The following is a 114323-nucleotide window of genomic DNA, read 5'->3' as shown; positions in this document are numbered from 1 at the left end:
CCCTGCGCGCACTTATTGCGCAGTGATGGCGTAACCGTCAAAGGCGCTTTGTTGTTGCAGCGCGGTCACGATGCTTTTGCGCGTGACCGGCTGCTCTACGCCGCTGTTGTCCACAAAGGTTTCAGTTTCCAGTTCCGCCTCGTTGCCTTCACCCACGAACGTAAAGCCCAGGAACTCCAGCGCCTCACGGTCAACGTTCAGCTTGGAGCGAGGTGTACGCAGTGGCAGGGTGACGCTGATGCCATCCTTGCTGATCACAAACACTTCGGCTTCCTTCTTCGCGCGTGCTGCCTTGCTCTTGCCGGCGCTGGGGTTGCTGATGGCCTGGTGAGACTGGTTCAGCACCTTCAGGGCCAGGCCATAGACCAGTTCCTGGAACTCGGGATCGTCCTTGAAACTGGACAGAATGCGGCTGATCGAGAACTTGCTGCTGAGGTCCTCCAGGGCGATGTTGTCGGCGGCCTCGGCGTCCTTGAGTTGCTTGAGCTGGCCCATCAGGTCGTAGGCCTTGTCGTCGTCGAAGGCGTCGTGGGCCTGGCGGATGGCCACGCGCAATTCACGGATCTGGTCGCTTTCTTTGGAAGTGTGGAATGCGTCCAGCACCATCTCGCTGATGATCTTGGCCGCAGGCACATGCTGTGAAAGATTGATGGCGTTTTCGTATTCAGCTTTGGACTGCAGGGCTGTTACGGATTCTTCGGTAGAGTGTTCGGTGTAAGAATCGGACATTGAAATTTCACTACTTCAGTAAACGGGACAAAAAAGCGTCGCGCATTTTCAGCGGGGAGGGTGATCAGGTCAAGGCAGCACAATGCCCTTGTCGCGGCGCAACGCCGTCAGCGCCCGCTGCAGCCGCAGGGCGCGTCCACGGAACAGACCAACGGTAAATCCCGACACACCGCCCACCGCCACCAGCATCGCTGGCGTGCTCAAAAACAGCGGATGCGCCACCTGCTGGTAGCTGAAGTAGTACTTCACCGCGAAGAACAACGTTGCGGCGTATTTCTCCGGCCAACCGCGCCCGGATTTCCCGGACAAGGTCAAAGACTGGCCCAACGGCGGCAAGCCCGCCGACGCGCGCTACTAAGTCAGCTGCTTGAGACAGGCCTCGAGAATATCCAGGCCTTCCTCCAGCACCGCAGGCTCGGTGGTCAGCGGTGCCAGCAGGCGGATGATGTGTCGCGACTTGCCGCTGGGCATCAGCAGCAGCCCCGCGTCCCGCGCCAGGCTCAGCAGTTGGGTCAGTTGCCTGGACGCGGGCGTGCCGTCGGCATTGGCCAGCTCGATGCCGCGCATGGCACCGACGCCGGTCAGGCGGCCCAGATAGGGCACACCTTGCGCACGCCATTGTTCATAACGGCTGACGATGGCTTCGGCCTGGTGTGAACCCCAGGTTTTCAGGTGTGCGTCCGTCATCGCGTCCAGCGTGGCCAAAGCGGCCGCGCACGCAATCGGGTTGCCGGAGTAGGTGCCGCCCAGGCCACCTTTGGGCAAGGTGTCGAGCAAGGCTTTGCGCCCGACCACCGCGCCCAATGGCACGCCGCCGGCGATGCTTTTGCCGAGCAGGATCAAGTCCGGTTCAATTCCAAGGTGCGAGAAGGCGAAGCGCTGGCCGGTGCGCCCGAAGCCGGACTGGATTTCGTCGGCAATCAGCAGGATGTTTTTCTCATCACAGAAACGTCGCAAGGCCTGGGCGAATTCGACGTCCAGGGCCAGGAAACCGCCTTCGCCCTGCACGGGTTCGATGATGAAACAGGCCACGTCCTCAACGTCGATTTCCACGCTGAACAGGCGGTCCATGGCCTTGAGTGCTTCGGCACAACTCACGCCGTTATCAGCGCTGGGGTAGGGCAGGTGGTACACCGGCCCAGGCAATACGCCGACCTTTTGCTTGTAGGGCGCTACCTTGCCATTGAGGTTGAGCGTGGCCAGGGTACGGCCGTGAAAGGCACCGTCGAACGCGATCACCGCCGTGCGGCCGGTGGCGCCGCGCACAATCTTCAATGCGTTTTCCGCCGCTTCCGCACCGCTGTTGGTGAGCATGCCGCTCACCGGGTAATCCACCGGCATAAACGCGGTAAGACGGTCCATCAGTTCGATGTAGGGCGCGTGAGGTGCGGCGTTGAACGCGTAGTGGGTCAGTTTGGTGGCCTGCTCCCGAATCGCCTCGACCACGCCGGGGTGGCAATGCCCGAGGTTGAGCACGCCGATGCCGCCGACAAAATCGATGTAGCGCTTGCCCGTGGTGTCCCAGACCTCGGCGTTTTTGCCGTGGCTGAGGCTGATGGGGTGAACGATAGAAATCGACTGGCTGATGGTTTCGCGGCTCATGAATCTCGGACTCGGCAATGGCGGGCGTCTTTTTATCTAAGCCGCGCGCCCGGCCTTGCCGCAAACGAAATAAAGTCGCCGGGTCATTATTAAAAGTCGGGATGTGCTTTTAAGTAGTCCACCATCCAGTTCAAGAATGCTTTTACCTTGGGGATCTCGCCGGCGTGTTCGGCGTGCGCGATAAAGTGCGCGCCGGCGCTGGGCATCGTGTAATCCCAAGGCGTCATCAGGCTGCCATTGGCCAACTCTTCGGCCACCAGGTACTGCGGCACCAACGCCACGCCGTAGCCCGACTGCGCCGCGCGAATGCACATGTAGAACGTGTCGAAACGCGGCCCGTGATAGCTGTTCTGCGAATGCAGGCCTTGTTCCAGAAACCACTCATGCCAGGCTTGCGGGCGTGACGTGCATTGCAGCAAGGTGTGGCGCGAGGAGGCATCGCTGCCCTCGGCGACAAACCCCGGCGCACAGACCGGCACCACGGCCTCGTGAAACAGCTCGATGCACGTCGCCCCCGGCCAGGAGCCCTGGCCGAAGAAAAACGCAATATCGGCCTTGGCCTGCAACACGTCGAAGGGCTCCAGCTCGTTGCGCACATCCAGGTGGATGTTCGGATGTCTGGCCGCAAAATCCTTGAGCTTGGGCACCAGCCAGCGGTCGCCGAAGGTCGGCTGGGTGGCGATGCGCAGCACTTCGGTCTCGCCGCCGTAGGTGAGGATGTACCGGCTGGAAATGTCCACCTGAGTCAAAATCTTGTGGACCTCGGCGAGGTACAGCGAGCCCGCTGGCGACAGGTAGAGACGCTGGCGCACGCGCTCGAACAGGTTGTGGCAGAGCATCTCTTCGAGCTGCGCGACCTGCTTGCTCACGGCACTTTGGGTCAGGTGCAGCTCTTGGGCGGCGCGGGTGAAACTCAGGTGGCGGGCGGCGGCTTCGAAGCACTGCAGAGCGGTCATCGAAGGGGTCAAGCGTTTAGAGATCATGCAGTTCATTCCAAATCGGAAGGAGCCTTTGCCTAAAGGTCGTTTGTGACAGGGGCGTAAAGCCGTCGATACTGCGCGGCCACACTATAAACCGGCGCGGGCTGTGCGGCGCCGAATAATAAAGATCGACAGGGAGTGCCTCGCATGAACAACCTCAAGACCACCTTGGCCGCCCTCACCGCTGCTGCGGTCGTGGGCCTGGCGGGCAGTGCCCACGCCGGCGTGACCCTCGACGCAATCCAGAAAAAAGGCTTTATCCAGTGCGGCGTCAGTGACGGTTTGCCGGGCTTCGGCGTGCCGGACGCCACCGGCAAAATGACCGGCATCGATGTAGACGTGTGTCACGCCGTCGCCGCGGCGGTGTTCGGCGACGCCTCAAAAGTGAAGTTCAGCCAGTTGACGGCCAAAGAGCGTTTTACCGCGCTGCAGTCCGGCGAAATCGACCTGATCTCACGCAACACCACCTGGACCAGTTCGCGTGATTCGGGCATGGGCCTGGTGTTCACCGGCGTCACCTATTACGACGGCATCGGCTTTCTGGTCAACAACAAGCTGGGGGTGACCGGCGCCAAGCAACTCGACGGCGCAACCATCTGCATCCAGGCCGGCACGACCACCGAACTCAATGTCTCGGATTACTTTCGCACCAACGGCATGAAGTACACGCCAATCACCTTCGATACCGCCGACGAAAGCGCCAAGGGCCTCGAAGCCGGGCGCTGCGATGTGCTGACCACTGACCAGTCGGGCTTGTACGCGCAGCGCATCAAGATGGCTCACCCGGATGAGTTTGTGGTGCTGCCGCAAGTGATCTCCAAGGAGCCACTCGGGCCGCTGGTGCGCAAGGGTGATGACGAGTGGTTCAGCATCGTCAAATGGACGCTGTTCGCCATGCTCAATGCCGAGGAAATGGGCATCACCTCGCAGAACGTCGAAGCGCAGGCCAAATCCAGCAAGAACCCCGACGTAGCGCGGCTGCTGGGTGCCGACGGCGATTACGGCAAAGACTTGAAACTGCGCAAGGACTGGGTGGTGCAGATCGTCAAGCAAGTGGGCAACTATGACGAAGTGTTCGAGCGCAATATCGGCCAGGGCAGCGTGTTGAAGATCAAGCGTGGGCTCAATGCCTTGTGGAGCAACGGCGGCATCCAGTACGCGCCGCCAGTGCGCTGATCACGCCAAACCAGTGGGGTCGCCGTATTTACTCCGACACCACGTCCTTTCCCGCCGCCTTGGACCGATACAGCGCTTGATCGGCGCGTGCCATCAAGGCGGCAGGGTCCTCACCCATACGACGTTCGACCACACCCAGGCTCAGGGTCACTTTGAAATCACCCACGGCGGGTATTTCGGTGATCTTCTGCCGCACGCTTTCGGCCAGTTGCCTGGCCGAATCGAGGGTGCTTTTGGGCAGCACCACCATAAATTCGTCACCGCCCCAGCGCGCGAGCAAATCACCGGGACGCACACAGGCTTCCAGGTTTTCCACCACCCGAATCAGGGTCTTGTCGCCGACGCCGTGGCCGTGTTGGTCATTGATCGGCTTGAAGTCATCGATATCCATGGCCACCAATGCCAGTGGCACGCGGAAGCGCTCGGCACGCTCACACTCCTCCAGCAGTACTTTTTCCAGGCGATAACGGTTGGCGATACGCGTCAGGGCGTCCTGTTCGGCCAGGGAGCGGTTCTCATCCAGCTGCAATTGCAGTTGCTGATTGACCCGAGACAATTCACGGGTGCGTTCGGCCACCAGAGCCTCCAGCGATTGGTTACGCTTTTGCAGCTGTTCGATGGAGTTCTTGCGGGTGTGAATATCGCGGTGGGCGCCGACCATGCGGGCTACCGAGCCGTCAGGGTTACGTGCAATGACGTAGCCCCGGTCTTCGATCCACAGGTAGCTGCCGTCTTCTTTTCGGCAGCGGTACTCGGCCTGGTAATGGGGGGCGCGCTGGTTGATGTAGTCATCAAACACGGCCATCACGCGCGGGTAATCCTCGGCGTGGATCACGTTCTCCCAGGTGAACACAGTGTTTTCCAGGGAGTGGCGGGGGTAACCCAGCATCTCGTACCAACCGGGGTTGCGGTAGACGAAGCCGGTATTGGCGTTCCAGTCCCAGATGCCGTCGCTGACCAGTTCCATGACGGCGTGCAACATGTCGGCGTTGAGTTCGGAAAAGTCATTGCGCAGCGGTTTATTGCCGGAGTTATCGCCCATCTTTGCGCTTCCCTGCGTGTGCTGGTTTGTAAGGCCAGTCTTCGTTGACGCCGATACTCCGTGGCTGGCGCTACTGTACATCGGGACTTGCGCGGTTTGAATAGGGCGGGTGTACTGCTTTAGATGTATGGCTATGAGCCACCTATGCTGGATTTAGGTGGACCGGTTTTCACGTCATCACCGGTCATGTATTGGCGTTCGGTAAAAGCCGCACTTCTACCCGCTGGCCCAAAGCTCTTGCGGCACTTGCCAGGGTTGCCAGAGTCATGCCTGCATCGTTTTGATCCAGCGCCCGATCCACAGCAGTGCGGCTGGTGTGCATACGTTCTGCCAGCGCTTTCTTGCTGACTTTCTGCGCCTTCATTGCTTGCGCCAACTGCCAGGCGATAACACGCTTCAATGCGGCAGCGGACACTTCTTCTATGAGCCCATCGTCACTTAGAAAATCATCGAAGTTGGAGCCGATATGTTTATTCATGGTGGTCCCTCAAAGCTTGCTTTTACGACGCCTCGCGGTGTTCAGGTCCACTGACGTCGTTTTCTGGCTCTTTTTGATAAAGCCGTGCAGCAACACAATTTCGCGGTCAACTAACGTAAAAATGACCCGTGCAATGTTCTCATTGAGGTCACTTCGTATTTCCCAAAGGCTGTGCTCCAGCTTTCGAACCAGCGGCATTCCCAGCGGCCATCCAATCTGGACTGCTTTGATGTCAATGCCTATGAGTCTGCGTGACTCCCTTGGCAGTTCCAGCAGCCATTCACGCACGGGCTCGTTGCCAGCCTGCGTTCGGAAAAACGCGACGCTCAACATGAGAGGTAAGCCGTTCACAAGAGTGCACCAAAATAGGTTCATACGGCAATCGGCGATTGATGAAGCTTTTCGCGAAGAGCGGTCAGAGCCTGGCAGTTTTTTTGTGAGCGATGGATGTCGAAGCTTTGCAGAAAATTACAGCAAAAACAGTTAGTTATGAATTTTCCGCAGAGTGAGTGCGAGCTTGGTTTTGCATGTGTAAGAAAACTTACTCCGGCGCCAGCATCCTCGTCCGAGGCTTTCCATCGGCGTTGTGCTGGTAAATCGCCTCCGGTTGGCCGTGGTCGTTGAAAAACACTTGGCCAATGCCTGCCGAATTCCACAGCCGTTCGCCCGCTTCGGCATGTTCCGGAATATGGGGCACTACCTGCATGGTACGGCGGCGCGTGAACCAGTTGAGCGGTGAGCGCGGTGAATAGAGCCAGCGGTTCAGGCGGTCGAACCATTCCAGCAGGCGTGGGGGGAACTCGTTCTTGATGCCGCTGCTGGTGATCTGCCAGATGCTCGGCCCGCCGTTGCGGTGGCGGATCAGCACTTGGTAGACGAACGAGTAATGCACGTCGCCCGAGAGGATCACGTAGTTACCCGGCGTGCGCGAGTGGCGGAAGATGTTGAGGATTACCTGGGCGGCGCCGCGATGGGCCATCCAGTTTTCGGCGTCTACCAGCAGCGGGTAGCCACACCAACTGAACACCTTCTGCACGGTTTCGATCAGCTTGACGCCAAAGACCGGCGCGGGCGAGACGATGATGGCGCAGGGGTGGTCCAGCAGTTCCTGTTGCAGCTCACTCAAGGCTTCCCAATCCAGCAGGCCAGAGGGCTGCTTGAGGGTGAACTCGCTGCGCCAGCGGCGGGTACGGGTGTCGAGCACCACCAGGGCCGGTGTGGTGGGCAGTACGTAATGCCAGTGCTGGAATTTCAGCAGCGCCGCCAGCAGGTCATCTTGCAGGCCGGCGTCCAGGTGGTTGCCTTTAACCTGGGTGGCCAGTGCCTGGGTTTGGCTCAGCAGCTCAGCGAACACATCCGGCTGGTTGCCCCAACCCTGGCACAGCAGGTAGGCGAGCAGGGCATTGCCGATAATGCGCCTGGAGAACGGGTGGCCGTAGGCGGTTTCTTCCCATTGGGCACTGAGGTTCCAGTCGTCGGTGATGTCGTGATCGTCGAAGATCATCAGCGTCGACAGATGAGCCAAGACCCGTGCGGCGCCCGGCAACCCTTGTCGGAACTGATCAATAGGCACCTGCTCGCGGACATAACGCTGCTGTTTCTCGACGCTCAGTTGCGGGGGGTGTGGTGTGATCAACTGCCAGGGCGTGGGCGACCAGGCCAGCAGGTACATCGCGATCACCTCGGCAAAGCTCACCAGGTGATTGTCGGCCGTGCTGCTGGTGAAAATCGGCTTCTTTACGCCACCAAAAAACCGCTCGCGCAGGGTCTCGTTGCTGTCCAGCGCCGGGAGCAGTTCGGCGCGATGGTAATAGCTGGCGCGATGCCCGTAGAGGCTGGCGCTGTCAGTCACCACCGCACCTTCCAGGTATTCGTCAAACAGTTCCAGTCGCGCGATCAGCGCATGAATCGCGCGCAGCATCGGGCCGGCGACATCGTCGGCGTAGATCTGGTCACCGCTCATCATCAGCAACGCCGGGCGTTCGGTCGGCGTGTGTGCCTCGGCCAGCAGGCGGTCGACGCACAGCAAGCCGTCGTCGGCTCGGTGGTGCGGTTTGCGGCAGGAACCGTGCACCAACTGGTGGATACGGCTGTGCAGTACGAAGTTCGGCTGCCGGGCGTCGGCATACAGCAGGTGCGGCGCCCATTCGGCGATGCCCAGGTTGTCGATCAGCAGGTCATAGCCGATGAGCACGTCCAACGGCAGGGCGTCGTCCAGCGCCACGTCGATCAGGTGGATGAAGGCGTGGCGCCCCACCGGCACGACTTGGCACTGGCCCTGATCCAGGCGGATATCCCGGCTCTGTTCGGCAACGTGCAGCCTCAAGGTCGGCGACAGTTCACGGCTTGCCACCAGCCACAACACCAGGCGGCGAGGCTCCAGCCGCCGTAACAGCGGCCCGGCAAGAACGGCGGGCAGTGTGCCTGCTTCAAGCATAGGGATAAGGACTCTGTGCAGGAAAGGCCGGCAGGTTAACCCAGCGGATGTCAGTGTTTTGTTAAGGGATGGCGGGGCGGGATGGCTTGCCCCGCCTTTCACAGGCTAGAGCAGATTGCCCTTGCCCAGGCTTTCCAGGTTGCCGGAGCGGTTGTTCTTGTCTGGGGTATTTGCGCCGCTCAGGCCTATGGCCGACGCCTGATCGAGGCTTGGCTTCGGCGGTTGTGGGGGCGGCGCGGCGTTGATCAGCTGGATGGTGTTGATGTAGTTCAAGTTGGCGCTGAGAAAAAAATCCATTGGGTGTGCTCGGTAAGGCCAGGGAAGTGTTGTCGCGTTGTGAACGCGCACAGAACTTACAAAGCCTTGGCTGGCGCGGCTATACACGCGTTGAGTCAAAACATGACAAGGCTACCGGCCACCAACCCGTCGCGGCCAGGGTGGTATGTTGCGGGTTTAACCAGCCGGCCTGATGTGGAGAGCACGCCCGCTCGCCACATCAAGTCCACTTTCCGCTGTCAGGGGTGTGACCCCTCGATCCCCTTGGGCACCGTAAAGCGAAACTCGCTGCCCCGGCCGACTTCACTGTGCGCGTCGATTTGCCCGCCATGGGCCTGGACGATGCCCTGAGTGATGTACAGCCCCAACCCGCTGCCGGTCGGGTTGTTTTCGGTCTGGGTCCAGTAGCGATCAAACACATGCGGTAACTGTTCAGGCGCAATGCCTTCACCGGAATCGCGCACCGAAAACACGATCTCTTCGTCGTTGCTCATGGCGCTCACGCCGATGTTTCCCTGGCGCGGGGTGAACTTGATGGCGTTGCCGATCAGGTTCGACAACACCTGGAACAGACGCTCAGGGTCCCCGTTGATCTGCAACCCCGGTTCCGCATTGAACGACAGTTCAATGCCTTTCTCCATCGCCAGCGGCGCGAGCAGGGCATAGGCTTCTTCAAACATCTGGCTGACGTCCAGCACCACCGGCTTGACCACATAACGGCCCGCCTCGATTTTCGAGGTGTCGAGCAAGTCTTCCAGCAGCACGTTCATGCGCCCTGCGGCCTGTTGCATGGTGTCGATCGCCGAAGAAATACGTCGCGAGGTGTGCGGGCCTTCGGAGCTGAACGCCTTTTGCATCATGCCGCAGAGCATCGAGATAACGGTCATCGGGTTACGCAGGTCGTGGGACACCACGGCCACCAGGTCATCACGCGCGCGTACGGCTTGCTGTTCGCGCAACACTTGGCGGGCGAGGTCATTTTCCAGGGCTGAACGGCGCAGGTCGTTGGCAGCAAAACGGTCGCCATGGCTCCATTTGGTGGAGATGCCGGCCATTTCCACTTTCCAGATTTCAAACGAGGTCCGAGGGCGAAGGCGCAAGCCGGCGTCTGACTCTTCCAGATTCAACGGCTTGTCCGGGTTGCCGCTCCAGTTGATGTTCTCTTTCACTTCCGGGCGAAACCACAGCACGCCGTTATCCACAGGCTTTGGCAGGCTCATGGCCAACACGCCACTGGCCACGTGCTGAAACTCGGCGGCCGGCGGATACACCGAGGTCAGGTTGTGGCTGGAAAACACCGGTTCGCCGCTGGCTTGCAGCCATGCGTGCAGCGCGCGAATCTGCTCGGGCTGCGGGCAGTTGCCGTAACGGTGCAACTGTTTGTCCTCAATGATTGCCACGCCGCCCGACAGCGTCAGGTCCATCAGGACTTGCGGCTGCTGGGCCAGGCCGTCGAACACGTTTTGTTCGGATGCTTTCATCGCGCGATCAAGCAGGGCCAGGGCCTCGACCTTTTCGTCGCGTTGGCGGCTCAGGTCCAGGGCTTCCATGGCGCTGATCTGCAACGACAGCACCTGTCCGATGGTTTGGCAGGCCAGGCGCAGGTCATTGGGCACCAGCAGTGGCTCGCGGTTACCGCAACTGATCAGGCCCCAGAGCTTGTCGCCTGCCATCAAGGAGATGCTCATGGACGACAGCACGCCCATGTTCTGCATGTACTGGCAGTGAATCGGCGACACGCTGCGCAGGGTCGCAAAGCTCAGGTCCAGCGGTTGGCCGGTGTCCGGGCGCAGCTTGGGCAGCAACGGCACGGGTTCATAAGCGGCATTCGGGATGATGCGCAGCCAGTTGGTGCGGTACAGCTCGCGAGCTTGCTCGGGGATATCGGACGCCGGAAAGAACAGCCCGTTGAACAGCTCCATGGACGGCGCCGAGGCTTCGGCGATCACCTGGCCATGGCCTTCCTCTTCGAAGCGGTAGATCAGCACTCGGTCGTAGCCGGTCATGGCCTGGATTTCATTCACGCTGATTTCGTACAGCGCTTGCAGGGTTTTCGCTGCCTGCAGGCGTTGCAGCATCTTGCCCAGATCGCTAGTGCGACCATTCAGGGCTCGCGGTTTGAAATCTTCCAGGCGCGGTTCGAATTCCAGCACCAGCACCGCTTGATGGCGGTGCAGCAGGCCTTCGAATTGCGCGCCATTGAAGGTGACATGCAGCGCTGGCGCATCGAAAAACGTGTTGTGTTCAGCCATGGCCTGCACGGCTTGGGCATGTTCGGCGCCGATCAACCTGTGCAGCGGCTGACCCAGCAGCGACTCGGGCGTGTGACCGAACAGGCTGCCGACGTTGGCGCTGACCTGAATGATGTGCAGGTCCGGCTCTGACAACGTCAGCAGCACACCATGGGGCTGTATCGCGCCGGGGGTGCGGATGGGTTCGTCGGCACAGTTGGCAAGCAGCTCTTCAAAATCTTCGGGTTTCATAGCAGTACCTCCTGGCTGACGAGCCAATGCTCGAAGCCGCTGAATGTCGAACAAGCTGCCTGCACTGCGCGCTGTTTGGCGTGCGCATCGAGGGGTTGGCGGCTCAGGTAATCGAGAAAGTCTTTCCAGCGTCGACCGGTCTCGGCGCCGTACACATTGAGAAACGCGCCGCCGTGTTCGGCGTCGATGCCCAGGCGCTGGGCCATTTCCCGGCGCAGCAATTGGCCACCCAGGGTCGCGCCTTCCAGTACATAGAGGGCACCGAGGCAGGCGGCGGCGGTATCGAACAGTGGCAGGCTGGTGCAACGCGGCAGGGCACTGATGGCGTCGTCAGTCAGGCCAAGGGCGTAAAGATCGTGCAGGAGTGTAGGCGTTTTCACGCGCAATGACGTATCGAATCCATCGGGGATCAAACCACTGTCATACAGCGCCGATTCCATTGGCTCATAAAAACCGTAGTACGCCTGAAGCAAGCGCTGGTACCACTCGGCATCCAGACGCTCGGAGAAAAACGGCAAGCGTTTTTCCAGCGCTACATGCAGCAGGGCGGTGCCTGAACGTAACGCTTCCAGCAATGAGGGCGCACTGACGTCAGGGGCCTGTGAATGCATTCAATGAGCTCGAACTGTGGGCCTTCCGGCCATGAATGACGCTGTAAATGGGCGACGATTCTACACAACTCATTGCCATCACCTGTGCGCACTAGGCGAAAAGGCTGACCGGCGGATCAGAAAAGTCACTCCTTGTGTGATTAATGACCACGGAAAAGCACCTCAAGTTCGCTTTTGTGATATCGCGACGATATCAGTGCAGGGACATACCCTGTTGGCTCAGCGCCGTTTGTACGCACTCAACCAGGTGTTCGGCGCTCCACGGCTTGGGTAAAAAACGCACGGAACCGCCCAACTGCGCCGCCAGCTTGGTATTGCCGGAGGTCAGCACCACGGGCACAGACGGCCAGCGATGCGCTACCACCTTGCTCAAGTCATAACCATTGAGCAAACCGGGCATCTGGATATCACTGACAATCAGATCCACGGGGTCGTCGCCGCGCTCCAGGTAAATCATCCCTTCATCCGCCGAAGGAAATGACGTGACGTGCGCCCCGAAATCCTCCAGTACATCCACCATTAACGAGCGAATGATCTCGTCGTCTTCCAGCACTAAAATCGATGGCTGAGCCATGATCCTTACTCCACCATCAGGGTTCAGTAAGGTGGAGTGGGGCGGGCGTGAATAGGTTCGATTGGATATATTCCGGGCGATGGATGGTCGGTTTAGAGCGGGTAGCAAGGCGTTGCCCGCAGCGGCACAGTGCGCTTGCAGGCATAATCGCCTCACCGTTGCCTGATGTGGAGCCTTCATGAAGCACGCTTTATTGACCCTCGCCCTGATTCTCACCACCGCCCCGGCTTTAGCGGCAGGCGATGCCGAAGCGGGCGGCAAGCTTTTCAGCAAGACCTGCGGCGGCTGCCACAGCATCGGCGAAGGCGCGCGCGGCGGCTTCGGCCCGCAGCTTAACGGCATCATCGGCCGCCCTGCCGGCACCACCACGGACTACCAGTACTCCGACGCGATGAAAAACTCCGGCGTGGTCTGGACCCGCGACAAACTCGCCGCCTATATCGAGGCACCGAAGAAGGTGGTCAGCGGCACGCGCATGATTTTCTGGGGCATCAGCGACCCGGAAAAGATTGAAAACATCCTGGCCTACCTCGAAACCTTCCAGCCCAAATGATCACTCGCGCACGTTCCTGAACAGCATCAACCGCGCACTTTCATGCAGCCCGCGCGTCAGGCCCTGCAGGCGCTGAAACTCTTCGGGGTGCTGCTCGGCCACGTCTTCGCGAGGTGTTGGCGACGCCAGGTCATGCAGGGTTGGTGAACTGCCGTCGTGTTGCATTTGCAACAGGAAGTCCTGGGTCACGCCGCCGATAATCGGGAACGTGCCCTCGTGCAACACCAGTGGCACCACACGTTCGCCTTCCGGTGCCGGCTGCTGGATGTCGCGGCCCATCGCGCCAGTGCGAAAGGGGACGCCTGCCATGCCGGCCACTGTCGGCAACAAATCCGCAAGGCCCACCGCCTCTTCAATCACCCGTGGTTGCAGGCCCGGCGCGTGGATCAGCAACGGCACATTGTTGCTTTCCAGACCCAGTTGCTCGAAGGCCGGCGGCATGTGCGGGATCTGGCTGATGCGGGTGTTGTGGTCGCCGAAGAACACAAAAATGCTGTTGTCGTACCAGCCGCCGGCCTTGGCGATGTCCATCAGGCGGCCGATGTTGAAGTCCAGCAAACGCACTGCGTTATACTGCTCGACGCTGCGCGAGCCAGCGGCCTGAGCCTGCTCCAGGGTCACGTCACGGACCTGGAAGCCGTCGTTCTGCTTGGGAATGGTGTACGGGCGATGGTTGCCGGAGGTTTGCACGTAAGCGAAGAACGGCCTGTCCTTGGGCACGGCGCGCAGCAGTTGGTCGCCCTCCTTGAACAGGTCCAGGTCAGAGATGCCCCACACGTCCACCCGCGGTGAGCGCCAGTAGCTTTCATCAAACAGCTGCACGTCATCGATGCTCTGGCGGATCAACGCATTGATATTCGCCCAGCCAGCGTTGCCGTTGATCATGTAGAACTTCTGGTAGCCCTCGAACGCGTTGATCAGCGTGTGCTGCCGCGTGATCAGCGGGTTGCGCGTGGCGGTCTCCTGGCGCGTCACATCGGGCACGCCGGTGATGCTCGCCCACACGGTTTTGGCGGTGCCGGTGACGGGCACGTAGAAGTGTTTGAAGAACCAGCTTTGCGTAGCCAACGTGTCCAGGTTCGGCGTGGGGTTCAGCGGGTTGCCGTAGGCACCGACGGCGCTGGTGCCGAGGGATTCAAGCATCACGAAAATCACATTGGGCGGGCGTTCGCCTTGCAGACGATAAGGTTGCACACCTTGTTCGCGGGTGAAATTCATTTGTTGGGAATCGGGCTGGTCAACGCCCAGATACTCGGCTATTTGCGGGTAATGCTTGCGCACTGTGGCTTCATCGAATTGCGCTTGGCCGACCTTGAGCGTGTCGTATAAAAACAGCACCGGGTTCAGGCCCACGGCGGCAACCTGGCTGTTGCCGGAAAAAAACGCATCGCTCCAGCGCAGCGGCACCGGGTTTTCCAGGTTGAGGTTGGCCACGCGGCCGAGCAGGGCCAGCAGCACGGCGACAACGCCGACGACGGCCACGGAAGCCACGGCCCATTTACCGATGACTGTGGGTTCGCGATCCAGGGTCAATCGCTCCAGGCACACCAACGCCCATACCCACAGCGCCACGGCGGCCAGCCAGCAAGCGGTTATCCACAGCACCGGGTAGGTTTCCCACACCATCTGTTGCGAAATCTGTGCGTCTTGCAGGTAGCGCAACACGGTCGCGTTGATGCGCACGCCGAGGTAGGCGTAGTGGCCGAAGTCGATGATGTACACCAGGCCGACCACGGCCAGGGCCACGACCAGATAGCCGCGCGCCAGCCAGCGCAGGGTGGGCAGGGTGGTGAGGTTCCAGCGTGGGAGCCAGGCCAGCACGGCCAGTGGCAACATGATCAACACGGCCAGGCGCAGGTCGAAACGCAGGCCGATGCCCAGGGTTTCCGCCAGCGCCGGGGTGTTTAAATCCAGACCGGAAAAGCTGATCAAAAACACCAGCCGCAAAGCCGCCAGCAACGCAAACACCAACCCGATCGCGCCCACGCCGTAGCGCAGGCGGCGTGATTGCAACACACCCATCATTGACCTCTACTCAATCTCACAAACACCACACAGCAAATGAGGGAACAGGCTTGCCCGCGAAAGCGGTGGTTCATTGCCAGCGTTGTCGCCTGACACGCCGCCTTCGCGGGCAAGCCCGCTCCCACAGTTTGAGTTGCATTAACCCGGCGACCCTTCGCGGGCAAGCCCGCTCCCACAGTTTGAGTTGCATTAACCCGGCGACTACGCAGTAGCCCGCCGGGAGCGGATCGCCATCACTGACCCCTCCCAACCTCCAAAACGACGCCGCTCCAATGTGGGAGCGGGCTTGCCCGCGAAGGCGGTTTATCAGTGCCAGCGTTGTTGCCTGACACGCCGCTTTCGCAGGCAAGCCAGCTCCCACAGTTTGGATTGCGCTAACCAGTGACTATGCAGTAGCCCGCCGGGAGCGGATCGCCATCACTGACCCCTCCCAACCTCCAAACCGACGCCACTCCAATGTGGGAGCGGGCTTGCCCGCGAAAGCGGTGGTTCAGTGCCAGCGTTGTTGCCTGACATGCCGCCTTCGCGGGCAAGCCCGCTCCCACAGTTTGAGTTGCATTAACCCGGCGACTACGCAGTAGCCCCGGGAGCGGATCGCCATCACTGACCCTTCCCAACCTCCAAACCGACGCCACTCCAATGTGGGAGCGGGCTTGCCCGCGAAGGCGGCTTATCAGTGCCAGCGTTGTTATCTGACACGCCGCATTCGTGACCAAGCCCGCTCCCACAGTTTGAGTTGCATTAACCCGGCGACTACGCAGTAGCTCGCCAGGAGCGGATCGATCAGGTAATCCCAATAGTTCTCCGACGCCTTGAGCCGCAGCGCGAAGGCCAGGGTGCCCACTGCCAGCATCCACACCGTCAACGTGTTGCGCAGCCAGAGCAGCAGTAAGGCCGCCGCGCCCACCAGCACAATCATCGGCCGCGGGTTGAAGCCCCAGCGGTAAGGGTCGTAATACGTCAGGCCCATCGTGGCCGGATACAGCAGCAGGCTCAGCGTGCCAAACAGCACCAGCAGTTGCACTTGATGTGGGCGATTAACCGGCTGCACCACGCCCAATCGGCACAGCGTCACCCCCGCCAGCAACACCAAGGTGCTGATCGCCAGGTCATCGGTAAAGCTGCGCACGTACGCCGCCAACGGCAGTTCATTCACCGGGATAAAACTCAGCGCCACCAGCATCGGCAGCAACCACGGCCGCCACGGCGCGGTAAAGCGAAACAGGCTTAAGAGCACAAACCCCAGCAGCACAAAACTCAAATGGGCCTGCCACACAGAAACCATCACAAATGCTCCGCCAGCCAGGCTTCGTTGAAGCTGACATGTTTGATAAAGGTGTTATTCCACGAGTACACCACGTGGTACATGCCGTCCGGGCTGCGGCTGAAATACGGGTACTCGTACTCGAAATCGCAGCCGCGCGGTTTGCACACGCGGTAATCCAGGTTGCTCAGAAAGCGTTGTTCCAGTGGAAGACGCTTGGCGCCGCTGGAGGCGCGAAAGCCCTCGCCGATGATTTCTTTATAGGCCTCGTGGGAGAACGGCTGGCCGAGCGGGTCGGGCGACTGGTCCAGTTCCACCACCGTGCGCCATTGGCTGAACTGGGCGTTGGTCCCGTAGAGGCTGAGCTTGAAGCGACCGTCTTGCAGGTCGTTGAGGGCCACCAGCAAACCGTCATCCTCAGTAGCCACTGCCGCCAGGGAGGAATTGGGGTTGGCCGGCGCCAGCGGGTACGGCTCACTCCAGGTTTGCCCGGCATCGATGGTGCGGCTGGCGAGCACGCGGTGATGGGTTTCGCCGGCGTAGCGCAACATCGCCACGGCGCGCTGGCCGTCCTGCGCCACGATGGTCGGCTGCAGGGAGTGCTTGCCACGGCTGATGCGGAATTTGTCGATCACCGCGCCGTCGGGGCTCAAGTACAGGTACTCGGCAAACTTGCCCATGAACTCGTGATACACCGGCAAGCCAATCGAACCGTCGGCGTGAAACACCGGCGCGGCGCGCACCAGCGTGCTGATATTAAAGAACGGTGAGGTCACCAATTGCCGCGGCGCCGACCAGTTTGCGCCCAGGTCAGTGGAGACCATCACGTTGATCGCGCTGGTGGCCCAGCCGCCGACCGACACCGACACATAAAACATCCACAGGCGTTTATCCGGCCCCAGCGCAATCACTGGGTTACCCAGTTTGCGAATGTAGCGCTGCGTGCCGTCGCGGGTACTTTCGCGCGTGGCCAGCACCTGCTCGGCGCCCCATTCGCCGCTGCGCGCATCAAACCTTGCGGTGCGTACCTGCACATCGGCGGCGCCTTCGCGGCTGCCGGCAAACCACACGGCCATCAAGTCGCCGCCGGGCAGGGCGGTGACGGAGGAGGCGTGCACAAAGTCGGTGAGTTGCGAGGACACAAAGCGGCTGGTGTATTGCGGCGCCATCGCGACCTTGGAGGTATTCGGGCTCGCCTGGGCAAACGGCGCCAGCATGTGCGGCGGATGGCTTTGCCAGGCGGCGAAAAACACCGCGAGCAGGCTGCAGATCAGTAAGGCGGAGCGCATAGAGAACCTGTTGGGAAAAGGATTACTGCGCACGCTCATCCGGCAGGCGCTTCCTGCGACCGGTGAGCATGGATAACGGCAGGTTGTCCTTCACCTGGAGACTTTCATACACGGCGGCCAGCACATGCACGCAGACCAGACCCAGCAGCACATTGGCGGCGGTTTCGTGGACTTGCAGCGGCCAGTCGGCACCCCATAACGCGTCGACTTCCTGCATCAGGAAACCGCTGATACCGAGGATCAGCAGCGCCGACAACATCAACAGCATCACCAGCGCGCCGATGGGCGAATGACCGAGGCGGTGCAGCCCTCGCCCGTCCAACACCCGACGCACATGGGCACTGAGTCGCGCAGGCGATGGCCAGAAATCTGACCAACGTGCACTGCGCGGTCCTACGAACCCCCACACCAGTCGCACCAGCAACCAGGCCATGGCGTAGTAGCCCAGCCACACATGCCAGTCGTCGCCCGCTTCGTTAAAGAAGTAGTTGGCGACGAAGACCCCGGCGATAGACAGATGAAACAGCCTTACCAGAGGGTCCCACAGGCGCAGGGATTCGCTTGGCATCAGCCCTTGATCTCAGTCTTCACGGCTTTGCCGGTGACCGGGTCGTGGTAGATCTCGACCTTGCGTTTGTCTTTGTCGAAGCCGTAGATCTCGTAGCAGTTGCCGTCGGTGACCTTGAACTTGCTGATCTCGTACCCTTGCGCCTTGAGCGTGTCCTGGAAGGCTTTTTCGTCTTGCCACTGCGAGCGTTCGGCGGTGGTGCACTGCGGGCCGGCGAGGGCCATGGGGCTGGCGATAATCAGGGACAGCAGGAGAATTTTGCGCATGGAAAAGCTCTCAGCAGATGTGGGAGATTTCACAGTGCAAAACCAACCTTAGCGCAACCTTAGTTGGCAACGCGCCGTAACATCTTTCCCCGAAGGGGCCGCTGCAGAACCGGCATCATTCCGCCGTTTCCTACAGAGATTCCGCAATGCGCCTACTCCTAGTCGAAGATGATCGTGCCCTCGGCCAGGGCATTCGCGTGGCATTGGGCGCAGAAGGCTACACCCTGGATTGGCTGCAGGATGGCCTCAGCGCCTTGCACGCACTGCGCACCGAAAGCTTCGATTTGCTCCTGCTCGACCTCGGCCTGCCGCGCCTCGATGGCCTCGACCTGTTGCAGCAACTGCGTGCCGGGCAATACGACTTGCCGGTGCTGATCCTCACCGCCCGCGACGGCACCGCTGAACGTATCGCCGGCCTGGACGCTGGCGCCGACGACTACCTGATCAAGCCCTTCGACGTCGACGAACTCAAAGCCCGCGTGCGCGCCCTGTTGCGCCGCAGCCAGGGCCGCGCGCAGCCGATGCTGGAGCACGCCGGCGTCAGCCTCGACCCGGCTACCCAGCAAGTGCGTTATCAGGATCAAGACATCATCGTCACCCCAATGGAATACCAGCTGCTGCACCAACTGATGGTGCGCCCCGGCAAAGTCGTGACCCGCGAGCGCCTGTCCCGCGCGCTGTATGGCTGGCAGGACCGGGTAGAGAGCAACACCCTGGAAGTGCTGATCCATAACCTGCGCAAAAAGTTATCCACCGAGCTGATCCGCACCGTGCGCGGCGTCGGCTATGTACTGGCGCTCAACCCGTGACCTCCGTTCGCGCGCGCATCCTCATTCCGGTGCTGGTGTTTATTTTGCTCGGCGACGCGCTGATCAGCTGGCTGGTGCTGCGCGACAGCCACCATGAAATCGAAGAAGTCTATGACGCCCAACTCGCCCAAAGCGCGCGCCTGCTGCAAGGCGTACTGCGCCAGCGCGACCCTGGCGAAGCGGATTGGGACAGGTTGTATCAAGCCTTCGACCACGCCATGAGCCGCGTCGGCGAAGACGGCGTCGCCCACCCGTATGAAACCCGCCTGACCTTCCAGGTATGGCGCACCGACGGTCAACTCCTCGTGCGCTCCGCCGAGGCGCCCGTGCTGGCTGCGCCGCCGACTACCCTCGGCGCCCACGACATCATGGATAACGGCAACGACTGGTGCGCCTTCCTCCTCGCCGACCCGCAGCAGGGCTTGCTGATCTGGGTGGGCGAGCGCGACGACATTCGCCAGGACCTGATCGAACGCATCGTGCGCCACACCCTCTGGCCCACCCTGATCGGCGTGCCGCTGCTGACGGTATTGATCTGGCTGACCATCGGCTGGGGTCTCAAACCGTTGCGCGCCATGGTGATGTCAATTCGCGGGCGCAGTACCGACACCTTGCAGCCGCTGCACCTCAAGCCGCTGCCGACTGATCTGGAGCCGATGCAAACCGCGCTTAATCGGTTGTTGGTGCAGATGGACGACCTGCTCGAGCGCGAACGCCGCTTTATCGCCGATGCTGCCCATGAACTGCGCACGCCGCTGGCGATTTTGCGTATCCACGCGCAGAACGCTCAAAGCGCTGTCACCGAAGAACAGCGGCGCGAAGCATTGGATTTTTTGGTGAACGGAGTAGGTCGCGCTACGCGAATTGGCAGCCAGTTGCTGACCATGGCGCGCATCGAGCCGCAACTGAACAACCCCGTGTGCAAGCCCGTGCAACTGACGGAACTGGTGCGCGAAGAACTCGCCGAGCTGACGCCGCTGGCGATGGAAAAGGGTGTGGAGCTGGTGTTGGAAGGGGAGGAGCAATGTTGGGTACAAACCGAGCCGGTGGCGTTGGCGATTGCGCTGCAGAACCTGGTGACTAACGCGCTTAACTTTTCCCCCGCGGGCAGCGAAGTGAAAGTGGTGATCGGCGCTGACTGCTTGAGCGTGGAAGACCAAGGTCCGGGGATTGATGAAGCGGAAATGGAGCGCTTGTTTGAGCGGTTTTACAGTCGGGATAACGCCAATGGCGCTGGGCTGGGGTTGGCGATTGTGGAGATGATCGTGGGAAAGATCGGATGCAAGCTTACGCTGCACAATCTAGAGCAGGGCGGCCTGCGCGCGCGGCTGGTATTCAACGAAACCTGAAGCAGCCCGGCTCAAATGTGGGAGTTGTCGAGCCCCAGCGAGGCTACGAAGGGATCGCCTCGGTACGCCTGACCGACCGAAGCACTTGCATCGCTGCGCTCCCACGTCCTGTGCGCCTCTAGCAGCAAAAAAATCCGTTTGGTACGCCGCGAAGGCGACGCGGAACAGCGCATGAAAACACTGGGATATTGTGTTGAGGGGCAGGGACCAGGGCCAAGTCGAGCTAAGAGGTCGAGCCGAACAAATGCGGGTGCTGCGCCTGGAAGGACCTGAAGGTCTGGTACTTCCAGCGCTCACCGCCTGGGTCTTCGTCTGTCGTGCTGACCTCGCCGAAGTACCAGTGCTCTGACTCGAAGATATCTCCGTCTTCATTCTCGTGAATGAAGTGAAAGCCGACTTCGTGAAGCCCCGGTGGGATGGTCAGGCTCCATTCTTTGGCCAGGCTTCTGCCAGTGATTCGAGCTTGGCGAAAGTACTCATAGTCGAAAGGTTGAGTGTGGCCCAAGTAGCGAGCTTTATCGGTGTAGACACAGACGCGGCTTGAGAACATGTCCGGAAGCATGACGCAGGCGACTACCCAGCATTCAGGGGCGTCGTCTGGTCGCGCTTTAAGCAGATGGCCTGAGACATTGATCAACTGTTGAGCACAGTGCGCCTGAATTTCCGGTGTGGTTTGTTTGCCCTCAACAAGATTTTCGATGACGGGGATTCTTTCGGTTACGTAGTCAGGTTGAGGCGGTAATTCTTCGTAGAAACAGCCTTCGAAGCTGTCGGCCCAGCGGCTCAGGGCTTTGAGGCGCCTGGGGATGTTGCGGAGTTTTTTGTTTGTTAGTGAAAGTCTGCGCATATGGCTAAATTCTCTTAGGTTGGTTACTCGTGTGAGGAAAGGAACAGGTCAAGGTGGTTGGGCAGTTTTAAGGCACACGCTTTTTCGATTTTGAGTGTTTGTTCTTCCGTCAATGGGTAATCAAATACGCAATCCTCAGGCTGGCTCCATCCCATAATCTCCATTAGCTCTTGAGTGGATAGAGATAGCTCTTTCTCAAAGGATGCAAAATCCTCGTTAGGCAAAACGCCCATAATTACGTGGTTCATGGCTCTACCCTCCTACTAGGATCGGCTGGCTTTCGTTGTTTTCCGGTTATATGGTCGAACTCGCCGAGATGAACTCCATGTTTGGTGTACTTTTCGACAGCGCCATGTTGAAAGTCCCACTCATAGATTGTCCCGTCCGGATCTTTCCATCTAGGACGTTTACCTCCTCCTTTCATGGGCGTTTTAGAGCGTGCCCATTTTGCTTTTGGAAACGCAGCCAAGAGTTTAGGCTTGGTGTGGTAGGAGTGATCCCCAGCCCGAACGCTAACCACCACATACAGCGGCCGAACCCCCGACTCCACCGGGAACACCAGAATAAAATCCCGATACTGCGGCGGATAAATCGGGTTCACCAGAATCTGCGCGGCCTTCTCGGTCGGTGGGTAAATCCAAATCACCGGCGCTTGCGGCGCAGCTTCCAACGCCGGAATACCCAGCGTATCTCTCGGATCAACCGCAGGTGTCCAGATCAGCTCCACGCCCTCACCCAAATCCGCCACAAACTGATCGCCACGGCTTTGGAATTGCACCACGTCAATCATCTGCCAATCGGCATGGTTGCCCGTGTAAAACCCATACCCCTTGAGCGTGCCGTCCTCACGCTGCTCCACATGCAAACGCATCTGCGACCGCGCCTGTGGCAGCGAACGCAGTTGCTCCTCGCTGTAGAGCGCGCTATCACCCAGTTCCGACGGCCAAGCCAGCGCCACCAAACCGGCCAATAATCCACCGGCTACAGTGCCAGCAGCGGTGGCTGCGGATTCCACCACCGCCGAACGCAACGCCAACTGCCCTAAACCAACGGGCAGGGCACTGCCGCTGATCTTGCGCAAAGCAACCGCGCCTCGGCTGTCCACCTCGCGCCCACCCAACAGGCTGAAGTGGCCGTAATCCTTGATCAGCTCCAGCGGTACGTAACCGGTGGGGTCGTTGTAGCGAATGATGCCGTCGGGCAGTTGGCAGGGTTTGGTGAACACGCAGCCCGGAAGCTTTACGGGCGTAGGCGCCGGGGCAGGTGCCGAGTTGAATAAGTCTATCGGCGGCGAATAGGGCTCCCGTTTCGGCTGCGGACTCAGGATTCGCCGTTTGAGTTGTTCTTCTTCGGTGATGGGGTACGCGCGTTCTGACATGACGGGCTCACTTCCTTGTGCGAGGGAGTGAGCGTACGAGGGGGGATCAGAGGTTGATGTCGGTGTTGTTCGATGGTGTGCGTGGGAAAAGTCATTCTGTTAGCGACGATAATTAAAAAGGGGGCCAACAGCCCAACCTCCACCGCGTATTCCGCGTCAACTCCGGCGTACCCATCCGCGTTGCCCTGGAGCATGCCTCCGAGCTGCTGCACTGTTCCAAAATGCTCGCGTTGGATGCCGCCATGGACAACAGCGCGGATCGCTACGCCTGGGCGGCGCATTATTTGGGGGGGATGGCGAAGGCAGTGGTGGATGATTTGGCTAATGGGATGTTGCCGAATGGGGTGATGGAAGAGGGTGACGCTGTTGGTGTGTAGGCGGGTGAGTTGAGGGTGTGGCGGCTGGCGTCTTCGCAGGCAAGCCAGCCCCCACAGTGGAGGGTGTACATCCGTTGAATCAGTGTCAGTAAAGAGACCTTGGGACGCCAAGGTCTCTTTTTTTGTTTATGTGTATGACGTTTTGCTCGCGGATCTGTATCTAACGGCCTGCTTTTCATCGCCCTACCATGGCGCCCAGCACAACTCTTAAGGAGCGACACCATGCCCGAACTGTCCAGCTGGCTAGCCTACGGCCTGATCTCACTCGGCATGGTACTCACGCCCGGGCCGAACATGATTTACCTCATTTCCCGCTCGATTTGCCAAGGCCGTACGGCCGGGTTGATTTCGCTGGGCGGTGTTGCGCTGGGGTTTGTGGTTTACATGTTGTGCGCGGCATTGGGGATTACCGCGTTGGTGATGGCGGTGCCGTTTGCCTACGACGCGCTGCGGCTCGGCGGGGCGTTGTACCTGGTGTACCTGGCCTGGCAGGCGGTCAAGCCGGGTGGTCGTTCGCCGTTTCAGGTTCGGGATTTGCCCCAGGACAGCCCGCGCAAACTGTTCATGATGGGCTTTGTGACCAACCTGCTGAACCCCAAAGTGGCAGTCATGTACTTGTCGTTGCTGCCGCAGTTTATCGACCCGAACGGGCATGGCAGTGTGCTGACGCAATCGCTGATTTTGGGCTTTACGCAGATTGCCATCAGCGTGAGCGTCAACTCGGTGATTGCCGTTATGGCAGGCTCTATCGCGGTGTTCTTCGTCACCCGCCCGGGTTGGCAGGTGGCGCAGCGCTGGGTGATGGGATCGGTGTTGATGGGGTTGGCGGTGCGAATGGCGGTTGAAGGGCGGCGGTAAGTCGCGTCACAGGATGGCTTTCAGGTAGTCCTTGAGTGCGTTGAGCGGGGCGTCGAGTGCTTCGAGTGTCGGCGCTTGGCGCACGTCCACCGCAAGCCGTTGCAGCTCACGCCCCATCACCGTGTTTGGGCCGCCCAGGGAGTCGAGTGCTAACGTCAGGCATTCATCAAGTTTGAGTTGAATCGCGGCCAGATCCCCCTGACGTACCAACAACCCAAACACTTCCCGCTCATACCCATCCATGACCAGGTCATCGCGCAGAATCGGGCTCGCGCCTTCGGTCTCGTGCACCAGCTTGAGAGCAAAAAGGGCAACAGCTTCCAGCGTCAATTCCATGGTCCCGGCTCCTTAACGTCTGCGTTCGCCTATGCCTGCTTACTTTTTTACAGGCGAAAAAAAAGACCTTGAATTTCAAGGTCTTTCTTTAAGATGGTGCCCCGAGGGAGACTCGAACTCCCACTCCTTTCGAAAACGGATTTTGAATCCGCCGCGTCTACCAATTCCGCCATCAGGGCTCAATGGCGGCGAAGTATAGAGATGAGATTACCGTTGGTCAATCACGTTTCATGGTCTATTTTCACTATTTCCGCTAGACTTCCCGGCCCTGCTAGACGAACCCCATCATGCGCGTTGCTGACTTTACTTTTGAGCTCCCTGATTCGCTGATCGCTCGCCACCCTTTGGCCGAGCGTCGCGCCAGTCGACTGCTGACCCTGGACGGGGTGAGCGGTGCCCTCGCACACCGTCAATTCACTGATTTGCTTGAGCATTTGCGCCCAGGCGATCTGATGGTGTTCAACAATACCCGGGTGATTCCGGCACGGCTGTTTGGCCAGAAAGCGTCCGGCGGCAAGCTGGAAATTCTGGTCGAACGGGTGCTCGACAGCCATCGCGTGCTGGCCCATGTGCGCTCCAGCAAGTCGCCGAAACCGGGTTCGAGCATCCTCATCGATGGCGGTGGCGAGGCCGAGATGGTCGCGCGCCATGACGCGCTGTTCGAGCTCAAGTTTGCCGAAGAGGTGTTGCCGCTGCTGGAACGCGTCGGCCATATGCCGTTGCCTCCTTATATAGACCGCCCCGACGAAGACGCGGACCGCGAGCGCTATCAGACGGTGTACTCGCAGCGCCTCGGCGCTGTGGCCGCGCCGACTGCGGGCCTGCATTTCGACCAGCCGCTGCTGGACGCGATTGCCGCCAAGGGCGTCGAAAGTGCCTATGTGACCCTGCACGTGGGGGCCGGCACGTTTCAGCCGGTGCGTGTGGATAACATCGAAGACCACCATATGCACAGCGAGTGGCTGGAAGTCAGTCAGGAAGTCGTGGATGCAGTGGCCGCGTGCAAGGCGCGCGGCGGTCGTGTTGTTGCTGTCGGCACCACCAGCGTACGTTCGCTGGAGAGTGCGGCGCGTGATGGCGTGCTCAAGCCGTTCAGCGGCGACACCGATATCTTTATTTTCCCGGGCCGGCCGTTTCATGTGGTCGATTGCCTGGTCACCAACTTCCATTTGCCGGAATCCACGCTGTTGATGCTGGTGTCGGCATTTGCCGGTTACCCGGAAACCATGGCCGCTTATCAAGCTGCCATCGCCAACGAGTACCGTTTTTTCAGCTACGGTGATGCGATGTTTATCACCCGAAACCCTGCGCCGACTGCTCCTAAAGAAGCGGGCCCTGAGGAACAACTATGAGTCGTATGTCGTTTGAATTGTTGGCCACGGATGGCAAGGCTCGTCGTGGTCGCCTCACGTTTCCGCGCGGCACCGTCGAAACCCCGGCCTTCATGCCCGTGGGCACCTACGGCACCGTCAAAGGCATGCTGCCGCGTGACATCGTCGCCACCGGCGCCGAGATCATCCTCGGCAACACCTTCCACCTGTGGCTGCGCCCGGGCACGGAAGTGATCAAGAAGCATGGCGACCTGCATGACTTCATGAAGTGGCAGGGCCCGATCCTCACCGACTCCGGTGGTTTCCAGGTGTTCAGCCTGGGCGCCATGCGCAAGATCAAGGAGGAGGGCGTGACCTTCGCCTCGCCGGTCGACGGGTCCAAGGTATTCATGGGCCCGGAGGAGTCGATGCAGGTGCAGCGCGACCTGGGCTCCGACATCGTGATGATCTTTGACGAATGCACGCCGTACCCGGCGGACGAAGACGTGGCGCGTATCTCTATGGAGCTGTCGCTGCGTTGGGCTCAGCGTTCGAAGAATGCCCATGGCGACAACACCGCGGCGCTGTTCGGTATCGTTCAGGGCGGCATGCACGAAAGCCTGCGCAAGCGCTCGCTGGAAGGCCTGGACAAGATCGGCTTTGACGGCCTGGCCATCGGCGGTTTGTCGGTGGGTGAGCCCAAGCACGAGATGATCAAGGTGCTGGATTACCTGCCGGGCCTGATGCCGGCTGACAAACCTCGTTACCTAATGGGCGTTGGCAAACCGGAGGATCTCGTAGAGGGTGTGCGCCGCGGTGTGGACATGTTCGATTGCGTGATGCCAACCCGTAATGCCCGCAATGGGCATCTGTTCATCGATACAGGCGTGCTGAAGATCCGTAACGCGTTCCATCGCCATGATGATTCGCCGCTGGATCCCACCTGTGACTGCTACACCTGCCAGAACTTCTCGCGCGCTTATCTGCACCATCTGGACAAGTGCGGGGAAATGCTGGGTAGCATGTTGAATACCATCCACAATTTGCGTCACTACCAAGTGCTGATGGCTGGTTTGCGCGAGGCTATTCAACAGGGTACATTGGCCGCCTTCGTCGATGCCTTCTATGCCAAGCGCGGGCTCCCTGTGCCGCCCTTGGACTGAGTTTTCCGACCCTAAGATTCACTATTTGCAACTGGAGTGCTAAATGAGCTTTTTTATCTCTAATGCCATGGCTGACGCCGCTGCGCCTGCCGCTGCCGGCCCTATGGGCGGTGGTTTTGAGTGGATTTTCCTGGTCGGCTTCCTGGTCATCTTCTACCTGATGATCTGGCGTCCACAGGCCAAGCGCGCCAAAGAGCAGAAAAACCTGCTGGGCAGCCTGCAAAAAGGCGACGAAGTTGTGACCACTGGCGGCATCGCCGGCAAGATCACCAAGGTTTCCGATGCTTTCGTGGTTCTGGAAGTCTCTGACACCGTAGAAATGAAGTTCCAGAAGGGCGCCATCGCCGCCACGTTGCCAAAAGGCACGCTCAAAGCGATCTGAGTAACAACCTTTACCAATCGACGGGGCGCGCAAGGCGCCCCGCGTTATAAGCGGGCGGCGTGATGCTGAACAAATACCCTCTGTGGAAATACGTACTGATCCTGGCGGTGCTGGCGATCGGTTTTATTTATTCCGCTCCCAATCTTTATCCTGATGACCCTGCGATCCAGATCACGGGCGCCAGCACTTCGCTGCAAGTCAATCAGGCTGACCTGGAACGCGCGAGCAAAGCGCTCACCGACGCGGGCATTCAGGTTAAAGCGGCAACATTGGCGGCTGATGCGAAGGGCGGCTTGTTGCGCCTGACCAAGGCAGAAGACCAATTACCGGCCAAAGACGTTGTGCGCAAGGTCATGGGTGACGACTACGTTGTCGCGCTGAACCTGGCACAGACCACGCCAAAATGGCTGCGCAGCATTGGCGCGCACCCGATGAAGCTGGGTCTGGACTTGTCCGGTGGTGTGCACTTCCTGCTGGAAGTCGACATGGACAAAGCCCTCGACGCACGCCTGAAAGTCTACGAAGGCGATGTGAAGAGCCTGCTGCGCAAAGAGAAGTTGCGTTATCGCAGCCTGCCGCAGCTCAACGGTGCCATCCAGCTGGGCTTCTCTGACGAAGCGTCCCGCGAACAGGCCCGTGCGCTGATCCGCAAGAACTTCAACGATTTCGACATCGTGCCGGCCGACCTCAATGGTCAACCTGTACTGCGTCTGGCGATGACCCCAGCCAAGCTGGCGGAAATCCGCGAATACTCCATCAAGCAGAACTTGACCACGGTACGTAACCGCGTCAACGAGCTGGGTGTGGCTGAGCCGATTGTTCAGCGTCAAGGCGCCAACCGCATCGTGGTTGAGTTGCCGGGCGTTCAGGACACTGCTGAAGCCAAGCGTATCCTGGGTAAGACCGCTAACCTGGAGTTCCGTCTGGCTGCTGAGCCGGGTGCTTCTCGCGCGACTGCCGAAGAATTCGAGTTCCGTGAAGGTAATCGTCCTCCAGCGTTGATCGAGCGTGGCTTGATCATCACCGGCGACCAGGTCACCGACGCCAAGGCTGGTTTTGGCGAGCACGGCACGCCTGAAGTGAACATTCGTCTGGATGGTCACGGCGGCGAACTGATGAGCCGCGCCACGCGCAGCAACGTTGGTCGCAGCATGGCGGTGATCTTCATCGAGCAACGCCCGATCACCACCTACACCAAGCAAGTGGTCAACGGCGTCGAGAAAGACGTGCCGGTGCAGACCTTCAAGGAAGAGAAGAAGATCATCAGCCTGGCGACCATCCAGTCGCCACTGGGTGCTCAATTCCGCATCACGGGCCTGAACGGCCAGGGCGAATCGTCCGAGCTGGCACTGCTGCTGCGTGCCGGTGGCCTGGCGGCGCCGATGTACTTCGCTGAAGAGCGCACCATTGGCCCGAGCCTGGGTGCCGATAACATCACCAAGGGTATCGACGCGGCCTTGTGGGGCATGCTGTTCGTGTCGCTGTTCATCATTGCCATCTACCGCTTCTTCGGCATCATTGCCACCGTGGCCCTGGCGGGCAACATGGTCATGCTGCTGGCGCTGATGTCGCTGCTGGGCGCTACACTGACCCTGCCAGGTATCGCCGGTATCGTGCTCACCATGGGTATGGCGGTAGACGCCAACGTACTGATCTTCTCGCGGATTCGTGAAGAGATCGCGGCGGGCATGACCGTACAGCGTGCAATCAATGAAGGCTTCGGCCGGGCATTTACCGCGATTCTTGACTCCAACTTGACCACTTTGCTGGTCGGCGGGATTCTCTTTGCCATGGGCACCGGCCCGGTCAAAGGTTTTGCGGTCACCATGTCCCTCGGTATCTTTACCTCGATGTTCACGGCCATCATGGTGACCCGCGCAATGGTCAACCTGATCTTTGGCGGGCGTGACTTCAAGAAGTTGTGGATTTAAGGGGCTGCCATGTTACGTACAATCAACTTCATGGGCGTTCGCAACATTGCGTTCGGCGTCACTGTGCTCCTTACCGTTCTGGCGCTGTTCAGCTGGTTCCATAAGGGCCTGAACTACGGTCTGGACTTCACCGGCGGTACGCTCATCGAGCTGACCTACGAGAAGCCGGCCGACGTTACCCTGGTGCGCAACGAGCTGGTCAAGGCCGGTTATCACGAAGCCATCGTGCAGAGCTTTGGTGCAACCACCGATCTGCTGGTACGTATGCCAGGTGAAGACCCGCAACTGGGTCACCAGGTAGCCGAAGCCTTGCAGAAGGTCGGCGGCGACAACCCGGCGTCGGTCAAGCGCGTTGAGTTCGTGGGCCCGCAGGTGGGTGAAGAGCTGCGCGACCAGGGCGGCCTCGGCATGCTGATGGCGCTGGTCGGCATCATGATCTACCTGGCGTTCCGCTTTCAGTGGAAGTTCGGCGTCGGCGCGATTGTGTCGCTGATCCACGACGTGATCGTGACCGTGGGCATCCTCGCGTACTTCCAGATCACCTTCGACCTGACGGTGTTGGCGGCAGTGCTGGCGATCATTGGTTACTCGCTCAACGACACCATCGTGGTATTCGACCGGGTGCGTGAGAACTTCCGTGTACTGCGCAAGGCGTCGCTGATCGAGAACATCAACGTCTCGACCACCCAGACCCTGCTGCGGACCATGGCGACCTCGATCTCCACGTTGCTGGCGATTGCTGCGCTGATGATCTTCGGTGGCGACAACCTGTGGGGCTTCTCCCTGGCGCTGTTCATCGGCGTTCTGGCGGGCACCTACTCGTCGATCTACATCGCCAACGTGGTGCTGATCTGGCTGAACCTCAACAGCGAAGACTTGATCCCTCCTGCCGCTACCGGCAAGGAGGTCGACGACCGCCCTTGATGGGCGCTTGTTGACACGCTGTTACAAAGAAGGCGCGAGTATTGAACTCGCGCCTTTTTTTTCGCTCCAAGGCTGGGTATAGCGCGGACGTTTCGGTCCGCTTGTGATGGTCAGGAGGTTCACGTGAACAAGTCGTTGCTGGTTGGTGCGGTATTGGGTGCTGTCGGTGTGACTGCCGGGGGTGCTGTTGCCACCTACAGCCTGGTAAAAAGCGGCCCTGAGTATGCGCAAGTGCTGGCGGTGCAGCCGGTGAAAACCCAGATTAAAACCCCGCGCGAGGTCTGCAAGGACGTCGCCGTAACCCGGCAGAAGCCGGTGCAGGATCAACATCAAATCGTCGGCACTGTGGTGGGTGCGCTGGCCGGTGGCCTGTTGGGCAACCAGGTCGGTGGCGGTAATGGCAAGAAGCTGGCGACTGTAGCCGGTGCGGTGGGTGGCGGTTACGCCGGTAACAAGGTTCAGGAAGGCATGCAGAACCGCGATACCTACACCACCACGCAAACCCGGTGTAACACCGTCAACGACATCAGCGACAAGGTTGTCGGCTATGACGTGCGGTACACCCTGGATGGCAAGGAAGGTTCGGTGCGGATGGACCGTGATCCAGGTGGCCAGATTCCAGTGGATAAAGAAGGTCGTTTGGTCTTGGGTCAAAACCAGCAGTAATTCCAGGCCGGGCGCGGTTCAAAATGTGGGAGCGGGCTTGCTCGCGAACGCGGAGTGTCAATCAACAGATTTATTGACTGGCTACCGCTTTCGCGAGCAAGCCCGCTCCCACATTGGGTATGGGTTGACGCTGGAATTGCCGTATCACCCAAATGACAGGCATAAAAAAAGCACCCCTCGGGGTGCTTTTTTGTGCTCGCTCGCTTAGCGCTTCAGCGAAGCCGGCAGGTGCGGCTGGATCGCCGTCAGTACTGCCTTGAAGCATTTGGTGTTGCCGGCAACGACGTGGCCTTTCTCAAGGAAGTCGTGACCGCCGGTGAAGTCGCTCACCAAACCGCCAGCCTCTTGAATCAGCAGGGCGCCTGCGGCCATGTCCCACTCGGACAGGCCCGACTCCCAGAACGCATCAAAACGGCCGGCAGCCACATAGGCCAGGTCCAGGCTGGCTGCGCCAGCGCGACGGATACCGGCGGTCTGGCCAACCAGGGCGCGGAACATGCCCAGGTAGTTTTCCAGGTTGTCCATCTGGTCGTCACGGAACGGGAAGCCCGTGCCCAGCAGGGCGCCGTCCAGGCTGGTGCGACCGCTGACACGCAGACGACGACCATTCAACTGGGCGCCACGGCCACGGCTGGCGGTGAATTCTTCCTGGCGAACCGGGTCCAGAACCACTGCGTGTTCCAGGCGGCCACGGTATTTGCAGGCAATGCTCACGGCAAAGTGTGGGATGCCGCGCAGGAAGTTTGTGGTGCCATCCAGTGGGTCGATGATCCACAGGTAGTCTTCGCCTTCGCCGCTGCCTTTGTGCAAACCGGTTTCTTCGCCGAGGATGCCGTGGGTAGGGTAGGCCTTGCGCAGCGCGTCGATGATTTTCTGTTCGGCGGCGCGATCCACCTCGGACACATAATCCTTGGCGTCTTTTTCGTCGACCTTGATGGTATCCAGGCGCTCGATGGAGCGGAAGATCAATTCACTGGCGCTGCGGGCGGCGCGCAGCGCGATATTCAGCATGGGCTGCATGGATGTGTCACCTAAGGTTGTTAAAGAAAGCCGGGCATTCTAGCAGAAACTTTCTTCAGGTGAAGGACGACGTTAGCTTTCATGGCATAACCTTAGGCTGTTCTGTAAGATTTGCTCCCCTTTCCCGTGTCCGAGAGCGCCTCCCTTGCTGCAAAACATTCGTGTCGTTTTGGTCAATACCAGTCATCCCGGCAACATCGGCGGGGTGGCGCGAGCCATGAAAAACATGGGGCTGACGCGCCTGGTGCTGGTCGAGCCGCGCGTGTTCCCGCACCACGAGGCCGATGCCCGTGCCTCCGGCGCCAACGACATCCTGGAAAAAGCCCAGGTTGTCGCTACCTTGGAAGACGCGTTGGTCGGCTGCAACCTGGTGCTCGGCACCAGCGCCCGCGACCGTCGCATCCCCTGGCCGTTGCTGGATCCGCGCGAGTGCGGCACCAAGGTAGTGGAGGAAGCTGCCGGCGGCGCAGAAATCGCTTTGGTATTCGGCCGTGAAGACTCCGGCCTCACCAATGAAGAGCTGCAGCGATGTCATTACCACGTGCACATTCCATCAGACCCTGAATTCAGTTCGCTGAACCTCGGGGCGGCGGTGCAGGTTTTGAGTTATGAAGTGCGCATGGCCTGGCTGGCCGCTGAAGGTCAGCCGAGCAAGGTAGAAAAGGATGAAGTTGCATCGACCAAGAGTGGCGAACTGGCCACGATGGACGAGCTGGAGCGATTCTATGAGCACCTGGAGCAAACCCTGGTGGCCATCGAATTTCTCGATCCGGAAAAACCACGGCACTTGATGGCACGCCTGCGTCGCTTGTACGGACGCAGCTCGGTCAGCCGAGCAGAGATGAATATATTGCGTGGCATCCTCACGGAAACCCAGAAAGCGGCCCGTGGCGAGCTGCTTAAGCGGAAGGATTAAAAATGTTCGAGCGTTTGCGAGAAGATATCCAGAGTGTTTTCCACCGTGACCCGGCGGCGCGCAACGCCTTTGAAGTGCTGACCTGCTACCCGGGCATGCACGCGATCTGGATTCACCGCCTGTCCGGCGCGTTGTGGGGCATGGGCTGGAAATGGCTGGCGCGCGTGGTGTCGAACTTCGGCCGCTGGTTGACCGGGATCGAGATTCACCCGGGCGCCAAGGTGGGGCGTCGCTTCTTTATCGACCATGGCATGGGCATTGTGATTGGCGAGACCGCCGAAATCGGTGACGACGTGACCTTGTATCAAGGCGTGACCCTGGGCGGTACCACCTGGAATAAAGGCAAGCGCCACCCGACTCTGGGTGATGGCGTGGTGGTAGGGGCGGGCGCCAAGGTGCTCGGCCCCTTTACGGTGGGTGCCGGTGCCAAAGTAGGCTCCAACGCCGTGGTGACCAAGGCCGTACCGCCTGGCGCCACCGTCGTGGGCATTCCGGGGCGGATTATCGTCAAACCGGAAGTCGGCGATGAGCAGGAAGCCAAGCGCAAGGCCATGGCTGAAAAGATCGGCTTCGACGCCTACGGCGTCAGCGAGGACATGCCCGATCCCGTGGCGCGTGCCATCGGGCAGTTGCTAGACCACTTGCAGGCAGTCGACGGCAAGCTGGACGGCATGTGCGGCGCGTTGAAGGAGTTGGGCAGCAACTATTGTGCGAAAGATCTGCCTTCGCTGCGCGAAGAAGACTTTGCCGAGATCAAGAGCGAGGCCGCCAACAAGGCTGGCTGAGTCTTTGAGTCTTAAGGTCGGTAAAAATCTCCTGTGGGAGCTGGCTTGCCTGCGATAGCGGTCTGCCAGCCACCCTTTCATTACTGATCCACCGCTTTCGCAGGCAAGCCAGCTCCCACATTTGATCTCCACTGGTCTTGAGATAAGGCTTGGCCCCTGTTCCCGCTGTTCGATCCCGCCCCATCCTGCTATGATTCGCGCGCCCTTTTTACGGGTAATCCTGACTAAAGTACTAGGTCTTATAGTTGACTTAAATACTCGGGAATCGCATACTTGCTCCCATTCTGAAACACCTTGGTACTTGTCCATGAGACTGACTACAAAAGGCCGATACGCGGTAACCGCCATGCTTGACCTGGCCTTGCACGCGCAAACTGGGCCGGTGTCCCTGGCCGATATCTCCGAGCGCCAAGGCATTTCCCTGTCCTACCTCGAACAGCTGTTTGCCAAATTGCGCCGTAGCAACTTGGTTTCCAGCGTGCGTGGGCCGGGTGGTGGCTACCAACTGTCCCGCGACATGCAGGGCATTCAAGTAGCCCAGGTGATTGACGCGGTCAACGAATCCGTCGATGCCACCAAATGCCAGGGTTTGGGTGATTGCCACGCCGGCGACACCTGCCTGACGCACCACTTGTGGTGTGACTTGAGCCTGCAGATCCATGAGTTTTTGAGTGGTATCAGCTTGGCTGATCTTGTGACTCGCCGTGAGGTGCAAGAAGTAGCCCAGCGTCAGGACCAGCGCCGTTGCAACACCAAGGCGCCGCGTCTGGACAAGATCGAAGCGTCCGCCGTCGAGTGACAGCCGCAGAGCTAACGGCACGCCAGCCAGCCTGATTTAGGAGAAAGTCCATGAAATTGCCGATTTACCTTGATTACTCAGCGACCACCCCGGTTGATCCGCGTGTCGCGCAAAAGATGAGCGAATGCCTGCTGGTTGACGGAAACTTCGGCAACCCGGCCTCCCGTTCCCACGTGTTCGGCTGGAAAGCCGAGGAAGCGGTCGAGAACGCGCGTCGCCAGGTGGCTGACCTGGTGGGCGCCGACCCACGCGAAATTGTCTGGACCTCTGGTGCTACCGAGTCCGACAACCTGGCAATCAAGGGCGCGGCGCATTTCTACGCGACCAAAGGCAAGCACCTGATCACCACCAAGATTGAGCACAAGGCTGTCCTCGACACCATGCGCCAACTGGAGCGTGAAGGTTTTGAGGTCACCTACCTCGAGCCAACCACCGACGGCATCGTCACCCCGGCCATGATTGAAGCCGCGCTGCGTGAAGACACCATCCTGGTTTCCGTGATCCACGTGAACAACGAAATCGGCACCATCAACGACATCGCGGCCATCGGCGAGCTGACCCGTTCCAAGGGCATCCTGCTGCATGTCGACGCGGCTCAGTCCACCGGCAAGGTCGACATCGACCTGTCGAAACTGAAAGTCGACCTGATGTCGTTCTCCGCCCACAAGACTTACGGTCCTAAAGGTATCGGCGCGCTGTACGTGAGCCGCAAGCCTCGCGTGCGCATCGAAGCCACCATGCACGGCGGCGGTCACGAGCGCGGCATGCGTTCGGGCACCCTGGCGACCCACCAGATCGTCGGCATGGGTGAGGCCTTCCGTGTAGCCAAAGAAGACATGGCTGCCGAAAACGTACGCATCAAGGCTTTGAGCGATCGCTTCTACAAGCAGGTCGAGAACCTTGAAGAGCTGTACATCAACGGCAGCATGACCGCCCGTGTACCGCACAACCTGAATTTGAGCTTCAATTACGTCGAAGGCGAGTCGCTGATCATGGCGCTCAAGGACCTGGCGGTTTCGTCCGGTTCGGCCTGCACCTCGGCCTCGCTTGAGCCTTCGTACGTGCTGCGGGCCCTGGGCCGCAACGACGAACTGGCACACAGCTCGATCCGCTTTACGTTCGGCCGTTTCACCACCGAAGAGCAAGTCGACTACGCCGCGCAGAAAGTCTGCGAAGCCGTCAACAAGCTGCGCGTTCTGTCGCCGCTGTGGGACATGTACAAAGACGGTGTCGACATTTCCAAGATCGAGTGGGCGGCACACTAAATATAGAAGCCGCCACCCAAGCTCTGTAGGAACGTGGCGGAAAACGCAGGCGTTTTTACAGGGTTCCAGAGCGGCCCTGATGAGTGAGGATTCAGTACCATGGCTTACAGCGAAAAGGTCATCGACCACTACGAAAACCCGCGCAACGTCGGCAAGATGAACGCGGAAGACCCTGATGTCGGCACTGGCATGGTCGGCGCTCCGGCGTGCGGCGACGTTATGCGCCTGCAGATCAAGGTCAACGACGCTGGCGTTATCGAAGACGCCAAGTTCAAGACCTACGGCTGCGGTTCCGCCATTGCCTCAAGCTCCCTCGCGACCGAGTGGATGAAAGGCAAGACCCTGGATGAGGCTGTCACCATCAGCAACACCCAGCTGGCCGAAGAACTGGCCCTGCCGCCAGTGAAAATTCACTGCTCCGTACTCGCAGAAGACGCCATCAAGGCGGCCGTTCGCGACTACAAGCAGAAGAAAGGCTTGATCTAAGCATTTGGCGACGAGTAAGGAGTCAACGATGGCTATCAGCATGACAGAAGCGGCTGCGCAGCACATTCGCCGCTCCCTGAATGGGCGCGGTAAAGGTGAGGGGATTCGTCTGGGTGTTCGCACCACGGGCTGTTCCGGCCTTGCCTACGTGCTGGAGTTTGTCGACGAGGTGGTCGAAGAGGATCAGGTGTTCGAAAGTCACGGCGAGAAAGTGATCATCGACCCTAAAAGCCTTACCTACCTGGACGGCACCGAGCTCGATTTCGTCAAGGAAGGGTTGAACGAAGGCTTCAAGTTCAACAACCCAAACGTACGCGGTGAATGTGGCTGCGGCGAAAGCTTCAACATCTGAGGCTATCCGTGGGTACTCCTTGTCATTTCGCTTTATTCGAGCTGCAGCCGAGCTTTCGGCTGGACCTTGAGCAGCTTGCCACGCGCTACCGAGAACTGGCGCGTGGTGTGCATCCGGACCGCTTCGCTGACGCTTCCGAGCGTGAGCAACGCCTGGCGCTGGAGAAGTCGGCCAGCCTCAATGAAGCCTATCAGACGCTTAAAAACCCCCCGAAACGCGCGCGTTACCTGCTCGCGATGAACGGTGGCGAGTTGCCGATTGAAGTCACGGTGCACGACCCGGACTTCCTGATGCAGCAGATGCAGTGGCGCGAAGAACTCGAAGACTTGCAAGACGAGGCCGATGTGGCCGGTGTTGCAGTCTTCAAGCGCCGCCTGAAAGTGGCCCAGGATGAGCTCAACGAAAGCTTCGCAGCCTGTTGGGATGATGCAGCGCAACGTGAACAGGCCGAACGCCTGATGCGGCGCATGCAGTTCCTCGACAAGCTCACCTACGAAGTGCGCCAGCTAGAAGAGCGCCTCGACGATTAACCCAGTGCTGCCCGTGCACGCCTGATAGACAGATAAGACCTGATTACCATGGCCCTACTGCAGATCGCCGAACCCGGCCAAAGCCCTCAACCGCACCAGCGTCGCCTGGCGGTCGGGATTGACCTGGGCACCACCAATTCCCTGGTCGCCGCCTTGCGCAGCGGCCTGTCCGAGCCGCTGCCCGACGCCGATGGCCAGGTTATCCTGCCGTCGGCCGTGCGCTATCACGCTGACCATATTGAAGTTGGTGAGTCGGCCAAGCTGGCGGCGTCCTCCGATCCTCTGAACACAGTGCTGTCGGTCAAGCGCTTGATGGGTCGTGGTCTGTCCGACGTCAAGCAATTGGGTGACCAGCTGCCGTATCGCTTTGTCGGCGGCGAATCGCATATGCCATTCATCGACACCGTCCAGGGCCCCAAAAGCCCGGTGGAAGTGTCGGCCGATATCCTCAAGGTGCTGCGCCAGCGCGCGGAAACCACCTTGGGCGGCGAACTGGTCGGCGCGGTGATTACCGTGCCTGCGTATTTTGACGATGCTCAGCGTCAAGCCACCAAGGACGCGGCGAAGCTCGCCGGTCTGAACGTGCTTCGCCTGCTCAATGAGCCGACGGCGGCCGCTGTGGCCTATGGGCTGGACCAGCACGCCGAAGGCCTGGTTGCGATTTACGACCTGGGCGGCGGCACCTTTGATATTTCGATCCTGCGCCTGACCGGCGGTGTGTTCGAAGTGCTGGCCACCGGTGGCGATACCGCCCTGGGCGGCGATGACTTCGATCACGCCATTGCCGGCTGGATCATCACCAGCGCCGGTTTGTCCGCCGACCTGGACCCGGGCGAGCAGCGGCATTTGCTGCAAACCGCCTGTGCGGCCAAAGAAGCGCTGACTGACGCCAGCTCTGTCGATGTTTCCTACGGTTCCTGGTCGGCTCAGTTGACACGCGAAGCCTTCGACGCGCTGATCGAGCCAATGGTCGCTCGCAGCCTTAAAGCTTGTCGCCGTGCGGTACGTGATTCCGGCGTTGAGCTGGAAGACGTGGTTGCCGTGGTCATGGTCGGCGGTTCGACCCGTGTGCCGCGTGTGCGCGAAGCCGTTGCTGAAGCATTTGGTCGCCAGCCGCTGACTGAAATCGATCCGGATCAAGTCGTCGCCATCGGTGCCGCAATCCAGGCTGATACCCTGGCCGGCAACAAGCGCGACGGTGGCGAACTGCTGCTGCTCGACGTGATCCCGTTGTCCCTGGGGCTGGAAACCATGGGCGGGCTGATGGAGAAGGTGATTCCACGCAACACCACCATCCCCGTCGCCCGCGCACAGGACTTCACCACCTATAAAGATGGCCAGACGGCCATGATGATTCATGTGCTGCAAGGTGAGCGCGAGCTGATCAGCGACTGCCGTTCCCTGGCGCGCTTTGAATTGCGCGGCATTCCGGCGATGGTGGCCGGTGCAGCGAAAATCCGCGTGACCTTCCAGGTTGACGCCGATGGTCTGCTCAGCGTGGCTGCGCGTGAGCTGGGCTCAGGCGTAGAAGCCAGCATCCAGGTCAAGCCGTCCTACGGCCTGACCGACGGCGAAATCGCCAAAATGCTCAAGGACTCGTTCCAGTACGCCGGTGACGACAAAGTCGCCCGTGTACTGCGTGAACAGCAAGTCGATGCGCAGCGCCTGCTTGAGGCCGTGCAAGGCGCTCTCGATGCCGATGGCGAGCGCCTGTTGGACGCCGAAGAGCGCATGGTCATCGACCTGCAGATGCAGGAGCTGGCCGAACTGATGAAAGGCAACGATGGTTACGCCATCGAGCAGCAGACCAAGCGCCTGTCGCAAGTGACTGATGCCTTTGCCGCCCGCCGCATGGATCAGACGGTGAAAGCCGCACTGGCCGGGCGCAACCTGAATGAAATCGAGGAATAATTAATGCCGCAGGTCATTTTTCTGCCACACGCCGAGCATTGCCCGGACGGTATGGTCGTGGAGGCTGAGACCGGCAAGTCCATCCTCGAAGTTGCCCATGACAACCACATCGAGATCGAGAGTGCCTGCGGCGGTGTTTGCGCCTGCACCACCTGCCACTGCGTGATTCGCGAGGGTTTCAACTCGCTTGAAGAGGCGGATGAGCTGGAAGAAGACTTTCTGGACCGCGCGTGGGGCCTTGAAGCGACTTCTCGCCTAAGCTGTCAGGCAAAGGTTGGGACTGAAGACATCACCGTCGAAATTCCGAAATATTCCCTCAACCATGCGGCCGAAGCACCGCATTGATTCAAGGAAATGTCATGAGCCTGAAATGGGTTGATGTACAAGAAATCGCTATACAACTTGCTGAAGCCCACCCTGAGGTCAATCCTCTGACGGTCAACTTCGTCAAGCTGCGCAATCTGGTGATGGAGCTGCCGGACTTTGACGACATCCCCGACCGGGGTGGCGAAAAGGTTCTGGAGGCGATTCAAGGCCTGTGGATCGAAGAAGCAGACTGAGCCGCCTTATTACGCAGTTAGGCAATACCCAATAACCCGCGTATAATTCGCGGGTTTAATTTTTCGTAAATTACTGTTTCTGGAGTTACACCATGGCTGTTCAACGTACTTTCTCCATCATCAAGCCTGACGCTGTTGCAAAAAACGTCATCGGCGAGATCACCACTCGTTTCGAAAAAGCCGGCCTGAAGGTTGTAGCTTCGAAACTCAAGCAACTGTCCAAAGCTGAAGCTGAAGGCTTCTACGCTGAGCACAGCGCTCGTGGTTTCTTCGGCGACCTGGTTGCCTTCATGATCTCCGGTCCTGTTGTTGTTCAGGTTCTGGAAGGCGAAAACGCTATCGCTCTGAACCGTGAGCTGATGGGCGCTACCAACCCTAAAGAAGCTGCTGCCGGCACCATCCGTGCTGACTTCGCTGAGTCCATCGACGCCAACGCTGTTCACGGTTCGGACTCCGAAGCCGCTGCTGCTCGCGAAATCTCGTACTTTTTCGCTGCTACTGAAGTAACCGCTCGCTAAGCATCGGCTTAAAGAGTGAGGGTGAATCCATGACTACATCGACTGTTAAAACCAACCTGCTGGGTCTGACTCAGCCGGAAATGGAGAAATTCTTCGACTCAATCGGGGAGAAGCGTTTCCGTGCCGGTCAGGTAATGAAGTGGATTCACCACTTTGGCGTCGACGATTTCGACGCCATGACGAACGTCAGCAAGGCCCTGCGCGACAAGCTCAAGGCCATTGCTGAGGTCCGTGGTCCCGAAGTGGTCAGCGAGGACATCTCCAGCGACGGCACCCGTAAGTGGGTGGTGCGCGTGGCGTCCGGCAGCTGCGTCGAGACCGTCTACATTCCCCAGGGCAAGCGCGGCACGTTGTGCGTTTCGTCCCAGGCAGGCTGTGCCCTGGACTGCAGTTTCTGCTCCACCGGCAAGCAAGGCTTCAATAGCAACCTCACTGCCGCCGAAGTCATCGGCCAGGTGTGGATTGCCAACAAATCCTTTGGCAGCGTCCCGGCAACCGTCGACCGTGCCATCACCAACGTGGTGATGATGGGCATGGGTGAGCCGCTGCTGAACTTCGACAACGTTATTGCGGCCATGCATTTGATGATGGACGACCTGGGCTACGGCATTTCCAAGCGCCGTGTGACCCTGTCGACCTCGGGCGTGGTGCCGATGATCGATGAGCTGGCCAAGCACATCGACGTCTCCCTGGCGTTGTCGCTGCACGCACCCAATGACGCATTGCGTAACCAATTGGTGCCGATCAACAAGAAGTATCCGCTTAAGATGCTGCTCGAATCTTGCCAGCGTTACATGGCGACCTTGGGCGAGAAGCGTGTGCTGACCATTGAGTACACCATGCTCAAGGACATCAACGACAAGGTTGAGCACGCCGTCGAGATGATCGAGTTGCTCAAGAACACCCCGTGCAAGATCAACCTGATTCCGTTTAACCCGTTTCCACATTCTGGCTACGAGCGGCCGAGCAACAATGCTATCCGCCGTTTCCAGGATCAACTGCACCAGGCCGGCTACAACGTCACCGTACGCACCACTCGTGGTGAAGACATCGACGCCGCCTGTGGCCAATTGGTAGGGCAGGTGATGGACCGCACCCGCCGTAGCGAACGTTATATCGCCGTGCGCGAACTTAACGCCGCCGAAGATTTGCCGCAAATTGCTGTGAATCGAATCTGAGAGAGGATCTCTATGCCCTTGCGCCTTGCGCTGCTTTTGCTAGTTAACGGCCTCGCGGCCGGTTGTGTTTCATCGGGCCATGACAGCCCGTTGCAGACGGGTAAAGGCCGTGACGAGGCGCGAGTTGCCTATGTGCAACTGGGTTTGGGTTATTTGCGACAAGGCATGAGCGAGCAGGCCAAGGTGCCGTTGAAAAAGGCCCTCGAGCTGAACAGCGACGATGCCGACGCGAATGCCGCGCTGGCTTTGGTGTTCCAGGCCCAGGCCGAGCCTGAGTTGGCCGATCAATATTTCCACAAGGCCTTGTCTTCGCGTCCTGCCGACCCTCGGCTGCTGAACAATTACGGCAGCTTCCTGTTCGAGCAGAAACGTTATGACCAGGCTTCCCGTTATTTCCAGCAAGCCTCTGCTGACGCCCTCTACCCGGAGCGGTCGCGGGTGTTCGAGAACCTTGGGGTCACCTCGATGCGCCTCGGCCAGCGCGACAGCGCGCGCCAGCAGCTGGAAAAAGCCCTGCATTTGAACAGTCGTCAGCCACGCGCGTTGCTCGAAATGGCTGAGTTGTCTTACGAAGACAGGCATTATGTGCCGGCACGTGACTATTACGAGCGTTTTAGCCTGCTCAGCGGGCAAAATGCACGTAGTCTATTGCTCGGTGTGCGGCTGGCGACGGTTCATGATGAACGCGACGCCGCCGCACGTTTTGGCCAGCAACTCGAACGACTCTATCCCGGTACGCCGGAATATCAGCAATACCTGTCGGAGCAATGATGAAAGCGGCGCACCCGGAAGTTGTAGCAGCTAATCGCGTAAACCCAGGCGAGACCTTGCGTCAGGCCCGCGAAAGCAATGGTTGGTCGCTGGCAGAAGTGGCCCTCAAGCTCAATTTGACCACGACTTCCCTGGGCAACCTGGAAGCCGGCGCGTTCGACAAGCTGCCTGGGCATACCTTCGCCCGCGGCTATATCCGCGCTTATGCCAAGTTGCTGGGCATTGACCAGACCGTGCTGGTCCAGGAATTCGACCAATTTACCGGCACCGACTCTCAGGGCAGCAATGTGCATGGCCTGGGTCGCATCGAAGAGCCGGTGCGTGTTTCCCACACGATTTTGCGAATTGTCAGCCTGTTGCTGCTGATTGCCGTGATCGGCGGCGGTTTCGTCTGGTGGCAAGACCAGACCTCCCAGCGCAGCAAGGACCTGACCAGCAACGCCATGGAGCACGTCGAAGTCGAAAGCGCCGACGGCACCACCCAGATTCACCCGCTGGACGAGCCGGAAGACCAGGCCGTTGCCGAAGGGCAAGCCGCGCCAGAAGCACCGGCCACCGCCGAGCAGCCCGCGCCGGAAGCGGGTACTGCAGCGGCGACTGCTGCCGTGCCGACTCCAGCCGTACCGGCGGCCCCGGCCGCGCCAACTGCCCAGGCCCATACCCCAGCAGCTGCCACACAGGCTCCAGCGACCACCGCTTCAACTGCACCGGCAGCGCCGACCGTTGCGCCTGCTGCGCCTGCGTTGGTCGCTGGCGACGGGCATATCCAGATTACCTTCGTCGCTGACTGCTGGACGCAAGTCACCGATGGCAACGGCAAAGTGCTGTTCAGCGGTTTGAAGCGTAAGGGAGATACGCTTGACCAAGGCGGCAAGCCTCCTTTGACGCTGCGTCTGGGCTTTGCCCGTGGCGCGCAAGTGGCCTACAACGGCCAGCCTGTGGACGTAGCGCCGTTCACCAGTGGCGAGACCGCTCGCCTCAAGTTGGGACAATAGTCATGCACGGCGAATCTCCAATCAAACGTCGCGTATCGCGCAAGATCTGGGTCGGCTCAGTGCCGGTGGGTGGCGACGCCCCCATCGCGGTACAGAGCATGACCAACAGCGACACCAATGATGTCGCCGCCACCGTCGCCCAGATCAACCGTCTGGAAGCGGCCGGCGTAGACATCGTGCGGGTTTCCGTGCCGGACATGGATGCTGCCGAAGCCTTCGGCCGCATCAAGCAGCTGGTCAAGGTGCCGCTGGTTGCCGACATTCACTTCGATTACAAAATCGCCTTGCGTGTTGCCGAGTTGGGCGTCGATTGCCTGCGCATCAACCCAGGCAACATCGGTCGCGAAGACCGTGTGCGCGCAGTGGTGGATGCTGCCCGTGATCGCGGGATCCCGATCCGCATCGGCGTCAACGCCGGCTCCCTGGAAAAAGACCTGCAAAAGAAATATGGCGAACCGACCCCGGCCGCGCTGGTTGAGTCGGCGCTGCGCCACGTTGAACACCTTGAGCGCCTGAATTTCCAGGACTTCAAGGTCAGCGTAAAGGCTTCCGACGTGTTCATGGCGGTAGAAGCCTACCGCCTGCTGGCCAAGGAAATCGTGCAGCCGCTGCACCTGGGTATCACTGAAGCGGGCGGTTTGCGCTCAGGCACAGTGAAATCTGCGGTGGGTCTCGGTATGCTGCTCGCCGAAGGGATTGGCGATACTATCCGCATCTCCCTGGCGGCGGACCCGGTAGAGGAAGTGAAGGTCGGTTACGACATTCTCAAATCCCTGCATTTGCGTTCCCGTGGCATCAACTTCATTGCCTGCCCGAGCTGCTCGCGGCAGAACTTCGACGTGGTGAAAACCATGAACGAACTGGAAGGGCGCCTCGAAGACTTGCTGGTGCCACTGGATGTTGCGGTGATTGGCTGTGTGGTTAACGGCCCGGGTGAAGCCAAAGAGGCGCACATCGGCCTGACTGGCGGTACGCCGAACCTGATTTACATCGACGGCAAGCCGTCGCAGAAGTTGACGAATGACAATCTGGTGGATGAGCTCGAAAGACTGATCCGCGAGAAAGCGGCCGAGAAGGTCGCGGCTGACGCAGCGCTGATCGCGCGCGGCTAAGAACGAATTTAAGGATTAGATGTGAGCAAGTCTCTGCAAGCCATTCGTGGCATGAACGACATCCTGCCGGAGCAGACGCCTTTGTGGCGCTACTTCGAGAGCACGGTCGCGCGCCTGCTGGATAACTACGGTTACAAGCAGATCCGCATGCCGATCGTCGAATTCACCGAGCTGTTCAAGCGCTCCATCGGTGAAGTGACCGACATCGTCGAAAAAGAGATGTACACCTTTGAAGACCGCAACGGCGACTCCCTGACCCTGCGTCCGGAAGGCACCGCTGCGTGCGTGCGCGCTGTGCTCGAGCATGGCATCACGGGTGGCGGCCAGACCCAGAAGCTGTGGTACATCGGCCCGATGTTCCGCCACGAGCGTCCGCAGAAAGGTCGTTACCGCCAGTTCCACCAGATCGGCTGCGAAGTCTTCAACCTGGATGGCCCGGACATCGACGCCGAGCTCATCGTGCTGACCTGGCGCCTGTGGGGCCAACTGGGTATCCGCGACGCGGTCAAACTTGAACTCAACAGCCTGGGCACCAGCGAATCCCGGGGCCGCTATCGCGAAGCCCTGGTCGAGTACCTGTCCGCTCACCTGGACAAGTTGGATGAAGACAGCCAGCGCCGTCTGAAAACCAACCCGTTGCGTGTACTGGATACTAAGAACGCCGACACCCAGGCGGTACTGGTCGATGCGCCGAAAATGGCCGACTACCTGGACGACGAATCGCGCACGCATTTCGAGGGCCTCAAGGCTCGTCTGGATGCGGCCGGTATTCCCTACGTGATCAACCCGAAACTGGTGCGCGGCCTCGATTACTACAGCAAGACCGTCTTCGAGTGGGTCACCGACAAACTCGGCGCCCAGGGCACCGTGTGTGCCGGTGGTCGCTACGACGGCCTGGTTGAGCAAATGGGCGGCAAGCCGACCACGGGCGTGGGCTTTGCCATGGGCATCGAGCGGCTGATCCTGCTGCTCGAAACCCTGGAGCAGGTTCCGGAAGAAATTTCCCGTCAGGTGGACGTGTACCTGTGCGCCTTTGGCGAGGCCGCCGAACTGGCAGCCCTGGCCCTGAGCGAGAAAGTACGCGACCAACTGCCGAACCTGCGCCTGCAGGTCAATGCCGGCGCCGGCAGCTTCAAGAGCCAGTTCAAGAAGGCCGACAAGAGCGGTGCGCTGTATGCACTGATCCTCGGCGATGACGAACTGGCCCAGCAAGTGATAGGTTTCAAACCCCTGCGTGGCCAGGGCGAGCAACAGAACATTGCCTTTGATGCGCTTGCCGCGCACTTGGCCACCTGCGTCGTGCAGGGTTGAAGCTGTCGAACAGCCGAATTTAGCGATTAAGGAGTATTGGGGTGTCGAGTACTGATGATGAGCAGATGGCCGAGTTCAAGGACTGGTGGCAGCGTAACGGCAAGCCCCTGGTTACCGGCGGTCTGCTGGCTTTAGTGGTGGTGTTCGGCTGGCAAGCCTGGCACAAGTATCAGGCCAACCAGTCCCAAGGCGCCTCGGTCCTCTATCAGCAATTGCTGGAAACCACGCTCACGCCGGACGGCAAGCCTGACCCTGCCCAGGTTGCAGACCTGGCCGGCAAGCTCAAAAGCGAATTCGGCGGTAGCACCTACGCCCAATACGGCAGCCTGTTCGTCGCGAAAGTCGCGGTCGACACCGGCAAGCTGGATGACGCCGCGACCGAGCTGAAGGCCATCGCCGACAAGCCGACTAACCCGACCCTGGGTGAAATCGCACGTCAGCGCCTGGCACAGGTATTGGCGGCACAGAACAAGGCTGACGAAGCACTCAAACTGCTCGACGGCGATGCTGACAAGGCATTTGTGGCCACTCGTGAAGAGCTCAAGGGCGACCTGTTGGTCCAATTGGGTCGTACCGACGAAGCCCATGCTGCGTACCAAAAAGCCAAGGCGGCGCTGTCTGATGAAGCGGCAGTCGGTGGCTTACAAATCAAGCTGGACGACTTGGCCAAAGGGGATGCGTGACGTGATCCGTTGGAAACATGCAGCATTGCTGGCTCTGGCCGTTCTGGCCGCGGGTTGCAGCAGCAACAGTAAAAAAGAACTGCCTCCGGCCGAGCTGACCAGCTTCAAGGAAGAAGTGGTCCTGCAAAAGCAGTGGAGCCGCTCCGTCGGTGATGGCCAGGGCGACCTGTACAACCTGCTGCAGCCGGCAATCGACGGCGAAAACATTGTGGCCACTGACTCCACTGGCGTGATCATGGCCATGGATCGCATGAATGGCGACGTGAAGTGGAAGAAAGACCTCGAGCTGCCGGTTTCCGGTGGCGTGGGTGTCGGCTACGGCATGGTGCTGGTCGGTACGCTCAAAGGCGACGTGGTTGCTCTGGACTCGGCGACGGGCGAAGAGAAATGGCGCGCTCGCGTGACCAGTGAAGTGCTCGCAGCGCCTGCCACCAACGGCGATGTCGTGGTAGTACAGACCCAGGATGACCGTGTGATCGGCCTGGACGCCGCCACCGGCAACCAGCGTTGGCTGTACGACAGCACCCCTGCGGTGTTGACCCTGCGCGGTACCAGTGGTCCGATTGTGACCAACAACCTGGCCGTTGCAGGCCTGTCGACCGGTAAAGTGGTCGCCCTGGATACCCAGAACGGCGTACCGGCCTGGGAAACCCGCGTGGCAATCCCTCAAGGTCGTTCCGAACTGGATCGCGTGGTGGACATCGACGGCGGCTTGCTGCTGTCGGGTGAAACCATCTATGTGGCTACCTACCAGGGCCGCGTTGCTGCGCTGGACCTGCAAAGCGGCCGCATCAACTGGCAGCGTGATGCTTCCAGCTATGCCGGTGTCGCCCAAGGGTTTGGCAGCGTCTATGTAAGCCTGGCGTCCGGCACCGTTGAAAGTGTCGACGAGCGTTCCACCACTGCACTGTGGAGCAACGACTCTCTGGCCCGCCGTCAACTGTCGGCCCCGGAAGTGTTCTCCAGCTACGTAGCGGTAGGTGACTTCGAAGGTTACCTGCATCTGCTGAGTCAGGTGGACGGTCGTTTTGTCGGCCGCGAGCGTATCGACAGCGACGGCCTGCGTGCCCGTCCGCTGGTCGTGGGTAACATGCTTTACGTGTATGGCAACAGCGGCAAGCTGGAAGCCCTGACCATCAAGTAAGAACTATGCTTGGGGTAAAACCCAGGCGGCCCCGCTTCGGCGGGGCATGCGGCATTTGAATATGCTGCCCCGAGCACCAGCCGCTGCCTTGCAGCGGCTTTTGTATTTTCTGAAATAACGAAGTGGAGAGCCGCATGGTTCCCGTAATCGCCCTGGTGGGCCGACCTAACGTCGGCAAGTCCACCTTGTTCAACCGCCTGACCAGGACTCGCGACGCCATCGTCGGCGACTTGTCCGGTCTGACCCGTGATCGCCAATACGGTGAGGCAAAGTGGCAAGGGCGCTCCTACATTATTGTCGACACCGGTGGTATCTCCGGTGACGAGCATGGCATGGACGAAAAGATGGCCGAGCAGTCGCTGCTCGCTATCGAAGAAGCCGATGTCGTGTTGTTCCTGGTGGATGCCCGCGCGGGCTACACCGCTGCCGACCAGATGATTGGCGAGCACCTTCGCAAGCGCAACAAGCGTTCCTATTTGATCGCCAACAAGATCGATAACATCGATCCTGAGGCGGCCCGCGCCGAGTTCAGCCCGATGGGCCTGGGCGACGCGATCCCGGTCGCCGGTGCTCACGGTCGCGGTATCACCCAGATGCTGGAAATCGCCCTGCGCGACTTCCCTAAGGATGACGCCGAGGAAGAAGAGGGCGAGGAAGAGATCGTCGCCGAAGGTGAGGAAGCCAAGCGCATTCCTGGCCCGAGCGAAAAAGACGGTATCAAGATCGCCATCATCGGCCGCCCGAACGTTGGCAAGTCGACCCTGGTTAACCGCATGCTCGGTGAAGACCGGGTAATCGTTTATGACCAGCCCGGCACCACCCGCGACAGTATCTACATCCCGTTCGAGCGTAACGACGAGAAGTACACGCTGATCGACACCGCCGGTGTGCGCAAGCGCGGCAAGATCCACGAGGAAGTTGAAAAGTTCTCGGTGGTCAAAACCCTGCAGGCGATCAAAGACGCCAACGTGGTGATCTTCGTGATGGACGCCCGCGAAGGCGTGGTGGACCACGACCTCAACTTGCTGGGCTTTGCCCTGGAAGCCGGTCGCGCCCTGGTGATCGCGATCAACAAGTGGGACGGCATGACGCCGAGCGAGCGCGATTTCGTCAAGATCGAGCTGCAGCGTCGCCTGTTCTTTGTTGAATTCGCCGATATCCACTTCATCTCGGCACTGCACGGCACTGGCGTGGGTAACCTCTACGCTTCCGTACAGAACTCGTTCAAGTCCGCGGTCACCCGCTGGCCGACCAACCGTCTGACCCAGATCCTGGAAGACGCGGTTGGCGAGCACGCGCCGCCGATGGTCAACAACCGCCGGATCAAACTGCGTTACGCCCACTTGGGTGGTGCCAACCCGCCGATTATCGTGATCCACGGTAACCAGATCGAGAAGGTGCCTAAGTCCTATGTGCGTTACCTGGAAAACACCTACCGCCGTGTCTTGAAACTGGTCGGTACGCCGATCCGTATCGAGTTCAAAGGTGGCGAGAACCCATACGAAGGCAACAAGAACACACTGACTGACCGTCAGGTGAACAAGAAGCGTCGTTTGATGACTCACCACAAGAAGGCCGACAAGAAGCGCCGCGACAAGAAATAAGCGCCGCTTCACGTTGTCCGCTACACGCTGCAAGACAGGGCTCTTTTTGAGCCCTTTTTTGTGCCTGGTGGATTGCTGGCTTGACCTGCTTGCAGCTTGCAGCTTAAAACTTGCAGCTCACCCGAAGGGGGGGCTCCCATGATCACCAGCAAGCTGCCGAATGTCGGTACGACCATTTTCACCACCATGTCGCAACTCGCTGCCGAGACCGGCGCGCTCAACCTGTCCCAGGGCTTTCCCGATTTCAATGGCCCCAAGGCGTTGCTCGATGCGGTGGGCCGGCACGTTGCCAGCGGGCATAACCAGTATTCACCGATGACCGGCCTGCCGGCCCTGCGCCAGCAAGTGGCGGCCAAGATCGCCCGCAGCTATGGCGCTACGGTTAACCCCGACAGTGAAGTGACCATTACTCCCGGTGCCACTGCCGCGATTTTCTGTGCGATTCAGGCGGTCATCCGCAACGGCGATGAAGTCATCGTGTTCGACCCCTGCTATGACAGCTACGAGCCCTCGGTCGAGCTGGCTGGCGGGCGCTGCGTGCATGTGCAGCTGAGCCTGCAGGGCTTCTCCCTGGACTTTGAAAAGATCAAGGCCGCGCTGTCGCCGCGCACACGCATGATCATCCTCAACACCCCGCACAACCCGACCGGCGCACTGATCAGCCGCGCCGAGCTCGACCAGTTGGCCGAATTGGTCCGCGACCGCGATATCTATCTGGTCAGCGATGAGGTCTATGAACACTTGGTGTTCGATGGCGTGCCCCATGTCAGCGTGTTGGCCCATGAAGAACTGTATCAGCGTGCGTTCGTGGTCAGCTCCTTCGGCAAGACTTACCACGTCACCGGCTGGAAAACCGGCTACGTGGTCGCGCCACCGGCGCTGACCGCTGAACTGCGCAAGGTGCATCAATATGTCAACTTCTGCGGCGTGACCCCTTTGCAGTACGCTTTGGCGGACTTCATGGCCGAACACCCGGAACATGTCGAAGAATTGCCGGCTTTCTACCAGGCCAAGCGCGACCTGTTCTGCGACTTGCTGGCGCCATCGCGCTTCAGCTTCACCCGGGTGACCGGTACTTACTTCCAATTGGTGGATTACTCACAGATTCGCCCGGACCTGGATGACGTCGCCATGTCGCTATGGATGACCCGCGAGCACGGCGTGGCGACGATTCCGGTCTCGGTGTTCTACCAGAACCCACCCCAAGGCCAGCGCCTGGTGCGCCTGTGCTTTGCCAAACGCGAGGAGACGCTGCAACAAGCAGCCGAAAAACTATGCGTGATCTGAGTGCATTACCCAACCTGAACATCGCCCTGGTGCAGACCAGCCTGGTGTGGCATGACCGTCAGGCCAACCTGGAACATTTCGAGCTGTTGCTGGAGCAGGCCAAAGGGGCCGATCTGATTGTGCTGCCGGAAATGTTTACCACCGGGTTTTCAATGGAGTCGGAAACCCTGGCTGAACGGGAAAACGGCCCGACCCATCATTGGCTCCAGGCCCAGGCGGCGAAGTACAACGCCGTGATCACTGGCAGTGTGATTATCCAGGCCGCCGATGGCAGCCATCGCAACCGCCTGCTGTGGGCGCGGCCGGACGGCGAGGTGTTGCACTACGACAAGCGCCACTTGTTCCGGATGGCGGGCGAGCACGACCACTACACGCCAGGCGAGCGCCAGGTGCAGTTCGAATTGAAGGGTTGGCGTATTCGGCCGTTGATTTGCTATGACTTGCGCTTCCCGGTGTGGAGCCGTGATGCTCAGGACACAGACTTGCTGCTGTACACCGCCAATTGGCCGGGTGCACGGCGCCTGCACTGGAACCGTTTGCTGCCAGCGCGCGCGATCGAAAACCTGTGCTACGTGGCGGCGGTGAATCGAGTGGGAACGGATGGGAAGGGCTTTGCCTACACCGGAGACAGTCAGGTGCTGGATTTTCAGGGCGAGACCTTGCTGAGTGCAGGGGAGGCGGATGGCGTGTTTCAGGTGTGCCTGGAGGCGGCGGAGCTGGCGGCGTATCGCGAAAAATTTCCGGCGAACCTTGACGCAGATAGGTTTGAGTTTGTCTGAAAGACCGCTTTCGCGAGCAAGCCCGCTCCCACATTTGGAGTGCATTCCCCCTGTAGGAGCGGGCTTGCCCGCGAAGAGGCCATCAGCATCACCACAGATCTAAAGTAAAAAGGCCCCTGAGTACTCACCCAGGGGCCTTTTGCATTCCTACGACGCGGCTTACGCCGCTTTCGCTTCCTGCTGGCTCAACGAGCGGTTCAGCGCACTGAACAGCGCCTTGAAGCTGGCCGTGGTGATGTTTTCATCAATGCCCACGCCATGCACCGGACGCTCGCCATTCACACGCAGCTCAATGTAGGCCGCCGCCTTGGCGTTGGTGCCTGCGCCGATGGCATGTTCGTTGTAGTCCATGATCTCCACACCAATCGGCAAGCCAGCCACCAGCGCTTCCAGGGCGCCGTTGCCTTTGCCTTTCCAGTGCAGGTTGGTTTCGCCCTGGCCTTTGCCCGAGACTTCCACTTCGACAAAGCTGTTGCCGTTTTCTTCCTGCAGACGATGGCTGACCAGCGCATACGGCGTGTTGGCTTGCAGGTATTCACGCTGCAGCAAGGCGTAGATCTGTGGCGCGGTCATCTCAAGACCCACGCGGTCGGTTTCAGCCTGGACCACCTGGCTGAATTCGATCTGCATGCGGCGCGGCAAGCTGATGTCGTATTCCTGCTCCAGCAGGTAGGCGATGCCGCCTTTGCCCGACTGGCTGTTCACACGAATCACCGCTTCGTAGCTGCGGCCAATGTCGGCAGGGTCGATCGGCAAGTACGGCACTTCCCACAGCGCGTCGGCCTTCTGCTGGGTGAAGCCCTTGCGGATCGCGTCCTGGTGGGAGCCGGAGAACGCGGTGTGCACCAGGTCGCCGACGTACGGGTGGCGTGGGTGCACCTGGATCTGGTTGCATTCCTCGACGACTTTGCGCACGCCGTCGATGTCGGAGAAGTCCAGTTGTGGGTCGAGACCCTGGGTGTACATGTTCAGGGCTACGGTGACGAGGTCGACGTTACCGGTGCGCTCGCCGTTGCCGAACAGGCAGCCTTCGACACGGTCGGCGCCAGCCATCAGGCCCAGCTCGGTGGCGGCTACGCCGGTGCCACGGTCGTTGTGGGTGTGCAGGCTGATGATCACGCTGTCGCGGCGGTTGATATGACGACCGAACCACTCGATCTGGTCGGCATAGATGTTCGGCGTTGCGCACTCAACGGTGGCGGGCAGGTTGAGGATCATCTTGTGCTCAGGCGTCGGGTTCCACACCTCGATCACCGCGTCGCACACTTCCTTGGCGAACTCCAGCTCAGTGGCGCTGAAGGTCTCCGGGGAATATTCGAAGGTCCACTGGGTTTCCGGCTGCTGGGCTGCGTATTTGACGAACAGCTTGGCGGCGTTGACCGCGATGGCCTTGATGCCGTCCTTGTCCTGGTTGAACACGATGCGGCGGAAGGACGGCGAAGTGGCGTTGTACAAGTGCACGATGGCCTTTTTGGCGCCGCGCAGGGATTCGAAGGTGCGTGCGATCAAGTCTTCACGGCCCTGGGTCAGCACCTGGATGGTGGTGTCCTCGGGGATATGGTTGTCTTCGATCAGGGTGCGCACGAAGTCAAAGTCGGTTTGCGAGGCCGCCGGGAACGAGGCTTCGATTTCCTTCACGCCCACTGCAACCAGGGTCTTCCAGAAACGCAGTTTTTTCGCGGCGTCCATCGGTTCGATCAGCGACTGGTTGCCATCACGCAAGTCGGAACTGCACCAGATCGGCGCTTCGGTGATGGTTTTCGACGGCCAGGTGCGGTCCGGGATATCGATGGTCGGGAACGCACGGTACTTCGAAGACGGGTCTTTGAGCATGCTCATCGGGAAATCCTTTGTTGTAGGGGCCGAGAAAAGGCGGCCTGCCGTAGAACTGTTTTTAGGGATAAAGCAAGAAGACGAGGCAGATCGATTCAGCCTGGCAGTCGTGCGCTGACGAGGCACAGGCTGCGGTGCTGGCGGAGCTGAATGAGGGTGTGAGAGGTTTTCATAAGCTCAACCCTAACCGCCGGGGTAAAAGATGGCAAGCTGTCGAGAAAAATTGAGATAAGTTCTGCTATTGGCGTGGGAAACGAGATCTTATGGCGTGGAATTGGTTGCAGGCTCTTTTTAATTGCGCGCCCTTGATCGGGCGCGCAATCGCTTCATTCAGGGCTGGAACGCGCCGATGAAGATCGCCGGGTCGACCCGTGCATCGTTGAGGCTGATGTTCCAATGCATGTGCGGCCCGGTCGCGCGGCCCGTCGAGCCGACCTTGCCCACCACCGCGCCGCGCGCCAGTTGGTCGCCCACCTTCACATCGATCTTCGACATATGGCAGAACATGCTGATAAAGCCCTGGCCATGGTCGACAAAGACGGTGTTGCCGTTGAAGAAGTAATTGCCGGTAAGGATGACTTTACCGGCCGCCGGGGTCTTGATCGGCGTGCCGGCACCGACGGCGAAGTCGAGGCCCGAATGCGGGTTGCGCTCCTCGCCGTTAAAGAACCGGCGTACGCCAAACTTGCTCGACAGCGGCCCGTTCACGGGTTTATCCAGTAGCAGGTTGCTGGGCGTGTTTGGACTGAAACTGCGGTAAGCCTTGAGCTGGACCGCCAGTTCGCCCTCGATGCGCTTGAGCTGTGCCGGGTCCGGATTGACCTGGCTTTTGTTTTTCAGGGTGATGTGCTGCTCGGGGTATTTCTTGAAGCCCACCACGAACGGCAGGGTTTGCCCACCGCTGGTGAGGCGTTGGGTGCCGGGTTTAACCGTCAGAGGAATCCCGACAATCGCCAGCCAGGTGTTCTGTTCCTTGACCACTAACACCGGCCTGTTCTGGTAGGTGGCTTTCGGCGCGGTTGCCGACGTACCCAGATCGACCACTGCGACGCCACCCGGCACCGGCTTGTTCAGCAGCCGAGTGATGTAGCTGTCGGCATGGGCATTGAAGGTGAGGCACAACAGCATCAGCAGGCTAAATAGACGGGGCATCAATCAATCCAATAACGAAAGGGTGACGGGCGTCAGGTGGTTATCTTCCACCCGCACCTGCAATTGGCCTTCACCGAGGCGCGCGGTCAGGCGTTGGCCGGTGTGGGTTTGCGCGGCGTTGCGGATCGCCTGGCCACGCTCGTCCAGCAAAATGCTGTAGCCACGGCCCAGTGTCGCCAGTGGGCTGACCACTTGCAGCGTCTGCACCTGGCTTTGCAGTTGCAAGCGACGCGCCTTGAGGCCTTCGCGCATGGCGCGCGGCAGGCGTTCGGCGAGGCTGTCCAGGCGCTGGCGCAGCAGGGCCAGCTGACGGCCGGGGTGCTGGCCGGCGAGGCGGGTTTCCAGGCGGATCAGGCGTTCGCGGCGGGTATTGAGGCTGCGCTCGAAGGCGCGGCGCATGCGCATGTCCAGGTCATCCAGGCGCTGGGCCTGTTGGCGCAGACGTTCGCCGGGGTGACGCAGGCGACGGGCCATGCCTTCCAGGCGCAGGCGCTCGTGACTCAGGCGATTGCGCATCAGCATCACCAGGCGGCGGTGCAGGTTTTCGACCTGGCGCACCAAATGGCTGGCATCGGGGGCGAGCAATTCGGCGGCGGCGGAGGGCGTGGGCGCGCGCACGTCGGCCACGAAGTCGCAGATCGACACATCGGTTTCATGGCCGACGGCGCTGACAATCGGCGTCACGCACGCGTCCACCGCACGGGCCACGGCTTCCTCGTTGAAGCACCACAGATCTTCCAGAGAGCCGCCGCCGCGAGCGAGGATCAACGCGTCGAAGCCGCGTGCGTCGGCCAGCTTGAGGGCGCGCACAATCTGCGACACGGCCTCGCGGCCTTGCACGGCCGTGGGGATCAGCGTCAATTCAACGTTCGGCGCGCGGCGGCCGAACACGCTGATGATGTCGCGGATCACCGCGCCTGTGGGCGAACTGATGATGCCAATGCGCCGAGGGTGCGCCGGCAGCGGCACCTTGCGTTCGGCACTGAACAGGCCTTCGGCGCTGAGCTTTTCCTTCAACGCATCAAAGGCCAGGCGCAGCGCGCCATCACCGGCGGGCTCTACGGTGTCGAGGATCAATTGATAGTCGCCACGGCCCTCGAACAGCGAGACCTTGCCGCGCACTTTGACCGCCAAGCCATCCTTCAAGGCCTGGCGCACCCGTGCGGCGTTGTTGCGAAACAACGCGCAACGCACTTGGGCGCCGCTGTCCTTGAGGGTGAAATACACATGGCCGGACGCCGGGCGGGCGAGGTTGGAGATCTCGCCTTCGACCCAGATATTGGTGAACACGTCTTCGAGCAACACCCGCGCGCGGCCGTTGAGCTGGCTGACAGTCAGGACTTCGCGGTCCAGGCCCAGACGGGCAAAAGGATCTTTAATCATGGGCGGCAGTTTATAGGCATTCGCGCAAGGTTTGGCAGAATTGCTCGACCAGCGCGCTCGGCGTGTGCGCGCAGGCCAGGGCCACGGTGCTGAGGCAGTCCGGATCAGCCAGGGGCAAAAAGTGCAGGTTGGCGGGGGCGATGTCCTGCATGGATTTTGGTAACAAGGCAATTCCGAAGCCAGCCTGGATCAGTTGCAACTGCGTGGTTTTGCGTGACATCACCCGTGCAGCCTTGGGGAAAAATCCTGCACGCATGCAGAGTTCGGCTGACAGATAACTCAGGCCGCCGCGCTGAGGATGGGGGATCGAGATAAACACTTCGTCCTTGAGCTGTTCCAGTTCGACAGGTGCATTGCTGCGGGCCAGCGCGTGGTCAGGCGGCACAGCCAGCACCAGCTGTTCGCTGTACAAGGGCATCACCCGGACACCTTCGCGTTGGCGCAACACCGGCAAGCGCAACAGCCCGACTTCAAGTCGACCCTCGGCGATTTCCTCAAGTTGCGCTTCCGAGGACAGTTTGACGATGTCCATCGACACGCCAGGGCAGCGCTCCAGCCAGGTGCTGATGGCTTTCAGCAAGTTCCCGCTCATCGGCACGGTGCTCGAATGGCTCAGGCGCAACGTGCCCAGCTGGCCATTGCCCACCTGGGTGGCCATTTCGCTGGCCTTGAGCAACTCGCTCAGCAGGTTGCGCGCCCGTGGGTAAAAGGCTTCGCCGGCCGCTGTCAGCCGGGGTTGGCGCGCGGTGCGTTCGAACAGTGGCGTTTGCAGCTGGGTTTCCAGCTCCTTGATCTGTCGGCTCAGGGCCGACTGCGCCACAAACAGGCGTTCGGCGGCGGCGCTGAAGCTGCCGCTGTCGGCGATTTCGACGAAGTAGCGCAGTTGGCGAGTGGAAATCACGCGTCATGCCTTTTCGAGATGAGTGGAGGGCTTTGAAGATATTAGTCGCAACACTCGTCGATGGCTAAAGTGACCGTCATCTCTTTCAAGGAAGTGCCCATGAGCCCGGTTGAGCTGATGAGTCAGTGGTCATTCAGTGGCGTTGATTGGCTGGTGATCGGCCTCGGCATTGTCATGGCCTACGTCGTGTTTGGTATCGCAGGCTTTGGTACGGCGCTGGTCGCGGGGCCGATCCTGATTGTGTTTATGCCGTTGTCGAAACTTATCCCGCTGCTGGTGTTGCTGGATTTTGTCGCGGCCTTTGGCAACCTGCTGCAATCGCGGCGGGAGGTGAACAAGCCGGAGCTGTTGCGATTGCTGCCGTGCATGGCCATCGGTTGCACGCTTGGGGTGGTGTTTTTGCTCAATCTGCATTCGGACCTGTTGCTGCTGTTGATGGGGCTGTTTATCAGCGCCTATGCGATTTACAGCCTGGCGGTAAAGGCGCGGCCGACGCAGCTGGCGGCGGGCTGGTCGATTCCCATGGGCACGGTCGGCGGGTTGTTTGGTGCGTTGTTTGGCAGTGGCGGCTTTTTATATGCGATCTATCTGAACAGTCGTTTGCCCAAGGACGCGGCGCGGGCCACGCAAAGTGCGTTGATCAGTTGCAGCACCGTGGTGCGCTTGAGCCTGTTCCTGATTGCCGGGGTGTACGCGGACTGGCCGCTGTTGCTGTTGGCGCTGTGCCTGTTGCCGGCGATGGCCTTGGGGCTGTGGGTGGGGCGCAGGCTGACGATGCGTATGTCGCGTGAAGCCTTTGTGCGGTTGGTGACGTGGCTGGTGCTGGCGAGCGGCCTTGCGTTGATTGCCCGTTACTTGAGTACTTGACCTGTGGGTATCAGGGATTAAGCTGCCGGGCTCTGGGGTCTTAATCGCGGGCTTGCCCGCGATGGGGCCAGAAGCCACACCGCAGGACTCTCATGAACTCCCAAAGCATCCTTGTCCCGAAAATTTCCACCTTGCCCGTCCACGAGCCCCGCGCGCGGGCAATCGTGCGCTGGCTGGTGCGCAAGAACATCATCAAGGAAGAGCTGACCACCTGCGGGCGCACCGGCAATCGCATGGGCTACGCCCTAGCCGACGGCGCCCGTGCCGTGGTGCTGCACCCGGAGGCGCTGCCGTTCAACGAGCCGATCAATGGCCTCGAGATTATCTACAAACGCTGCATCTATACGCCGGCCAAGGGCTTTCTCGAAGAAGCCGGCTGCCCTGAATGCCTCAAGGAAGTCGGCGAGGCACTGTTCGAAAGCCTGGAAGACTGGATGCCCGGCCACACCGACAACTTCACTTGCCCGCTGTGTGGGCATGAAGATGACATCAACGGGTTTCTGTTCCTGCAGGAATGCGGGTTTTCCAACCTGGGGTTCATTTTCAACAACTGGGCAGAGGCGGGCTTCAAGCAGAGCTTTATCGACGAATTTGCCGATTGGTTGGACCAGAAGATGAGTTGGGTCAAAGTCGAGCTTTAACCCTTCTATCAGTATTACCAAGTTTGTCAGAGTTTTACATTGAGCCTGACAGGGTGCATGTATATAATGGCGCGCTTCCATTTTCCCGCTCGGGAGCCCCCGCGATGCTGCGTATCAGCCAAGAAGCTCTGACATTCGACGACATTCTCCTAGTGCCCGGTTATTCCGAGGTACTTCCTAACGAAGTCAGTCTCAAGACCCGCCTAACCCGTGGCATCGAGCTGAATATTCCCCTGGTTTCTGCTGCCATGGACACCGTCACCGAAGCCCGTTTGGCAATCGCCATGGCTCAGGAAGGCGGCATCGGCATCATCCACAAGAACATGACCATCGAGCAGCAAGCTGCTGAAGTGCGCAAGGTCAAGCGTTACGAAGCCGGTGTGGTGAAAGATCCAATCACCATCGAAGCCGACGCCACCGTGCGTGACCTGTTCGACCTGACCCGCCTGCACAACATCTCCGGCGTTCCGGTGCTGCACGATGGCGACCTGGTCGGCATCGTCACCTCCCGCGACGTGCGTTTCGAGAACCGTCTTGAAGTCACCGTCCGCGAAGTGATGACGCCTAAAGAGCGCCTCGTGACTGTCAAGGAAGGCGCCGACAAGAACGATGTGCGCGAGCTGCTGCACAAGCACCGCATCGAGCGCGTGCTGATCGTCGACGACAAATTCGCCCTCAAAGGCATGATGACCGTCAACGACATCGAAAAAGCCAAGGCTTACCCGCTGGCCAGCAAGGATGACCAAGGTCGTCTGCGCGTTGGCGCTGCGGTCGGCACCGGTAAAGACACCGGTGATCGCGTTTCGGCCCTGGTCGCTGCCGGCGTTGACGTGGTGGTGGTCGACACCGCCCACGGTCACTCCAAAGGCGTGATCGACCGCGTGCGCTGGGTCAAACAGAATTTCCCTGACGTGCAAGTGATCGGCGGCAACATTGCCACCGGCGCTGCCGCCAAGGCCCTGGCCGAAGCGGGCGCCGATGCCGTCAAGGTCGGCATCGGCCCAGGCTCGATCTGCACCACGCGTATCGTCGCCGGTGTGGGCGTGCCACAAATCAGCGCCATCGCCAACGTCGCCGCTGCCCTTGAAGGCACCGGCGTGCCGTTGATCGCCGACGGCGGCATCCGTTTCTCCGGTGACCTGTCCAAGGCCATCGTCGCCGGTGCTTCCTGCGTGATGATGGGCTCGATGTTTGCCGGCACTGAAGAAGCGCCGGGCGAGATCGAACTGTTCCAGGGTCGTTCGTACAAGGCTTACCGCGGCATGGGTTCGCTGGGCGCCATGTCCCAGGCGCAAGGCTCTTCCGATCGTTACTTCCAGGACTCCTCGGCAGGCGCCGAGAAGCTCGTACCGGAAGGCATCGAAGGCCGTGTGCCGTACAAAGGCACCCTGAGCGCGATCATCCATCAACTGATGGGCGGCCTGCGTTCCTCGATGGGCTACACCGGCAGCGCCGACATCGAAGAAATGCGCACCAAGCCTGAATTTGTACGGATCACCGGCGCCGGCATGGCTGAATCCCATGTCCACGACGTGCAGATCACCAAGGAAGCGCCAAACTACCGCGTAGGTTGAGGCTTCCAGCAAAATGTTAAGTAACCGGGGCTGTTTTATTCAGCCCCGAGTTGTTTCTGAATTACATAGACGAGACTGATCCTCATGGCCCTCGACATTCACGCCCACCGCATTCTGATCCTCGACTTCGGTTCCCAGTACACCCAGCTGATCGCCCGCCGCGTGCGCGAAATCGGTGTGTACTGCGAACTGCACCCGTTCGACATGGATGACGAAGCGATTCGCGAATTCGCCCCTAAAGGCGTCATCCTCGCCGGTGGCCCCGAGTCCGTGCACGAAGCCAACAGCCCGCGCTGCCCGCAAGCCGTATTCGACCTGGGCGTGCCCGTCTTCGGTATCTGCTACGGCATGCAGACCATGGCCGAGCAACTGGGCGGCAAGGTTGAAGGTTCCGAGCTGCGTGAATTCGGTTACGCCCGTGTTGATGTGGTCGGCAAGAGCCGCCTGCTGGACGGCATCGAAGACCACATCGACGCCGACGGCCTGTTCGGCCTCGACGTGTGGATGAGCCACGGTGACAAGGTCACCAAGATGCCGGAAGACTTCCACATCCTGGCCAGCACCCCGAGCTGCCCGATCGCCGGCATGTTCAACGACGAGCGCGGCTACTACGGCGTGCAGTTCCACCCGGAAGTGACCCACACCAAGCAAGGCGGTCGCATCCTGTCGCGCTTCATCCTCGACATCTGCGAGTGTGAAGCCCTGTGGACCCCGTCGAAGATCGCTGAAGACGCCATCGCCCAAGTGCGCGCCCAGGTCGGCACCGACAACGTGCTGCTCGGCCTGTCCGGCGGCGTTGACTCCTCGGTAGTTGCTGCCCTGTTGCACAAAGCCATCGGCGACCAGCTGACCTGCGTGTTCGTCGACAACGGCCTGCTGCGCCTGCACGAAGGCGAGCAAGTGATGGCCATGTTCGCCGAGAACATGGGCGTCAAGGTGATCCGCGCCAACGCGGAAGACCAGTTCCTGAACAACCTGGCCGGCGAGTCCGATCCAGAGAAGAAGCGCAAGATCATCGGCCGCACCTTCATCGACGTATTCGATGCCCAGTCCAACAAACTGGACAATATCAAGTACCTCGCCCAGGGCACCATCTACCCTGACGTGATCGAGTCGGCCGGCGCCAAGAGTGGCAAGGCCCACGTGATCAAGTCCCACCACAACGTGGGTGGCCTGCCTGAGGAAATGAACCTCAAGCTGGTAGAACCGCTGCGCGAGCTGTTCAAAGACGAAGTCCGCCGTCTGGGCCTGGAACTCGGCCTGCCGTACGACATGGTCTACCGCCACCCATTCCCAGGCCCGGGCCTGGGCGTGCGGATTCTTGGTGAAGTGAAGAAGGAATACGCCGACCTGCTGCGTCGCGCCGACCACATCTTCATCGAAGAACTGCGCAAGGCCGACTGGTACCACAAGGTCAGCCAGGCGTTCGTGGTGTTCCAGCCGGTGAAATCGGTGGGCGTTGTGGGCGATGGCCGTCGTTATGCGTGGGTTGTTGCACTGCGTGCGGTGGAAACCATCGACTTCATGACCGCCCGTTGGGCACACCTGCCGTACGAGCTGCTGGAGACTGTCAGCGGCCGTATCATCAATGAGATCGAAGGTATTTCGCGCGTGACGTATGACGTGTCGAGCAAGCCGCCGGCGACGATTGAGTGGGAGTAATAGGGCGCCCTGCACTGACTAGAGTGCAGCGCTAGATTCGTACTAGCGCGGGAAGGGTTTTAGCCAATGCCAGTCAGTTATGCTGACTGGCATTTTGTTTTTGGGTAAAACGCTCCGAAGCAAGAGCTGTGGTTTTTAATAAGCGCCAAAGGCTGGCGTAGATATTAGAGAAACTGTGATCGAATCAAATCCGTATCGAATGGTGTTATCCCTTGGTCCGGCGTAAACACCGTCTGTGCCTGCTGCGGTGACACTACTCGTTCGCCTCGTGCTCGAACATGTAAATCGAACAGGGTCTTCAAATCCGGCTTTGGTGTATGTATTAAAGCCCGTAGCATCAACGATACCCCACTGAGGTTGTTCTGGACGTTGTTCCACCGCACAGACGAAGTGAGTCCCAGGTCGGCCCAGATCATGCGTCGGTCCTGCAAGTCCATCACGAATGGCAGACAGACCCCTGTGTCGGATGCTATATCGATACGGTCGAACACAGAGCGCGGCTCGAATACTTCACCCGACGCTGTGTCGGTACGGGCCATCCAGCCAGCGAAGCATTCTGGAAGATCGCAGTACGGTTGCTCGGTGAACGAATTGATAGACGTGACGACGTAACGGATACCCTTCTTGACGAGCACATCAAGATCGAGGTCGATGAACTCCGAAGCCCCGTTAGGCGCGTCGACGATGTCACCGCTGTGACAGCCGCCGAAATCCCTGAGGTTGTAGTACGCGACCGTTTTTTTGAATACAAAGTTGGCGTCGAAAAATGCGGCGGACAAGTCGATATCCGTGCGCCCGCTGCCGTTCTTCCACCACAGGAACAGGCGAATGAAACGTGTGTCAGGCATTGGCAGCCGACTGCCTCGCACCAGCGTTCGTAGCGACTTCGATGAGGCGCGTTGCGCCAGCGGCACCCTGTATTCACTTAATGCTGGATCGACGAAACAGCCTCCTAGGGGTGGTAGTGACGCAAAACGCGTGACAAGAGCGTCTTCGCAGATTCTGGCTGCACGCACCAACACGTCGGGCAAGAGAGGCTCGCGTCGATCTTTGGTGCCATAGATTTTGGCAAATGCACCTTTCGGAGTGAAGGCTCGCAGAGGGAGGGGGCGCGGCGCACGTAAGTGGGTCAGCAACTGCAGCAGGACAGGTGAGGACACTTGTGTGGCAACCGTCTCGAACGCGTCGAGAACGGATTCTGGTTCCGTCGCGCGTCGCAGGGTTACGTCCAGCCGTCGTGCGAACTCCCCAGGATGGCTTTGTAGTATGGGTGTAAGCGTGGCGATGTGACGCTGGGCAAGCAATGTTTCGACACGAGACCCAAATGAGGCTGGCGCCTCGTTGCGACGTGCTGCGGTGATGGCAGCTAGTGCTTTTGGGTATTTATCGGCGTAGTCGCCTGGGTGCAGTACTTCAGCCAGACGTTTCCATCGCTCAGCATGGCGCATCACGTCGTCTACAGCGTTGGGTGTGCGATCGAGCAGGCGCAATAGCAGGCGGCGCATTGAGCGCTTCATCGCTGTGAAACGCGTCGAAGATGTCGTCAGTGACACGTCTCCTCCACTCAACGCGACCGCGAGCCTTAGCACGTCGGTCGCCGTTTCGACGTTTCGCTCCAGGAATGCGTCCACCCGTGCATCGCCGGCTACAAGCAGGATAAGTGCGCCGCCAACCAGCGCGCGGGTTTCCCGGAACGGAACGGCCTCAGGCAGCAGACGGAACACATCGCTTTTGTACTCTCGGATAAACCAGACAACATCGGCAGTGTCCGCTGCGGAGAGCGAGGTGCGCGATGATACCAACGGCTTGAGCAGTGACTCGAACTCAGAGACGCTACCCAGTTCGATAACGCGGGATATGACGTTGCCTTCGAGCATCGCGGGCCGAGCGTGTTCGGTCGGTGGTAAACGCCAAAGCGTCAGGTAGTGCACGACGGCGTTAAGGTACAAGTCCGCCTCTGAGGCCGTCAGAACCTGTTCTGGAAAGTCAGGATAAAACGGCCTGTGATGTACATGGCCGCCAGCTTCTCGCCGCAGGACGGCGACAATTTCGTGTAGCCAGTACTTGAGCTCTGTCGCTGACAACAAGCCGATTTGCTCGATCAGCGGCTCTGACAGTACGCATCGAAACGCCGCGATTTCCCTGATAGCCGACGCGATTTGAGCTTGCGTGGCACCGCCAGTGCCCATCGGAACAAGAATTTTGCTACGGCGACGCAAAAACAGATCCTGATGCATGCTTGATTTTCTCCTTGGCCGCCGTCGTGTACGAGTTGCAGCATCGTCCTACAGCTGATGTAAAAACGCCTGCAAGAAGCAGGCGCAGTGTGGAGAGCGAAACCCCTAGGTCATAGGAGGTTAGAAGGAAGGTGTTCCATAGCCACGGGGGGCATCCTACGTCAGGTTGGATCTGTTTTGTAAGGCCGCTGCTTATCTGAACGGTAACAAGCTGCTTCGCCAGAAGAATAGAGGCTGATAAGCGGCCATACGCGTGGCGTCCTGATTGGCCAAAATGTCCCTCCGGAGGTGGTGAAGTTCCACTCAGGCTTCAGGCGTTTAGAAAAACTCATCCAACAGGCAGTAAAACTTCATCCGCTGCTCATCAGGCTCAACACCATAAAGCTCAAAGAATGGCTTTACCCATTCCGGCCCAACGTTACGTTCGATGCTGCGTGCCGCCAGGGCCAGGTCTTGATGGCGGTCGCTGATGCCAAGGCGTCCGCAGTCGATAAAGCCGCTGAAACGGCCGTCTGCGGCCATGAAATTTGGCAGGCAGGCGTCACCGTGGGTCACTACCAGGTCGTGGGTGTTGGGCTGATTCGACAAGAGCTCGGCGAACACATCCTCAAGGCTTCGCCCGAGTCGTTCGTCGTCGAAGTCCGTCTCATCGATCAGACCGGCATTGACGTGCGCCTGCGCGAGCGCGATGCGGTGTTGCAAGGCGTGATCGAAGGGACATTGCGCGATGGGTATCTGGTGCAAGGTGCGCAGGGCTGTCGCCAGGATGTCGACGGTCTGCGCGGCGGACAGAGTGTTGGCGCTGGCCAGGTCCTGCCCCTGCACGGCGGTCATCAGCAGCCAATGGTGGTGGGTGTCTATCAGCTCATCCAGTACGACGGGTGCAGGCAAATTACCTTGCCGGAGCCACCGAAGGCGCTCGATTTCGTCCGCAAGTTCGCTGAACTCCACCAGGGGTTCGGCCTTCAGGAACAGATCCGTACCCCCGACCTGGCGCAGGCGAAACACGTCAGCCCGCGATTCACCAATGGCCTGTTGCTCAATCAGCGCCTGCGCAAACTGTGCACGCCATTTGTTTGGGACATTCACAGTAGCTGACCTCTCTTGCCTCAGCGCCGCGCAATGTCAGAAAAGTAAAACTTATCCAGCGTATGCCGCGACTCGGTGTACTCGAACTGGCGGCCATCCTGCAAAAACGTCTGGTTGCTCACCACGATCACGTGGCTCTGACCTTCGAGGTCCAGATGGGTCTGATCGTCCTTGCTGCGCGGCAGGGCTTCGATGGTGCGTTGCGCGTAGCTGATCTGCAGCTGCAGCGTCTGCTCGATAAACGCGTAGATCGACTGTTCGGCGATGTCGCGGTCCAGACCGGGGATCAGTTCGGCGACGAAGTGGTTGATGTCGAGGATCACCCGTTTGCCGCCGATGCGCCGTACCCGTTTGATCCGCGTGATCAGGGTGCCGGGTTCGGCTTCGATGTGTTGCAGCAGTGAACCTTCCAACGGGATCTGGCTGAACTCGACGACTTCGGTGCGTACGTCATCGCCCAGGTCAGCGTGGGTTTCGTGGAAGCTGACGATGCCGCCCAGTTGAAACTCGATCGGGTTGGGCGACAGCACGAACGTGCCCTTGCCGTGAATTTTTTGCGCGAAACCGCGCTCCTGCAGCTGCTCGATTGCGCGACGCACGGTGCCACGGCTGGCCTGGTAGGCGTCCATCAGTTCGGTTTCGGAGGGAAGGCGCGTGCCGCGTTGCAGGCGTTCGGTGGTGATGTTGGCAAGCAGATCCGTATAGATCTGGTTGTATTTGCTCATGGGGATGGCTCTATGCCCGACTTGATGAGAGTGAACTGCGCGTTCAAGGCAGGAACCTTAGTGGCAGAGGTGGGCTTTGTCCATTGGCCACCTTTGGAATAGAGGAAAAGTCTGACTCCACATTCAGAAAATTAAATTATTTGTAACTCGTACAGACGAGTTGTTGCTTTAACTCGTACAGACGAGTACTTTTGCCCTCGGCGTGCTGCCAATGACTGCCCCCAAATAAAAAAATCAAAGTGGAAACCAAGCATGAGCCACGACTATTCGACTATCGCCCGCGAGATTCTCGAGCACCTCGGGGGCAGCGACAACCTTGAGCAGGCTGCCCACTGCGTGACCCGCCTGCGCCTGGCGCTCAAGGACCCGAGTCTGGTCAACAGCGGCGCGTTGAACCAGGTCGATCTGGTCAAGGGGTCGTTCTTCACTGGCGGCCTGTTCCAGGTGGTGATCGGCCCCGGCGAAGTGGAAAAGGTCTACGCCGCGCTGCGCGAGCAGACCGGCCTTGCCGCCGCCACCATTGCCGACGTGAAGAAGAAGGGTGCCGACAAGACCAACGCCATGCAGCGCCTGGTGCGCGTATTTTCTGATGTGTTCATGCCGATCCTGCCCGCGTTGATCATCGCCGGCCTGCTGATGGGCGTTAACAACCTGATGGGCGCCAAAGGCATGTTCATCGAGGGCAAGACGCTGCTTGCGGCGTATCCGAACCTGGATGGCCTGTGGAGCCTGATCAACCTGATGGCCAACACCTCGTTCGTGTTCCTGCCGGCGCTGGTGGGCTGGTCGGCGGCCAAGCGGTTTGGCGGCAGTGAAATCCTCGGCATCGTGCTCGGCCTGATGCTGGTGCACCCGGACCTGCTCAATGCCTGGAACTACGGCAAGGCAGTCGCCGGCCTCGACGGCCAGAGCCTGCCTTACTTCGATATTTTCGGTTGGTTCAAGATCGAAAAAGTCGGTTATCAGGGGCAGATCCTGCCGATCCTCATGGCCGCCTATGTGATGAGCGTCATCGAGAAATGGCTGCGTGCGCGAGTACCCAATGCCATCCAGCTGCTGGTGGTGCCGATCACCACGATTGTCGTCACCGGCGTACTGGCCCTGGCGATCATCGGCCCGGTGACCCGTCACCTCGGCATCCTGATCACCGAAGGCGTGGTCACCCTGTTTGACCTGGCGCCGATGGTCGGCGGGGCGATTTTCGGCCTGCTGTACGCGCCGCTGGTGATCACCGGCATGCACCACATGTTCCTCGCCGTGGACCTGCAACTGATCTCCACCCAGGGCGGCACTTTTATCTGGCCGATGATCGTCATGTCCAACCTGGCCCAGGGCAGCGCCGCGCTCGCCGTGTTCTACACGACACGCAATGCGCGGGACAAGAGCATGGCCTCGACCTCGGCGATTTCCGCTTACTTCGGTATCACTGAGCCGGCGATGTTTGGCGTGAACCTGCGCTTCAAGTTTCCGTTCTATGCCGCCTTGCTCGGCTCGGCACTGGGCAGCATTTTCCTGTCGCTGAACAAGGTGCAGGCCTCGGCGATTGGTGTCGGTGGTTTGCCGGCGTTTATCTCAATCCTGCCGCAGTACATCCCGGTTTTTGTCATCGGGATGGTCATCGCGATTGTCGTGCCATTTGTACTGACCTGTGCGTTGAGCATGAAGATCGTGCGGCCTGGCTACCGGGTCGCCTGATCGATCGCTATCGCAGGCAAGCCAGCTCCCACACTTGAAATGCGTTCCCCTGTGGGAGCCGGGCTTGCCCGCGATGAGGCCCGCACGGCCAGTACACAATTTAATTGAAGGAATCCACCATGCAAAACTGGCAGCACTCGGTGATCTACCAGATCTACCCAAAAAGCTTCCACAGCCACGCGGGTAACGCCACCGGTGACCTGCTGGGCATCGTGGACAAGCTCGATTACCTGCAATGGCTGGGCGTGGATTGCCTGTGGATCACCCCATTCCTGCGCTCGCCGCAGCGCGACAACGGCTATGACATCAGTGACTACTACGCCATCGACCCAAGCTACGGGACCATGGCCGACTGCGACCTGCTGATCAGCGAAGCGGCCAAGCGCGGCATCACGCTGATGCTCGACATCGTGGTCAACCACACCTCCATCGAACACGAGTGGTTCCAGCAGGCGCGCAGCAGCCTCGACAACCCGTACCGCGACTTCTATATCTGGCGCGACCAGCCAAACAACTGGGAGTCCAAGTTCGGCGGCTCGGCCTGGGAATACGAGGCGCAAACCGGCCAGTACTTCCTGCACCTGTTCGACCACACCCAGGCTGACCTGAATTGGGACAACCCCAAGGTGCGCGCCGAAGTGTTCAAGTTGATGCGCTTCTGGCGCGACAAAGGCGTGGGCGGTTTCCGCCTGGACGTGATCAACCTGATCTCCAAGCCCGCCGATTTCCCCGAAGACAACACTGATGGCCGGCGCTTCTACACCGACGGCCCGAACGTGCACCACTACCTGCAGGAAATGCACCGCGAAGTCTTCGAAGGGCATGACCTGATCAACGTCGGCGAGATGTCATCCACCAGCCTGGAACACTGCATTCGCTACTCCAATCCTGAGTCGAAAGAGTTGTCGATGACCTTCAACTTTCATCACTTGAAGGTCGATTACCCGAACCTGCAAAAGTGGGTGAAGGCCGACTTCGACTTCCTGCAGCTCAAGCAGATTTTCTCTGACTGGCAACTGGGCATGCAGGCCGGTGGTGGCTGGAATGCGCTGTTCTGGTGTAACCACGACCAACCGCGGGTGGTCTCGCGTTTTGGTGACGACGGCGAGCACCGCGTGGTCTCGGCCAAGATGCTCGCCACGGCGCTGCACTTCCTTCAGGGCACTCCGTATGTGTACCAGGGCGAAGAGCTGGGCATGACCAATCCTGGCTTCAACAAGATCGAGCAGTACCGCGATGTCGAGACCCTGAACATCTTCCGGCTCAAGCGCGATGCCGGTGAGTCCGAGGCCACAAGCATGGCGGCGATTATGCAGAAGTCGCGCGACAACGGCCGCACGCCGATGCAGTGGAGCACTCAAGCCAACGCCGGTTTCAGCAGCGGTGAACCCTGGATCGGTATTCCAGCCAACGCGGCGCAGATCAACGTCGAAAGCCAACGGGATGACCCGGATTCGGTGCTGCATCACTACCGTGCGCTGATTGCGTTGCGTCGGTATGAGCCGCTGATTCAGGCGGGGGTTTATCGCCAACTGCTGCAAGACCACCTCCAGGTCTGGGCCTACCTGCGCGAAGGCCATGGCGAGCGCTTGCTGGTGGTGAACAACTTCTATGGCAAACCCTGCGAAATCCAGCTGCCGCAAGGCGTGATCAACGCCTCAAGCGAGCAACGCCTGCTGATCAGCAACTACCCCGATTGCCCGTTGCGTACGGCCACGGTGGTGTTGCGCCCCTATGAATCATTCGTGCTGCACCTGACCGACTGAAACACCGCGAGTCACCCGTAGGAGCCCACTTGCCGGCGATAGCGCCCTGAACGCGCCAATGCCAGCGAGCCGGCCTCTGCACGCCGCGCGTAAGACAAAAAGTAAGAAAAAAATAAAAATAAAAGGAGTGCTTCATGAAAACAACAATAAAGCTGGGCCTCATTGCGTCATGCCTTACCGCGCCTTTTGCCGCGCAGGCCCTGGAATTTGCCGGTTACTTGCGCAGCGGCGCGGGCACTTCAACGGGCAGTGGCAAGCAGCAGTGCTTCCAGTTGCCGGGGGCGCAAACGAAGTACCGTTTGGGTAACGAATGCGAGCAATACGCCGAACTGGAATTGCGCCAGGACCTGCTGACCCTCGACGACGGCTCGGTGCTCAGCGTCGATGCCATGGCGTCGCTGTATAACAAATACGACCGTGCCCTGAAGTTCCAGGGCGAAGACAACGGCTCGGCGCGCATGCCGCAGATGTATGCGCAGTGGTCCAATTTGCCCAGCCTCAATGGCGGCTCGGTGTGGGCGGGCCGGCGTTACTACAAACGTAACGACATCCACATCTCCGATTTCTACTACTGGAACCAGAGCGCCACCGGCGGCGGCGTCGAGGACGTGCTGATCGGCGACCTCAAATACAGCTACGCCATTTCCCGCAAGGACAACCTGTACCAGAAGGAGTACGCCACCCGTCACGACTTCAACGTGGCGGGGTTCAAGACCAACCCCGGCGGTGAACTGGAGTTCGGCTTGAGCTACATCGAAAAAGCCGGTGGTCGTGACGCCAACAGCGGTTGGGCGATCACGGCGCAGCACGTGCAAAAACCTTTCCTGGGCGGCAAAAACAAGTTTGCCTTGCAGTACGGCGAAGGCCCCGGCACGGGCTTGGGCTACACCGGCAACACGGCTTTGGATAACAGCAGTAAAAGCTACCGGGCCGTGGAGTTCTTCGACTGGCAGGTGACCCCGCGTTTTGGCGGGCAGGTCGAGGCGGTGTACCAGAAAGACATCCGTCCTGGCAGCCAGGACCAAACCTGGATGTCCATCGGCGTGCGCCCGGCGTATGCCATCAGCGAGCAGTTCAAACTGGTCACCGAACTTGGGCATGATCAGGTCGACGCCACCGGTGGCACGCGCAAGCTGAGCAAATTCACCTTCGCCCCGACCTGGTCGCCCAACGGCCCGGATTTCTGGGCGCGGCCGGAAGTGCGTTTGTACTACACCTATGCAACCTGGAACGAAGCGGCCAAGCGCGCGGCGAATGAATTGGCGGCAGGCTCGGCGTTGTCCGACACCGGCGCCTACGGCACAGCGCGGCATGGCTCGAATGTGGGTGTGCAGGTCGAATACTGGTGGAAATAACGCGGGTTTAAGTGAATGAGTTTTATGTGGGAGCTGGCTTGCCTGCGATAGCAACACCTCGGTTTTACTGAGAAACCGAGTCGCCAGCATCGCAGGCAAGCCAGCTCCCACATTGGATCGTCGTTCGCCCTATGATTTTTACAGAACAAAACAGCAGGTGAAGTCATGACCACAACTCAACCCCTGGAACTGCTGGCGCCGCTGTCGGGTGTGCTGCTGGCGCTGGATCAGGTGCCCGACCCGGTGTTCGCCAGTCGCATGATCGGCGACGGCCTGTGCATCGATCCCACCTCGCAAACCCTTTGCGCGCCGCTGGCCGGGGTGATCAGCAGTCTCCAGGACAGTGGCCATGCGGTCAGCGTTACCGACGACAACGGCGTCCAGGTGCTGATGCATATCGGCCTGGATACGGTGAACCTGGCAGGCCAGGGCTTCACGCGGCTGGTGCAGGAAGGCCAGCGAGTGGAAGCTGGGCAGCCGCTGATTGAATTCGATGCCGATTACGTGGCGCTCACCGCGCGCAGTTTGTTGACCTTGATGCTGGTGGTCAGCGGCGAGCCGTTTACGCTGTTGGCGCCGGACGGCAATTGGGTGGATGTGGGCCAGCCGCTGTTGCGAGTATCACCCGGCGAGGCAACTGCAGCCGTCGCGGAGGAGGAGGGTGATGCCCTGTTCTCCAAGCCGCTGAGCTTGCCCAACGCCAATGGCCTGCACGCCCGCCCTGCGGCGGTGTTTGCCCAGGCGGCCAAGGGTTTTGACGCGAGCATTTACTTGCACAAGCGAACCCAAAGTGCCAACGCAAAATCCCTGGTGGCGATCATGGCGCTGCAAACCGCGCAGGGCGACACCTTGCAGGTCAGTGCGGCGGGTAACGATGCCGACGCGGCGATCAAGGCATTGGTCGCGCTGTTGGCCGAGGGCTGCGGCGAAACGGTCGCGGCACCGGCGCAGGTGGTTGAGGCGGTTGCGCCCGAGTCGTCGGCCGCGTTGTTGCGTGGCGTGTGTGCGTCACCAGGTTCGGCATTTGGCCAGGTTGTGCAGGTGGCCGAACCGGAGCTGAACATCACTGAAAACGGCACCGGCGAAACCGCCGAGCGCGACGCGTTGACGCGTGGCCTGCTGGCGGCGACCGAGGCGCTGCAAACCCTGCAAACCAAGGCGGCCGGCAGCGCCCAGGCCGAGATTTTCAGGGCCCATCAGGAGTTGCTCGAAGACCCGACCCTGCTGGAGCAAGCCCACGGCCTGCTGGCCGAAGGCAAAAGCGCCGCCTTTGCCTGGAACAGCGCCACCGTTGCCACCGCCAAGCTGTTCCAGGGCCTGGGCAATGCGTTGCTCGCCGAGCGCGCGGCGGATTTGGCCGATGTCGGTCAGCGCGTGTTGAAGCTGATTCTCGGTATCCAGGACCGCGCATGGGACTTGCCCGAGCAGGCCATCCTGATTGCCGAACAACTGACGCCGTCGCAAACCGCCAGTCTGGATACGCGCAAGGTGCTGGGGTTTGTCACGGTCGGCGGCGGCGCGACCAGTCATGTGGCGATCCTCGCCCGTGCGCTCGGCCTGCCGGCGATTTGCGGTGTGCCAGGGCACGTGTTGGCACTGGCCAATGGCAAACAAGTCCTGCTCGACGCCGACAAAGGCGAGCTGCACCTGGAGCCAGACCTGGCTGAAATCGAAACACTGCAGGCGGCCCGTGATCAGCAAGTGCAGCGCCGTCAGCGTGAGGTGGCGCAGGCGGCCTTGCCGGCCACGACCCGCGACGGTCATCACGTGGAGGTCACGGCCAACGTCGCGTCATTGCAGGAAGTGGAGCAATCCCTGGCCCTGGGCGGTGAAGGCGTCGGCCTGCTGCGTTCGGAATTTCTCTACCTGGACCGCAACCGCGCACCCAGCCCCGAGGAGCAAGCGGGCACCTACAGCGCCATCGCCCGCGCCCTGGGCACTGAGCGTAATTTGGTGGTGCGCACTCTGGACGTGGGGGGCGACAAGCCGTTGGCCTATGTGCCGATGGAAAGCGAGACCAACCCGTTTTTAGGCTTGCGCGGTATCCGCCTGTGCCTGGCGCGCCCGGAGCTCCTGCGCGAACAGTTTCGCGCGATCCTTGCCAGCGCCGGGTTGACGCGGCTGCACATCATGTTGCCGATGGTCAGCCTGCTGTCGGAGCTGCACCTGGCGCGCAAGATTCTTGAAGAGGAAGCGCTGGCGCTGGGGCTCGAAGCGTTGCCGAAGCTGGGCATCATGATCGAGGTGCCGTCTGCGGCGCTGATGGCCGATGTCTTTGCCCCGCATGTGGACTTTTTCTCTATCGGCACCAATGACCTCACCCAATACACCCTGGCCATGGACCGTGATCACCCGCGGCTGGCCAGCCAGGCTGACAGCTTTCACCCGGCGGTGTTGCGCCTGATCGCCACCACCGTTAAGGCCGCGCATGCCCATGGCAAGTGGGTGGGCGTGTGTGGCGCGTTGGCGTCCGAAGCGTTGGCGGTGCCCATGTTGATCGGGCTTGGCGTGGATGAGTTGTCGGTCAGCGTGCCGCTGATCCCGACCATCAAGGCCACCGTGCGCGAGCTGGACCTGGCTGACTGCCAGATCATCGCCCGCCAGGTGCTGGGCCTGGAAGAAGCCGCGCACGTACGCGAGGCCCTGCGCCAGTACCACGCGGCTACCGTTGAAACCTCACCTGTCGTGGAGCACTGAGCATGTTCGAGAAATTGCAGCGGGCGTTCTGGAAAGCCCTGACCCCGGATTTGATTGCCGAGACGGTCGCGGCGCCGACGCCGGGTCTGTTGTCGGCCAGCGTGCTGAGTGCATTGGGTGGCGCGGATAACCTCAAGTCGCAGCAACGCGTGGCGCTGACGCGGGTGCGTGTGCAACTGCAGGATGCGGCGCGGTTGGATGAGCCGGCGTTGAAGGCGGCGGGTGTGCCGGCGGTGATGGTTTTGGGCGGCGGCGTCGTGCATTTGCTCACCGGTCTTTAAGGCGACCACTCTCCAATGTGGGAGCGGGCTTGCCCGCGATCGCGGTGTGTCAGGTAACGAATAGGTTGACTGGCCGGCCGCCATCGCGGGCAAGCCCGGCTCCCACAGGGTTTTGTGGTGTTTGGGAGAGTGGCTTACAGCTGCGGGTTATCTTCCGGCGGCTTGGTCTTGTCCACGCCCGGCACGTGCAAGTTGCCGTCGACCACCTGGTTGCCTTCCAGCTGCGGCTGGGTCACCCAGGTGAGGATGTCGTAGTAACGCCGGATGTTCGCCACAAAATGCACCGGCTCACCGCCGCGCGCATAGCCATAGCGGGTTTTGCTGTACCACTGCTTCTGCGCCAGGCGCGGCAGCATCTTCTTCACGTCCAGCCACTTGTTGGGGTTCAGGCCGTCCTTCTTCGCCAACGTGCGCGCGTCTTCCAGATGGCCGGTGCCGACGTTGTAGGCGGCGAGGGCGAACCAGGTGCGATCCGGCTCGGCGATGCTGTCGTCCAGCTCATCCTTGATCTTGGCCAGGTATTTGGCGCCGCCCATGATGCTTTGCTTGGCGTCCAGGCGGTTGGACACGCCCATCGCCTGGGCGGTGTTCTGGGTCAGCATCATCAGGCCACGCACGCCGGTCTTGGAGGTGACGGCCGGTTGCCACAGTGATTCCTGATAACCGATGGCCGCCAGTAGGCGCCAGTCGACTTTTTCTTCCTTGGCGTAAGTCCGAAAATGCTTCTCGTATTTGGGCAGGCGTTGCTGCAAGTGCTGGGCAAAGGTGTAGGCGCCGACGTAACCGAGCACATCGACGTGCCCGTAATAGCGGTCTTTAAGACGCTGCAGGGTGCCGTTCTTTTCCACCTTGTCCAGGTAGCTGTTGATCTCGTTGAGCAGGCTGTTGTCATCGCCTGCCGCCACGGCCCAGCTTTGGTGGCTGGCATTGCCGAGGTCGAAGGCCACGCGCACGTTGGGGAAGTACACCTGGTTCATCGCGACTTCGTTGGAGTCCACCAGGGTCAGGTCGATTTGCCCCTCGTCCACCATGCGCAGCAGGTCGACCACCTCAACGGCGTCGGATTCTTCATATTCAATCGCAGGGTTCTGCTTTTTCAGCTCGGCCAATTGCTCGGCGTGGGTGCTGCCCTTGAGCACCATGATCTTCTTGCCCACCAGGTCGGCTGCGGTGGTGGGGCGCGACTGGCCGTTGCGGTAGATGATCTGCGGCGTCACTTCCAGGTAAGGGTGCGAGAAGCGCACCTGCTGCTCGCGCTGTTCGCTGCTGACCAGACCGGCGGCGGCCAGGACCGGGCCGTTGGGTTTGCCCAACTGGCCGAACAGGTCATCAAGGTTGTCGGCGGTCTCGATTTCCAGCTTCACGCCCAGGTCGTCGGCAAACCGCTTGACCAGTTCGTATTCGAAACCGGTTTCACCGTTGCGGTCCTGGAAATAAGTGGCCGGGCTGTTTCGGGTGATCACCCGCAATACGCCATCCTCCTTGATTCGCTCGAGCGTGCTGGGTTTATCAACACAGGCGCTGAGCATCAGGAAGAGTCCGGTTGCGATCAGCCATTTGGCGCATCGCGGGCGCAAAGCAGTAGGGAAGAACATCTGCGCAGTATACGCAAACGACCCTCAGCGCCATATCTCGACAGCAGCGCACTTGTCTGCTAGCGCCCGCAGAACCGGGCTGCAGCCCGCAGAAACGCGGGTTGGCGAGGGTTTGTGACGGTTAAAATAACTGCGCGCCCAGCCCCGGAAAATGCCCCGATACTGTGCAAACCGTGCCAACTGACGTTCGGCAGCGGCCAGCCGTGCCGTTTCGGGTGCCGTTGGCGATGGTTTACGCTAGAATGCACGGCCTCAAAGCACACCCCCTTCCCGAGGCTGTCCCGAAGATGTTGATCCTGCGCGGCGCTCCTGCCCTTTCTGCCTTTCGCCACAGCAAACTCCTTGAGCAACTGAGCCAGAAGGTTCCAGCGGTTACAGGCTTGTATGCTGAATTTGCTCACTTCGCCGACGTTACCGGCGTGTTGACCGCCGACGAACAGCAAGTGCTGGCGCGCCTTCTGAAGTACGGCCCAAGCGTTCCCGTTCAAGAGCCTGACGGCCGCTTGTTCCTGGTTCTGCCGCGGTTCGGCACAATCTCGCCCTGGTCGAGCAAGGCCAGTGATATCGCCCGCAACTGTGGCCTGGAAAAAATCCAGCGCCTGGAGCGCGGTATCGCTTTCTATGTTGCCGGCCAGTTCAGCGACGCCGAAGCCGAGCTGATCGCCAGCAGCCTGCACGACCGCATGACCCAGATCATCGTCAGCCAGCTGGAACACGCTGGCGGCCTGTTCAGCCACGCCGAACCCAAGCCGCTGACTGCGATTGACGTGCTTGGCGGCGGCCGCGCCGCCCTCGAGAAGGCCAACACTGAACTGGGCCTGGCCCTGGCCGAAGACGAGATCGACTACCTGGTCAACGCCTTCAACGGCTTGAAGCGCAACCCGCACGACATCGAGCTGATGATGTTTGCGCAGGCCAACTCCGAGCATTGCCGTCACAAGATCTTCAACGCCAGTTGGGACATCGACGGCGAAAGCCAGGAAAAAAGTCTGTTCGGCATGATCAAGAACACCTACGTGATGCACAGCGAAGGCGTTCTGTCGGCTTATAAGGACAACGCCTCGGTGATCGTCGGCTCGGTTGCCGGTCGTTTCTTCCCGGACCCTGAAACCCGTCAGTACGGCGCGGTGCAGGAGCCGGTGCACATCCTGATGAAGGTTGAAACCCACAACCACCCGACCGCAATTGCCCCGTTCCCGGGCGCAGCCACCGGTTCCGGCGGTGAAATCCGCGACGAAGGCGCCACCGGCCGTGGCGCCAAGCCAAAGGCGGGCCTGACCGGTTTCACCGTGTCCAACCTGCAGATCCCAGGCTTCGAACAGCCGTGGGAAGTGCCGTACGGCAAGCCTGAGCGCATCGTGACCGCGCTGGACATCATGATCGAAGGCCCGCTGGGCGGCGCCGCGTTCAACAACGAATTCGGGCGCCCGGCGCTGACCGGTTACTTCCGTACGTTCGAGCAGTCCATCACCACCCCGCGTGGCGATGAAGTGCGCGGCTACCACAAGCCAATCATGTTGGCTGGCGGCATGGGCAACATCCGTGAAGAACACGTCAAGAAAGGCGAGATTCTGGTCGGCTCCAAGCTGATCGTACTCGGCGGCCCGGCCATGTTGATCGGCCTGGGCGGCGGCGCTGCTTCCTCCATGGCCACCGGCACCAGCTCGGCAGACCTGGATTTTGCTTCCGTACAGCGCGAAAACCCAGAGATGGAACGCCGCTGCCAGGAAGTCATCGACCGTTGCTGGCAGTTGGGTGACAAGAACCCGATCAGCTTCATCCACGACGTCGGCGCCGGTGGTTTGTCCAACGCCTTCCCGGAACTGGTCAACGATGGCGAGCGTGGCGGTCGTTTCGAACTGCGCAACATTCCAAACGACGAGCCGGGCATGGCCCCGCACGAAATCTGGAGTAACGAATCCCAGGAACGCTATGTACTGGCCGTCGGCCCTGAAGACTTCGCGCGCTTCCAGGCCATCTGCGAACGCGAGCGTTGCCCGTTTGCCGTGGTCGGCGAAGCCACTGCCGAGCCACAGCTGACGGTGACCGACAGCCACTTCGGCAACAGCCCGGTCGACATGCCACTCGAAGTGCTGCTGGGCAAAGCCCCGCGCATGCACCGTTCGGCCGTGCGTGAAACCGAGTTGGGCGATGACTTCGACCCAAGCAGTCTCGACCTTACCGACAGCATCGAACGCGTGCTGCACCACCCGGCCGTGGCGAGCAAAAGCTTCCTGATCACCATCGGCGACCGCACCATCACCGGTCTTGTGGCCCGTGACCAAATGGTCGGCCCATGGCAAGTGCCGGTGGCCGACGTTGCCGTCACCGCCACCAGCTTCGACGTGTACACCGGTGAAGCCATGGCCATGGGCGAGCGCACGCCGCTGGCCCTGCTGGACGCGCCGGCGTCGGGCCGCATGGCCATTGGTGAAACCCTCACCAACATCGCCGCCTCCCGCATCGGCAAGCTGTCCGACATCAAACTGTCGGCCAACTGGATGTCCGCTGCCGGTCACCCCGGTGAAGACGCGCGCCTGTACGACACCGTCAAGGCTGTCGGCATGGAGCTGTGCCCGGAGCTGGGTATCACCATTCCGGTGGGCAAGGACTCGATGTCCATGGCCACCCGTTGGAACGAAGACGGCACCGACAAGAGCGTCACTTCGCCGCTGTCGCTGATCGTTACCGGTTTTGCACCGGTGACCGACATCCGTCAGACCCTGACCCCGCAACTGCGCATGGACAAGGGCACCACCGATCTGATCCTGATCGACCTGGGCCGTGGCCAGAACCGCATGGGCGCCTCGATCCTCGCGCAAACCCACGGCAAGCTCGGCAAGCACGCGCCGGACGTGGATGACGCCGAAGACCTGAAAGCCTTCTTCGCCGTGATCCAAGGCCTGAACGCCGACGGCCACCTGCTGGCTTACCACGACCGTTCCGACGGCGGCTTGCTGACCAGCGTTGTAGAAATGGCCTTCGCCGGTCACTGCGGCCTGAACATCGTGCTCGACAGCGTTGCCGAGGCCGCCTGCGAAATCAACGGCATCCTGTTCAACGAAGAGTTGGGCGCCGTGATCCAGGTTCGCCAGGACGCCACCCCGGACGTGCTCGCACAATTCAGCGCCGCCGGCCTGGACGACTGCGTGGCAGTGATCGGTCAGCCGATCAACAACGGTGAAGTCAATATCTCCTTCAATGGCGACACCGTGTTTGCCGGCCAGCGCCGTCTGCTGCAACGCCAGTGGGCCGAGACCAGCTACCAGATCCAACGCCTGCGTGATAACGCCGACTGCGCCGAGCAGGAATTCGACGTGATCCTGGAAGAAGAAAACCCGGGCCTGAGCACCAAGCTCAGCTTCGACGTCAACCAGGACATCGCCGCGCCTTACATCAAAAAAGGCATCCGCCCACAAGTTGCGGTACTGCGTGAGCAGGGCGTCAACGGCCAGGTGGAAATGGCGGCCGCGTTCGACCGCGCCGGCTTTAATGCGATCGACGTGCACATGAGCGACATCCTCGCCGGTCGCGTTGACCTCAACGCGTTCAAAGGCCTCGTCGCCTGCGGTGGTTTCTCCTACGGTGACGTGCTGGGTGCCGGTGAAGGCTGGGCCAAGTCGGCGCTGTTCAACAGCCGAGCGCGTGATGCGTTCCAGGGTTTCTTCGAGCGCAACGACAGCTTCACCCTGGGTGTGTGCAACGGTTGCCAGATGATGTCCAACCTCAGCGAGCTGATCCCGGGCAGCGAGTTCTGGCCGCACTTTGTGCGTAACCGTTCCGAGCAGTTCGAAGCCCGTGTCGCCATGGTGCAGGTGCAGGAATCCAACTCGATCTTCCTGCAGGGCATGGCCGGTTCGCGCATGCCAATCGCCATCGCCCACGGTGAAGGCCATGCCGAGTTCGAAAGCGAAGAAGCCCTGCTCGAAGCCGACCTGTCCGGTTGCGTGGCGATGCGTTTTGTCGACAACCACGGCAAGGTCACCGAAAGCTACCCGGCCAACCCGAACGGCTCGCCGCGCGGGATCACCGGCCTTACCAGCCGCGACGGCCGCGTGACCATCATGATGCCGCACCCGGAGCGTGTGTTCCGCGCCGTGCAGAACTCGTGGCGCCCGGAAGAGTGGAACGAAGACGGCGCCTGGATGCGCATGTTCCGCAACGCTCGCGTGTGGGTGAACTAAGGCGGTGTACAAGCTCAGCTTCTTTGTGCCCGACAGCCACGTGGAGACGGTAAAAACCGCCGTCTTCGCAGCCGGCGGCGGGCGCATCGGCGACTACGACAGCTGCGCCTGGCAAGTGCTGGGCCAGGGCCAATTCCGCGCATTGGACGGCAGCCAGCCGTTTATTGGGCAGGTGGGTCAGGTTGAAGTGGTCGAAGAGTGGAAGGTTGAGCTGGTGGTGGCGGATGAATTGATTGTGGCTGTAGTGGCTGCGCTCAAACTGAGTCACCCGTATGAGACACCGGCGTACGAGGTGTGGCAGTTGGCGGATTTTTGATTCGCAGATTGCAGAAACAAGAAACCCGCTGGGCCAGTTTGGTCAGCGGGTTTTTTGTTGGCTGTGATGGCCTCTTCGCGAGCAAGCCCGCTCCCACATTTGACCGCATTGCCACGTCGGGCACCGATCAAACTGTGGGAGCGGGCTTGCTCGCGAAGGCGTCGGGACAGGCACCTCAGACCTTTCCCACATGCCTTTCAGGTTGTCCCTCGGAACTGGCCTCACTAATCTTCTCGGGTCGCTGCCAATGTGGCGACCGGGACTGCAAGCCCGCCGAAACCTCACCAGTTACTCCTAAGCGCCTTTATAATTGCGGCGTTTTTTCATGGTCGTCATTTATGGCGGCTGTGTGCGGGAGACCTTCGGGTCTACCGAGGTGCTGGTGGGACTCGGTCTTGCAGGCCCGCGCACAGCTGCCACCCATCAACTGCAAGTGATGTTGGTAGTTCCTAAACTCTCACTAGGAAATACACCATGATCAAAGACAGTCCAAATCCTCCATCTGATTCTCAGCCCACCGACCAAATCTTCACCATACTCCCCAACCTGAACAGCGAAACCCTGCTCGCCAATGCCCCCCCAGACCTGGCATCCGTGCAGGCGTTGGCGGGCAATCTGGCGTTTGACATCGACGGCCCGCAGCGTGATGCGGTGCTGGGAATTCATCGGATGCTGGAGGGTATCCAGTTGATGGTGGATCGGGTGTTGGATTTAGCTGAGGTGCCTGAACCGAAGTAATCGGACGCCTGTCGGGCCCAATCGCGGGCAAGCCCGCTCCCACATTTTTGAGCTGTGAATACAGTCAAATGTGGGAGCCGGGCTTGCCCGCGATGAGGCCAGAAAAGCCGCTACAGCGCTAGACCCTGGCGCCGACCTCACGGCCACTGACCAACCGCTCCAGCGCCTCACTCAATCCCGAGGCCTTGTCACCAATCAACAAGTGCCAAACACCGCTATCCAACTGGCTCACGCCTTGGCAACCGAGCGCCGTCAGATCAGCCTCGGACAACACCGAATCATCCCCCAACTCCACCCGCAACCGGGTCATCGCCACGGCGTCCAGCTGGCGTACATTTTCACGGCCACCCAAGGCCTTCAGCCATTTCTCGGCCTCCTGCACATTCACCGCAACCGGCTTATCCACAGGTGCAGCCGCCACCGGCGCGCTGGCAACAAACGACGGCATGGCCAGGCGAATCTCGTCAGCAATGCTGTCGGCCATGGGCCCGACCACCACCTGCAAGCTCCCGCCATTGCCTGGGCGAACCACGGCCATGGCGCCGAGTGCTTTCAAATCCGCGTCCACTGCTTTGTTGCGATCCACCATGTCCAGGCGCAGGCGGGTGGTGCACGCGCCGACACTCAGCAAATTGGCCGCACCGCCCAGCGCACGGATGTACGCACCGGCCCGTTGGTTATCACTCATCGCCTCGGCCTGCACCACCTGGATGTCTTCACGCCCAGGCGTTTTCAGGTTGAAGCGGCGGATGCAGTAGTTGAACACGCTGTAGTAGATCACCGCGTACGCCAACCCCACCGGGATCACCCGCCAGCCGTTGGTGGACTTGCCCCAGCCCAGCACCATGTCGATAAAGCCACCGGAGAAGGTAAACCCGAGGTGGATATTCAACAGGTCAGTGACAGCCATCGACAGGCCGGTCAGCACGGCGTGGATCAAGTACAGGAACGGCGCAAGGAACATGAACGCGAATTCAATCGGCTCCGTCACGCCGGTCAAGAACGAGGTCAGCGCCATCGACAGGAAGATCCCGCCCATCACTTTGCGGCGCTCCGGCAGGGCGTTGCGGTACATCGCCAGGCAGGCGGCGGGCAGGCCGAACAGCATCACCGGGAACATGCCGGTCATGAACTGGCCACCTTTGGGGTCGCCGGCAAAGTAGCGGGTCAGGTCGCCCGTGACGACGGCGCCGGTGGTCGGGTCGGTGAAGGTGCCGAACACGAACCACGCCATGTTGTTGAGGATATGGTGCAGGCCGGTGACGATCAGCAGGCGGTTGAACACGCCGAACACGAAGGCGCCAAAGCTGCCGCTTTCCATCAGCAGCACACCGAAGCTGTTGATACCGTGCTGAATCGGCGGCCAGATCAAACCAAAGATCACGCCCAGGGCCACCGCCGAAAACCCGGTGACAATCGGCACAAAGCGTCGCCCGCCAAAGAACGCCAGGTATTCGGGCAACTTGATGTCCTTGAAGCGGTTATACAACCCGCCCGCCATCAAGCCGCTGGCGATACCGGCGAGCATGCCCATGTTGATGGTGGTGTCCATCACCTTGAGCGTGGAGACCATTACCAGGTAACCAATCGCCCCGGCCAGGCCCGCCGTGCCGTTATTGTCGCGGGCAAACCCCACGGCAATACCGATGGCGAAGATCAGCGCAAGGTTGGCGAAGATCGCCTGCCCGGCGTCGTGCATCACGGCGATGTTGAGCAGGTCGGTGTCGCCCAGGCGCAGCAAGAGGCCGGCGATCGGCAGGATCGCGATCGGCAGCATCAGCGCGCGGCCCAGGCGTTGTAAGCCTTCGATAAAATGTTGGTACATGGCGTGTCTCCTTGTTCTTGTTGTTGTCAGCTCAGCGGCCAGTGGTGTTGGCAGGCTTGGCGAACCGCCTTGGCGCTGCTCAGGTCGAGCAGGCCAAGGCTCAGTTGCCGGCATTGAGCCGCGTCCAGGTGACGGACGCGGTCCTTGATTTCTCCGATCTGTGGCGGGCTCACCGACAGCTCGCTGACGCCCAGGCCGACCAGCACTGGTGTGGCCAGCGGATCGGACGCGAGGGCGCCGCAAACGCCGACCCAACGCCCATGCTTGGCCGCGCCCGCGCAGGTTTGCGCGATCAGCCGTAGCAGCGCCGGGTGCAAGGCATCGACCCGCGCGGCGAGGCCGGCGTGGTCGCGGTCCATGGCCAGGGTGTACTGGGACAGGTCATTGGTGCCGATGGAGAGGAAGTCGGCGTGCTGGGCCAACTGCTCGGCCATCAACGCGGCGGCGGGTACTTCGACCATCACGCCCAGCTCCGGGCGCTGAGTCAGCCCCAGCTCGGCACATAACTCATCCAGGCGCTGGCGGATCTGCAGCAGTTCATCCACTTCGCTGACCATCGGCAGCAGAATGCGGCACCGTGCCAACGGGCTGACTTGCAGCAGCGCGCGCAGTTGCTGGTCGAGCAATTCGGGCCGCACCTGGGCCATGCGGATACCGCGCAGGCCCAACACCGGGTTGGCCTCCACGGGCAGCGGCAGGTAGTCGAGCTGCTTGTCGCCGCCCACGTCGATGGTGCGAATGATCACCGACTTGTCGCCCATGGCATCCAGCACGGCCTGGTAGGCCTGGCGCTGCTCTTGTTCATCCGGCGCGGTGCGCCGATCGACGAAGAGGAATTCGGTGCGTAGCAGGCCGACGCCATCGGCGCCGTTTTCGAACGCCACGTGGGCCTCGGCGCTGGAGGCGACGTTGGCGGCCACTTCAATGCTGATGCCGTCGCGGGTGTGCGCCGGTTGCTGCGCTTGGGCCTGTTGTTGCGCACGGCGCAGTTTTTGCGCGTCGCGAATCTGGTGCACTTCGGCATGACGCGCCTCGCTGGGCGCAAGTTCCAGGCGCCCATTGACCGCGTCGAGCACCACGCGTTGGCCTTGGGGCACATCAAGCACTTCTGCGCCCAGCGCCACCACGCAGGGCAAGCCTTTGCCGCGAGCCAAAATGGCCACGTGGGACGTGGCGCCGCCTTCGGCCATACAGATGCCGGCGGCCTGTTGCGCGCTCAGTTGCAGCAGGTCGGACGGCGTCAGCTCATGGGCGCTGACAATCGCCCCGGCAGGCAATTCGAAATGCCAGCTTTCGCCCAGCAGTGCGCGCAGCACGCGTTGCTGCAGGTCGCGCAGGTCGTTGGAGCGCTCGGCGAACAGCGGTTTGCCCAACGCCAGCAACACCGCGCATTGCGCTTGGATTGCATCGCGCCAGGCGTGGGTGGCGGCGCTGCCGTGTTCGATGGCAGCGGTGGCCGCGTCCAACAGGGCCGGGTCTTCCAGCAGGGCGAGGTGGGCGGCGAAGATCTCTTCTTCTTCGACGTTTTTGCGTTGGCGGGCATGGTCCAGGGTTGTGCGGATCTCGCCGCGCACTTGCTCAAGGGCCGTGTCCAAACGTTGCAGTTGTTCATCGGCCGAGTGATTGCCAGTGTCGGCCGGCAGTTCGATAGCGCTGAGACGGAACAGCGGCCCGCAGACCAGGCCCGGTGCCGCGCACACGCCTTGCAACACACCGGCTTCGGTGTTCGCCTTGCGTGGGGCGACCGCCACGGGCGCGTGATGTTCTTCGCTGACCGCCGCGGACAGCGCCGCCACCAACGCCTGCAACGCCGCCTCGCAATCCTTGCCGCGGCAAGTGACGCGCACTTCGTCGCCTTCACCGATCCCCAGCCCCATCAAGCCAATCAGGCTGTCGCACGGCGCGGATTTGCCCGCGAAGTGCAACTGCGCCTGGCTGCTGAAACCCTGGGCGGTTTTGCGGATCAATGCGGCGGGGCGAGCATGCAAACCGCCACGGTGTGTGATGCGCACGCAGGCGCGGACTTCGGTGACTGAGTTATCCACAACCGCCGGCTGGGTGGTCGCTGAGCGTGTGACGATGTGCAGCAACGGCTCACCGACCTTGGTGATTTTTCCTGCCACCGGCCGCAACTCAAAACGCTCGCCATTGGTCAGAATAATCAGGCTGACCAGGCTTTTGCACTGGCGCGCAATGCGGTCCAGATCAAACTGCACCAGCGCCTGGCCCTTGTTCACCCGCGCGCCTTCCTTGACCAGCAGCGCAAACCCTTCGCCATTGAGTTCCACGGTGTCGATGCCCACGTGCATCAGCACTTCGGCGCCGTTCTCGGCACGAATCGTCAGGGCATGCCCGGTGCGCGCGACATGGATGACCACCCCGTCACAGGGTGCATGCAGACAATCGTTCAGCGGGTCGATGGCGATACCGTCACCCATGGCACCACTGGCGAACACTTCGTCGGGCACCTCGCCCAGGGCGAGCACCGGGCCACTGAGTGGGGCGCTGAGGGTCAATTCATTATTGTTGTTGGACATGGGCACGGTACTCATCAGGAAAACACGACAATCGACTCAGTGAGTGCGGGTAACTTTGCTCAGGTGACGCGGCTGGTCGGGGTCCATGCCCCGGGCTTGCGCCAGGCCGGCGGCCATTACGTAAAAGCTTTGAATCGCCAGGATCGGGTCCAGGCTTGGGTGTTCGGCGCGGCTCAGGGTCAGGTCGCGCTCGGCGATATCGTCTGGCGCAGCCAGCAGCACACGGGCGCCGCGCTGGCGCATGTCGGCGGCCAGGCTCAGCAGCCCGGCCTGTTCGGCGCCACGTGGGGCGAATATCAGCAGCGGGTAGTTTTCGTCGATCAAGGCCATCGGTCCGTGGCGGACTTCGGCGCTGCTGAAGGCTTCGGCCTGGATCGCCGAGGTTTCCTTGAGCTTGAGTGCGGCTTCCTGGGCGATGGCAAAACCGGCGCCACGGCCGATCACCATCAATTGCTGGCAGCCACGCAGGGCCTCGATGGCGGCGCTCCAATCCTGTTTGGCCGCTGCACGCAGTTCATCGGGCAGCGTGCGGCAGGCTTGCAGCAAGTCGGCTTCCTGGCTCCAGTGGCCAATCAACTGCGCGCTGGCGCTGAGGGTGGCGATGAAGCTTTTGGTCGCGGCCACGCTGTGTTCCGGCCCGGCGTAGAGCGGCAGGTGGAATTCGCAGGCGGCTTCCAGTGGTGAGTCTTCGGCGTTGACCAGCGAAATACTCAACGCACCGCGTTTGCGCAGCAGGCGCAGGCTGTTGACCAGGTCCGGGCTTTGCCCCGACTGCGAGAAACCGAATGCCACCTGACCGCTGACTTTCAATGGCGCCTGCAACAGGGTCACCACTGACATCGGCAACGACGCCACCGGAATGCCCACGTACTGCATGGCCAGGTAGGCAAAGTAGCTGGCGGCGTGGTCCGAACTGCCACGGGCAATGGTCATCGCCACTTGCGGCGGCTGGCGGCGCAGGCGACCGGCGACTTCTTCCAGCAGCGGGTCCAGGCGTTGCAGTTGCGCCGCGACGGCGTCACAGGAGGCCAGGGCCTCTTCAAGCATTTTTGAAGTCAATGGTTTCTCCTTCGACCATTACGTCGGTGAGGTGCAGGGAACGGTCCAGGCGCACGCAGTCGGCGAAGCTGCCGGGTTGCAGGCGGCCGCGTTCTTCCAGGCCCAGGTAATCCGCAGGAAATTGCGACAGGCGTTGTGAGGCTTCGCTGATGGGCAGGCCGATTTTCACCAGGTTGCGCAGCGCCTGGTCCATGGTCAGCGTGCTGCCGGCCAGCGTTCCATCCGCCAGGCGCACGCCGCCCAGGCATTTGGTCACGGTGTGGCTGCCCAGCTTGTATTCGCCGTCGGGCATGCCAGCGGCGGCGGTGGAATCGGTGACGCAGTACAGGCACGGGATCGAACGCAGGGCCACGCGCATGGCGCCGGGATGCACGTGCAGCAGGTCGGGGATCAGTTCCGCGTATTGAGCGTGGGCCAGGGCGGCGCCGACGATGCCCGGCTCGCGATGATGCAGCGGGCTCATGGCGTTGTACAAATGCGTGAAGCTGGTGGCGCCGGCGGCGAGGGCGGCGACGCCTTCTTCATAACTGCCCAATGTGTGGCCGATCTGCATGCGCACGCCGCGTTGGCTGAGGGCGCGGATCAGGCCGTCATGCCCGGCAATTTCCGGGGCGATGGTGATCACCCGGATCGGCGCCAGGCGCAGGTAGGCTTCCACTTCGGCCATCAGCGCGGTGTGGGCGAAGTTGGGTTGGGCGCCGAGTTTGCCCGGATTGATGTAGGGGCCTTCCAGGTGCACCCCGAGTACGCGGGCGCTGCCGCTCGGGCGCTGCTCGCAGAAGGTGCCGAGCTCGCCGAGCACACGGGAGATCTCGTTCACCGGCGCCGTCATGGTGGTGGCCAGCAGCGACGTCGTGCCAAAACGCACGTGGGTGCGGGTGATGGTCTCGAAGGCGTCGACGCCTTCCATGATGTCTTTGCCGCCACCGCCATGCACATGCAGGTCGATGAAACCCGGCAGCAGGTAGGGCAAGTCGTTGTCAGCCGGGTCGCACGGCGTGCCTTGGACGGCGACCACTTTGCCGTGTTCGTGCACCAGGCGGCCGCGAATCCAGCCGCTGGGCGTGAGGATGTTGTCTTCGGACATGGGCAGTTCTCTAAATGCGCAGTTCAGCGGAGTAGTCATGGCGGCGCAGCTCTGCGACGAAGTCGTAGTAGTCGTTGCGGCAGTAGGTGTCGGTGATTTCAATCGGCGTGTTGTCAGCGGTGTAACCGACCCGCGTCATCAGCAGCATGGCGGTGCCGGGGGCGATGCCCACCAGCTTGGCGAACTCATCCGAGGCGTTGATCGCCTGGATATGCTGCAAGGCGCGCACGATGGGCTTGCCGATGCTTTCCAGGTACTCGTACAGCGAATTGCCGATGGCCTGCGGATGCGGCAGCACCGAGGCGGGCATGGCGGTCATTTCAATTGCCATCACCGTGTCGTCGGCTTTACGCAGGCGTTTGAGGCGCGCCACTTTGTCGGTCGGCGACAGGCCCAGGCGGATCAGCTCTTCGTGGGTGGGCGGGGTGATGTCGCGTTCCAGCCACTGCGAAGTGGGTACAAAACCTTTGAGCCGCAGCATTTCGCTGAAGCCCGACAGGCGTGACAGCGGTTGTTCCAGGCGCGGCGTGATAAAGGTGCCGGAGCCTTGGCTGCGGCGAATCAGGCCTTGGGCGAACAACACTTCCAGCGCTTTACGTGCGGTCACCCGCGAAATGCTCAGTTGCTCGCTGAGGGCGCGCTCCGACGGCAAGGCCTGCTCGGATTTCCACTGGCCGGCATGGATCGCCGCTTCAAGGTTGCGGGCCAGTTGCAGGTACAGCGGCGTGGATTGTTTCTCGTCAGGGCGCAGCGTCTGGATGGGATTCATCTGTGAAGTTTCCGATGCGGTTATTGGAGTGTTGTCGCCCGGTAGTGGCCGGAAATTAATACCACTTAAATACCATGTCAATGCAGCCAAAACGGTGCAGGACCCGGTTTCAGGGCGCTTTAAGGGTGCGTGGTATCAAGTGGTATTAGAGAGGTCTTTATCGCGCGCAGAACTGTGCAGCCCGGCGCGGTGAACTGGTATTCACCGGCAGGCGCTGCCAGGGGCAGGAATTATTTTCAGATTATTTTACGAACGGTACGAAATTACGGCCGAATCTCGATCATGGTGCCGTCTTTGACCAGGTTCCAGACTTCGCGCATGTCGACGTTGCGCATGCCGATACAGCCATCGGTCCAGTCGAGGGTGTGGAACCATTGCTCCGGGTATTCCTCGGTGTCGGGCGTGCCGTGGATCATGATCATGCTGCCCGGTCTCACGCCTTCGCGGCGCGCGCGGGCAGAGTCGCTGATATTGGGGTAGGAAATGTGCATGGCCAGGTTGTAGCGGTCACTGGTCTTGCGCCAGTCGATCCAGTAAAAACCTTCCGGCGTGCGGCGGTCGCCCTCGAACTGCTTGGTGCCCTTGGGGTTTTTGCCCAGCGAGATGCGATAGGTCTTGAGCGGTTTGCCGTCGTTGATCAGTTGCAACTGGTGCGCGGACTTGAGCACCAGGATTTTCTCGACAGGTTTGCCGCCGAGGATTTCCACCGTGGAGGCCGAGGACAGGGTAACGAACGACAGGCAGATGAAAGCGAGCAACCAACGCATTGAAACGGTTTCCCTTGTTAGACGGTGCTGCCTGAAGGTGTTATTTGGCCGGCCGCGTCATCGGCGGCACCGACTCGCTGCGTACCGGGAACCGTTGTTGCCGGCGGTCAGCGAAGAAGCATTCTAAGGTACGCCCGACCGTGCGGAAAGCCAGCTCTGACCAAGGGATATCGGCTTCATCGAACAGCTTCACCTCAAGGCTTTCGGGGCCTGCGGCAAAGTCCAGGTCGACCAGTTCGGCGCGGTAGAAGATATGCACCTGGCTGATGTGCGGCACGTCGATCAGGGTGTAAATGCTCAGGTTGCGCACGCGGGCGCAGGCTTCTTCCAGGGTTTCGCGCACGGCGGCCTGCTCTACGGTCTCGGCGTTTTCCATAAAGCCTGCGGGCAAGGTCCAGTAACCCAGGCGCGGCTCGATGGCGCGGCGGCACAGCAGCACTTTATCGCCCCAGACCGGCACGGTGCCGGCGACGATATTGGGGTTCTGGTAGTGAATGGTCGAGCAGTGATCACACACATAGCGCAGGCGTGTGTCGCCTTCGGGAATGCGCTGGGTAACCGGTTTACCGCACTGGCTGCAGAAGTTCATGCTGGGGTTCCTGGAGAGTGGGCCTATCTTGGCTTGGCGGGCAGGGCCCTGCAAGTTGTCGTTTCGCGACATGTGCCGGGTTTTGGGGTTGGGCACCCGCCCGCTTTGGTGCATGATGCAAGGTAGCCAACAGACCGAGATGACTCATGCTGGACGAGCTACTTCGCCGGGTAAGCAATCACACCCCTCACACACTGGAAACTGACGGGCGTTTCCCCGAGGCCGCCGTGTTGGTGCCGATTACCCGCAGTGACGAACCTGAGCTGATCCTGACCCTGCGCGCCAGTGGCCTGTCGACCCACGGCGGCGAAGTGGCGTTTCCGGGCGGGCGACGTGACCCCGATGACCCGGACCTGATCTTTACGGCGCTGCGCGAAGCCGAAGAAGAAATCGGCCTGCCGCCCGGCCTGGTGGAAGTCATCGGCCCGTTGAGCCCGCTGATTTCCCTGCACGGTATCCGCGTAACGCCTTATGTCGGGGTTATCCCCGATTACGTCGAATACCTGGCCAATGATGCCGAGATCGCCGCCGTGTTCAGCGTGCCTCTGGAGTTCTTCCGCCAGGACCCACGCGAACATACCCACCGTATCGATTACCAGGGCCGCAGTTGGTATGTGCCCAGCTATCGGTTTGGCGAATACAAAATCTGGGGGCTGACGGCAATCATGATTGTCGAGCTGATCAACCTGCTCTATGACGACGCGCAGATCAGCCTGCACCAGCCACCCAAGAGTTTCATCAATACCTGAGCCATCGCTTGAATGGCACCGCCGTGAGGACACACCATGAAATACCGCCTGGGCGACGCCCGCGTCGAGACTCATCCGCAAAGCTGGGTGGCGCCCAATGCCACGCTGGTCGGCAAGGTCAAGCTGGAGGAGGGCGCCAATGTGTGGTTCAACGCGGTGTTGCGTGGCGACAACGAACTGATCCTGATCGGCAAGAACAGCAACGTGCAGGACGGCAGCGTGATGCACACCGACATGGGCTACCCGCTGACCCTGGGCACCGGCGTGACCATCGGCCATAACGCCATGCTGCACGGCTGCACCGTCGGCGATTACAGCCTGATTGGCATCAATGCGGTGATCCTCAACGGCGCCAAAATCGGCAAGCATTGCATTATCGGCGCCAATTCGCTGATCGGCGAAGGCAAGGAAATTCCCGATGGCTCGCTGGTAATGGGGTCGCCGGGCAAAGTGGTGCGTGAGTTGACCGAGGCGCAAAAGCGCATGCTCGAAGCCAGCGCCGCGCACTATGTGCATAACGCGCAGCGCTATGCGCGGGACTTGGTTGAGCAAGAAGAATGAACCCGATTGAACGCCCTGTTGCCTCGCCCTGCGTGAGTATTTGCGCGCTGGATGATGACGATATTTGCACAGGTTGCCAGCGCAACGTGGATGAGATTACGCGCTGGAGCCGCATGGACAATGCCGAACGCCGGGTGGTGTTGGGGTTGTGCCATGAGCGGGCAAAGGCGAGTGGGTTGGTGTGGATGATTCCGGGGAAATCCGGCGCCTGAACCACCGCTATCGCAGGCAAGCCAGCTCCCACAATGGATATGTGAATACATTCAAAAATGTGGGAGCTGGCTCGTCGTGGCGAGCGGGCTTGTTGTGGCAAGCGGGCTTTGGGTGGCGAGCGGGCTTGCCCCGCGTTGGGCTGCGAAGCAGCCCTGAAACTGGCGCCGCGGTTTGCCTGACAAGACACGGCGTTCTTAGTGGGGCCGCTGCGCAGCCCAACGCGGGGCAAGCCCGCTCGCCACAATGATTGCTGTGCATTACCCTGTGCGGCATTACCCACAGGTCCTTCCCCATGCTCTTCCTGATCGCCTACATCAGCAGCGTCGTGCTGATCAACTTCGCCTTCTCCACCGCTCCGCACCTGGACGTCATCTGGTCCGCCTGGGGTGGACTGGTGTTTATCCTCCGCGACATGGTGCAAACCCGCTTCGGCCATGGCGCGATACTCGCCATGCTGGCGGCGTTGGTGCTGTCGTATATCACCTCCGACCCGTCCATCGCCCTGGCCAGCGCCACGGCATTTGCCGTGTCCGAATGCATTGATTGGCTGGTGTTCAGCATCACCAAGCGCCCACTGCACGATCGCCTGTGGATAAGTTCGGCGCTGAGTATTCCCCTCGATACCTTTATCTTCTTCGGCCTGATCGGCGCGCTGACGCCGGCGGTGGCGGGCACGGCGTTGGTGTCGAAATTCGCCGGGGTCACGGTGGTGTGGCTGATCATGGCCTGGCGCCTGCGCAAACGCGCCGTCGCCAACTGAGGCCAATTCTTGCAGTTCATGTAAAATGCCGGCCTTTCTCCCCATGATCCGCTCCCCTGAGGACCTGAGATGACCCGAATCGGAACTCCATTGTCGCCAACCGCGACCCGCGTTTTGCTGTGTGGCTGCGGTGAGCTGGGCAAGGAAGTGGTAATCGAACTGCAACGCCTGGGCGTTGAAGTGATTGCCGTGGATCGTTACGCCAACGCGCCTGCCATGCAGGTTGCGCACCGTAGCCACGTGATCAACATGCTCGACGGCGCCGCCCTGCGTGCCGTGATCGAAGCCGAGAAGCCGCACTTCATCGTGCCGGAAATCGAAGCCATCGCCACCGCCACGCTGGTAGAGCTTGAAGCTGAAGGCTTCACCGTGATTCCGACCGCGCGTGCCACCTCGCTGACCATGAACCGTGAAGGCATCCGTCGCCTGGCCGCTGAGGAGCTGGACCTGCCGACGTCGCCGTACCACTTTGCCGACACGTTCGAGGACTACAGCAAGGCCGTGCAGGACCTGGGCTTCCCGTGTGTGGTCAAGCCGGTGATGAGTTCGTCGGGCAAGGGCCAGAGCCTGCTGCGCAGCGCCGATGACGTGCAGAAAGCCTGGGATTACGCTCAAGAGGGCGGGCGTGCCGGTAAAGGTCGCGTGATCATCGAGGGCTTTATCGACTTCGATTACGAAATCACCCTGCTGACTGTGCGCCACATCGGCGGCACCACCTTCTGCGCGCCGGTCGGCCACCGTCAGGAGAAGGGCGACTACCAGGAATCCTGGCAGCCGCAAGCCATGAGCCCGATTGCCCTGGCGGAGTCCGAGCGGGTTGCCAAAGCCGTGACCGAGGCGCTGGGTGGCCGTGGTCTGTTTGGCGTGGAATTGTTCATCAAGGGCGATCAAGTGTGGTTCAGCGAAGTGTCGCCGCGCCCGCATGACACCGGCTTGGTGACCTTGATTTCTCAGGACCTGTCGCAGTTCGCGCTGCACGCGCGCGCGATCCTGGGCCTGCCGATTCCGTTGATCCGCCAGTTCGGGCCTTCGGCCTCGGCGGTGATTCTGGTGGAGGGGCAGTCGACCCAGACCGCGTTCGCCAACCTTGGCGCGGCCTTGAGCGAGCCGGACACGGCGTTGCGTCTGTTTGGTAAACCGGAAGTCAATGGTCAGCGCCGGATGGGTGTGGCGTTGGCGCGGGATGAGTCGATCGAGGCGGCGCGGGCGAAGGCGACTCGGGCTTCGAAGGCGGTTGTTGTAGAGCTGTAAAACCGCGTCGCGCCCATCGCAGGCAAGCCAGCTCCCACATTTGAAGGCATTCACAATTCAACATGTGGGAGCGGGCTTGCCTGCGATAGCGGTCTATCAGGCGACCTTGTTCAAGTCGTTATTGCGCGTCTCTTTCAGGCACAGCACAGCAATCAAGCTGAGCAACGCTGCCGCCGACACATACCCGCCGACATAACTCAGCCCGCCCATCGCCACCAGCTTGGTCGCGAAAAATGGTGCGGCCGATGCCCCGACAATCCCGCCCAGGTTATACGCCGCCGAAGCGCCGGTATAACGCACGCGGGTGGGGAACAGTTCCGGCAGCATCGCGCCCATTGGGGCGAAGGTCACGCCCATCAGAAACAATTCCAGTGCCAGGAACAGTGCGACGGCCCAGGTCGAGCCGTGGGTGAGCAGCGGCTCCATGGTGAAGCCCGACAGAATCGCAAGAATGGCGCCGACGATCAGTACTGGCTTGCGCCCGTAACGGTCGCTGGCCAAGGCCGCCAGCGGCGTCGCCAGGCCCATGAACAACACCGCAAAGCACAGCAGGCCCAGGAACGTCTCGCGGCTGTAGCCCAGCGTTGCAACGCCGTAACTCAGCGAGAACGCGGTGGTGATGTAGAACAGCGCATAGCACACCACCATCGACGCCGCGCCCAGCAGGACCGGCAGCCAATGCTGGCTGAACAGCTCCACCAGCGGCACTTTCACCGGCGCTTGCTTGGCGACGGCGTTGGCGAACACCGGGGTTTCATGCAGTTTGAGGCGGGCATACAGGCCGACCATCACCAGCGCTGCGCTGAGAATGAACGGGATGCGCCAGCCCCAACTGCGGAATTGCTCGTCGTTCAGGCTCATGGCCAGGATCAGGAACAGGCCGTTGGCCGCCAGAAAGCCAATCGACGGGCCCAGTTGCGGGAACATGCCGAACCAGGCGCGCTTGCCCTTGGGGGCGTTCTCGGTGGCCAGCAATGCTGCGCCGCCCCATTCGCCGCCAAGCCCCAGGCCCTGGCCGAAGCGCAGCACGCACAACAAGATCGGGGCCCACGCGCCGATGCTGTCATAACCTGGCAGCAAACCGATCAGCGTGGTGCACACGCCCATCAGCAGCAACGACGCCACTAGGGTTGATTTGCGCCCGATACGGTCACCGAAGTGGCCGAACAGCGCCGAACCCAGCGGGCGAGCGATAAAGGCGATGCCAAAGGTCAGGAACGACGCCAGCATCTGCGCGGTGCCGGAGGTCTGCGGGAAGAACACCGGGCCGATCACCAGCGCAGCGGCCGTGGCGTAGATGTAGAAATCGTAGAACTCGATGGCGGTGCCGACGATGCTCGCGGTTGCGACCCGTGCGGTCGAGTTGAGCGGGGCGGCGGTTGCAGCCTCGGTATAGGTGGTGCTCATTGAGGTATCCCTGACGGTCATTGCGCGTTTGGACGCGGATTATTATTGGTCAAACACCCATGGATCAGGGGTGTAAGCGGGGCGGCTCGGGATGGGAGCAAACACCGGTCAGACACGGTAACGCAGTGCCTGGACGCGCTGAGTGCGGGTAGCACGCGGTCGGGCGGGGCTCTGGTAAGCCGTCCCGATTATAGGAAGGGGTTTGAACATACAACAAGGGGGCGGGCGAGGATCTCTTGGCTGGAAACCGGATCGATGTGGGAGCTGGCTTGCCTGCGATACAGGCGCCTCGGTACATCAGGAGTACCGAGGTGAGGCCATCGCAGGCAAGCCAGCTCCCACAGGGGCAATAGGAGGTCAGGCGGCGACGGGCACGCGGCTGGTGTGCCAGATCAGCACCTTGCTGACGCGGTTGTCCTCGGTCTCGAGGATTTCCAGGCGATAGCGGCCGATCTTCAGGCACACCGCGCAATCCGGAATGGTCTCCAGCGCTTCGGTCACCAGGCCGTTGAGGGTCTTGGGGCCGTCGCTGGGCAGGTGCCAGCCCAGGCTTTTATTCAGTTCGCGGATCGAAGCTGCGCCGTCGATGATGTAGCGGCCATCGGGCTGCGCTTCGATATGCGGGTTGTCCGCTGCCTGATCACTTTCGAATTCGCCGACGATTTCTTCGAGGATATCTTCCAGAGTGACGATGCCCAGCACTTCGCCGTATTCGTCCACCACCATGCCCAGGCGCCGCTGCTGCTTGTGGAAGTTCAGCAGTTGCAGTTGCAGGGGCGTGCTTTCGGGGACGAAATAGGGCTCGTGGCAGGCAGCGAGCAAGGCTTCTTTGGTCAGGCTGGCGTCGGGCAGCAGGTGTTGGATCTGCCGGGTATTGAGCACGGCTTCGACCTGGTTGATGTCACTGTGGAACACCGGCAGGCGCGTGCGTTGCGAGGTGCGCAGCTGCTCAATGATCTCCTCGACCGAGTCATCCAGGTTGATACCGTCCACTTCGCTGCGCGGCACCAGGATGTCGTTGACCGTGATGTTGTCCAGCGCGTGAATGCCGGGCATGCCGGGCGTACGACTTTCATCGGTCTCGGGCTCGGGTTCATCGTCGTGATCGGGCAGTGGCTCGTCGCTCTTTTTCACCACGCCGGATTTGCGTGCGAACGGGCGCAGCAATAACAGGCTGATGCCATTGAGCAGCCAGGCCAGGGGGTAGAGGATTTTCAGCGGCACACCCAGCAGCGTATTGCCAAAGCCCAGTACGGCTTGCGGGTGGCGAACCGCCAGGGCACGCGGCAGGTAGTCGGCGAGCACCAGCAGGATCGCGCAGGAGATCAGCCAGCCGAGCCACGGGCCGTTCTGCGCCCAGGCATAGATTGCCAGCAACGTGCAGAGAATCACCACGGCCGCACGACACAGGCTGTTGCACAGAATCAGGCTGTTACGCGGGAAGTTCAGGCGGGCGGCGGCCTTGTCACCCTGGCGTGTACCGGGGCGCAGGGCCAGCAAGTGCTGTTGTGCGGCTTCGATGGCGGTAAACAGCGCCGCCCATAACACCAGCAAGGCGATTACCGCGAGCATCGGCCCAAGGGGCAAGTTGTCCATGATCGCTGCCCGTCAGATATGCAGGATGTATTCGCGAACCAGCTTGCTGCCGAAATAGGCCAGCATCAGCAGGCAGAAACCGGCCAGGGTCCAGCGGATCGCCTTGTGCCCACGCCAGCCGAGGCGGTTACGCCCCCACAGCAGCACGCTGAACACCACCCAGGCCAGGCACGCCAGCAGGGTTTTGTGCACCAGGTGTTGGGCGAAGAGGTTTTCGACGAACAGCCAGCCGGAAATCAGCGACAGCGACAACAGAGTCCAGCCGGCCCACAGGAAGCCGAACAGCAGGCTTTCCATGGTCTGCAGCGGCGGGAAGTTCTTGATCAGCCCGGACGGGTGCTTGTTTTTAAGCTGGTGGTCCTGCAGCAGCAGGAGCAACGCCTGGAACACCGCAATCGTGAACATGCCGTAAGCCAGGATCGACAGCAGGATGTGGGCGAGAATGCCCGGCTCCTCGTCGATCACTTGCACGGTGCCAGTGGGGGTGAACTGCGCCAGCAGCACTGTCAGCATTCCCAGCGGGAATAGCAGCACCAGCAGGTTTTCCACGGGAATGCGGTAACAGGCCAGCAGCGTCAGGGCGATGACGGCAGCGGCGATCAGACTGGCGGCACTGAAAAAGTCCAGGCCCAGGCCGACCGGCGTCATCAAATGAGTGAACAGGCTCGCGGCGTGGGCGAGCAGGGCGACGACGCCCAGGCCCACCAGCAGACGTTTATCCGCTTTTGTGCCTTGGGCCAGACGAGTGCCCTGATAGAGAGTCGCAGCGGCGTACAAAATGGCGGCGGCGAGGCTGGGTAGCAAACTGGGTGACAAGGGGACCATAAATCCTGATAGACAAGCCCGAAAGGCGCTGAGTTTGGCACACACCAACGCTGCACGAAAGACTCCCGGGCCAGACAGCGGGTGTGCACAGGCGCAGTCTTCGCTATAATCCGCGACCTGCCCACGCCGCAGGCTCGCCGAGCGCTGTTTTTAACAGCGATTTACCACAGCCTGGGCCGCCATTACCTCGGTCTACAAAGCATTTCGATGAATAGGGCCTGAAAGGATCGCGCATGTTTGAAAACTTGACTGACCGTCTCTCGCAGACGCTGCGCCACGTAACCGGCAAGGCCAAGCTGACCGAGGACAATATTAAAGACACCCTGCGTGAAGTACGCATGGCGTTGCTGGAAGCCGACGTGGCCTTGCCGGTGGTGAAGGACTTCGTCAACTCGGTCAAAGAGCGCGCGGTCGGCACCGAAGTGTCCCGCAGCCTGACCCCGGGCCAGGCCTTTGTGAAGATCGTGCAGGCCGAACTCGAAAGCCTGATGGGCGCGGCCAACGAAGACTTGAACCTCAGCGCCGTGCCACCGGCCGTCGTGCTGATGGCCGGTCTGCAAGGTGCGGGTAAGACCACCACTGCCGGCAAGCTGGCGCGCTTCCTTAAAGAGCGCAAGAAGAAGTCGGTGATGGTGGTGTCGGCCGACGTGTACCGTCCGGCGGCCATCAAGCAGCTGGAAATGCTCGCGGGCGAAGTGGGCGTGACCTTCTTCCCGTCCGACCTGAGCCAGAAGCCGGTCGACATTGCCAACGCGGCTATTAAAGAAGCCAAGCTCAAATTCATCGACGTGGTCATCGTCGATACCGCCGGTCGCCTGCACATCGATGAAGAGATGATGGGCGAGATCAAGGCGCTGCATGCCGCGATCAATCCGGTCGAGACGCTGTTCGTGGTCGACGCCATGACCGGCCAGGATGCGGCCAACACCGCCAAGGCCTTTGGTGATGCGCTGCCGCTGACCGGCGTGATCCTGACCAAGGTCGACGGTGATGCCCGTGGCGGTGCTGCGCTGTCGGTACGTGCAATTACCGGCAAGCCGATCAAGTTCATCGGTATGGGCGAGAAGAGCGACGCGCTCGAGCCGTTCCACCCTGAGCGTATCGCCTCGCGTATCCTCGGCATGGGCGACGTGCTCAGCCTGATCGAGCAGGCCGAAGCCACGCTCGACAAGGACAAGGCCGATAAGCTGGCCAAGAAGCTGAAGAAGGGTAAGGGCTTCGACCTCGAAGACTTCCGTGACCAGCTGCAACAGATGAAGAACATGGGCGGCCTCGGCGGCCTGATGGACAAGCTGCCGAACATCGGCGGTGTGAACCTGGCGCAAATGGGCAATGCCCAGGGCGCGGCAGAGAAGCAGTTCAAGCAGATGGAAGCCATCATCAACTCCATGACCCCGGCCGAGCGCCGCGACCCTGAGCTGATCAGCGGTTCGCGCAAGCGTCGGATCGCCATGGGCTCCGGCACCCAGGTGCAGGACATCGGTCGCTTGATCAAGCAGCACAAGCAGATGCAGAAGATGATGAAGAAGTTCTCCGCAAAAGGCGGAATGGCCAAGATGATGCGCGGCATGGGCGGTATGTTGCCCGGCGGCGGCATGCCAAAAATGTAAAGAATTCGAGCGGAAGTTCACTTCTGCTCCGACCCACAAGGATGTGGGATCTCCAGCAAACCCGCGGTTAGCGGGAGCTGACTCGCCGTTTTAACCGACGGCTCTATAGCAGATCTGAGTGGCACGCTGATAGGCGCCAGAAAAAGACATTTGCAAAAGTCCGGATATTCCTTAGAATATGCGGCCTTTCGGGCACCTATGCCCGCTGTGCATTTAGATTTGCAGCACCGACTACAGGAACGATGTTCACATGCTAACAATCCGTCTTGCCCTTGGCGGCTCCAAAAAGCGCCCGTTTTACCACTTGACCGTAACCGACAGCCGCAACCCGCGCGACGGTTCGCACAAGGAACAGGTTGGTTTCTTCAACCCTGTTGCTCGTGGTCAAGAAGTTCGTCTGTCCGTGAACCAAGAGCGCGTAGCCTACTGGCTGAGCGTGGGTGCACAGCCATCCGAGCGCGTTGCAAAACTGTTGAAGGACTCGGCTAAGGCCGCAGCCTGAGCAATATGAACGCGACGCCAGCTGTTGCTGATGATTTGATCGTTATCGGCAAGATTTACTCTGTTCATGGCGTTCGCGGCGAAGTGAAGGTGTATTCCTTTACTGATCCGACTGAAAACCTGTTGCAGTACAAAACCTGGACGCTCAAGCGCGAAGGGAGTGTGAAACAGGTCGAGCTGGTCAGTGGACGCGGGAGCGATAAGTTCCTGGTCGCAAAGCTCAAGGGTCTTGATGATCGTGAAGAAGCGCGTCTTCTGGCCGGTTATGAGATCTGCGTGCCGCGCAACCTGTTCCCTGAATTGACCGACGGCGAGTACTACTGGTACCAGCTGGAAGGTCTGAAGGTTATTGATCAACTCGGGCAATTGCTCGGGAAAATCGATCATCTTCTGGAAACCGGCGCCAATGATGTAATGGTGGTCAAGCCTTGCGCTGGCAGCCTGGATGATCGCGAACGCCTGTTGCCGTATACCGAGCAATGCGTGTTGGCCGTCGACCTGGCAGCGGGCGAGATGAAGGTGGAATGGGACGCGGACTTCTAAGCGTGGCTAATTTGCGCATTGAAGTGATCAGTTTGTTTCCCGAGATGTTCTCCGCCATCAGCGAGTACGGCATCACCAGTCGGGCGGTGAAACAGGGGCTGTTGCAGCTCACCTGTTGGAACCCGCGAGACTACACGACAGATCGACACCACACTGTGGATGATCGCCCATTTGGCGGTGGTCCGGGCATGGTGATGAAGATCAAGCCCCTGGAAGACGCGTTGGTTGAGGCCAAGGCCGCCGCCGGGGAGAAGGCGAAGGTAATTTACCTGTCCCCTCAAGGCCGTCAGCTGAAACAGGCTGCGGTACGCGAACTGGCGAATGAGGAAGCACTGATCCTGATTGCCGGTCGCTATGAAGGCATTGACGAGCGGTTTATTGAAGCTCATGTCGATGAAGAGTGGTCGATTGGGGACTATGTCCTGTCTGGCGGCGAGCTGCCGGCGATGGTCCTGATAGATGCGGTTACACGACTGCTGCCTGGAGCTTTAGGGCATGCGGACTCCGCGGAGGAAGATTCCTTCACGGATGGTTTGCTGGATTGCCCGCACTACACCCGACCGGAGGTGTATGCGGATCAGCGTGTTCCCGACGTATTGCTAAGTGGCAATCACGCACACATCCGGCGTTGGCGTTTACAGCAGTCCCTTGGTCGGACCTATGAACGACGCGCCGATCTTCTGGAAAGCCGCTCGCTTTCTGGAGAAGAGAAGAAGCTGCTCGAGGAATACATCCTCGCGCGGGACGATAGTTAACAACGTATCGATGGTAGGTCCATTGACTTACCTTAGGAGCACAGCATGACTAACAAAATCATCCTTGCACTCGAAGCAGAGCAGATGACCAAAGAGATCCCTACCTTTGCCCCAGGCGACACTATTGTCGTTCAGGTGAAAGTGAAGGAAGGCGACCGTTCGCGTCTGCAAGCGTTCGAAGGCGTGGTAATCGCCAAGCGTAACCGTGGTGTGAACAGTGCTTTCACTGTTCGTAAAATCTCCAACGGTGTTGGCGTAGAGCGTACTTTCCAGACCTACAGCCCGCAAATCGACAGCATGGCCGTTAAGCGTCGCGGTGACGTACGTAAAGCCAAGCTGTACTACCTGCGTGACCTGTCCGGTAAAGCAGCTCGCATCAAGGAAAAACTGGCTTAAGTCCAGCTTCCGATGCAGAAAAAAGCAGCCTACGGGCTGCTTTTTTGTGCCTGAAATTTGTCCCTTGCCGGTACTTGCCTATGACCACCCGCCTCGAAGAAATCCAGCGTCGTACCGACCTGTCCGTGACCCACGTGACCAAGGCTGTATTCCCGCCGACTACCAACCACCACAACACCCTGTTCGGCGGCACTGCCTTGGCCTGGATGGACGAAGTATCGTTCATTACCGCCACGCGTTTTTGCCGCTTGCCGCTGGTGACGGTCTCCACCGACCGCATTGATTTCAATCACGCGATTCCGGCCGGTTCTATCGTCGAGCTGATCGGCCGCGTCATCAAGGTGGGCAACACCAGCCTCAAGGTCGAAGTCGAAGTGTTCGTCGAGAGCATGAGTGCCGACGGTCGCGAAAAGGCGATCCAAGGCGTGTTCAGTTTTGTCGCAATCGATGCCGACAAGCGCCCGGTGCCGGTGCTGCCAGGGTTTGTTGACTGATCCTGAACCGAGTCGCGGCCATCGCAGGCAAGCCAGCTCCCACATTCGATCGATGTTGATGATGCTATCAGGCAAAACACAAAACCCATGTGGGAGCTGGCTTGCCTGCGATAGGATCTACCAGACACCCCAGTAATCAGCCTGAGCCTCTATGCCCGCCATTGACCATCCTCTGATCGACCGCTTTCTCGACGCCTTGTGGCTGGAAAAAGGCCTGTCGGACAACACCCGCCAGGCCTATCGCAGTGACCTCGCCCTGTTCAATGGCTGGCTGCAGGAAAAAAACCTCGAACTGATCAATGCCGGTCGCGAGCTGATCCTCGATCACCTGGCCTGGCGCCTTGAACAGAACTACAAGCCGCGTTCCACTGCGCGTTTTCTCTCCGGCGTGCGTGGCTTTTATCGCTACCTGCTGCGGGAAAAGCTCATCGCCGCCGACCCGACGCTGCAAATCGACATGCCGCAACTGGGCCGGCCATTGCCCAAATCCCTGTCGGAAGCCGACGTGGATGCCTTGCTCGCCGCACCCGACCTCAGCGAAGCCATCGGCCAGCGCGACCGCGCCATGCTCGAAGTGCTCTACGCCTGCGGCCTGCGCGTGACCGAGCTGATCAGCCTGACCCTTGAGCAAGTCAACTTGCGCCAGGGCGTGCTGCGGGTGATGGGCAAGGGCAGCAAGGAACGCTTGGTGCCGATGGGTGAGGAGGCAATCGTGTGGGTCGAGCGCTACATGCGTGATGCCCGCATCGAGTTGCTCGGTGGGCGGCCCAGCGATGTGCTGTTTCCCAGCCTGCGCGGCGAGCAGATGACCCGCCAGACCTTCTGGCACCGTATCAAGCACCAGGCCAGGGTGGCCGGGATCGGCAAAGCGCTGTCGCCGCACACGTTGCGCCATGCGTTCGCCACCCACTTGCTCAACCACGGTGCGGACCTGCGTGTGGTGCAAATGCTGCTGGGGCACAGTGACTTATCCACAACCCAGATCTACACGCATGTTGCGCGGGCACGCTTGCAGGATATGCACGCCAAGCACCACCCGCGTGGATGAAATTGCATCCGAAACGGCCCAATTTACCCGCCGCAGTCTGCCCTCCGGCCCAACTGTGGTAGGCTTTGCCGGTTAGCAAAGGGGACGGTCAGACTTTTGTTTGCCTTGTGTGTATGACCCCGTATTTTCAGATCGGTGTTCCACACCCGTCCCTGCATCTGCCTTCAGGAGTTCCCATGCGCTTGACCCAGATTATTGCCGCCGCAGCGATTGCGTTGGTTTCCACTTTTGTTGTCGCCGACGACGCCGCCGAGCAAACGATTCGCAAGAGCCTGGCCAACCTGCAGCTCGACACGCCGATCGAAAGCATCAGCGCCAGCCCGATGGCCGGCCTGTATGAAGTCAAGCTCAAGGGCAGCCGCGTGCTGTACGCCAGTGCCGATGGCCAGTACATCGTTCAGGGCTACCTGTTCCAGTTGAAAGATGGCAAGCCGGTCAACCTGACCGAGAAAGCCGAGCGCCTGGGCGTGTCCAAGCTGATCAACGGCATTCCAGTGGCTGAAACCGTGGTGTACCCGGCCATCGGCGAGACCAAGACCCACATCACCGTGTTCACCGACACCACCTGCCCGTACTGCCACAAGCTGCACGCCGAAGTGCCTGCGCTGAACAAGCTCGGTGTGGAAGTGCGCTACGTAGCGTTCCCGCGCCAGGGCCTGGGCTCGCCGGGTGACGAGCAGTTGCAGGCGGTATGGTGCTCGGCCGACAAGAAAGCCGCGATGGACAAAATGGTCGATGGCAAGGAAATCAAGGCGGCCAAATGCGCCAACCCGGTTTCCAAGCAGTTTGCCTTGGGTCAGTCGATTGGCGTGAACGGTACACCGGCCATCGTTTTGGCTGACGGCCAAGTCATTCCGGGCTACCAGCCGGCGCCACAAGTTGCCAAACTGGCACTGGGTGCGAGTAAGCAGTAATCGTCGAGCCTTTGGCGATCATGCTCCGCCGAACAGTCGGCGGGGCATTAATTGAGAGCCGCAGTTGTGCGGCTGTTTTTCACGGCCGACCTTGAGTCGGCCGTTTCATGGGGAGTTCTTCAGTGAAACCGGTCAAAGTAGGCATCTGTGGGTTAGGGACCGTCGGTGGCGGCACCTTCAACGTACTTCAGCGTAATGCTGAAGAAATTTCCCGCCGTGCAGGGCGTGGGATTGAAGTGGCACAAATTGCCACGCGTACGCCAAAGCCTCAGTTCCAAACGACCGGTATTGCGATTACCAACGATGTCTTCGCCGTGGCAACCAACCCTGAAATCGATATCGTCATCGAGCTGGTTGGCGGCTACACCGTGGCCCGTGATCTGGTGCTGCTGGCCATTGAGAACGGTAAACACGTGGTCACCGCCAACAAGGCGCTGATTGCCGTGCATGGCAACGAGATCTTCGCCAAGGCGCGCGAAAAGGGCGTGATCGTGGCGTTCGAAGCCGCCGTGGCCGGTGGCATCCCGGTGATCAAGGCGATCCGTGAAGGCCTGTCCGCCAACCGCATCAACTGGGTGGCCGGGATCATCAACGGCACCGGTAACTTCATCCTCACCGAAATGCGCGAGAAGGGCCGTACCTTCGAAGACGTGCTGGCCGAAGCCCAAGCCCTGGGTTACGCCGAAGCCGACCCGACCTTCGACGTGGAAGGCATCGACGCCGCGCACAAGCTGACCATCCTGGCGTCCATCGCGTTTGGCGTCCCGCTGCAGTTCGACAAGGCCTACACCGAAGGCATCACCAAGCTGACCACCGCCGACGTGAATTACGCCGAAGCCTTGGGCTACCGCATCAAGCACTTGGGCGTAGCGCGCAGCACCCCGGCCGGTATCGAGCTGCGTGTACACCCGACGCTGATCCCGGCCGATCGCCTGATCGCCAACGTCAACGGCGTGATGAACGCGGTGATGGTTAACGGTGACGCGGCAGGTTCGACCCTGTTCTACGGCGCCGGCGCTGGCATGGAGCCGACCGCTTCGTCGGTGATCGCCGACCTGGTTGACGTGGTTCGCGCCATGACCAGCGACCCGGAGAACCGCGTGCCGCACCTGGCGTTCCAGCCGGATTCGCTGTCGGCCCACCCGATCCTGCCGATCGAAGCCTGCGAAAGCGCCTACTACCTGCGTATCCAGGCCCAGGATCATCCGGGCGTGTTGGCCCAGGTGGCGAGCATCCTGTCGGAGCGCGGCATCAACATCGAGTCGATCATGCAGAAGGAAGTCGAGGAACAAAACGGCCAGGTGCCGATGATCCTGCTGACCCACCGCGTGCTCGAGCAGCACATGAACGATGCCATCCGGGCGCTCGAAGCTCTTCAGGGCGTGGTTGGGCCGGTCGTTCGTATTCGCGTCGAACATCTAAATTAATTCAGCTGCAAGCGCCAAGCTGCAAGCTGCAAGTAAAAGCAGATCCGCCGTTACTTGCAGCTTGTCACTTGAAGCTTGAAGCCCAAACCGAAGGTTTGCCCCTATGCGTTACATCAGCACCCGCGGCCAGGCACCGGCCCTGAATTTCGAAGACGTTTTGCTGGCAGGCCTTGCCACTGACGGCGGCCTGTATGTGCCGGAAAACCTGCCACGCTTCACCCAGGAAGAAATCGCTTCGTGGGCCGGCCTGCCGTACCACGAGCTGGCCTTCCGTGTAATGCGCCCGTTTGTCACCGGCAGCATTCCGGATGCGGACTTCAAGAAGATCCTCGAAGAGACCTACGGCGTGTTTTCCCACAGCGCCATCGCGCCATTGCGTCAGCTCAATGGCAACGAATGGGTACTTGAGCTGTTCCACGGCCCGACCCTGGCGTTCAAGGACTTCGCCCTGCAGCTGCTCGGTCGCCTGCTCGATTACGTGTTGGAAAAACGCGGCGAGCGCGTGGTGATCATTGGCGCGACCTCCGGTGATACCGGTTCGGCGGCCATTGAAGGTTGCAAGCACTGTGAAAACGTCGACATCTTCATCCTGCACCCGCACAAGCGCGTGTCGGAAGTGCAGCGTCGCCAGATGACCACCATTTTTGGTGAGAACATCCACAACATCGCCATCGAAGGCAACTTCGATGACTGCCAGGAAATGGTCAAGAACAGCTTCGCCGACCAGAGCTTCCTCAAGGGCACGCGCCTGGTCGCCGTGAACTCGATCAACTGGGCGCGGATCATGGCCCAGATCGTCTACTACTTCCACGCAGCCCTGCAGTTGGGCGGCCCGGCGCGTTCGGTGTCGTTCTCGGTGCCGACCGGCAACTTCGGCGACATTTTCGCCGGTTACCTGGCGCGCAACATGGGCCTGCCGATCAACCAGTTGATCGTCGCCACCAACCGCAACGACATCCTGCACCGCTTCATGAGCGGCAACCAGTACGTCAAGGAAACCCTGCACGCCACGCTGTCGCCGTCGATGGACATCATGGTGTCGTCGAACTTCGAACGCCTGCTCTTCGACATGCACGGTCGCAATGGCGCCGCCCTGGCCGAGCTGATGAGCAGCTTCAAGAGCGGTGGCGGTTTCAGCGTTGACCAAGAGCGCTGGACCGAAACGCGCAAGCTGTTCGACTCCCTGGCGGTGGACGATGCACAGACCTGCGAAACCATCGCTGAGGTCTACGCCCAGACCGGCGAGCTGCTGGACCCGCACACCGCTATCGGTGTGAAGGCTGCGCGCGAATGCCGTCGCAGTCTGGATATTCCGATGGTCATTCTGGGTACGGCTCACCCGGTCAAGTTCCCGGAAGCGGTGGAGAAGGCGGGCGTAGGCAAAGCGCTGGAATTGCCGGAGCACTTGGCTGACCTGTTCGAACGCGAAGAGCGTTGCACGGTGCTGGCCAATGACTTGAAGACGGTGCAGGCGTTTGTCGGCCAGCACGGGAATCGTGGTAAGCCGTTGTAAGGCGAGCCGCGTAGACACGAACGCCGCTTTCCCTTCGTTGGGGCAGCGGCGTTTTTTGTTTCGGGAACCTCAAAACGGTCAACCATTGCGTAAGCAGTTATGTGCGGCCGTTTTTTGCCTGTCATGTTGCAAGCGCATGCTGGTTCACGTCACTCCCTGACGGCCCCATAAAGACGATAAAGCGAACTTTCCTACGTCATAACCAGTCACTTAGGATAGATGCAGCTCCCGTTGAAACGATTGTTCCCGAACTATTGAGTGGTGATCGAGATGGAAAGTATCAGCCTATTGCTCGAAGAAGCACTGAGCCCTTATCAGGTGACATTGACCACCGCTGGTGTGCAAGACGAGTGCCTGGTGACCGTGAAGAACCCGGCCGGCGCCATCGTTGTGGAGCGTGAAGTCGACCGCGCGCAATTGACCGATAAACGCGTGCTGGTGGATGTGGTGGATTGCCTGCTGCGCGACCTGAAAATCGCCGAAGGGCGTCTGGAACCGTCCGTCATCGCGGCCTTGCGCAGCGCTGCCCAGACCCGCAATGGCGCCCTTGCATGAAGAATTGTTTAACTAGGGAAACTTCCTACAGCATGGCCGGTCAGATTTTGTAACAGCAAGAGCAAACATTGTGCTCCGGTGTTTGTGGCTTGTTGTACTGGTCTTTGTAGGCCACGTTTAACCCCGAAGTGTCTCCCCACTCTTCGGGGTTTCTTTTTGCCTGCGATTTGCCCTGTGATGCCTCAGGGGGTCGGTGAGTCCTGGAAAAAATCAGGGTTGTCACGCAAGTACTGTTCACGCGTGACCGGGTCCAACCACGACGTGTAGGACTGCTGTAACTGCGCCTGTGGGATGTCGCGCAATACTTGGTCAATACGTGCCATGGCCTGGCGGCCTTGAGGCGTGTCCGAGCAACCGATATGCGTACGCTGATAAGGCGCTGAGCCCTTGATGGGATAAAACACCAGGTCTCGTGCGGCGATGCCCTGTTGCGTGGCGTGATAGCGGATTTCCGGCCAGTAGCCCAGCACCGCTTCCAGCCGCCCAAGGCGTTGCATTTGCAGCAGGCTGCCAAGGGCGTCATTGCCGTAATGCAGCGCCAGAATGTGCGGATCGGCGCCTTTTAGCTGTTCATCGATGACGGGGCCGTAACTGCGTTCGGCCGTGGCGCCGATGCGTGCTTTGTGGGCGTCGAGGAAGGCTTGCAGGTCAAATTGTTCATTGACGATAAAGGGCGCCATTGCCGCCTGCTGGCTTCGTCGAATGGCTACGCCGTTGCTCGCCACCGCAAACGCTTGGGCGGAAAACACAATGTACTTCGCGCGTTCCGGCGTCCACAGCAGTAACGGATCGCAGGTCAGGGAGTCAGCGCGCAGCATCTGGATGCCGCGGGCGCGATTGACGTGCATCACGGTGTGCCGGTATTGCGGCAGGCGCTCGCTGAGCACTGGCAGCAATTGATCCAATGCCCCTTGGCCTTTCTGTGGGCCCTCGAAGATGATCAGCGGCGGCAGGTCGCGCAGCAACCAGATTATCGTGTCCTCGGCACGCGCGGCGAGCGGCCATACGCCGAACATCGCGCCGACAAAGCACAGGGGAATGGACCAGCGTTTACACGGGCCGGCCATCAGATCGCGCCGCCCTCGCGCAAGCGGGTAATGGCCGCCGTGTCATAGCCCAATTGGTTAAGCACCTCGCTGTTGTGCTCGCCCAACTGCGGCCCGACCCATTCACAACTGCCGGGCGTGTCCGACAGCTTGGGCACGATCCCCGGCATTTTGAAGTCCTTGCCGCCCGGCAACTGCGCCTTGAGGAACATTTCCCGCGCCAGAAACTGCGGGTCGCCAAGCATGTCTTCGGCGCTGTAGATGCGGCTGGCGGGCACCTCGGCCTGGTTGAGTTGCTCGACCACTTGATCCAGAGGCAGCGAATTGACCCAGCGGTCGATCACGCCATACAGCTCGTCACGGCGGCTGTCGCGTCCATCATTGCTCGCCAAGGTCGGATCGTTGGCCAGGTCTTCACGCCCAATCGCCGACATGAAGCGCTTGAAGATCGCATCGCCATTGGCCCCAATCTGCACATGCTTGCCATCGGCGCTGGTATGGATCGAAGACGGCGTGATGCCGGGCATGATGTTGCCGGTGCGTTCGCGGATAAACCCGAACACATCAAACTCCGGGATCATGCTCTCCATCATCGCGAAGATAGCTTCATACAGCGCCACGTCCACCACCTGGCCAAGCCCGCCGTTGACTTCGCGATGACGCAGCGCCATCAGCGCACCAATCACTGCCCACAAGGCGGCTATCGAATCGCCGATGGAAATCCCGGTGCGTACCGGTGGGCGATCTTCGAAACCGGTGATATAGCGCAAACCGCCCATGGATTCGCCCACTGCGCCGAACCCTGGCTGGTCCTTCATTGGCCCGGTCTGGCCAAAACCTGAAAGCCGTACCATCACCAGCTTCGGGTTCAGGGCATGCAGGGTTTCCCAGCTCAAACCGAGTTTTTCCAGTACCCCGGGGCGAAAGTTTTCGATCAGGATGTCGGCGTCTGCCAGCAACTGTTTGAGAATCGCCAGGCCATCCGGGTGCTTGAGGTTCAACGTCAGCGACTTCTTGTTGCGCGCCTGCACAAACCACCACAGCGACGTGCCCTCATACAGCTTGCGCCATTTACGCAGCGGGTCGCCGCCATCAGGGGATTCGACCTTGATCACCTCGGCCCCGAATTCGGCACAGATACGTGACGCAAAGGGTCCGGCGATCAGGGTGCCCAGTTCGATGACTTTCAGGCCGGCAAGCGGTTTGGCATTAAACGACATGAGGATCCTTAGCAAGCGTGGGGCGGTGGTGTGATGCCTTTTAACATAGGCGAGCGGCCCAGGGATAAGGATGATGCAACGCCGTATTCGTTGATTGACCTCGCCATCGGTTAGACTGGCTGCCTTTCCCTGTCTCTAGAAGCCCGTTCATGGCCCAGCCGTCCACGACCTACAAATTCGAACTCAACCTCACCGACCTTGATCGCTCGGTGTATGAGAGCGTCAAACAGACCATCGCCCGCCATCCATCGGAAACCGAAGAGCGCATGACCGTGCGCCTGCTGGCCTACGCCCTCTGGTACAACGAGCAACTGGCGTTCGGTCGTGGCCTGTCAGATGTAGACGAACCAGCCCTGTGGGAAAAAAGCCTGGATGATCGGGTTCTGCACTGGATCGAAGTCGGCCAGCCTGACGCCGACCGCCTGACCTGGTGTTCACGCCGTACCGAGCGCACCAGTTTGCTGGCCTATGGCAGCTTGCGCGTGTGGGAAGGCAAAGTTGTGCCGGTGGCCAACAACCTGAAGAACGTGCACATCGCTGCCGTGCCGCAGGAAGTCCTCGAGACCCTGGCCAAGGACATGCCGCGCGTGATCAAGTGGGACGTGATGATCAGTGAAGGCACGATTTTTGTGACCGACGATCGCGGCCAGCACGAAGTGCAACTGCAATGGCTGGTCGGCGAGCGCGGTTGAAATTGTGGGAGCTGGCTTGCCTGCGATGCAGACACCTCGGTCTTTCAGCTATACCGAGGTGATGCATTCGCGAGCAAGCCCGCTCCCACAGAAGCCGGTTCCTACAGTTGACCCATGTTGCTTTCAGCATTGTTGTTTAACCGTTGTACTAGAAGAGAAGCTTCCGTCGCCCCATGCGTATCGATCCTCGCCCGTTGCCCGCTGTCCTGCCGTTTCTCGGTGAATTGCCACCGCTGTTGACCCGTCTTTACGCCGCACGCGGGGTGCAGTCCGAAGCTGAGCTGGACAAGAGCCTGGCGCGGTTGATTCCCTACCAGCAGCTCAAGGGCATCGACGCGGCGGTGGACCTGCTGGTGACGGCCTTGGAGCAGCGCCAGCGCATCCTCATCGTCGGTGACTTCGACGCCGATGGCGCCACTGCCAGCACGGTAGGCACCCTGGGCCTGCGTTTGCTCGGCGCGGCCCATGTCGACTACCTGGTGCCCAACCGCTTCGAGTACGGCTATGGCCTGACTCCGGAAATCGTTGCGGTGGCGCTGCAGCGCGAGCCGCAGTTGCTGATCACCGTGGACAACGGCATTTCCAGTGTCGAAGGCGTCGCGGCGGCCAAGGCGGCGGGGTTGAAGGTGTTGGTCACCGACCACCACTTGCCGGGTGATGAGCTGCCGGCGGCAGATGCCATCGTCAATCCGAACCAGCCCGGTTGTGAATTTCCCAGCAAGGCGCTGGCCGGCGTAGGCGTGATCTTTTATGTGCTGATGGCCTTGCGCGCGCGACTGCGCAGCCTGGGTTGGTACGCCAACACGCCTCAGCCGAACATCGGCGAGTTGCTCGACCTGGTGGCCCTGGGCAGTGTCGCCGACGTGGTGCCGCTGGACGCCAACAACCGCATCCTGGTGCATCAGGGCCTGGAGCGTATTCGCGCCGGTCGTGCGCGGCCGGGCATCAAGGCGATTCTTGAAGTCGCCAAGCGCGACCACGCGCGCATCACCTCCACCGACCTTGGTTTTATCCTCGGGCCGCGCTTGAACGCCGCCGGGCGCCTGGACGATATGAGCCTGGGCATCGAATGCCTGCTCACCACCGACTTCGCCGCCGCGCGGGAAATGGCGGCGCAGCTGGACGGTATGAACCAGGACCGCAAATCCATCGAACAGGGCATGCAGCGCGAAGCGCTCGCCCAGCTCAAGGACTTGCCCGTGGAATCGATGCCTTACGGTTTGTGCCTGTTCGACCCGGAATGGCACCAAGGCGTGATCGGCATTCTGGCGTCGCGAATGAAGGAGCGGTATTTCCGCCCGACCATCGCCTTCGCCGATGCCGGTGACGGCCTGCTCAAGGGCTCAGGGCGCTCCGTGCAGGGTTTTCACATCCGTGATGCGCTGGCGGTCGTCGCCAGCCAGCATCCCAACCTGATCACCAAATACGGCGGCCACGCGATGGCGGCCGGTCTGACCTTGCCCGAGGCGAATTTCCCACTGTTTGCCGAAGCCTTTGACGCTGAAGTCCGTCGGCAACTGCGGGAAGAAGACCTGACGGGCCGGCTGCTGTCGGACGGCACCCTGGCGGTGGAAGAGTTTCACCTGGAACTGGCGCGCGCATTGCGGCATGCCGGGCCGTGGGGGCAGCACTTTCCCGAGCCGTTGTTTCACGGTGTGTTTCAGTTGGTCGAGCAACGCGTGGTCGGTGAGCGGCACCTCAAAGTGGTGCTCAAGAGCGAATGCGGGTCGGTGAAGCTGGATGGCATTGCATTTGGTGTGGACCGTGAGGTCTGGCCTAATCCGACAGTGCGTTGGGTCGAGTTGGCCTACAAGCTGGACGTGAACGAGTTTCGTGGGAATGAAACTGTGCAGTTGATGATTGCGCATATCGAACCGCGCTGAATCTAAACAACACTGCAAAAACAAATGTGGGAGGGGGCTTGCCCCCTCCCACATTTTAAGCCATGTAATACCTGGAGTTACTCGGCTTTGTCCTTGGCCTGATGCTTCACGATGATATCCACCAGGCGCTGTGCCAGCGCCGGGTAGTTCTCGTCAAAGTGATGCCCGCCTGGCAGCTTCACGGCTTCGCCAACAGCGGTCTTGTCGGTGCAGCCACTCTCGTCGACTTCTTCGGCGCCGTAGATGCACACCACTTTGTCAGCCGGCAGCTTGGCCATTTCCGGGCCGGTCGCGGCTTCTTTGCCGGCGTTGCCCAACCAACCTTCGACTTCGATCTCAAAGCTGCCGGTACGTGCGAATGCCAGCAGGATGATTGCGTCGACGCGCTGCTGTTCGTTTTCCGGCATGCGGTTGTAGATTGCCGGCAGTACGTCGGCGCCGAATGAATAACCGGTCAGCACGAAGCGCTTGGTGCCCCATTTCTGCCGGTAGTGCTGCATCAATTCGGTGAGGTCCTTGGCGCTTTGCTCGGGCGTTTTGTGCTGCCAGTAGTAGCGCAGGGTGTCGATGCCCACGACCGGGTAACCGATCTTGGCCATTTCACCGGCGACGTCACGGTCCAGGTCACGCCAGCCGCCATCACCGGAGAGGAACAGGGTAACGGTATCCTTGGCTTGGCCGGCCGGTACTTCCACCACGGGAATCGCCAGGCCGCCATTGTCCGAACCCACCAGTTGCTTGCGCAGTTCGTTGTTCAGCACTTGCGGGTAGTGGATGTCGTAGTCGCTGATGCTGGTCGTCGCGCGCGGGGTATCGCGTACGAAACTGGCACTTTCATCGTCAGGGTTGTCGTTCCACGCCACCAGCCAATTGCCATGGGCAGAGGTCTTGGGCAGCGGGTCCTTGCAGCCTTCCTGCACCAGGGCGAAGCCGACGGAGATGGCATTGGCCTTGTCGTCGTTCTGTGTGGCCAACCAGCGCCAGGCGAGTGCTGCGCCAGGGCCGATGCCGCTGACCAGCGTCGCCGGGCCTTTGAGCTGGGCCAGAGCGCTTTGCAGCGCTTGTTCCTGAAGCTTGCAGTCATCCTTTGGCAGGATCACTTGAACGATTTGCGCGGAGCCGCCCTGGCTCAGGGCAATCAGTTGGCTATCGGTCAGGGTTTCATCGGCCATCACGGCCACGGCCACACGGGCTTTTGCTGAGCCGTTAGGCGTCACGCGGGTCATCACCGAACCGTCGGCCTGGGGCAGTTGTTCCAGGGTCGGTTGCGGGGCAGGGCGGTTCCAGTACCAGAAGCCACCCGCCGCGATCAGCGCGAGCAGCACTACAAAGGCCAATACATACCGCCAGGAGCGTCGAATCATCAGCGTTTCACCAATCCAGTCAAGCCGCCCGCAATCAGGGCGGCGGTATCGGCCAGTGCCACCAGCGGATCAAGTCCTGCGGGCACGGCCATATAACGGGGTTCCCAGTCAGGCTGGAACTTGTCTTTAAAGCGGCGCAAACCTTGGAAGTTATACAGTTGCTCGCCACGTCGGAACACCATCGAGCCCAGGCGTTGGGTCAGCGGTGCGCCACGGCGTGGTTGCAGGCCCGACAACGGCACCATGCCCAGGCTGAAGCGGGCGTAGTCGTGGTTCTTATAATGTTGAATCAGGCCAACCATCATGAATTCCATGGTCAGCTTCGGCGCGTCCGGGTGCGCACGCATCAGGTCGAGACTGGCCAGGTCATGGTTGTAAGTCTCGAGCAGGTTGGCGAAGGCCACCGGGCGCCCTTCGAAGCGAATAATCGCAATACGAAAGTGCTTGAGGTAGTCGTCGCTGAAACGGCCCAGGGAAAAGCCCTTTTCCCGCACGTTCTTGCCGGTCAGCCAGGCATCGGAGATGACTTTGAGTTCTTCCATCGGCGCCTGGCCCGGTTCGAAGATCTCCAGGGACAGGCCGTCCCGGGTGCCACGGTTCCAGGTGTAGCGCAGGTCCTTCATCTCTTTGCCCTTGGCTTCCAAGTCAAAGCGTTTCAGGTCGACGCGGGCTTCTTCGCCCAGCTTGATCGCGGTCAGGCCGATGTCCATGTAGTAGGGCAGGTTCTCGGCGCGTACCTGGTAAAACACCGGGCGCGCGTGATGGATGTCGCACAGGTCACGGAACTGCCAGATCATCTCGGCGCGCGGCTGGGTCGGGCCGATCGGGTCATACAAGGCCACCAGGCTGCGCCCGCGGCGGGCGTACATCAGGAAGGCTTCATCGTTGGGGTGGAACAGCAGCGCCTTGTCGCCGGTCAGCGCCAGGCCTCCGTCGGGCTGTGAGGAGGCCATCAGGATCTTGGTGGCGCGTTCCAGTTCGTCCGGGGTTGGCAGATGAATCACCGGGCGTGCGGTGCGCAGCAGCCAGGTCAGCGAGACGATCACCAACAGCACCGCTGCACCCAGCAGCGAGCGCAGGCCGCGTGGGGCGTTGGCGTCCAGGGTGAACTGCCACCACAGCTGGTGGCTGTACGGCACGTCTTGATAGGCAAACAGCAGCAGCCAGATCGAAGCGCCCAACACACAGACGCTGGCCACCAGGTACAGCGGCGAGAACGGCAGCTCGGTCAGGCGGCTGGCGCGGTAGAACGAGCGCCGGAAGATCGCCAGCAGCACGGCGGTCATGATCATCAGGCTGGCTTCTTCCCAATCGAAGCCTTTAAGCAGTGAGAGCAGGGCGCCGGTGAGCAGCAACACCATGGTCAACATCCAGGCGGCCGACAAACGCCGACGCAAGCCCTGGGCGAGCAACAGGCACAGCACGCCGATCAAGCTGGCACCGAAGTGCGAGGCGTCAATCAGGCGGTGGGGAATCAGGAAGCCGATGTTTTCCAGGCGTGAGTCGATTTCCGGCGTTGCGCCGGAAAACAGCAGGACCACGCCGGACAAAAAAACCAGTACGGCCAACACCGGCGCGGCCAGGCCAGAGGCAACCCGCAGGCTTTGCTGCGTCTGGAACAGGCGCTGGGCCTCGTTGACCAGCAGGAACACGCAGGCGATCAGCAGCGGCAGCACCACATAAATCATGCGGTATAGCAGCAGGGCGGCAGCCAATGGCGCGGCGCCAAGCTTGTCGGCGAATGCCGCGAGCAGAATCGCTTCGAACACGCCAACACCGCCTGGCACATGGCTGAGTACGCCGGCGGCCAGGGCCAGCAGGTACACCAGCAGGAAGGGGCCGAACGGCGGCGCTTCCGGCAGCAGCATATAAAGGACGGTGGCGGCAGCGGCAACGTCCAGCGCGGTGATGATCAGTTGCAGAAACGTCAGGCGCCGGCCCGGCAGGCGCAGGGTACGACGTCCCGCCTTGACCAGCAGGTTGTCTGGATAAGGTTGCTCTGGCAGGCGACGGCGATAAATGCCGATGCACAGCGCGGCGGACAGCAGCAGCACTGCACCAGCAATCCCACCGAGCACGCCTTGGGACAGGTGCAGGTAGGTCGATGCCGCCGGCAGGTTACTCAGTGTGGCCAGTGCTGCCAGCGGCGGCAGCGCCGTACCAAGGGCCAGGCTGGCGAACACGGTCATGTGCGCCACTTCCGAAGCCCCGATACCGTGGCGTGCATATAAACGGTAGCGCACAGACCCGCCGGAGAGCATCGACAAGCCAATGGCGTTGCCGATGGCAAAGGCGGTGAAGCCACCCAGCGCCAGGGTCTTGGCCGGCAGTTTTACCCCGGCATAGCGTGCGCCGGAGAATTCATAACCCAGCAGAATGATGAAACCGGCGATGGCCGCCGCGAACGCACCCAGCAGGGCGGGTCTGGGCACTTCCAGGATCGAGTCGTGGAGCGCATACAGGTCCAGTTCCAGCAGTAAGTGTCGGCAGGCGATCAGGGCGATTGCGAACAGCAACAGGGTAACGGCCAGCCCGATCGGCTGACGGTATTTGCTCAACAGATCCAGCCAACGCAAGCGGGTGGGTGTGATCGGTTGTGTCGCTGTGACGGTGTCTTGTGGTTCAGACGAGTTGGCGCGCATCAATCACCTCGTGGATTGTGCGCGACAGGATGGAGGTATCCAGCCAAGTTACCAATCCCTATGGACAAAATAATTACAAATATTAACGCGTATCGCCGGGTGCGGCGACTGCGGCCATTGGTCGTAGAGGGTAATGCTTGAGCATTCAGCATAGCTTGCAATGAGATGGACTCTACAAACCGTGTACGGTTTCATGAAAGATGCCATGCCATTGTTTCAGAAGAACTTTTTCGTCAGATACAAAAAAGGCCACTCTTTCGAGTAGCCTTTTTTGATGTTTGGTTGCGGGAGCCGGATTTGAACCGACGACCTTCGGGTTATGAGCCCGACGAGCTACCAGACTGC

At 60.5% G+C, this 114323-nt stretch carries 106 protein-coding genes, 1 tRNA gene and 2 pseudogenes (1 of these 109 running past the window's edge); 65 read left to right on the top strand and 44 right to left on the bottom strand.

Features of this window, described 5'->3' with window-relative positions; genetic code table 11:
• A protein-coding gene (locus FPT15_RS20910) for an aminotransferase class V-fold PLP-dependent enzyme (protein ID WP_145164253.1) crosses the window boundary here: on the top strand, positions 1-26 show its 3' end. 1102 nt of this gene lie to the left of the window's left edge; the window shows 26 of its 1128 coding nt (coding positions 1103-1128); the start codon falls outside the window, past its left edge; it ends in the stop codon at positions 24-26.
• On the opposite strand, the gene FPT15_RS20905 is transcribed toward FPT15_RS20910, so the two are convergent.
• Complete coding sequence (locus FPT15_RS20905) at positions 13-729, bottom strand: hypothetical protein (RefSeq protein ID WP_145164252.1); 717 nt, start codon at positions 727-729, stop codon at positions 13-15. The two genes, FPT15_RS20910 and FPT15_RS20905, sit on opposite strands and share 14 nt — an antisense overlap.
• A 259-nt stretch (positions 730-988) precedes the next feature.
• On the opposite strand from FPT15_RS20905, the pseudogene FPT15_RS30420 reads away from it, so the two are divergent.
• Positions 989-1087: pseudogene (locus FPT15_RS30420) on the top strand (hypothetical protein); the annotation flags it as partial.
• On the opposite strand, the gene FPT15_RS20895 reads toward FPT15_RS30420, so the two are convergent.
• Both FPT15_RS20895 and FPT15_RS20890 read right to left on the bottom strand, forming a co-directional pair.
• Positions 1084-2331, bottom strand: a complete 1248-nt coding sequence (locus FPT15_RS20895) for an aspartate aminotransferase family protein (RefSeq protein ID WP_145164250.1) — start codon at positions 2329-2331, stop codon at positions 1084-1086. The pseudogene FPT15_RS30420 and the gene FPT15_RS20895 overlap by 4 nt on opposite strands.
• Before the next feature lie 89 nt (positions 2332-2420).
• Positions 2421-3314, bottom strand: a complete 894-nt coding sequence (locus FPT15_RS20890) for a LysR substrate-binding domain-containing protein (RefSeq protein ID WP_145164248.1) — start codon at positions 3312-3314, stop codon at positions 2421-2423.
• A 144-nt stretch (positions 3315-3458) separates the two neighbouring features.
• Here FPT15_RS20890 and FPT15_RS20885 point away from each other — a divergent pair, with 144 nt between their 5' ends.
• A complete protein-coding gene (locus tag FPT15_RS20885) occupies positions 3459-4487 on the top strand; it encodes an amino acid ABC transporter substrate-binding protein (protein ID WP_145164246.1) in 1029 nt (342 codons plus the stop codon).
• A 28-nt stretch (positions 4488-4515) separates the two neighbouring features.
• Here FPT15_RS20885 and FPT15_RS20880 read toward each other — a convergent pair whose 3' ends face one another.
• From FPT15_RS20880 to FPT15_RS20845, 8 genes are all read right to left on the bottom strand, one after another.
• Positions 4516-5529, bottom strand: coding sequence for a sensor domain-containing diguanylate cyclase (locus tag FPT15_RS20880; protein WP_145164244.1), 1014 nt, complete (start codon positions 5527-5529; stop codon positions 4516-4518).
• A 184-nt stretch (positions 5530-5713) separates the two neighbouring features.
• A complete protein-coding gene (locus FPT15_RS20875; protein ID WP_145164243.1) occupies positions 5714-6007 on the bottom strand; it encodes an XRE family transcriptional regulator in 294 nt (97 codons plus the stop codon).
• Between the two features lie 9 nt (positions 6008-6016).
• The gene (locus FPT15_RS20870; protein WP_256676502.1) at positions 6017-6340 is read right to left on the bottom strand and encodes a type II toxin-antitoxin system RelE/ParE family toxin; all 324 of its coding nucleotides are present in this window, start codon (positions 6338-6340) and stop codon (positions 6017-6019) included.
• 208 nt (positions 6341-6548) lie between these two features.
• Complete coding sequence (locus tag FPT15_RS20865) at positions 6549-8444, bottom strand: alkaline phosphatase D family protein (RefSeq protein WP_145164239.1); 1896 nt, start codon at positions 8442-8444, stop codon at positions 6549-6551.
• Positions 8445-8549: 105 nt separating this feature from the next.
• Positions 8550-8741 (bottom strand): hypothetical protein, encoded by a 192-nt coding sequence (locus FPT15_RS20860; protein WP_145164237.1) that lies wholly within the window; start codon positions 8739-8741, stop codon positions 8550-8552.
• Positions 8742-8959: 218 nt separating this feature from the next.
• A complete protein-coding gene (locus FPT15_RS20855; protein ID WP_145164235.1) occupies positions 8960-11203 on the bottom strand; it encodes an ATP-binding protein in 2244 nt (747 codons plus the stop codon).
• A complete protein-coding gene (locus FPT15_RS20850; RefSeq protein ID WP_145164233.1) occupies positions 11200-11814 on the bottom strand; it encodes a biliverdin-producing heme oxygenase in 615 nt (204 codons plus the stop codon). The genes FPT15_RS20855 and FPT15_RS20850 overlap by 4 nt, the downstream gene beginning before the upstream one ends.
• Before the next feature lie 193 nt (positions 11815-12007).
• Positions 12008-12388 carry a response regulator gene (locus FPT15_RS20845; protein WP_145164231.1) on the bottom strand — a complete coding sequence of 127 codons (381 nt, stop codon included), beginning with the start codon at positions 12386-12388 and terminating at the stop codon, positions 12008-12010.
• 178 nt (positions 12389-12566) lie between these two features.
• Between FPT15_RS20845 and FPT15_RS20840 the strand changes: the two genes are divergently transcribed.
• Positions 12567-12941: a cytochrome c family protein gene (locus FPT15_RS20840; protein ID WP_145164229.1), complete on the top strand. Its 375-nt coding sequence runs from the start codon at positions 12567-12569 to the stop codon at positions 12939-12941.
• Here FPT15_RS20840 and FPT15_RS20835 read toward each other — a convergent pair whose 3' ends face one another.
• The 5 genes from FPT15_RS20835 to FPT15_RS20810 form a co-directional block, all read right to left on the bottom strand.
• On the bottom strand, positions 12942-14963 hold the full coding sequence (locus FPT15_RS20835) for an LTA synthase family protein (RefSeq protein WP_145164227.1): 2022 nt from the start codon (positions 14961-14963) through the stop codon (positions 12942-12944).
• Between the two features lie 691 nt (positions 14964-15654).
• The gene (locus FPT15_RS20825; RefSeq protein WP_145164222.1) at positions 15655-16251 is read right to left on the bottom strand and encodes a hypothetical protein; all 597 of its coding nucleotides are present in this window, start codon (positions 16249-16251) and stop codon (positions 15655-15657) included.
• On the bottom strand, positions 16251-17519 hold the full coding sequence (locus FPT15_RS20820) for an exo-alpha-sialidase (RefSeq protein ID WP_145164221.1): 1269 nt from the start codon (positions 17517-17519) through the stop codon (positions 16251-16253). Before FPT15_RS20820 ends, FPT15_RS20825 begins: the two co-directional genes overlap by 1 nt.
• A 22-nt stretch (positions 17520-17541) precedes the next feature.
• Positions 17542-18087 (bottom strand): cytochrome b/b6 domain-containing protein, encoded by a 546-nt coding sequence (locus FPT15_RS20815; RefSeq protein ID WP_145164219.1) that lies wholly within the window; start codon positions 18085-18087, stop codon positions 17542-17544.
• Entirely contained in the window at positions 18087-18353 is a 267-nt protein-coding gene (locus tag FPT15_RS20810; protein ID WP_119736807.1) for a PepSY domain-containing protein, read from the bottom strand. Before FPT15_RS20810 ends, FPT15_RS20815 begins: the two co-directional genes overlap by 1 nt.
• Before the next feature lie 146 nt (positions 18354-18499).
• Here FPT15_RS20810 and FPT15_RS20805 point away from each other — a divergent pair, with 146 nt between their 5' ends.
• Positions 18500-19162, top strand: coding sequence for a response regulator (locus FPT15_RS20805; protein WP_145164217.1), 663 nt, complete (start codon positions 18500-18502; stop codon positions 19160-19162).
• Positions 19159-20511: an ATP-binding protein gene (locus FPT15_RS20800; protein ID WP_145164215.1), complete on the top strand. Its 1353-nt coding sequence runs from the start codon at positions 19159-19161 to the stop codon at positions 20509-20511. Before FPT15_RS20805 ends, FPT15_RS20800 begins: the two co-directional genes overlap by 4 nt.
• 223 nt (positions 20512-20734) lie before the next feature.
• Here FPT15_RS20800 and FPT15_RS20795 read toward each other — a convergent pair whose 3' ends face one another.
• Genes FPT15_RS20795 through FPT15_RS20785 form a run of 3 tightly spaced genes read right to left on the bottom strand, consistent with a single transcriptional unit; the run spans position 20735 to position 22736 of the window.
• A complete protein-coding gene (locus tag FPT15_RS20795) occupies positions 20735-21358 on the bottom strand; it encodes a DUF3916 domain-containing protein (protein WP_145164213.1) in 624 nt (207 codons plus the stop codon).
• 23 nt (positions 21359-21381) lie between these two features.
• Positions 21382-21606 carry a pyocin S6 family toxin immunity protein gene (locus FPT15_RS20790; RefSeq protein WP_145164211.1) on the bottom strand — a complete coding sequence of 75 codons (225 nt, stop codon included), beginning with the start codon at positions 21604-21606 and terminating at the stop codon, positions 21382-21384.
• Positions 21603-22736, bottom strand: coding sequence for a colicin E3/pyocin S6 family cytotoxin (locus tag FPT15_RS20785; protein WP_145164210.1), 1134 nt, complete (start codon positions 22734-22736; stop codon positions 21603-21605). Before FPT15_RS20785 ends, FPT15_RS20790 begins: the two co-directional genes overlap by 4 nt.
• A gap of 122 nt (positions 22737-22858) precedes the next feature.
• Between FPT15_RS20785 and FPT15_RS20780 the strand changes: the two are divergent.
• Both FPT15_RS20780 and FPT15_RS20775 read left to right on the top strand, forming a co-directional pair.
• Positions 22859-23113, top strand: a pseudogene (locus tag FPT15_RS20780) (DUF3077 domain-containing protein); the annotation flags it as partial.
• A gap of 222 nt (positions 23114-23335) precedes the next feature.
• Positions 23336-23971 carry a LysE family translocator gene (locus FPT15_RS20775; RefSeq protein ID WP_145164208.1) on the top strand — a complete coding sequence of 212 codons (636 nt, stop codon included), beginning with the start codon at positions 23336-23338 and terminating at the stop codon, positions 23969-23971.
• A gap of 6 nt (positions 23972-23977) precedes the next feature.
• Here the strand turns inward: FPT15_RS20775 and FPT15_RS20770 are convergent, their stop codons facing one another.
• Together FPT15_RS20770 and FPT15_RS20765 are read right to left on the bottom strand one after the other, a co-directional pair.
• Positions 23978-24307, bottom strand: a complete 330-nt coding sequence (locus FPT15_RS20770; protein ID WP_145164206.1) for a hypothetical protein — start codon at positions 24305-24307, stop codon at positions 23978-23980.
• A gap of 94 nt (positions 24308-24401) precedes the next feature.
• Positions 24402-24486 (bottom strand) — tRNA-Leu (locus tag FPT15_RS20765).
• A 108-nt stretch (positions 24487-24594) separates the two neighbouring features.
• Between FPT15_RS20765 and queA the strand changes: the two genes are divergently transcribed.
• From queA to FPT15_RS20735, 6 genes are all read left to right on the top strand, one after another.
• A complete protein-coding gene (gene queA, locus FPT15_RS20760) occupies positions 24595-25659 on the top strand; it encodes a tRNA preQ1(34) S-adenosylmethionine ribosyltransferase-isomerase QueA (protein ID WP_119736825.1) in 1065 nt (354 codons plus the stop codon).
• Between the two features lie 5 nt (positions 25660-25664).
• Positions 25665-26780 (top strand): tRNA guanosine(34) transglycosylase Tgt, encoded by a 1116-nt coding sequence (gene tgt / locus FPT15_RS20755; protein WP_003175976.1) that lies wholly within the window; start codon positions 25665-25667, stop codon positions 26778-26780.
• Between the two features lie 43 nt (positions 26781-26823).
• Positions 26824-27162 carry a preprotein translocase subunit YajC gene (yajC, locus tag FPT15_RS20750; RefSeq protein ID WP_003175975.1) on the top strand — a complete coding sequence of 113 codons (339 nt, stop codon included), beginning with the start codon at positions 26824-26826 and terminating at the stop codon, positions 27160-27162.
• A gap of 62 nt (positions 27163-27224) precedes the next feature.
• Positions 27225-29093: a protein translocase subunit SecD gene (gene secD, locus FPT15_RS20745; protein ID WP_106578266.1), complete on the top strand. Its 1869-nt coding sequence runs from the start codon at positions 27225-27227 to the stop codon at positions 29091-29093.
• A gap of 9 nt (positions 29094-29102) precedes the next feature.
• The gene (gene secF, locus FPT15_RS20740) at positions 29103-30017 is read left to right on the top strand and encodes a protein translocase subunit SecF (protein ID WP_106578267.1); all 915 of its coding nucleotides are present in this window, start codon (positions 29103-29105) and stop codon (positions 30015-30017) included.
• 123 nt (positions 30018-30140) lie between these two features.
• Entirely contained in the window at positions 30141-30683 is a 543-nt protein-coding gene (locus tag FPT15_RS20735; protein ID WP_015885750.1) for a glycine zipper 2TM domain-containing protein, read from the top strand.
• A gap of 204 nt (positions 30684-30887) precedes the next feature.
• Here FPT15_RS20735 and suhB read toward each other — a convergent pair whose 3' ends face one another.
• Positions 30888-31703: an inositol-phosphate phosphatase gene (suhB, locus tag FPT15_RS20730; protein ID WP_003175971.1), complete on the bottom strand. Its 816-nt coding sequence runs from the start codon at positions 31701-31703 to the stop codon at positions 30888-30890.
• A gap of 145 nt (positions 31704-31848) precedes the next feature.
• Between suhB and trmJ the strand changes: the two genes are divergently transcribed.
• The 21 genes from trmJ to FPT15_RS20625 all read left to right on the top strand — a co-directional run bounded on the left by trmJ (position 31849) and on the right by FPT15_RS20625 (position 50689).
• On the top strand, positions 31849-32619 hold the full coding sequence (gene trmJ / locus FPT15_RS20725) for a tRNA (cytosine(32)/uridine(32)-2'-O)-methyltransferase TrmJ (RefSeq protein ID WP_003210307.1): 771 nt from the start codon (positions 31849-31851) through the stop codon (positions 32617-32619).
• Between the two features lie 2 nt (positions 32620-32621).
• Positions 32622-33404, top strand: a complete 783-nt coding sequence (gene cysE / locus FPT15_RS20720) for a serine O-acetyltransferase (RefSeq protein ID WP_145164204.1) — start codon at positions 32622-32624, stop codon at positions 33402-33404.
• A 307-nt stretch (positions 33405-33711) separates the two neighbouring features.
• Positions 33712-34203 (top strand): Fe-S cluster assembly transcriptional regulator IscR, encoded by a 492-nt coding sequence (iscR, locus tag FPT15_RS20715; protein ID WP_003194020.1) that lies wholly within the window; start codon positions 33712-33714, stop codon positions 34201-34203.
• Positions 34204-34253: 50 nt separating this feature from the next.
• Positions 34254-35468, top strand: a complete 1215-nt coding sequence (locus tag FPT15_RS20710; RefSeq protein WP_017530022.1) for an IscS subfamily cysteine desulfurase — start codon at positions 34254-34256, stop codon at positions 35466-35468.
• 99 nt (positions 35469-35567) lie between these two features.
• Positions 35568-35954, top strand: coding sequence for a Fe-S cluster assembly scaffold IscU (gene iscU, locus FPT15_RS20705; RefSeq protein ID WP_003175965.1), 387 nt, complete (start codon positions 35568-35570; stop codon positions 35952-35954).
• Between the two features lie 28 nt (positions 35955-35982).
• Complete coding sequence (gene iscA, locus FPT15_RS20700; RefSeq protein ID WP_003209680.1) at positions 35983-36306, top strand: iron-sulfur cluster assembly protein IscA; 324 nt, start codon at positions 35983-35985, stop codon at positions 36304-36306.
• Between the two features lie 8 nt (positions 36307-36314).
• Entirely contained in the window at positions 36315-36836 is a 522-nt protein-coding gene (gene hscB, locus FPT15_RS20695) for a co-chaperone HscB (protein ID WP_145164202.1), read from the top strand.
• A gap of 48 nt (positions 36837-36884) precedes the next feature.
• Positions 36885-38747, top strand: coding sequence for a Fe-S protein assembly chaperone HscA (gene hscA, locus FPT15_RS20690; RefSeq protein ID WP_145164200.1), 1863 nt, complete (start codon positions 36885-36887; stop codon positions 38745-38747).
• 3 nt (positions 38748-38750) lie between these two features.
• Positions 38751-39092: an ISC system 2Fe-2S type ferredoxin gene (gene fdx, locus FPT15_RS20685; RefSeq protein WP_015885743.1), complete on the top strand. Its 342-nt coding sequence runs from the start codon at positions 38751-38753 to the stop codon at positions 39090-39092.
• 14 nt (positions 39093-39106) lie between these two features.
• Positions 39107-39307: a Fe-S cluster assembly protein IscX gene (gene iscX / locus FPT15_RS20680; RefSeq protein ID WP_003238461.1), complete on the top strand. Its 201-nt coding sequence runs from the start codon at positions 39107-39109 to the stop codon at positions 39305-39307.
• Positions 39308-39399: 92 nt separating this feature from the next.
• Entirely contained in the window at positions 39400-39825 is a 426-nt protein-coding gene (gene ndk, locus FPT15_RS20675; RefSeq protein ID WP_003175956.1) for a nucleoside-diphosphate kinase, read from the top strand.
• 29 nt (positions 39826-39854) lie between these two features.
• Positions 39855-41003: a 23S rRNA (adenine(2503)-C(2))-methyltransferase RlmN gene (gene rlmN, locus FPT15_RS20670; RefSeq protein ID WP_005791178.1), complete on the top strand. Its 1149-nt coding sequence runs from the start codon at positions 39855-39857 to the stop codon at positions 41001-41003.
• Between the two features lie 12 nt (positions 41004-41015).
• Positions 41016-41774, top strand: coding sequence for a type IV pilus biogenesis/stability protein PilW (gene pilW / locus FPT15_RS20665; RefSeq protein ID WP_145164198.1), 759 nt, complete (start codon positions 41016-41018; stop codon positions 41772-41774).
• Positions 41774-42769, top strand: coding sequence for a RodZ family helix-turn-helix domain-containing protein (locus FPT15_RS20660; protein WP_145164196.1), 996 nt, complete (start codon positions 41774-41776; stop codon positions 42767-42769). The genes pilW and FPT15_RS20660 overlap by 1 nt, the downstream gene beginning before the upstream one ends.
• A gap of 2 nt (positions 42770-42771) precedes the next feature.
• Entirely contained in the window at positions 42772-43881 is a 1110-nt protein-coding gene (gene ispG / locus FPT15_RS20655) for a flavodoxin-dependent (E)-4-hydroxy-3-methylbut-2-enyl-diphosphate synthase (protein ID WP_025859271.1), read from the top strand.
• Between the two features lie 21 nt (positions 43882-43902).
• Complete coding sequence (gene hisS, locus FPT15_RS20650; protein WP_106578273.1) at positions 43903-45192, top strand: histidine--tRNA ligase; 1290 nt, start codon at positions 43903-43905, stop codon at positions 45190-45192.
• A gap of 65 nt (positions 45193-45257) precedes the next feature.
• Positions 45258-45875: a tetratricopeptide repeat protein gene (locus FPT15_RS20645; RefSeq protein WP_177410102.1), complete on the top strand. Its 618-nt coding sequence runs from the start codon at positions 45258-45260 to the stop codon at positions 45873-45875.
• The gene (bamB, locus tag FPT15_RS20640) at positions 45868-47019 is read left to right on the top strand and encodes an outer membrane protein assembly factor BamB (RefSeq protein WP_145164194.1); all 1152 of its coding nucleotides are present in this window, start codon (positions 45868-45870) and stop codon (positions 47017-47019) included. The genes FPT15_RS20645 and bamB overlap by 8 nt, the downstream gene beginning before the upstream one ends.
• 134 nt (positions 47020-47153) lie before the next feature.
• Entirely contained in the window at positions 47154-48623 is a 1470-nt protein-coding gene (gene der / locus FPT15_RS20635) for a ribosome biogenesis GTPase Der (protein WP_122489126.1), read from the top strand.
• A 138-nt stretch (positions 48624-48761) separates the two neighbouring features.
• Complete coding sequence (locus FPT15_RS20630) at positions 48762-49910, top strand: pyridoxal phosphate-dependent aminotransferase (protein ID WP_145164191.1); 1149 nt, start codon at positions 48762-48764, stop codon at positions 49908-49910.
• Positions 49898-50689: an amidohydrolase gene (locus FPT15_RS20625; RefSeq protein ID WP_145164189.1), complete on the top strand. Its 792-nt coding sequence runs from the start codon at positions 49898-49900 to the stop codon at positions 50687-50689. Before FPT15_RS20630 ends, FPT15_RS20625 begins: the two co-directional genes overlap by 13 nt.
• A gap of 159 nt (positions 50690-50848) precedes the next feature.
• Here the strand turns inward: FPT15_RS20625 and leuA are convergent, their stop codons facing one another.
• The 4 genes from leuA to FPT15_RS20600 all read right to left on the bottom strand — a co-directional run bounded on the left by leuA (position 50849) and on the right by FPT15_RS20600 (position 55958).
• Complete coding sequence (leuA, locus tag FPT15_RS20620) at positions 50849-52528, bottom strand: 2-isopropylmalate synthase (RefSeq protein ID WP_083356880.1); 1680 nt, start codon at positions 52526-52528, stop codon at positions 50849-50851.
• Positions 52529-52852: 324 nt separating this feature from the next.
• The gene (locus tag FPT15_RS20610) at positions 52853-53674 is read right to left on the bottom strand and encodes a peptidoglycan DD-metalloendopeptidase family protein (RefSeq protein WP_145164186.1); all 822 of its coding nucleotides are present in this window, start codon (positions 53672-53674) and stop codon (positions 52853-52855) included.
• 3 nt (positions 53675-53677) lie between these two features.
• Positions 53678-55057, bottom strand: a complete 1380-nt coding sequence (xseA, locus tag FPT15_RS20605) for an exodeoxyribonuclease VII large subunit (protein ID WP_106578280.1) — start codon at positions 55055-55057, stop codon at positions 53678-53680.
• Between the two features lie 10 nt (positions 55058-55067).
• Positions 55068-55958, bottom strand: coding sequence for a LysR family transcriptional regulator (locus FPT15_RS20600; RefSeq protein WP_145164184.1), 891 nt, complete (start codon positions 55956-55958; stop codon positions 55068-55070).
• 99 nt (positions 55959-56057) lie between these two features.
• Here FPT15_RS20600 and FPT15_RS20595 point away from each other — a divergent pair, with 99 nt between their 5' ends.
• From FPT15_RS20595 to guaA, 4 genes are all read left to right on the top strand, one after another.
• Positions 56058-56825 (top strand): sulfite exporter TauE/SafE family protein, encoded by a 768-nt coding sequence (locus FPT15_RS20595; protein WP_145164182.1) that lies wholly within the window; start codon positions 56058-56060, stop codon positions 56823-56825.
• A 92-nt stretch (positions 56826-56917) separates the two neighbouring features.
• Positions 56918-57466 (top strand): hypothetical protein, encoded by a 549-nt coding sequence (locus tag FPT15_RS20590; protein ID WP_025859262.1) that lies wholly within the window; start codon positions 56918-56920, stop codon positions 57464-57466.
• A 104-nt stretch (positions 57467-57570) separates the two neighbouring features.
• Positions 57571-59040, top strand: coding sequence for an IMP dehydrogenase (gene guaB / locus FPT15_RS20585; RefSeq protein ID WP_016977684.1), 1470 nt, complete (start codon positions 57571-57573; stop codon positions 59038-59040).
• Positions 59041-59124: 84 nt separating this feature from the next.
• Positions 59125-60702 carry a glutamine-hydrolyzing GMP synthase gene (gene guaA, locus FPT15_RS20580; protein WP_145164180.1) on the top strand — a complete coding sequence of 526 codons (1578 nt, stop codon included), beginning with the start codon at positions 59125-59127 and terminating at the stop codon, positions 60700-60702.
• 164 nt (positions 60703-60866) lie between these two features.
• Here the strand turns inward: guaA and FPT15_RS20575 are convergent, their stop codons facing one another.
• From FPT15_RS20575 to treR, 3 genes are all read right to left on the bottom strand, one after another.
• Positions 60867-62939: a TerD family protein gene (locus FPT15_RS20575; RefSeq protein ID WP_145164178.1), complete on the bottom strand. Its 2073-nt coding sequence runs from the start codon at positions 62937-62939 to the stop codon at positions 60867-60869.
• A gap of 318 nt (positions 62940-63257) precedes the next feature.
• Entirely contained in the window at positions 63258-64028 is a 771-nt protein-coding gene (locus FPT15_RS20570; RefSeq protein ID WP_145164176.1) for an APH(3')-II family aminoglycoside O-phosphotransferase, read from the bottom strand.
• 20 nt (positions 64029-64048) lie between these two features.
• Positions 64049-64753, bottom strand: coding sequence for a trehalose operon repressor (gene treR, locus FPT15_RS20565; protein WP_145164174.1), 705 nt, complete (start codon positions 64751-64753; stop codon positions 64049-64051).
• 252 nt (positions 64754-65005) lie between these two features.
• On the opposite strand from treR, the gene treP reads away from it, so the two are divergent.
• The 5 genes from treP to FPT15_RS20535 all read left to right on the top strand — a co-directional run bounded on the left by treP (position 65006) and on the right by FPT15_RS20535 (position 72547).
• Complete coding sequence (treP, locus tag FPT15_RS20560) at positions 65006-66448, top strand: PTS system trehalose-specific EIIBC component (RefSeq protein WP_145164172.1); 1443 nt, start codon at positions 65006-65008, stop codon at positions 66446-66448.
• Positions 66449-66567: 119 nt separating this feature from the next.
• Positions 66568-68214, top strand: a complete 1647-nt coding sequence (gene treC / locus FPT15_RS20555) for an alpha,alpha-phosphotrehalase (RefSeq protein ID WP_145164170.1) — start codon at positions 66568-66570, stop codon at positions 68212-68214.
• 134 nt (positions 68215-68348) lie between these two features.
• On the top strand, positions 68349-69569 hold the full coding sequence (locus tag FPT15_RS20550) for a carbohydrate porin (RefSeq protein ID WP_145164168.1): 1221 nt from the start codon (positions 68349-68351) through the stop codon (positions 69567-69569).
• A 165-nt stretch (positions 69570-69734) separates the two neighbouring features.
• Positions 69735-72266 (top strand): phosphoenolpyruvate--protein phosphotransferase, encoded by a 2532-nt coding sequence (ptsP, locus tag FPT15_RS20540; RefSeq protein ID WP_145164166.1) that lies wholly within the window; start codon positions 69735-69737, stop codon positions 72264-72266.
• 2 nt (positions 72267-72268) lie between these two features.
• Entirely contained in the window at positions 72269-72547 is a 279-nt protein-coding gene (locus FPT15_RS20535) for a PTS transporter subunit EIIB (protein ID WP_145164164.1), read from the top strand.
• Between the two features lie 134 nt (positions 72548-72681).
• On the opposite strand, the gene mltF is transcribed toward FPT15_RS20535, so the two are convergent.
• Complete coding sequence (gene mltF, locus FPT15_RS20530; RefSeq protein ID WP_145164162.1) at positions 72682-74142, bottom strand: membrane-bound lytic murein transglycosylase MltF; 1461 nt, start codon at positions 74140-74142, stop codon at positions 72682-72684.
• 287 nt (positions 74143-74429) lie between these two features.
• Here mltF and purL point away from each other — a divergent pair, with 287 nt between their 5' ends.
• The 3 genes from purL (at position 74430) to FPT15_RS20510 (ending at position 79380) form a co-directional block, all read left to right on the top strand.
• Complete coding sequence (gene purL / locus FPT15_RS20520) at positions 74430-78326, top strand: phosphoribosylformylglycinamidine synthase (protein ID WP_145164403.1); 3897 nt, start codon at positions 74430-74432, stop codon at positions 78324-78326.
• A gap of 4 nt (positions 78327-78330) precedes the next feature.
• On the top strand, positions 78331-78642 hold the full coding sequence (locus FPT15_RS20515; protein ID WP_065908663.1) for an NGG1p interacting factor NIF3: 312 nt from the start codon (positions 78331-78333) through the stop codon (positions 78640-78642).
• A 474-nt stretch (positions 78643-79116) separates the two neighbouring features.
• A complete protein-coding gene (locus FPT15_RS20510; protein WP_145164160.1) occupies positions 79117-79380 on the top strand; it encodes a DUF6124 family protein in 264 nt (87 codons plus the stop codon).
• A gap of 118 nt (positions 79381-79498) precedes the next feature.
• Here FPT15_RS20510 and nagE read toward each other — a convergent pair whose 3' ends face one another.
• From nagE to FPT15_RS20475, 7 genes are all read right to left on the bottom strand, one after another.
• The gene (gene nagE, locus FPT15_RS20505) at positions 79499-81205 is read right to left on the bottom strand and encodes an N-acetylglucosamine-specific PTS transporter subunit IIBC (RefSeq protein WP_145164158.1); all 1707 of its coding nucleotides are present in this window, start codon (positions 81203-81205) and stop codon (positions 79499-79501) included.
• A 26-nt stretch (positions 81206-81231) separates the two neighbouring features.
• On the bottom strand, positions 81232-83742 hold the full coding sequence (gene ptsP / locus FPT15_RS20500; protein WP_145164156.1) for a phosphoenolpyruvate--protein phosphotransferase: 2511 nt from the start codon (positions 83740-83742) through the stop codon (positions 81232-81234).
• A 36-nt stretch (positions 83743-83778) separates the two neighbouring features.
• A complete protein-coding gene (locus FPT15_RS20495; protein ID WP_145164401.1) occupies positions 83779-84789 on the bottom strand; it encodes an SIS domain-containing protein in 1011 nt (336 codons plus the stop codon).
• The gene (gene nagA, locus FPT15_RS20490; RefSeq protein WP_145164154.1) at positions 84782-85888 is read right to left on the bottom strand and encodes an N-acetylglucosamine-6-phosphate deacetylase; all 1107 of its coding nucleotides are present in this window, start codon (positions 85886-85888) and stop codon (positions 84782-84784) included. The genes FPT15_RS20495 and nagA overlap by 8 nt, the downstream gene beginning before the upstream one ends.
• 10 nt (positions 85889-85898) lie before the next feature.
• Positions 85899-86657, bottom strand: coding sequence for a GntR family transcriptional regulator (locus FPT15_RS20485; RefSeq protein ID WP_106578301.1), 759 nt, complete (start codon positions 86655-86657; stop codon positions 85899-85901).
• A 263-nt stretch (positions 86658-86920) separates the two neighbouring features.
• Positions 86921-87424 (bottom strand): murein L,D-transpeptidase family protein, encoded by a 504-nt coding sequence (locus FPT15_RS20480; RefSeq protein WP_145164152.1) that lies wholly within the window; start codon positions 87422-87424, stop codon positions 86921-86923.
• 40 nt (positions 87425-87464) lie between these two features.
• Positions 87465-88013 (bottom strand): NUDIX hydrolase, encoded by a 549-nt coding sequence (locus tag FPT15_RS20475; protein WP_145164150.1) that lies wholly within the window; start codon positions 88011-88013, stop codon positions 87465-87467.
• A 146-nt stretch (positions 88014-88159) separates the two neighbouring features.
• On the opposite strand from FPT15_RS20475, the gene FPT15_RS20470 reads away from it, so the two are divergent.
• The 5 genes from FPT15_RS20470 to purT all read left to right on the top strand — a co-directional run bounded on the left by FPT15_RS20470 (position 88160) and on the right by purT (position 91547).
• A complete protein-coding gene (locus FPT15_RS20470; RefSeq protein ID WP_145164147.1) occupies positions 88160-88762 on the top strand; it encodes a CoA pyrophosphatase in 603 nt (200 codons plus the stop codon).
• A 36-nt stretch (positions 88763-88798) separates the two neighbouring features.
• Positions 88799-89323 carry a gamma carbonic anhydrase family protein gene (locus FPT15_RS20465; RefSeq protein WP_106578304.1) on the top strand — a complete coding sequence of 175 codons (525 nt, stop codon included), beginning with the start codon at positions 88799-88801 and terminating at the stop codon, positions 89321-89323.
• Complete coding sequence (locus FPT15_RS20460) at positions 89320-89535, top strand: DUF1289 domain-containing protein (RefSeq protein ID WP_145164145.1); 216 nt, start codon at positions 89320-89322, stop codon at positions 89533-89535. Before FPT15_RS20465 ends, FPT15_RS20460 begins: the two co-directional genes overlap by 4 nt.
• A gap of 293 nt (positions 89536-89828) precedes the next feature.
• Positions 89829-90296 carry a VUT family protein gene (locus FPT15_RS20455; RefSeq protein WP_106578306.1) on the top strand — a complete coding sequence of 156 codons (468 nt, stop codon included), beginning with the start codon at positions 89829-89831 and terminating at the stop codon, positions 90294-90296.
• Between the two features lie 69 nt (positions 90297-90365).
• The gene (gene purT / locus FPT15_RS20450) at positions 90366-91547 is read left to right on the top strand and encodes a formate-dependent phosphoribosylglycinamide formyltransferase (RefSeq protein WP_017139720.1); all 1182 of its coding nucleotides are present in this window, start codon (positions 90366-90368) and stop codon (positions 91545-91547) included.
• Positions 91548-91643: 96 nt separating this feature from the next.
• Here purT and FPT15_RS20445 read toward each other — a convergent pair whose 3' ends face one another.
• The 3 genes from FPT15_RS20445 to FPT15_RS20435 all read right to left on the bottom strand — a co-directional run bounded on the left by FPT15_RS20445 (position 91644) and on the right by FPT15_RS20435 (position 95375).
• Complete coding sequence (locus FPT15_RS20445; protein ID WP_145164143.1) at positions 91644-92954, bottom strand: MFS transporter; 1311 nt, start codon at positions 92952-92954, stop codon at positions 91644-91646.
• Positions 92955-93311: 357 nt separating this feature from the next.
• Entirely contained in the window at positions 93312-94550 is a 1239-nt protein-coding gene (locus FPT15_RS20440; protein ID WP_145164141.1) for a transporter associated domain-containing protein, read from the bottom strand.
• A gap of 12 nt (positions 94551-94562) precedes the next feature.
• On the bottom strand, positions 94563-95375 hold the full coding sequence (locus tag FPT15_RS20435; protein ID WP_106578310.1) for an inner membrane protein YpjD: 813 nt from the start codon (positions 95373-95375) through the stop codon (positions 94563-94565).
• A 233-nt stretch (positions 95376-95608) separates the two neighbouring features.
• Between FPT15_RS20435 and ffh the strand changes: the two genes are divergently transcribed.
• The 11 genes from ffh to FPT15_RS20380 all read left to right on the top strand — a co-directional run bounded on the left by ffh (position 95609) and on the right by FPT15_RS20380 (position 105131).
• On the top strand, positions 95609-96985 hold the full coding sequence (gene ffh / locus FPT15_RS20430) for a signal recognition particle protein (RefSeq protein ID WP_010207982.1): 1377 nt from the start codon (positions 95609-95611) through the stop codon (positions 96983-96985).
• Between the two features lie 250 nt (positions 96986-97235).
• Positions 97236-97487, top strand: coding sequence for a 30S ribosomal protein S16 (rpsP, locus tag FPT15_RS20425; RefSeq protein WP_003175899.1), 252 nt, complete (start codon positions 97236-97238; stop codon positions 97485-97487).
• A gap of 5 nt (positions 97488-97492) precedes the next feature.
• Positions 97493-98029 carry a ribosome maturation factor RimM gene (gene rimM / locus FPT15_RS20420; protein WP_003175898.1) on the top strand — a complete coding sequence of 179 codons (537 nt, stop codon included), beginning with the start codon at positions 97493-97495 and terminating at the stop codon, positions 98027-98029.
• Positions 98011-98784, top strand: a complete 774-nt coding sequence (gene trmD / locus FPT15_RS20415; protein WP_177343966.1) for a tRNA (guanosine(37)-N1)-methyltransferase TrmD — start codon at positions 98011-98013, stop codon at positions 98782-98784. Before rimM ends, trmD begins: the two co-directional genes overlap by 19 nt.
• Positions 98785-98829: 45 nt before the next feature.
• Positions 98830-99180, top strand: a complete 351-nt coding sequence (gene rplS / locus FPT15_RS20410) for a 50S ribosomal protein L19 (RefSeq protein ID WP_003175895.1) — start codon at positions 98830-98832, stop codon at positions 99178-99180.
• A gap of 80 nt (positions 99181-99260) precedes the next feature.
• Positions 99261-99674, top strand: coding sequence for an acyl-CoA thioesterase (locus FPT15_RS20405; protein ID WP_003193963.1), 414 nt, complete (start codon positions 99261-99263; stop codon positions 99672-99674).
• A 151-nt stretch (positions 99675-99825) separates the two neighbouring features.
• Positions 99826-100722, top strand: a complete 897-nt coding sequence (gene xerD / locus FPT15_RS20400; protein ID WP_145164139.1) for a site-specific tyrosine recombinase XerD — start codon at positions 99826-99828, stop codon at positions 100720-100722.
• Positions 100723-100898: 176 nt separating this feature from the next.
• The gene (locus tag FPT15_RS20395; RefSeq protein ID WP_145164137.1) at positions 100899-101636 is read left to right on the top strand and encodes a thioredoxin fold domain-containing protein; all 738 of its coding nucleotides are present in this window, start codon (positions 100899-100901) and stop codon (positions 101634-101636) included.
• A gap of 122 nt (positions 101637-101758) precedes the next feature.
• A complete protein-coding gene (locus FPT15_RS20390; protein WP_106578313.1) occupies positions 101759-103063 on the top strand; it encodes a homoserine dehydrogenase in 1305 nt (434 codons plus the stop codon).
• Between the two features lie 103 nt (positions 103064-103166).
• Positions 103167-104576, top strand: coding sequence for a threonine synthase (gene thrC, locus FPT15_RS20385; protein ID WP_145164135.1), 1410 nt, complete (start codon positions 103167-103169; stop codon positions 104574-104576).
• Positions 104577-104846: 270 nt separating this feature from the next.
• Positions 104847-105131: a DUF3509 domain-containing protein gene (locus FPT15_RS20380; protein ID WP_106578316.1), complete on the top strand. Its 285-nt coding sequence runs from the start codon at positions 104847-104849 to the stop codon at positions 105129-105131.
• A gap of 182 nt (positions 105132-105313) precedes the next feature.
• Here the strand turns inward: FPT15_RS20380 and FPT15_RS20375 are convergent, their stop codons facing one another.
• Together FPT15_RS20375 and FPT15_RS20370 are read right to left on the bottom strand one after the other, a co-directional pair.
• On the bottom strand, positions 105314-106198 hold the full coding sequence (locus FPT15_RS20375) for a TIGR02285 family protein (RefSeq protein WP_145164133.1): 885 nt from the start codon (positions 106196-106198) through the stop codon (positions 105314-105316).
• A complete protein-coding gene (locus FPT15_RS20370; RefSeq protein ID WP_145164131.1) occupies positions 106198-107397 on the bottom strand; it encodes a CaiB/BaiF CoA-transferase family protein in 1200 nt (399 codons plus the stop codon). Before FPT15_RS20370 ends, FPT15_RS20375 begins: the two co-directional genes overlap by 1 nt.
• Before the next feature lie 149 nt (positions 107398-107546).
• Here FPT15_RS20370 and FPT15_RS20365 point away from each other — a divergent pair, with 149 nt between their 5' ends.
• The gene (locus FPT15_RS20365; RefSeq protein WP_003193952.1) at positions 107547-108089 is read left to right on the top strand and encodes a YaeQ family protein; all 543 of its coding nucleotides are present in this window, start codon (positions 107547-107549) and stop codon (positions 108087-108089) included.
• A 173-nt stretch (positions 108090-108262) separates the two neighbouring features.
• On the top strand, positions 108263-109972 hold the full coding sequence (gene recJ / locus FPT15_RS20360; protein ID WP_145164129.1) for a single-stranded-DNA-specific exonuclease RecJ: 1710 nt from the start codon (positions 108263-108265) through the stop codon (positions 109970-109972).
• A gap of 77 nt (positions 109973-110049) precedes the next feature.
• Here the strand turns inward: recJ and FPT15_RS20355 are convergent, their stop codons facing one another.
• On the bottom strand, positions 110050-111336 hold the full coding sequence (locus FPT15_RS20355) for a virulence factor family protein (RefSeq protein WP_106578320.1): 1287 nt from the start codon (positions 111334-111336) through the stop codon (positions 110050-110052).
• Entirely contained in the window at positions 111336-113978 is a 2643-nt protein-coding gene (gene mprF, locus FPT15_RS20350) for a bifunctional lysylphosphatidylglycerol flippase/synthetase MprF (RefSeq protein ID WP_145164127.1), read from the bottom strand. The genes FPT15_RS20355 and mprF overlap by 1 nt, the downstream gene beginning before the upstream one ends.
• Between the last annotated feature and the right edge of the window lie 345 nt (positions 113979-114323).

It is taken from the genome of Pseudomonas sp. RGB, from assembly GCF_007713445.1.
Taxonomy (GTDB): Bacteria; Pseudomonadota; Gammaproteobacteria; order Pseudomonadales; family Pseudomonadaceae; genus Aquipseudomonas.
The sequence above is the reverse complement of the archived record's forward strand: the minus strand, read 5'-3'. Positions and strand labels throughout refer to the sequence as shown.

Bases quoted from the DNA above. Each gene is read 5' to 3' on its own strand.
- trmD (WP_177343966.1), top strand. From the start codon at position 98,011: ATGGGACGCGGACTTCTAAGCGTGGCTAATTTGCGCATTGAAGTGATC.
- FPT15_RS20485 (WP_106578301.1), bottom strand. From the start codon at position 86,657: ATGAATCCCATCCAGACGCTGCGCCCTGACGAGAAACAATCCACGCCG.
- iscX (WP_003238461.1), top strand. From the start codon at position 39,107: ATGAGCCTGAAATGGGTTGATGTACAAGAAATCGCTATACAACTTGCT.
- treP (WP_145164172.1), top strand. From the start codon at position 65,006: ATGAGCCACGACTATTCGACTATCGCCCGCGAGATTCTCGAGCACCTC.
- FPT15_RS20405 (WP_003193963.1), top strand. From the start codon at position 99,261: ATGACCACCCGCCTCGAAGAAATCCAGCGTCGTACCGACCTGTCCGTG.
- FPT15_RS20380 (WP_106578316.1), top strand. From the start codon at position 104,847: ATGGAAAGTATCAGCCTATTGCTCGAAGAAGCACTGAGCCCTTATCAG.
- FPT15_RS20610 (WP_145164186.1), bottom strand. From the start codon at position 53,674: ATGCCCCGTCTATTTAGCCTGCTGATGCTGTTGTGCCTCACCTTCAAT.
- FPT15_RS20885 (WP_145164246.1), top strand. From the start codon at position 3,459: ATGAACAACCTCAAGACCACCTTGGCCGCCCTCACCGCTGCTGCGGTC.
- hscA (WP_145164200.1), top strand. From the start codon at position 36,885: ATGGCCCTACTGCAGATCGCCGAACCCGGCCAAAGCCCTCAACCGCAC.
- iscA (WP_003209680.1), top strand. From the start codon at position 35,983: ATGGCTATCAGCATGACAGAAGCGGCTGCGCAGCACATTCGCCGCTCC.
- queA (WP_119736825.1), top strand. From the start codon at position 24,595: ATGCGCGTTGCTGACTTTACTTTTGAGCTCCCTGATTCGCTGATCGCT.
- guaB (WP_016977684.1), top strand. From the start codon at position 57,571: ATGCTGCGTATCAGCCAAGAAGCTCTGACATTCGACGACATTCTCCTA.
- FPT15_RS20890 (WP_145164248.1), bottom strand. From the start codon at position 3,314: ATGATCTCTAAACGCTTGACCCCTTCGATGACCGCTCTGCAGTGCTTC.
- FPT15_RS20510 (WP_145164160.1), top strand. From the start codon at position 79,117: ATGATCAAAGACAGTCCAAATCCTCCATCTGATTCTCAGCCCACCGAC.
- iscR (WP_003194020.1), top strand. From the start codon at position 33,712: ATGAGACTGACTACAAAAGGCCGATACGCGGTAACCGCCATGCTTGAC.
- FPT15_RS20365 (WP_003193952.1), top strand. From the start codon at position 107,547: ATGGCCCAGCCGTCCACGACCTACAAATTCGAACTCAACCTCACCGAC.
- FPT15_RS20470 (WP_145164147.1), top strand. From the start codon at position 88,160: ATGCTGGACGAGCTACTTCGCCGGGTAAGCAATCACACCCCTCACACA.
- FPT15_RS20895 (WP_145164250.1), bottom strand. From the start codon at position 2,331: ATGAGCCGCGAAACCATCAGCCAGTCGATTTCTATCGTTCACCCCATC.
- thrC (WP_145164135.1), top strand. From the start codon at position 103,167: ATGCGTTACATCAGCACCCGCGGCCAGGCACCGGCCCTGAATTTCGAA.
- purT (WP_017139720.1), top strand. From the start codon at position 90,366: ATGACCCGAATCGGAACTCCATTGTCGCCAACCGCGACCCGCGTTTTG.
- FPT15_RS20595 (WP_145164182.1), top strand. From the start codon at position 56,058: ATGAGCCCGGTTGAGCTGATGAGTCAGTGGTCATTCAGTGGCGTTGAT.
- FPT15_RS20535 (WP_145164164.1), top strand. From the start codon at position 72,269: ATGTTCGAGAAATTGCAGCGGGCGTTCTGGAAAGCCCTGACCCCGGAT.
- FPT15_RS20815 (WP_145164219.1), bottom strand. From the start codon at position 18,087: ATGCCAAGCGAATCCCTGCGCCTGTGGGACCCTCTGGTAAGGCTGTTT.
- rlmN (WP_005791178.1), top strand. From the start codon at position 39,855: ATGACTACATCGACTGTTAAAACCAACCTGCTGGGTCTGACTCAGCCG.
- FPT15_RS20455 (WP_106578306.1), top strand. From the start codon at position 89,829: ATGCTCTTCCTGATCGCCTACATCAGCAGCGTCGTGCTGATCAACTTC.
- FPT15_RS20785 (WP_145164210.1), bottom strand. From the start codon at position 22,736: ATGTCAGAACGCGCGTACCCCATCACCGAAGAAGAACAACTCAAACGG.
- der (WP_122489126.1), top strand. From the start codon at position 47,154: ATGGTTCCCGTAATCGCCCTGGTGGGCCGACCTAACGTCGGCAAGTCC.
- FPT15_RS20590 (WP_025859262.1), top strand. From the start codon at position 56,918: ATGAACTCCCAAAGCATCCTTGTCCCGAAAATTTCCACCTTGCCCGTC.
- FPT15_RS20770 (WP_145164206.1), bottom strand. From the start codon at position 24,307: ATGGAATTGACGCTGGAAGCTGTTGCCCTTTTTGCTCTCAAGCTGGTG.
- leuA (WP_083356880.1), bottom strand. From the start codon at position 52,528: ATGAGCATGCTCAAAGACCCGTCTTCGAAGTACCGTGCGTTCCCGACC.
- ptsP (WP_145164166.1), top strand. From the start codon at position 69,735: ATGACCACAACTCAACCCCTGGAACTGCTGGCGCCGCTGTCGGGTGTG.
- FPT15_RS20850 (WP_145164233.1), bottom strand. From the start codon at position 11,814: ATGCATTCACAGGCCCCTGACGTCAGTGCGCCCTCATTGCTGGAAGCG.
- FPT15_RS20860 (WP_145164237.1), bottom strand. From the start codon at position 8,741: ATGGATTTTTTTCTCAGCGCCAACTTGAACTACATCAACACCATCCAG.
- FPT15_RS20805 (WP_145164217.1), top strand. From the start codon at position 18,500: ATGCGCCTACTCCTAGTCGAAGATGATCGTGCCCTCGGCCAGGGCATT.
- recJ (WP_145164129.1), top strand. From the start codon at position 108,263: ATGCGTATCGATCCTCGCCCGTTGCCCGCTGTCCTGCCGTTTCTCGGT.
- cysE (WP_145164204.1), top strand. From the start codon at position 32,622: ATGTTCGAGCGTTTGCGAGAAGATATCCAGAGTGTTTTCCACCGTGAC.
- rimM (WP_003175898.1), top strand. From the start codon at position 97,493: ATGAACGCGACGCCAGCTGTTGCTGATGATTTGATCGTTATCGGCAAG.
- purL (WP_145164403.1), top strand. From the start codon at position 74,430: ATGTTGATCCTGCGCGGCGCTCCTGCCCTTTCTGCCTTTCGCCACAGC.
- yajC (WP_003175975.1), top strand. From the start codon at position 26,824: ATGAGCTTTTTTATCTCTAATGCCATGGCTGACGCCGCTGCGCCTGCC.
- FPT15_RS20790 (WP_145164211.1), bottom strand. From the start codon at position 21,606: ATGAACCACGTAATTATGGGCGTTTTGCCTAACGAGGATTTTGCATCC.
- FPT15_RS20905 (WP_145164252.1), bottom strand. From the start codon at position 729: ATGTCCGATTCTTACACCGAACACTCTACCGAAGAATCCGTAACAGCC.
- rpsP (WP_003175899.1), top strand. From the start codon at position 97,236: ATGCTAACAATCCGTCTTGCCCTTGGCGGCTCCAAAAAGCGCCCGTTT.
- FPT15_RS20710 (WP_017530022.1), top strand. From the start codon at position 34,254: ATGAAATTGCCGATTTACCTTGATTACTCAGCGACCACCCCGGTTGAT.
- FPT15_RS20480 (WP_145164152.1), bottom strand. From the start codon at position 87,424: ATGCGTTGGTTGCTCGCTTTCATCTGCCTGTCGTTCGTTACCCTGTCC.
- FPT15_RS20865 (WP_145164239.1), bottom strand. From the start codon at position 8,444: ATGCTTGAAGCAGGCACACTGCCCGCCGTTCTTGCCGGGCCGCTGTTA.
- FPT15_RS20795 (WP_145164213.1), bottom strand. From the start codon at position 21,358: ATGCGCAGACTTTCACTAACAAACAAAAAACTCCGCAACATCCCCAGG.
- FPT15_RS20440 (WP_145164141.1), bottom strand. From the start codon at position 94,550: ATGGACAACTTGCCCCTTGGGCCGATGCTCGCGGTAATCGCCTTGCTG.
- mltF (WP_145164162.1), bottom strand. From the start codon at position 74,142: ATGTTCTTCCCTACTGCTTTGCGCCCGCGATGCGCCAAATGGCTGATC.
- FPT15_RS20845 (WP_145164231.1), bottom strand. From the start codon at position 12,388: ATGGCTCAGCCATCGATTTTAGTGCTGGAAGACGACGAGATCATTCGC.
- iscU (WP_003175965.1), top strand. From the start codon at position 35,568: ATGGCTTACAGCGAAAAGGTCATCGACCACTACGAAAACCCGCGCAAC.
- ptsP (WP_145164156.1), bottom strand. From the start codon at position 83,742: ATGTCCAACAACAATAATGAATTGACCCTCAGCGCCCCACTCAGTGGC.
- FPT15_RS20370 (WP_145164131.1), bottom strand. From the start codon at position 107,397: ATGTCGTTTAATGCCAAACCGCTTGCCGGCCTGAAAGTCATCGAACTG.
- xseA (WP_106578280.1), bottom strand. From the start codon at position 55,057: ATGATTAAAGATCCTTTTGCCCGTCTGGGCCTGGACCGCGAAGTCCTG.
- FPT15_RS20855 (WP_145164235.1), bottom strand. From the start codon at position 11,203: ATGAAACCCGAAGATTTTGAAGAGCTGCTTGCCAACTGTGCCGACGAA.
- FPT15_RS20875 (WP_145164243.1), bottom strand. From the start codon at position 6,007: ATGAATAAACATATCGGCTCCAACTTCGATGATTTTCTAAGTGACGAT.
- FPT15_RS20630 (WP_145164191.1), top strand. From the start codon at position 48,762: ATGATCACCAGCAAGCTGCCGAATGTCGGTACGACCATTTTCACCACC.
- FPT15_RS20550 (WP_145164168.1), top strand. From the start codon at position 68,349: ATGAAAACAACAATAAAGCTGGGCCTCATTGCGTCATGCCTTACCGCG.
- FPT15_RS20810 (WP_119736807.1), bottom strand. From the start codon at position 18,353: ATGCGCAAAATTCTCCTGCTGTCCCTGATTATCGCCAGCCCCATGGCC.
- bamB (WP_145164194.1), top strand. From the start codon at position 45,868: ATGCGTGACGTGATCCGTTGGAAACATGCAGCATTGCTGGCTCTGGCC.
- nagE (WP_145164158.1), bottom strand. From the start codon at position 81,205: ATGTACCAACATTTTATCGAAGGCTTACAACGCCTGGGCCGCGCGCTG.
- pilW (WP_145164198.1), top strand. From the start codon at position 41,016: ATGCCCTTGCGCCTTGCGCTGCTTTTGCTAGTTAACGGCCTCGCGGCC.
- FPT15_RS20575 (WP_145164178.1), bottom strand. From the start codon at position 62,939: ATGCATCAGGATCTGTTTTTGCGTCGCCGTAGCAAAATTCTTGTTCCG.
- FPT15_RS20475 (WP_145164150.1), bottom strand. From the start codon at position 88,013: ATGAACTTCTGCAGCCAGTGCGGTAAACCGGTTACCCAGCGCATTCCC.
- treC (WP_145164170.1), top strand. From the start codon at position 66,568: ATGCAAAACTGGCAGCACTCGGTGATCTACCAGATCTACCCAAAAAGC.
- FPT15_RS20775 (WP_145164208.1), top strand. From the start codon at position 23,336: ATGCCCGAACTGTCCAGCTGGCTAGCCTACGGCCTGATCTCACTCGGC.
- ispG (WP_025859271.1), top strand. From the start codon at position 42,772: ATGCACGGCGAATCTCCAATCAAACGTCGCGTATCGCGCAAGATCTGG.
- FPT15_RS20375 (WP_145164133.1), bottom strand. From the start codon at position 106,198: ATGGCCGGCCCGTGTAAACGCTGGTCCATTCCCCTGTGCTTTGTCGGC.
- FPT15_RS20840 (WP_145164229.1), top strand. From the start codon at position 12,567: ATGAAGCACGCTTTATTGACCCTCGCCCTGATTCTCACCACCGCCCCG.
- FPT15_RS20660 (WP_145164196.1), top strand. From the start codon at position 41,774: ATGAAAGCGGCGCACCCGGAAGTTGTAGCAGCTAATCGCGTAAACCCA.
- FPT15_RS20495 (WP_145164401.1), bottom strand. From the start codon at position 84,789: ATGCTTGAAGAGGCCCTGGCCTCCTGTGACGCCGTCGCGGCGCAACTG.
- FPT15_RS20645 (WP_177410102.1), top strand. From the start codon at position 45,258: ATGGCCGAGTTCAAGGACTGGTGGCAGCGTAACGGCAAGCCCCTGGTT.
- FPT15_RS20870 (WP_256676502.1), bottom strand. From the start codon at position 6,340: ATGTTGAGCGTCGCGTTTTTCCGAACGCAGGCTGGCAACGAGCCCGTG.
- FPT15_RS20625 (WP_145164189.1), top strand. From the start codon at position 49,898: ATGCGTGATCTGAGTGCATTACCCAACCTGAACATCGCCCTGGTGCAG.
- FPT15_RS20460 (WP_145164145.1), top strand. From the start codon at position 89,320: ATGAACCCGATTGAACGCCCTGTTGCCTCGCCCTGCGTGAGTATTTGC.
- suhB (WP_003175971.1), bottom strand. From the start codon at position 31,703: ATGCAGCCCATGCTGAATATCGCGCTGCGCGCCGCCCGCAGCGCCAGT.
- FPT15_RS20880 (WP_145164244.1), bottom strand. From the start codon at position 5,529: ATGGGCGATAACTCCGGCAATAAACCGCTGCGCAATGACTTTTCCGAA.
- xerD (WP_145164139.1), top strand. From the start codon at position 99,826: ATGCCCGCCATTGACCATCCTCTGATCGACCGCTTTCTCGACGCCTTG.
- FPT15_RS20395 (WP_145164137.1), top strand. From the start codon at position 100,899: ATGCGCTTGACCCAGATTATTGCCGCCGCAGCGATTGCGTTGGTTTCC.
- ndk (WP_003175956.1), top strand. From the start codon at position 39,400: ATGGCTGTTCAACGTACTTTCTCCATCATCAAGCCTGACGCTGTTGCA.
- FPT15_RS20825 (WP_145164222.1), bottom strand. From the start codon at position 16,251: ATGGTTTCTGTGTGGCAGGCCCATTTGAGTTTTGTGCTGCTGGGGTTT.
- fdx (WP_015885743.1), top strand. From the start codon at position 38,751: ATGCCGCAGGTCATTTTTCTGCCACACGCCGAGCATTGCCCGGACGGT.
- FPT15_RS20820 (WP_145164221.1), bottom strand. From the start codon at position 17,519: ATGCGCTCCGCCTTACTGATCTGCAGCCTGCTCGCGGTGTTTTTCGCC.
- FPT15_RS20445 (WP_145164143.1), bottom strand. From the start codon at position 92,954: ATGAGCACCACCTATACCGAGGCTGCAACCGCCGCCCCGCTCAACTCG.
- treR (WP_145164174.1), bottom strand. From the start codon at position 64,753: ATGAGCAAATACAACCAGATCTATACGGATCTGCTTGCCAACATCACC.
- secF (WP_106578267.1), top strand. From the start codon at position 29,103: ATGTTACGTACAATCAACTTCATGGGCGTTCGCAACATTGCGTTCGGC.
- nagA (WP_145164154.1), bottom strand. From the start codon at position 85,888: ATGTCCGAAGACAACATCCTCACGCCCAGCGGCTGGATTCGCGGCCGC.
- secD (WP_106578266.1), top strand. From the start codon at position 27,225: ATGCTGAACAAATACCCTCTGTGGAAATACGTACTGATCCTGGCGGTG.
- FPT15_RS20355 (WP_106578320.1), bottom strand. From the start codon at position 111,336: ATGATTCGACGCTCCTGGCGGTATGTATTGGCCTTTGTAGTGCTGCTC.
- rplS (WP_003175895.1), top strand. From the start codon at position 98,830: ATGACTAACAAAATCATCCTTGCACTCGAAGCAGAGCAGATGACCAAA.
- FPT15_RS20435 (WP_106578310.1), bottom strand. From the start codon at position 95,375: ATGGTCCCCTTGTCACCCAGTTTGCTACCCAGCCTCGCCGCCGCCATT.
- FPT15_RS20835 (WP_145164227.1), bottom strand. From the start codon at position 14,963: ATGGGTGTGTTGCAATCACGCCGCCTGCGCTACGGCGTGGGCGCGATC.
- guaA (WP_145164180.1), top strand. From the start codon at position 59,125: ATGGCCCTCGACATTCACGCCCACCGCATTCTGATCCTCGACTTCGGT.
- mprF (WP_145164127.1), bottom strand. From the start codon at position 113,978: ATGCGCGCCAACTCGTCTGAACCACAAGACACCGTCACAGCGACACAA.
- ffh (WP_010207982.1), top strand. From the start codon at position 95,609: ATGTTTGAAAACTTGACTGACCGTCTCTCGCAGACGCTGCGCCACGTA.
- tgt (WP_003175976.1), top strand. From the start codon at position 25,665: ATGTCGTTTGAATTGTTGGCCACGGATGGCAAGGCTCGTCGTGGTCGC.
- FPT15_RS20465 (WP_106578304.1), top strand. From the start codon at position 88,799: ATGAAATACCGCCTGGGCGACGCCCGCGTCGAGACTCATCCGCAAAGC.